This window comes from Bifidobacterium tissieri (genome assembly GCF_002259645.1).
In the GTDB taxonomy this organism is placed as follows: Bacteria; Actinomycetota; Actinomycetes; order Actinomycetales; family Bifidobacteriaceae; genus Galliscardovia; species Galliscardovia tissieri.
Window position 1 is genome coordinate 1 of sequence record NZ_MWWV01000012.1, and the last position, 115,343, is coordinate 115,343.

Genomic DNA, 115,343 nt, shown 5'->3' on the forward strand with positions numbered 1-115,343 from the left:
TTGTGATAGTCGGACGCGGAACGCGTCATGAAGGAGACCACGGTTACATGGCATTGACCAAGAAGCAGATCAAGCAGTTGCGCGCCCTGGGCCAGCAGCTCAATCCGGAACTCATCGTCGGCAAGAACGGCATCACCGACGCGTCCGTCGCCCAGGCTGACGAATGCCTCGAATCGCACGAACTGATCAAGTGCACGCTGCTGGAAGGCTGCGGATACACCGCCAAGGAGGCCGGCGAGCTGTTCGCCGAACGTCTGCACGCCGATCTGGTCCAGGTGATCGGCCACCGGTTCGTGCTGTACCGGCGCAGCCGCAAGGATGGCGTGAAGAACATCCGTCTCGTGCGGGAGTAATCAGGGGAGTGGCGCGCGAATGTGTCGTCGCGCCCGTATGAACGACCACGCGCATGAACAACCACATGGACATGAACGAGACCCCGGAGCTGTGTTTCAAACCCCGGGGTCTCATGGTTGATTATTGTTCATAATCACCTTTCCTTCAGTTATCGGACGACCGGTATCACGGTATCGTCCATCTGCAGTTATCCATATTCAGTTATTCGTCGGACGTCATTGCCCAACCGATGTTCCTGTCTGAGCCATTCGCGACCTCTATGTTCGTCATTGCCCATTCACCGATGTGGGTCTCTTCGTTGCGTGTTCCTCGTTCTCTGCATCCTGATGTTTTCTGCTCTGCGTCGTCCGTGTCGTTCGTCTGATATCCACCGGACGGATTCCCTGTTCTGTTATTCCTGTTGGTGTGGTGCCACTGCCTCTGTTTTGTTGTCCGCGTCGTCGCGGTTTTCTGAAGATCGGATGCGAACCATAAATCGAACACATCCTCATGTTTGATTTATGGGGTTCGATCATCTCCAACCTCCACTCATAGTATATCATGAATCGCCGGGAAAGCAATCACGGAGCGTTGTAATTTCAACGATGTTTGATTGAAGCACATGTGTTTGGAACTGTGTGCCGCCTGTTGGATGGTGTGGGAGTTGCGTGTGATATGAGGGGGTATTTCTCACATTTGCGAACATCGATCGAATGCGGTTGTGCCGTGGGAACGTGAAAGAACCGTGATGTTCGAAAGACCTCGGGGAAAGGTCCTCCTACACTTGTTCGAATGCACATCTCCAATAATGCCTATGTCATGATGAGGCGTATCGTCGCCTCCGTTCTGTCCGTCGTGTTCATGTTCGGACTCGCCGGGTGTTCCATATCCGAGGAGTCCGCGCAGCGGGGATTGGACGAGCTGACGCAGTCGCTCTCCTCCGGCAGTACGCCCACGCTGGCGGAGGGTGCGTCGGCTGATTCCCCGAACAGCATCGTCTGGTCGCAGCAGCAGTACCCTGATTATTATGTGGTCACTGGCAAGGCTGATTTCTCCAAGGCCGGCACCATGCCCGCAACCGGCGAGATCCGGTACACGGGTCTCGATTCATACGGTCGTGCCGGCATGGTCGTCGGCGTGATCGACAAGCAGCTTCGCGACAGCGGCTCGTCCCGTGACCGGAACATGCCTGATACGATCGCAGGCTACCCTCATCCGAATCCCAAGGTGTCGATCGATCTGGGTGGTGGCAAGGCGTACCGGGGTTATCTGTTCAACCGCAGCCACCTGCTGGCCAAGAGTCTCGGCGGTCAGGATTCCGTGGAGAACATGGTGACGGGAACCCGAACCCAGAACGTGGGCAAGAACCAGCCCGCCGGCGGCATGGCGTACACGGAGGATGAGGCACGCAACTGGCTGGACGACAATCCGAAGGGCACGGTGGAGTATATGGCCACGCCGAACTATGAGGGGTCGGAGCTGCTGCCGCGTACCGTGAGTGTGGATATTCGTACGTCCGACGGCTCGATCGATCAGCATGTGATCGTGTTCAACACAGCCAGCGGCTACGACATCGACTACCAGAACGGCGGCGTGAAGTAGCGGTTTTGCGGACCGTTCCATTCCCTCGAATGGCCAATGGCCGGCTCCCGGTAACGCGGGGAGCCGGCCATTGTCATATGTGTGGCCGTCCGGTGTGTGAGACGGAACGGATGATACCCCCGTATCGTCGTTGGGGGGGGGGGTAGTTTGAGGAGCATGCGTGCGATGTCGGACGTATGACCGGCTTGTGGTGCACGCTGATGAGTAGTGAAAGGAAGCGAACGCATGAACAAGGCGTTGAAGGTTTCAGTGGCGACGACCGTTGCCGTGGCATCGCTCGGTGCGCCGGCGATGGCGATGGCCGATGAAGTGCCGTCGGACGTGGCGGAGGAGCAGGCGGCTCGATCGACGACGAATGTCGCCGACGCCCAGGCCAAGGCTGATGCCGCACAAGCCACATTGGACAAGGCGCAGTCGAATCTTACCGATGCGCAGAATGCCAATAAGCAGGCGCAGGCCGACAAGAACAATGCCGATGAGAAGAACCAGCAGGCGCAGGCTGACAAGCAGCAGGCCGAACAAACCGCCGCCAACGCTCAGACTGCAGCCGATGCCGCGGCAAACGTCAAGCAGCAGGCCGTGGCGCAACAGCAGCAGGCCGAAGCGGACAAGACGACTGCCGAAGCGGACAAGAAGACCGCCCAGCAGGAACAGGAGGCCGCCCAGGCGAATAAGGAGCAGGCGCAGGCCGAGGCCGACAAGGCCGGACAGGCCGTGGACGCGGCTCAGGGCCGGGTGGACAAGGCCCAGTCCGCGGCTGATGCGGCCATTGCGGACAAGGAGAAGGCCGAAGCCGATCAGAAGCAGGCCGAGTCCGACAAGGCGACGGTCGACCAGACGGTGGCCGAGGCGGAACGGGATAAGGCACAGGCCGAAGCCGACAAGCAGCAGGCGCAGGCGGACGCCGATCAGGCCGCCAAGGACAAGCAGGACGCCGACCGGACCGCGGCCGACAAGCTCGCGGACCTGAAGGTCAAGCTCGACGCGGAGAACACCGCCAAGGCGGAGAAGGACGCCGCCGACAAAAAGGTTTCGGATCTGGAGAAGGAGGACGGCGGGCTCGCCGACCTCGCCGCCCAGCTGGATGCCGCCAGGCAGGCCGCCGACGAGGCTTCCAAGGCGCAGGCGGATGCGGACAAGGCGAAGGACGAGGCCGACAAGGCCAGGGACACGGCCTCGGCCGACGCGACGGCCAAGCGGCAGGCGGCCGACAAGGCGCAGCAGGCGGCGGACGCGAAGAAGGCGGTGGCCGACAGCGCCGACTACAAGCTGCAGCAGGGCGCGTCGCAGTACTATCTCGACCGTGGCGCGCAGCGCGCGTACCGTATCCTCACCGACGGGACCGAGACGATGTACCTCCAGTACATCCATAACGGCGACAAGGCGGATGCCACGTCGATCGACAACATGCTGCGCGCATTGCAGTACATCAAGGAGTGCAACGAGATCCGCAAGGGCGAGGGGCTGCCCGAGCTTCAGGTGTCCGACGAGATGATGGCCATCGCTCAGGCGGACACCGACTTCGCCAACGAGAACACGTACCATCCCCGCCAGTTCTACGTCTACAGCGAGAACCTTGCGTGGGGCTTCACCGAGGACAACAGCCCGTTCCGGGGATGGTACGACAAGGAGAAGGCGATCTACGAGCAGGCGGTCAGGGAGAACCCCGAGATCAAGAAGCTCAGCCCCCTCGCCCTGCAGACCCAGTACCCGACCCTGTACCGGCAGGTCGGACACTACCTCAACATCGTCGGCGGAACCACCGTCACCGGGTTCGGCGTCTCCCAGAACGGCAAGTACTACCCCAACACCGCAGGCCAGACCTTCAACCCCGGCGACTCCACCACCAACGGCAATCGCATCATGACGGTCGATGACTACATCGCCGATCTGACCGCGTGGAAGACCTCGCTGGAGAACGCCAGCGGCGACTACCAGGCAGCACAGTCCACGGCCGACAAGGCCGCCCAGCTGGCCGCACAGGCCGAGCAGGATGCGGCTGAGAAGACCGATGCGGCCGAGCGTGCACAGGCCGAGCTCACGGCAAAGACCGATGAGGCCAAGACCGCCAAGGAGGCGCTGGCCGCCGCGCAGAAGGCATACGACGAGGCCGTCAAGGCCAATCAGGACAAGGCCCACGCCCTCGAACAGGCCAAGAAGGAGCAGACGGCGAAGACCGAAGCCTACGAGCAGGCCAAGAAGAACACAGCGGATGCGAAGAACGCGGCTGACACCGCACAGCAGAAGGCCGCGGAAGCGCAAACCCGTCTTGACAAGGCGAACTCGGCCGTAGCGGACGCGCAGACACGCATCGACGCGGCACAGCAGAAGGCCGATGCGGCCAAGGAGGCAGCCGCCACCGCCGACCAGCGCATCAGCCAGGCCAAACAGGACCGCCAGAACGCGCAAGCTCGTCTCGACCAGGCCGAACAGGACAAGCAGACGGCACAGCAGGCCTTGGACCAGGCGAAGGCGGACAAGACCGGAGCCGACCAGAGGCTGGCTGAAGCGCAGGCCCGTCTTGACAAGGCGAACTCAGCCGTAGCCGCCGCACAGGCGCGCATCGACACCGCCGACCGGCAGATCGCGGACGCACAGTCCACGATCGACCAGGCCGACAAGACAATCGCTGCCGCAGCGGCCGCCCAGTCCGATTTGGAGAAGGCCACCGCCACAGCAGCGGCCACGCAGGCCGCAGCGGACAAGGCGAACGCCGAGGCCGAGCGTACCGCCGCGGCGCTTGAGCAGGCGCAGTCCGCGTATGATACGGCGAAGGCCGACAAGATCGTGGCGGACGGCGCGCTCGCTGATGCCAAGAAGGCTGCCGAGGAGGCGTCCAAGAACCAGGAATCAGCCCAGCAGCAGCTTCAGCAGCAGAACGGCTCCGCTGGCTCCTCGGTGGATGGTTCCGGTGTGACGAACACCGCCGCCGGACTGAGCGCGGGCACGGCGACGGTGGATGCTCCCACGGCTGTTGTCAACGAGTACGGTCCGCTGGCTGCAACGGGTGTCACCTCCGAGGTGATGCTTGGTCTTACCGCGATCATGACGCTCGTTGGTGCCGGTTGCGTGCTGACCCGCGTGCACCTTGACCGCGAGTGATGGATTCGAGAGGATAAGCATCGAATCGATGCTGGAGACGATGCACTCCAATTGGATGCATGACCTATTGGACGCATGATGATGGAGCCCGTACCTGCATGCAACGCGGGTACGGGCTCCATCATCATGCGATGAGCGACATATCGTGTCGGCTGTTGACCGTTCAGTCGATCAGCGTGTAGCCGTGGTTGGCGATCACGGACTTGAGCTTGTCGAGGTAGATCTCGGCGGCCTGGGAGAGTTTGGTGCGTTCGTTGGTGATCCAGCCGACCAGCATCTTCTCATCGGATTCAAGCGGCACGGTCACGATCTTCTCGGAGTTGAGATCCTCGTTGTCGATGCCGGAGCAGACCGTGTAGCCGTTGAGTCCCACGATGAAGTTGAGGATCGTGGCACGGTCGGTCACGTTGATCTGCTTGGGGGAGTATTCGGGCCAGACGGCCTCCTCGGCGAAGTAGAAGCTACCCTCCTCACCCTGCTCGTACTGGATCCACGGGTAGGGTTTGAGATCCTCCATGGTCAGGCTCTTGCGCGAGGCGAGTGGGTTGGAGCGGGAGAGGAACACGTGCAGACCGGCGCGGAAGATCGGATGGAATTCCAGATGCTTCTCGCGCAGCAGCTTGCCGATCACGTCCTTGTTGAAGTCGGACAGGTACAGGATGCCGACCTCGGACTGCATGTTGGCGACCTGATTGATGATGTCCTTGGTGCGGGTCTCGCGGATGGTGAACTCGTACTCGTCGGACTTGATGGAGTTGATGAGCTCCACGAACGCTTCGACGGCGAACATGTAATGCTGCGTGGAGACCTGGCACAGCTGCTTGCGTGGCTTGGCGTTCTTGTAGCGCTCCTCGAGCAGCGCGGTCTGGTCGAGGACCTGACGCGCGTAGGTGAGGAATTCGGCGCCGTCCACGGTCAGGGCGATGCCCTGCGACGAGCGGGTGAAGATCTCGATGCCCATCTCCTTCTCCAGTTCCTTGACGGCGGAGGAGAGTGCGGGCTGGGAGATGTAGAGTTCGTGGGACGCCTCGTTCATCGAACCGCATTCGACGATCTTGACGATGTACTTGAGCTGAAGCAGTGTCATAAGTTTTTATGATAGCCACTGGGGTTGTCATCAATTTAATTTATGCCGATTCGTGGGACGTGTCACTGGTTTTTCAAACCGTTGATCAGCGTCTGCATGGCGTCGTTCGGCGGCAGTTCGACGACCTGCTGGACCTGGTCGATCGTGCCGGGCACGTGGAATCGGCTGATGCCATCGGTGCCGGTATAGTTCGCGGACCGGAATCCGTGACGCTCCCATGCGAGCTTGCGCACATTGTCGGAGCGCATGAGATCGAGCAGTTTCCCGCCCTTGTCGTCGAGCGCGATGAACACGTGCGTGCTCCACACCGTGGGCGTGGGGTAGGCGATGACCAGATCGTTCTTCACCTGCGCGTACGTGTCCGGCTGGGTGGCGGCGAGATCCAGGATCTGGCTCTCATAGCCGACCATCATCGGTTTCGAACCGACACCGAGGGTGAGGAACTGGCTGAAACTGTCCTCGCTGCTGGTCTCCATCCACCCGGACTTGCGGAATATCGTCTGCAATGCGGGCAGATCGCGGTTGACGCTGTCGACCGTTGCCGGGGTCCCGCCGTTCATCACGGTCGCGAGCAGGGCCGCATACTCGTTGCCCGAATTGGACTTCACCGGGTCCGTGGATTCGATATGGAAGGCACCATAGCCGGTAGCCCATCCCACGTCGGCCCACGAACGATCCTGCTGCATGGCCTCCACCACTTTGGCCATGTCCAGCCGGTACACGCCCGAATCATCCTTCGACATGAGCCCGGTGGAGCACAGGCCGTCCGCCACCTGCCGGTACGTGTACACGACGATGGGACTGTTGAAGACGATGTCCTGCCGGCTCACATCCACGCCCTTGGCCTTGCCGTATTCGGCGGCAGCCCTGCTGGAGGGGAACAGGTAGTCCATGCCGGACCGGTCGGCGTCCATCATGTCCAGGCTGCCGGCCTTCCGGTAGGACACGTCCAAGCCAGCGTCCGTCGCCAACGTTCGAAACTGCGGATCGTCGAACAGGCCGGTCTTCTCACCACCCAGATATCCGGTCACGGTCACGGTCTGCACCGGCTTCGGCCGGGTGGCCTGCCATGCGATGCCGCCACACAGCACGATCACGGCGACGAGCAGTACACACAATCCCACGATTCGGGATTTCGACAGATGGGCCATCGGTCGTATCCTTTCCAGCCTGCACGGTCCCCGAAAGGAATGGATTCAGGGTACCGGCGTCCGATTCCACGATACCGTCAGGGGCATCCGACAACAGTCGACTACAACCCCTTGCGTTTGAGCTCGGCGACAAGCCCCACGTAGAACTCACGCACGTCGAAGCCGGGAATGTTCTCACGATTCAAGTCGATCATGTCGGCATGGGAGATGCCACGATCACCGGACGGCTCCAGCCACGTGAACCAGTCACCCCAAGGGAAGGGTGGGCGGGACACCAGACCATCATTCGGCCCGTCGAACCATTTGACCAGCGGATAGGTGAAATTCAGCGGGAACCGGCCCGTCGTGGCATGCAGCAGACGCGAGCCAACGCTCTGACAGACGATGCCGGGAAACTGGCCGAGACCGATGCTACGGTTGATGCGCTCGCATCCCGCTTGCGTCAGATCATGTACGGCAGCCATGAAGTCTGGATGCGTGTCGCCCAGCTTCGCTGCCGCGGCATTGTAGGATGCGGCCACCCGACGCTGCGCGGGCTCGGGAATGGACCCGAGCAGATAGTCGGCGAACCCGCAGCCGCGATGCGGCGTATTGATGGTGGTCAGCGAGGCGACATACCCGCCGATTCCCTCGCGGGCAATCGCCCAACGCATGTCGAGCCCGCCCTTGGAATGGGCGATCACGTTGACCTTGCCACATCCGGTCTCCTCGACGATCCGACGAATACGGTCGGCGAGCTCACGGGCACTGTCGGCGACCGACGCCGCCGACTGATGGTTGCCATAGTAGATGATCGCCCCATTGCGCTCCAGCTCCCCGGGGATACGCCCCCAATAATTGATCAGACGCGAGTCCCGGAAGAACACGCCATGCACCAGCAGGATCGGATACCGTGTGGCGCACACCCGCTGCGCTGCACGGGAACGGTCAAGTGCCTCCTTGGCGGTTTCAAACCGGACCTCATCACGTACCGTGCGAATGATCAGACGCAACGCGATGAGATTGGCGATCGGAATCCACCCGCAGACGATGCCAATGACCCGAATACGCATGCCAAGCTGCACGCTGGTCAGATACACGGTGATAATCCCAACCCAAAAGATCACCGATTCGACAAGCACGACGACGAGCGTGACAACGAGCCAGGGCAGCCAGTCACGCGGAATCATGACGAACGCGGCACCGGCGAGCGCCACCGTCGCGACCAACGTCGTCCACCAGAACACCTGCAGGGTCACCACACCGAAACCGCATGCGCGCAGTCGGCCGGACGGCATAGCCGTCGCACCATTCATCGCATCTCCTTCTGCACCCCAGTTATCCCCGAACACACGTTCCATCCTATCCGCCATCGCCTACGTTTGGCAGCACGATGAATGCGGCATTCGTCCTCGACCCCGACGGCAACAACATCGAAGCCGTCGTCGACTGGTCCGGCTGGTACACCCACACCACCAACTTAACCAACCATCACGCCAACACCACAGACACCACCAACCCCGCAGACTCCTCACCAGACCACACACCACCAGTACGATCCCAACCCATACCATTCGCACGCACCGCAACAACACCATACCCACGAGCCTGAGTCACCAGCCACACAGCACACTGCCATACCAATCGCCGAGCATCCCCATCAGACAACCCCGACGGCAACGACAACACCAACGACCCGGAACCGGACACCACTGATGAACCGGCCCCAGACGCGCTCGCCGAAGAAGACCCAGACACGGCCCCAGACGCGCTCGCCGACGCCGACGCGCCCGCAGCACCATCCGACACCGTGATCATCGGAAACCTAGTCCCAATCGCTGCAACCAACCCATCCCGATCAGAACCACCAGCCGGCTCCAACGCACACCCAGCCCCCGCAGCCACCTCACCAGTCAACGCCTGCGCCCAAGCCCGAGCCAAATCATCCCAATTCGCATACAAATCCGGATACCCCGACCGCTGCACCTCCTGCGCAGCATCCTCCGTCGGAATTGACTGCCAATCAGGCACCTTCACCAGCGCATCATAAAACGCGTTGATCGCATACGACTCATCCATCAACTGCTCAACCGAACCCCAACCCTGACTAGGACGCTGCTGAAAAAGCCCAACCGAATCCAGATCACCATAATCAATATTCGTCAACTTCGACTCCTGCATCGCCGTGGCAATCGCCACAGTAACCGCATGATCAGGCAAACCCCGCTCCATCGCAATACGAGCAATAAGCGCCGCATTCGACGCCTGCGTAGGACTCAACGGAATCGTGCCAGACCCAGCCGAACAATACGCGTCAGCCGCCGAACGCGGCGCAACAGTATCCGCACGACGCAGATTAATCAGCACAGCAACCATGGCAAGCGCCGTAACAGCAGCAACCACAGTGAACATCACCGCAACCACCGTACCAACACCACCACGTCGCCCCACACGCCCATATCGCAAATGCCGTCCCATCACACCTCCATCATCGTCGTGCCACACATCGTGGCATCCACAGATGACATTCCCCTAACGGGACAAGAACGGGAATGGAAAACGGAAGCGGTGGGGAACCCACAGCAGCAGATCACCCCACCGCATACGAAGACGCTACCTCAACCAACCAGGACGCCCATTACGCACCGCCCTGGTACCAGCAGTCGGACCGGTCGCCAACTCCAGACGCAGCGCCGACTCGGCAAGCCGATCCAGACCACGGCCCAACCACCAGGAGATGAGGATGATCACACCACCGAACATCGCCCGGCTCGTACCCGAAGCGGCCAGCGCACTGTCAGGCAGACGGTTGACGACACCGGTGAGCAGCGCTCGCATCATGGTGAGCCGGGTGATGTCGGGGCGGACCGTGGTGGTTTCGATGAGGTCGATGGCGTCACCAACCAGTTCGGACAGCTGCTCCTCCTGACCATCCTCAGAATACTCGACGTCCTCCACAGCGTGACGCAGGTCACGACCACGCCGGGAGCCGGCATCGGCGGGATGAATGCGTTCGACCTCATCGATGATGAGAGCGGCCACGAGACTGGGGCCGGCAGGGGAGGCCAGCGCATCAACGAGCAGCTGCATGGTACGGTCGATCGGGGCGGCGAGTACCGTATCGGTCCCACCGTCATCGACCGCGTTCTGCACGAGCCGCTGCCAGGCCCGCCACACGCCATAGCGCTCGTCAGCGGAGACGATGAGTTGCATCAGACGCAGGGAGGTGTGCACCTGATGCGGGGCGAGGCGCCTGGCCTGACGGTCAAGATGCAGACGCATCAGCAACGTCTGCCGGCTGGCGTCCCCGGTGAGAGGGAACGGAGTGAGAGGGATGATGGGGGAGTCAAGCAGTTTCACCGCTTCGACATCGTAGGGCTTGAGGCCGCGGATCCGCCCGCGACGGTCAGGAGCAGGGTACTCCCAGCGGGGACGGACGATACCATTGGGCTGAACGTAGGTCTTGAGATATGAGGTGCGCTCGTCGGTGACGATAAGCCCGTTGCCCATATCGGTCACATCAGCCGAACGCACCGATGCGCGCAACTGTTCAGAGAGGAGGGAGAGATTGATGCGATACCTGTTGTTGTCGTTGATCGACATGCTTTCCTTTCGTTCGTTATCAGACCACATCTCCATCGCCTAAGGCAACATGTATGCATGAAAATGCATACACGAATCCCTAGGTATCTGGTCAATGCGCTCAAAACGAGCGAAAGCATGAAAAATCACACCATGTCAAACAATACCACACTTTTCAAAAGAACAAAACGCTAAAAGTAAGCAAAAGAATCATCGACTTCAGCCGCGCTCGCCGTCGTCCGCCGATGACGCGGTGCGCTTGTCCGCCTGCTCGATGATCACACGCAGGTAGTCCTGTGCCGCCGTCTTGCGCCGGGGAACCAGACTATCTACGATCGCATCCTTCCTGCCACGATTTTTGACATACAGAAACCCGATGATGGAGAAGACCAGCGCGCCGATGAAGTTGACGATGAGATCCTCCATCGTGTCGATAAGACCAATGTCCAAGTAACCGCCAAGACCAAGATCATTGCCGTTGACGCTGACCTGCGTGATGTCGGGAATGGAGACGATCCGGTTGCCATGAGACGGATCCAGCATGACCGAACTGATGGAATGGACGACCGCGTCCTTCTGCATATCCAATCCGAACAGCATGTCCATGCTGAATTCGAAGAATTCCCAGACCACGCCGATCGTCATGGAGAAACAGAACGAGACGAGTGCCAGATAGGCGGGAGACAGTTTAAACTTCGTCGTATTGGAACGGTTGAGCAGGTCAACCAGTGAGAACCCGATCGCGGCGGCGAGGAACCCGTTCAGCGTATGCAGCACGGTATCCCAAAAGGGGAACAGCTCGTAGAAAGCGCTGATTTCGCCAAGGATCTCCGCAGAGAACACGAAGACCAGCATAATCACTTCAAGAACGGACGGAAGCTCAATGCGCAGCTGCAACTGAATGAATGCCGGAGCCAGAAGCAATAGCAACGTCAGTACGCATAGGAACACGTTCTCATAATCGCCGTTGAAAAACTGCAGAATCGCCATGGCGATGACGAGCGCACGAAGGGTCACATACACGGCGAACGACACCTTGTGCTCGCGAAGCTCCATGCGCATCGCCTGCCGTATGATCCTCCAACGGTGCCGTACCGAGGAGCTTGCGTTCCTGTTTTTACCCATCATCGAGCCCTTCCAATTCCTGCTTGTCGACACGTGTTAGTCTACCGAACACGCCTACAATCGGTAATCGGCAGACATGTGTGACAAAAAGGGGGATACGATGTCGCTGAGCATGGCGCAAAAGACCGCTACGATCAGGGAATTCAAGGAGAACATGCGTCGTCTGGGGTTGACGGTCGATCAGGTGGGGGATGCATTCGGTGTCAGCGGGCACACGATTCAGAAGATCATCGATCTTAAATCCGGACGTCTTGAGTATCCATGGATCATTCGCGGGTATCTGATCGAGCGTGCTCGTGAACAGGACGTGGAGCTTGTGCCGTTCACAGCGTTGCGTGGCGATCCGCACGATTACTGGTTCCTTGACGATGCGGTGCTCGATGCGAAAACGGTCCGATAAGGCTGGCTGATGATGGTCTCGTCCTCCGACGTTTGGAAATGTCTCGAAACGGCAGAGGATTTTGATATGACGAAACCGTCGCGGGGAAGAATGCCATAATCAAGGTATGACTCGTTTTCTTTCACGATGGATCGTGCTCACGATTGCGGCCGGTGTCATGGTCGCCGTCCTGCCCGGCATGGAGGCGGTGGGGGAGCCGCCGATTCTCGGAATAGCGGCATTCTCCCTGTTTCTCGCGCTGATCAATGCCTCGATCAAACCGGTGGTGCAGCTCATAGCGTTACCGCTGTCAATCATGAGTTTCGGACTATTCGCGTTGATTATCAACTGGCTGTTCATGGAGCTGGCGTCGTGGCTGGCGTTGTCATTGTTTGATGTGGGCGTGATCATCCATGGTTTCCTCTGGGCGGTGATCGGTTCGCTGATCATGGCGATTGTGTCAGGCATCGTCAATGCGGTGATTGGGGATTGATCCGGTAGTTTGCTGGGCTCGAGTACAGAGCAGGGGTCGCGCGTTTGGATGTAACGCGCGACCCCATATTTGTTTACGAGGAATGGAGAATAATCAGTATAATTATAGACAAGTTTGTATCACAGACTTCTTCTATAATAAAAACTACCGTATAAAACAACAACCAAACGACACCGCAACAAAACAAACCTGCACAGAAACAGGAGGGGCATGAACGAGATCATCCATTCCACGACCCGGCTGCGCATCATGGCCACCATGGTCGAGCTGGGGGTTGGGCGTCGTATTTCGTTCAAACGTCTAATCAGATTGCTGGACGTCACCAAAGGAAACCTGTCCGTGCAATTGAAGAAGCTGAACGAAGCAGGCTACATCACGATCATCAAGTCGTTTTCCCCAACGGGTGTTCCCTCGACGGAAGTCAAACTCACCAGGGAAGGCAAAGCCGCCTTCGATAGATATCTCACTGATCTGCGCAGAATTCTCAAACCGGATTTTGACTTGTCGGAAGAGATGACATCGGCACAGCAATAGTGACCAGAGAGCAGGGAGCACCTGTACAACGTTTGAGGTGATGTCCAGAGTACGGGGCTGTCATCGTCACAGTCATTGCGTAATGGACCGTATGCAACGACGTATGCTAGCTTGTAACGCAATCGGCGAATGGAAATGAAGAAAAGAGCGAGGAACGGTTTTGGGTGATGTGAGACAGGAGCTGGAGCGACTTCGGTCGGTGTACGAGACCGGCGTGCTACGCCTGCTCCTACGTCGCAATTCAATGCTGTATGTGGCGTTGCTGCGTTCCTCGTTTGATCCACTGACCGGGGAACTGCCTAGGGAGATCCTTGAAGACCGCATCGCTCAGGGATTGAGAGAACTGGTCGGTTCCGGTGAATATGCGCTTGGCGAAGACCAGACGTATGCATCTGCGGCACGTCAGGTCCTTGCCGAACTAACCCGTGAGGGCGATGACGATTACGCGTGGCTGGCCAACTCATTGGATACCGGTACGCATCGATTCCTCTATCGTCTCACGGCACGCGCGCATCGGGCGATCGACGCACTTTCCCGACTCGATGACGATACACGGACCCTGTCCGGAGCACAGGCGAACAGCATCATCATGGAGATCGAACACGCCCGTATGCAGTTGACCGAGGATCCGCGGGAACGCGTCACGTTGCTCAATCGAGAGATCAAGACTCGTAAACGTGAGATCAAACGAATCCTGCACGGTGATGATACCAGTCGTCTATCCGATCAGGCCGTTGAGGACATCATCGCCGTAATTCACAACACCCTGCGAGGAGTGCCTGTGGAATTGCACGAACTCGCATTATCCGAACGTGACAACGGCGATGCACTTCGTCGTCGTATGCAGTCTGGAGGCATGTCGGTGAATGCGATACTCACCGCATATCACAATGGGTATCGCAAATCGTTCCGCGAATCCGATAGTGGACGACGATTCGATGACGCGTTCCAGATCATCGTCACTGATGAAGGTCGTCAGCAGATCGACGATGCGATGCGTGCCATCGCCAAGAGCCCGTATCTGGAAGGGGAGACCAGTACGCTGCTCGGCCAGGTCAAGTCCGAACTTGCCCGCATCTATGACGGCATTGAGGATGTCCGTAGGCAAATGCGAGTTTCAGATGAAGCCGTCAGCCGTCTGGTGCGTCAGCAGACCGACACCCGCTATCGCACCATGCTCGACACGCTTAATCGGCTGTTCGTCAAACTCAACACCGAAGCACGCGAACACCCAGACGACGGTGCAACGCCATATGACACAAACACCGCGTCCGTACGTTTGGCAGGACTGCCCACACGTCCAGCCAAGCCAATGACCCGTTCCACAACGCCGGAATTGGCCACTCACACGCCCGTTGTCCCACTTGGCATCCCCGACATTCAGTCGATGATCGAAGTAGGCGGACCGAGGCTCAAACGCATGATCACAATGATCCTGGATCATCCGGTTATGCAGAATGATCTGGTGAATATGGCCGCCAGTTTCAACCAGCTGCCTGAAGCAGAGCGTCGAGAAAGCGAACTCATCGGCTTTCTCGGCAGTCTCCGTGCCTCGGGAGAAGGCTACGTGACCTGGCATTGCATGACATTGGGTGGCAAACCACGATCATGGCGAACCCGGCCCGTATTGGTAAGCGAAGCGACGTTGACAACCATCATGGAGGAAGAATGAGCGACATGACGAACGACACGCTCTTGGATGGCGATGGCACCGACATCAATCCAAACGCCCTGTTCGAAGGCGATCTGAGTACCATGCCGTCCGATGCACGCATGGCGGCGATCGCGCTCAAACGTGACCGGTATATCACCGGATCCCTGTACGACACGGTGATGGACAACCATGACGACGTCGTGCGTTCCCTCAACAATGACATGCTGGAACTGGTCGTCAACACCCATTACCGCATCATGTACGCCGCACCGGTCAGTGGTCCGGACATCGTCATCCGTTCGCTGAAAACCCGATCCAGTCTGACACGAGAAGAAGCGGCATTGCTGGCATTCCTGCGCATCCGAGTGCTGGAATACGAAAACGTGAACGCCGACGTCGATCAATGGATCGTCGGATATGAGGAAATCCGGGCAGCGCTGACCACAGGCGCGGGATACCTCGCCGCACGCAACGATGAGGAAGGCGTGCTCAGAAAACTCTCCGTGACCATATCCATGGCACTGACCCACGGATACCTATCCGAAGTGGAAGACGATGACGGCATGTACCGAATCACGCCGTTGGTTCCCGTCGTGCTGGACCGGCAGCTCGCCGAGGAATGGCTGAATGCCAATTCCGCGGAGGTTGACGATCCCACGACGGCAAACGGCAAGGATCTCACTGATGGGGTCGATACGACGATGTCTGGCGATCCTGACTATGCGTCAGATGACGGAACGAATGACCTGCCGGGCAGGGGGCGTGATGCCGGAACCAATGCGTCACGCGAGGGCATGACATTGTTCGAGGATGAGGAGGATGAGGGGAAGTGACCATGTCACACGATATGCAGATCATTGCCGACCGTTGGATGCTGAATAGCCGTTGCCTCATCAACTGGGGCTCGTATGACGGTTACCATGAATTCCGCCCCTCCACGGATGCCATGCTTCCGGTCACACTGCTCGCAGGGGCGAGCGAATCCGGAAAATCCACTCTGGTGGACGCGCAGATCTCCCTGCTGTATCCGACCGGCACACCCTTCAACAAGGCATCCAATACCGGTCGCTCCGAGCGTAGCGATTACACATATCTACGCGGCATGCTCGGCTACGACAACACCGGCAATGGTGATGTTCCGGCGTTCCTTCGAGGACGTCGTGACGACGGGACCCCGCAGCCGGTCTGGGGAGCAATCGTGGATACGTACGTCAATCACACCACCGGTCAGACGTTGTCGTGCGGCAAGTTCCTCTACCTGTCGGCGGGCGACGGGCAGGGAGATGTCCGTCGGCAATACGTCACCTGGGATCACACGATCGATCCACGACTCATGGACCGCTACCGCGACACCCCGTTTACCCCAACCCAGTTGAAGAACACGTATGTCGGATGCGACACATTTCCGAACGCCGACGCGTTCCACACATACATCTGGCGGGTCATGGGACTGAGCGCGGAAGCATGCCGGCTACTGCACAAATTGCAGTCGGCCGATGCGCCCTCGCGTCTCGACGATATTTTCAAGCAGGGTGTGCTTGGAGTGCCGGAGGCGATTGGACTCGCGCAGTCCGCCGTCTCCGATTATGAACGGTATGACACGAACTTCCGAAGCATGGCGGAGAAGACCCAGCGAATCGAACGACTCACTGCCATTCAGCATGCCTACGACGCCTATGCCACGGCATTGCAGAATGTGCACGACTTTGCTCCGGTGGACCCGGAATCCGAACAGGGCAATGGCCACGCCACGATCGTAAGCTGGGTGACAAACCGCATGACCGGCGAAGTACGCAAGCGGGTGCCAATCGATGTGCTTGCCCTGAAGCGCAAAGAGCAGGATCTCGAATCCCTGCAACGACAGGCGGACGCCATGCGGGATCGTGTTTCGCAAATCGAAACGCAACTGAACAATCACGATGAGGGAAGCCTCACACGCTTGGAAGCCCAGCTGAAGCAGGCGGAGATCACGCTGCAGGATGTCACCGAACAGCGTGATCGCTTGCAGACACGGTTTGCCACCGCTGGCATGACCATGCCCGATGACGCGCAATCGTGGGAATCATGCCGCGCCGATATCGCCACATTAAGTGTTGAGCTTAACCAGCGCAAGGATTCGCTGACGGAGCAGCGCAATACCGCGGTACGTATGATCGGTGAGGCAAAACGTACATTGGCTGCGTTGCGTCAGGACTACGACCGTCAACGCAGGCAGCGCACCCGTATCTCCCAACCGATGGATGAGGCACGGTCATTGCTCGCACAGGCGACCGGACTATCCACCGACGAGCTGCCGTATGTGGCCGAGCTCATGGATGTTCGGGAGGATGCCGAGGAATGGCGCAACGCCATGAACGTGGTCTACGGTCAGCTTGCCCAGACCATTCTCGTGGACAAGCGTCACGAGGCGGGCTTCGCCGCGAAGGTGAGCACAATCGATCCCAAGCGTATGATCCGTCGCACATGGACGTTTGTGGACACCACCAGGGATTACATCGCCGATGGCGAGAAGGCGTGGATGTCAGGCAAGCTCCGATATCGGGAGGATTCGCCGTTCGTCGATTGGCTCAAATCCCAGACGTCCTCCGAACGGCTGGATGCTCTATGCGTGGATGACATCGATGATGAGTCCGCCACACGGCAGGTGCAGCGGGATGGTCAGATCAAATCCGGAAGGCACGGCCACCACGGCAGCAAGGGATTGCACCCCGTCATTGGTTTCGTCACCGAGTCATATCTTGACGAACTGCGCAGCCAGTTCGTCAAAGCGGAAGCCCGTCTGTCCGATGCGGAGGACGACTATCGTGAGGCGGACGCCGGCATCGACCTGTTGCGAGCCAAAGAGGAGTTGGCGGATCAGCTGTCGTACACGACATGGGACAAAATCGATGTCGACGGAGCCGAACAACGGATCTCGGAACTGCGCACGACCATCGATTCGTTGCGCGACGATCCGGAGCTCGCCCATCTGCTTGATGCCCGACGAAACGTGCAACAGCAGCTTGACGCCATGCAGGAGCAGGCGATACGCGCAAAGATGGACCGAGATGAGATCCAGCAGGCCATTCAGACCGCTCGGCAATGGCTTGACGAACATCGAGGCGTCACGCTGACCTCCGACACGTCCGGGCATCTCGCCGACGCAGCGATCAAGGTTCTGACCGACGCATACGAGCACGTGTTCTCCAGCGTGCTCAACCCGGAGGATCGGGCCGGCCTGATCGTCACGGCAGCGAACAGGACCGCTGCGAACAAGGTCACGACCGATGAGGAATCGAAGCGGTCGAAACCGGGGGAGACGTTCGTGGAGCGGGCCGTGTCCAGCGTGGAGAAGGAGATTCGTCAGAAGATCGCAAGGTTGCGTGAGAACGTGGATGCCACGCGCAAAACCGTAGAGGATCGGATGACGACGTACCATTCCCTGTACGTGCCTGATGACAATACCATCACGACCACTGTGACCGACTACCGGTTCTATCAGGAGGAATTGAAGAGCCTGAATCTGCTGGCTGCGACGACCGCGACCAATGAGGAATACGTAAATTGCCTGGACAAGCTGCTGATGGACTTCACCCAGCTCAACCGGGCGATCGATGCGGATGCTCGAGACATCGATGACCAGCTGGACAAGATCAACGCCATGCTCAAAGGGCAGCAATTCGGTCCACGACACGGCAGTCTGTCCATCGGCGCGGATGTACGGCGTCCGGAAGCCACATTCACCGGACCGTTGAAGCGGACGATGACATTGCTCAGTGAATGGAAGGCCGGCAGCCGTGTGTCCCCGGAGGAGAATCGTCGGGTATTCGCCAAATGCGCCGGACTGGTGAATCGGCTCAGGACGGAGCTCGAACAGGTTCGTGACGCGAACGGCATCCGCAGCTATGGTGCCCGCAACCTTGACCCGCGATGCCGCTCCTCGTTCTACGCGATCGTGCATCATAAGGACGGGCCGGATGAGCGCATCACCTCCACCGGTGGCAAATCCGGTGGCGCATTGCAGGAGCTGACATCGTTCGTATATGGTGCGGCGCTGATCTATCTGCTGGGTGGCGACGTGACCGGACAGCCCACATACACCACGCTGTTCCTTGACGAGGCGCTGATCAAGGCCGATGGCCGCTATACCCAGCGTGCGCTGTCGGTGCTGCCCCGACTGGGATTCCAGGTGATCGTCTCGGCTCCGGAAAGCAAGACCGCCGAGATCCTGGAAGTCTCCTCGAAGGCGTACGTGGCGTACCGTGATCCCGACACCTCCCGCTCGTATTTGCAGGAGGTGCTTCCCGAGTAATCTGCGGGCCGGACTCTGCTTTGGCTACTCCTCCAGCGTGATGGGCTTGCTATGGTCCTGACGGTAGATGTCGGGCTCCACGTAGATCTCGAACGTATACCAGGGGAGCGCGTTGCGCACGGAGGTTTCAAGCTTGTCGACGGTCTGCACATCGAAATCGCGATCAAGTTTTGAAGTCTCGATCTTGACGCACAGCAGGATGTCGTTCTCCGACATGTGCACGGTCTGCATATTGAGCAGGCGTGTCACGCCCGGGGTTGCCTTGACCGCGGCGACGATCTTGGAGCGCGTATCCGGATCGACGGCTTCACCGATCAGCAGAGAACCGGATTTGAAGGCGAGCAATATCGATCCGCAGATCAATACCAGACCGACCATGAGACCACCGATGGCATCCCACAGCTCGTTGTCCAGAATGATCGCCAAGCCGATGCCGGTACCGGCGAAGGCGAGGCCGATCAGAGCAAGCGTATCCTCCATGATCACGGCTGCAAGCTCAGCGGACTTGGTGCGCCTCCAGAACCGGTAGAGGCCCATGTGCGGGGTATTGGTGTTGCGCATACGCTCGTTGGCTTCCTTGCTGCTCTGATGCAGACCGTAGCCTTCCAGGCATGCGCTGATGGCCACGACGGCAAGCGCCACAAGGAGCTCGCCCTGATTGGCATCGCGCAGAGCGGGGTTCTCAACGACGGCGATGATCTTTTTTACCGCCTCTGACGTGGAGAAGAATCCGCCGACGAAGAAGAGCAACGTGGCGACGACGAACGACGCGAGATACTTGGCCCGATAAAGCCCGAATGGATGATCGCCGTCGGTCTTGTGATGGGAGAATCGTCCTCCGATCATCAGGACGATTTCATTGGAGCAGTCGGCGATGGAGTGAACGGACTCGGAAAGCATGGCGGATGAACCGGTGAATGCGGCGGCGCACAGTTTGGCGATGGCGACGCCGATGTTGGCCGCAAGTGCGGCCTTGACCGCCGTTCCCGCATGTTTGCTGTTCTGAGCGACTGTTGGTTGTTTCGTAGTGCTGACGTTATTGGTTGCTACAGCCTGTTGAGCCGAATCCGCGGATTCGTCCATGGCGGTTCACCCCGTTCTTCCCTGATATGGATTGCGTAAAGACAGCATCAGTATAGGCCGTCTTGTGACGGGGGTGACACGGTGATCCATTCGAGTGTTATCAGCGCCTCACATAGGAAGCCCACCCGAATGGATCACCGAACTCTGTGAACGCTGTCGACGATTATTCCTCCGCGACCAGGTCGAGATAGTCGTCGTTCCACAGGTCCTCATCCCCATCGGGCATGAGCAGCACGCGTTCGGGATTCAGTGCCTTGACTGCACCCTCATCGTGGGTGACAAGGACGATGGCGCCCTCGTACTTGGCGATGGCCTTGAGGATCTCCTCTCGCGAGGCGGGGTCAAGGTTGTTGGTGGGCTCATCCAAAAGGAGCACATTGGCCCGTGACGTGACAAGAGTGGCGAGGGCAAGTCGGGTCTTCTCACCACCGGAAAGCACATGCGTGGGTTTGAGGGCGTCGTCTCCGGAGAAGAGGAAGGAACCGAGGATGCTACGTGCCTGAGTGTCGTTGAGCTCGGGGGCGACATGGGTGAGGTTTTCAAGTACGGTCACGTCGTTGTCAAGAGTGTCGTGCTCCTGAGCGAAGTAGCCGATCTTGGCGCCGTGTCCGAACACGACCTCTCCGGTGTCCGGCTGATCGATTCCGGCGAGAATGCGCAGGGTGGTGGTCTTGCCTGCACCGTTGTATCCGAGGATGACGACTCGGGATCCCTTGTCGATGGCGAGGTTGACACCGGCGAAGACGATGTTGGATCCGAACGCTTTGGAGATGTCCTTGGCCATGATCGGGGTGCGGCCGCAGGGGGCGGGTTCGGGGAACCGGATGTCGGCGACCTTCTCCTGCTTCTGCGCTTCGCTGGTTTCGGACAGCAGCCGTTCGGCGCGACGCATCATGTTCTGCGCGGCAGTGGCCTTGGTGGCCTTGGCATGCAGGCGAATGCCCTGCTTCATCAGGCGTTCGGCCTTCTTCTCGGCGACCTCGCGTTCACGGCGCCGACGTTCCTCATCGACGACACGCTGATGCAGGTAGGCCTTCCATCCGAGGGAGTACATGTCGATCTGGCCGAGTTGGGCATCGAGATGCCAGACCTTGTTGACAACCTCGTCAAGCAGCTCGGTGGAGTGGGAGATGACAAGGAATCCACCCTGGAACTTCTTGAGATAGTCGCGCAGCCATTCGATGGAGTCGGCGTCCAAATGGTTAGTGGGCTCGTCGAGGATCATGGTGTCGGCGTTGGAGAAGAGAATGCGGGCCAGTTCGATGCGGCGACGCTGGCCACCGGAAAGCGTGCCGAGTTCGCGCTTGAGAACCTCCTGATCAAGGCCAAGGCTTTCGGCCATGACGATGGCTTCGGACTGGACGGCGTATCCACCGGCGTTCTCAAAGTCCTGCTGGGCCTTGTCATAACGCCGCATGGCCTTTTCCATGATGTCCGGGTCGGGATTGGTCATTTCCTTTTCCGCTTTGCGAATGCGGGTAAGGATGGTGTTGATGTCTCGCGCGCTCATGATGCGGTCGAGCGCCGTCTGATCCTGATCGCCGGTGTGCGTGTCCTGCGGCAGGTAGCCAAGCTTGCCGCTGACACGCACCTTGCCGGCGGTGGGCAGCATGCTGCCGGTGATGACGCGGGTGAGCGTGGTCTTGCCGGCACCGTTACGGCCGACCAGACCGATGCGGTCGCCTTTCGCCACGTGGAAGTCCGTGGGATGGAGCAGTGTTCGCGCTCCGATGCGGATTTCCAGTCCCTGTGCGTCAATTGCCATGATTCACCTGCCGATTGTGTCAGTTCGTTGTGTTCTCGTAAAGTCCAACCGACCATGATACCGAACGGCATGCCGAAGCACATTCGAGCTGCTCCTACGCGGCTTCGCCTCCCTGACCGAGATCTGACCGACGATTACCGTTCCTCAGAGGACTGGTTGAGCCGAATCATATGTTCGATGAATTCACGAACCGCTCCTCGGCCTCCATCGCGCCGGCATACGTAGTCGACGACGTCGATGATGCCCTGTGCACTGTCGGCGGGGCATCCGGATAGCCCCACGAAACGGATAGCCTCAAGATCATTGAGATCATCACCGATGTAGGAGACTTCGGCTGAGGTCAGTCCTCGCTCGTCCATAAGGCGTCTCAACAGAGGCAGTTTGTCATGAATGCCCTGATGCAATTCGGTGACGCCCAGTTCGGCGGCTCGACGTTCAAGAATCCTCGATTCGCGCCCGGTGATGATCATCGGCGTGATTCCGGCCTCGGGCAGCAGATGCTTGATGCCATAGCCATCCTTGCAGTTGAACGTCTTCATCATTTCACCGTCCGGGCCGATGCAGATGCGTCCATCGGTGAGCGTGCCATCCACGTCCATCACCAGAAGTCGAATGGTCATGCCGTTTCCCTTTCCTTGCGAGCGTTGCCGGTGCCACCGCGCAATTCCGGCAGCATGATGATGAGCAGAATGATGGCAAGGATCGCGGTAAGCAGATCGGCGATGGCTTGGGCGGCGATAACTCCCTGGTATCCCGCCACTCGCGAGGCGACGGCCAGTACGATGACCAGGATCACACCCTGTCTGCTGATCGACAGGATGAATGCGCCCAATGCCTTGCCCGTCGATTGGAAGGTGCAGGTGGTGACCATGACGATGCCGACGCACAACAGACTGAGCAGCTGCACCCGCAGCATGCCGGCGCCAAGGTCGATGATATGGGGATCGTTGATGAAGAAGCCCATGAGCTGCCGGTCGAAGACGCTGAGCAGGATCGTCATGATGATGGCGAACGCGCTGAGGAAGAGGTATGAGAATCGCAGGATTCCCGACAGTCGTTTCATGTTGCGGGCACCGTAGTTGTAGCCGATGAGCGCCTGGGCGCCGAACGCGAATCCGACGAATACGGACACCGCGATCATGATCACCTTCAATGCGATGCCCATGGCGGCCACCGGATCGTTGCCGTATCGCAACAGGTACAGGTTCACCATGACGATGCCGAAGCTCTGCGTCAGATTGGTGATGGCGGCGGGGATGCCGATGACCAGAATGTCCTTGATTTCCAGGCTGGTGATGTCAAGCAGTCGACGGCGGACCGGAACCGGCCGTTCCACAAACGCCTTGCCGTAGTTCTTCGTCGACTGTTCGGCGTTTTTCGCATTCCTGCGGCGGATCATGAGTCGTGGATCGATGGACAGGTTGCCGCTTCGGAACAGTAGGAACCAGACGAAGTAGGCATCGGTGCACACGTTGGCCAGTACGGTGGCGAACGCCGAGCCGGCGGCACCCCATCCGAACACGTGGATGAACAGCGGGTTGAGGATGATGTTGACCACGGTGCCGGCGATCTGGCCGATCATGGAGGGTACGGCATGGCCTTCGGTTCGGAGTTGGTTGACCGGTGTCATGGAGACGATGATGAGCGGCGATCCGATGATGATCCACGTGTAGTATGCGGATGCGTGCTCCCAAGTGGCTTCGTTCGCGCCGAGCATGGAGAGGATCGGCGATCGGAACACGAGACCACAGATCAGGATGATAACGCCGATGAGAAGGGAGCCGTAGAAGCAGAACACACTGAGCCGCTTGCCGTCCGCGTACCGGTGCTGTCCGAACAGTCGGGAGATGACGGAGCTGCCGCCCAGTCCGAAGATGTCACCGATGGCGATCATGACCATGAATATGGGAGCGGACAGGGATACGCCTGCCACCATGTTCGCGTTGCCGGTATGGGCGATGAAGTACGTGTCGACCATGTTGTAGACAAGGGTGACGAGCATACTCATGACCACGGGCATGGCCAGGCTGAAATACGCTTTGGGGATAGGGGCCCTTTCAAATAGTTCGTTGTCCATGTTGGATTGTCTCCTGCGCTTCTTCTTCGACAGGGGGCCACACGTTCTGCCCACACATTCCGTCGCCTGCATCGCTGTGCTCTGTCGCTGCGCGGCTGCCTGTATCCTTCACTGGGTAGTTAAGCGCATATGGGTGGACAAGATCAGCCGACCGTGTTGTGGCGGACGAGGTAGGTCCTCCACTCATGGGTACAGTGGTGTTGTTCATTCATCGATGCGGACGGGGCCACCATATGAGAATCAGCGACGAGGATTTCGAAATCGCCATTGAAGAGGCGTTGCAGCTGATTCCGCAACGGTTTCATAGGGCGCTCACCAATATCGGCATCGCCATGGACGACGAGCCGAACGAACGTGAACTCGCCACCATGGATGGGGCTTGCGGGGAGCTGCTGGGCCTGTATGAGGGGATCCCGCTACCGGAGCGATCGAACGGCTACGGGGGAGTGATGCCGGATATCATCACGATCTTCAAGGGGCCTCACGAACGCATTTGCTCGACGCATGAGGAGCTGGTCATGCAGATTCGTAAGACCGTGATGCATGAGATCGGCCATTACTTCGGATTCGATGACGAATATCTGCATGCGCATGGATACTGATGGTTTCGGACGATATTGTCCGAAACCGGGGATAGACAGGCATACGTGACGGAAACACAGCAGATACGCGTGCATATCAGGATCTCCGGCATGGTGCAGGGAGTCGGGTTTCGCTATTTTACGGTCACCGAGGCCAATCGTCTTGGGTTGACGGGCTGGGTGCGCAACAGAATGGACGGATCAGTGGAAGCCGAAGCCCAGGGAGAGGACACCGATATCAGCCGACTCACCGCCCGTCTTCGTGTCGGTCCTCGATGGAGCACGGTCGAGCATGTCGTGATCGACCGGATTCCCCTTGTTCCCGGTGAACGGTCATTCACCGTCAGACGAGATCGGGAATAAGCGTTCGCCGGTCAGCAGCATCCGGTGGATTGATGGGTTTCATGGAAGTCATCACGCGCCCGCCAGAATTCACGTGCGCTCATCGGCTCATGATCGGGATGATTGCGACGGTGCCGCTCGACATACCGGTCATAGGCGTTCTCTCCGGTCAGATCGCGCCAGAATTCGTGGAACTCGTGCCACGCCGTTCGAATGCTTGCCATGGTCATCGACTGCCTTCTTCCGTATCCGTATCAGGGAGCACCCGGTCCATATCGGAGATATCGACGCGAGCGCATGACGTGGCCGCCGGCCGGAGGGGTCTCCGACTCGACGGCCACGATTGTGTTGTGTGTTGTGGATGGCGTCCGCAACTTGTCTGCCTGTTCAGCATGCGGATGCCATCATGCCGGTCATGCCGGCTGCTTGACCTTGCCTTCCAGCTCGTCGCGCTGTTCGCGGCTGAGGCCCGGGATGAGTTCGGGGTCGCCGACGATGGCGTATTCCTTGACGAGCTTGCGGTCCAGCTTGGACGGGATCATCGTCACCGGTGCGAAGAAGTTCGATTCGACGAACGGATCCTCGCTGGTGGTGGTGTCCTTGGTGCGGATGGTCTGGACGATGCGCACCACGCCACATACCATCACGAATGCCACGGTGATGAGGAACACCGCGGACAGCGTTCCCTGGATGAACGTGTTGCGGACGATGGCCTTTTCGATCTCGATCTGTGCCGGATCGGTGAGCGTGGCCAGCTTGGCGGTGGCGTCACGCCACTGCTGCCAGTAGCCGACGGCGGAATCCGTGGAGAAGATCTTCTGCCACGATGCCACGAAGGTCACAGCCGTGTCGAACACCAGCGGGATGACCGGGATCCACACGTACTTGACGTATCCCTTACGCACCACCATCACGGTCACCACCAGCAGGGCCACGGCGGCTATCAGCTGGTTGGCTATACCGAATAGCGGATAGAGCGTTTGTATGCCGCCTCGGGGGTCGGTTACGCCCATGAGGAGCAGCGAACCCCATGCCGCGACCACGACGGCCGTGCAGAACCATGCACCGACTCGCCATGACGGGTCCTTGAACTTGGGCCAGATGTTGCCCAGAGCGTCGGACAGCTGGAAGCGGGCGACTCGTGTCACCGCGTCGACGGCGGACAGGATGAACAGTGCTTCGAACATGATGGCGAAGTGGTACCAGAATCCCATCATTGTTCGTCCGCCGCCGATCTGGTGCAGGATGTGTGCCATACCCACGGCCAGTGTCGGTGCACCACCGGTACGGGAGACGACGGAGGGTTCGCCAACGTCCTTGGCGAGCTGACGGTAGGCTTCGGCGTCGGTGTAGACCTTGTCGTTGCCGTTTTCATCCCACGAATCCCATTCCGCGTGGATCTTGTTGCCGTGCACGTCGGTGACGCCGAGGTTCTGCACGGCCTGGGCCATGATGTCCTCCTTGTCCTGGGCGACCTGCACCACGGCGGGGCCGGCGAGCTTTTCGCTGGTGGCCTCGGAGGTGTTCATGCCGAAGTAGATGCCCTGGTTGAGGGAGATGGCGGCCACGATGGCCATGACGGCCACGAACGATTCCATGAGCATGCCGGCGTAGCCGATCATGCGCACCTGGCTTTCCTTCTGGATCATCTTCGGCGTGGTTCCCGAGGAGACCATGGCGTGCATGCCGGACAGGGCGCCGCAGGCGATGGTGATGAACAGGAACGGGAAGATGGCGCCAGCGAACACCGGGCCTTCGGTGTTGGTGGCGAACGCGGTGACGGCGGGCATCTCCACGATCGGGCGCACGATGACGATACCAAGCGCGAGGATGCAGATCGTACCGACCTTCATGAAGGTGGACAGGTAGTCACGAGGCGTGAGCAGCAGCCACACGGGCAGGATGGCGGCGAAGAAGCCGTAGATCACCATGCACCATACCAGTGCGGTGGGGGACAGGTGCAGGTACTGACCGAAGGAGGATTCGGACACCCAGCGGCCGGCGATGATCACGAAGATCAGGACGGCGAATCCGACGATGGACACCTCGGTGATCTTGCCGGGCTGCACGTAGCGCAGCCAGAGGCCCATGCAGATGGCGATCGGGATGGTGCAGCCGACGGAGAACACGCCCCACGGGGAAGCGGCCAGTGCGTTCACGCAGATCATGGCGAGCACGGCGAGCACGATCATCAGCATGACGAACACGATGATCGTGGCGACCGAACCGCCGATCCTGCCGATCTCATCCTTGGCCATCTGACCGAGGGAACGACCGCCTCGACGCATCGAGAAGAACAGCACGAGCATGTCCTGCACGGCACCGGCGAGACATACGCCGACGATGATCCAGATCGTGCCGGGCAGGTAGCCCATCTGCGCGGCCAGGATCGGGCCGACCAGAGGACCGGCGCCGGCGATGGCGGCGAAGTGGTGTCCGTAGAGCACCACGCGGTTGGTCGGATCGAAGTCCTTGCCGTTGTTGATGCGTTCGGACGGTGTGGCGTTACGGTCGTCCGGCCGCATGATCTTCTGCTGAATGTAGAGCGCGTAGAAGCGATAGGCGATTGCGTAGGTGCACACTGCCGCGATGACGAACCACAGCGTGTTCACCTCTTCGCCTCGGATCACGGCGATCATCAGCCACGCGAGTACGCCCAACGCGGTGATGGCCACCCAGATCGCGACCTTCTTAGGCGTCCACTTGTAATCCGGCTCAACCCCAACCGGAACGCCTTCTTTGTTTCTGATGATTCGGGACTCTTCCTCCTTGGTGTAGGAGGGGATCCCTTCCTTTGCAGCCACTTTGCTCATGGCCCCTTCTCCTTACAGAAACGCGACTTTGCGCTTCTGCTTCGAGAGACTACTTTGAAAGATAATCATTGTCAACATCGTTTCTCAAAAATTCATTCGGATGTTCCTTGGGGGTTCGAAGAACGAAATATGACCAGAATTCGATCACTTCGCCAATATCGAACAGTAGTTCGAAATATGAGGCGGATTGCGCTATTCTTGGGTCCGGAAAACATCCATGACACGGCGACATCCCATCGGGGGAAAAGGACGAGGCACAGGAATGGCGACACACGCGAACGGCGACACCAACGATTCCATCACATGGCTTCATGACAGCAAGACGTCCGGAACCCTCATCGCGGATCTGTCCTCCCTGCCCAACGACCGCAAGATCGTGGTGCAGGGCGCACGCGAGCACAATCTGAAGAACGTGGATCTGGTGTTTCCCCGCAACGAGATGGTGGTGTTCACCGGCCTGTCAGGATCCGGAAAATCCTCCATGGCATTCGACACGCTGTTCGCCGAAGGACAGCGCCGCTACGTCGAATCATTGTCCGCATACGCCCGACAGTTCCTCGGACAGATGGACAAGCCCGACGTGGATTTCATCGAAGGCCTGAGCCCCGCCGTGTCGATCGATCAGAAGACCACGAACCGCAATCCGCGCTCGACGGTCGGCACCATCACCGAGGTGTATGACTACCTGCGTCTGCTGTTCGCCCGCACCGGCATCCCACACTGTCCGGAATGCGGAGAACTGGTCACCGCGCAAACTCCCCAGCAGATCGTCGACACGCTGCTGTCCCGTCCCGAACGCACCCGCTTCCAGATTCTCGCCCCCGTCGTCAAGGGGCGCAAGGGCGAATTCGTGGAGATGATCGAACTGCTGCGCTCCGACGGTTATGCACGAGCCCTCATTGACGGCACGATGACGCAACTGTCCGACGACATCAAGCTCACCAAGCAGAAGAAGCACACCATCGAAGTGGTGGTCGACCGACTCGTGGTCAAAGACGGCATCCGCCAACGACTCACCGACTCCGTGGAGACCGCCCTGAAACTGGCGAACGGCGTCGTGATCGCCGATTTCGTGGACGTCGACGAAAACAGTCCGGAACGTCGACAGCCGTTCTCCGAAAAGCGCAGCTGTCCGAACGGACACCAGCTGGAACTCGACGAGATCGAACCCCGCACGTTCTCATTCAACGCCCCCTACGGAGCCTGCCCGGTATGCACCGGACTGGGATTCAAGCTCGAGATCGATCCGGAGCTGGTCATCTCCGACCCGGACAAGTCCCTGGCTGAAGGCGTGATCGAACCCTGGTCGAACAGCAAGACGACCTCGCAGTACTACGGACACGTGCTGGAAGGGCTCGCCGAGGACCTTGGATTCTCCATGGACACGCCATGGAAGGAACTACCGAAGGACATCCGCCATGCGATCATGTACGGGCATGACTTCAAGGTGAAGGTGTCGTATCGCAATCGATGGGGACGGCTGCGTGAATACTCCACCGGATTCGAAGGTGTGGTGCGCACGCTGATGCGCCGCCATGACGAGACCGACTCCGACGCGATGAAACAATACTACGAGTCGTACATGCGCGAAGTGCCCTGTCAGGAGTGCGGCGGCAAACGACTCAAACCCGAGGTGCTGGCCGTGACCGTGGCCGACAAGTCCATCTTCGACGTATGCGACATGCCCGTGCGCAAGGCCCTGTCCTGGGTGAACGGCCTGCATCTCACCGGATCGGCCGCCATGATCGCCGGCGAGGTGCTCAAGGAGATCCGTGCGCGGCTCGGATTCCTCAACGACGTCGGACTCGACTACCTGACCCTGTCCCGCGCGGCGGCGACCCTGTCCGGCGGCGAGGCGCAGCGCATCAGACTGGCCACGCAGATCGGGTCCGGACTGGTGGGCGTGATGTACGTGCTCGACGAACCGTCCATCGGACTGCACCAGCGTGACAACGAACGTCTGATCGAAACGCTGCACCATCTGCGGGACCTCGGCAACACGCTGATCGTGGTCGAACATGATCAGGAGACCATCGAAAAGGCCGACTGGCTCGTCGACATCGGCCCCGGCGCCGGCGAGCACGGCGGTGAAGTCGTCTACTCCGGGCCGGCCGATCATCTGGTCGACGCGCAACGATCCATCACCGGCGACTACATCGCCGGCCGACGTGCCATCGAAGTGCCGCAGCAGCGACGCAAGGTCCGCAAGACGCGCTGCCTCACCGTGGTGGGAGCCCGCGAGAACAATCTGAAGAACATCAGAGTCAACTTCCCGCTGGGTGTCTTCACCTGCGTGACAGGCGTGTCCGGATCCGGGAAATCCACGCTGGTCAATACGATCCTCTACCCGGTGCTCGCCGACCGTCTCAACAGTGCCCGCATCGTGCCGGGCAAGCATACGCGAGTGGAGGGCGTGGACCAGCTGCGCAAGGTCATCCACGTGGATCAGAACCCCATCGGACGCACGCCACGGTCCAATCCGGCCACCTACACCGGAGTATGGGACAAGATCCGTCAGCTGTTCGCCAAGACCCCCGAAGCCCAGGTGCGCGGATACGGCCCCGGGCGATTCTCCTTCAACGTGAAGGGCGGACGCTGTGAGGCTTGTCACGGCGACGGCACACTCAAGATCGAAATGAACTTCCTGCCCGACGTGTACGTGGACTGCGAGGTGTGTCACGGGCAGCGGTACAACCGCGAGACTCTGGAGGTGAAGTACAACGGCAAGAGCGTGGCGGACGTGCTGAACATGCCCATCGAGGAGGCTGCGGACTTCTTCAAGTCGTACCCATCCATCTCACGCTACCTCAACACGTTGGTGGACGTGGGACTCGGGTACATTCGTCTCGGTCAGCCGGCACCCACACTGTCCGGCGGCGAATCACAACGAGTCAAACTCGCCACCGAACTGCAGAAACGCTCCGACGGCAAGACCGTATACATCCTCGACGAGCCAACCACGGGACTGCACTTCGAGGATGTGCGCAAGCTGCTTGGCGTTCTGCAGAGCCTGGTGGATAAGGGCAACACGGTGATCGTCATCGAGCATAACCTTGACGTGGTCAAATCGGCCGACTGGATCATCGACCTCGGCCCGGAGGGTGGTGACGGCGGAGGCACCATCGTCGCTGAAGGCACACCCGAACAGGTGGCGCAATGCGCGCAGTCGTGGACAGGACGATTCCTCGGACCAATGCTGACGACGACCAGGTGACGTATGCCATCAGGAATGATCGAACGCCACGCACCCGGCGTGTGGCGCAGGACAGCCAAGCAACTGCAGCGGGAACATCGGGAACAGGAGGGCTCTCCCATGGCTTCGGTCAACGACCCCACCGGAGAATCGGTCAACGTGAACGGAGCTCCGCTGCTCGGGGACTCACGTGACCTGTTCCGGCCGAAAACCGGTGATATTCCCGCCCAGCCCGGCGTCTACAAATGGAGGGATGCCGAAGGGCGGGTGATCTACGTCGGCAAGGCGAAGAGCCTGCGCAACCGTCTGACGAACTACTTCCAGCCGCTGTACCAGCTGCATCCGAGAACCCAGACCATGGTGCTCACCGCCCGTAGTCTCGAATGGACGGTGGTGGCCACGGAACTCGAGGCGCTCACGCTCGAATACACATGGATCAAGGAGTTCGATCCGCGATTCAATGTGGTCTTCCGTGATGACAAGACCTACCCGTATCTGGCGTTGTCAGTCGGCGACGAATACCCCAGGGTATGGATCACCCGCAGCCGTAATCGCCGTGGCACACGCTATTTCGGCCCGTATGCGAAAGTGTGGGAGATCCGGCAATCACTCGACTTGCTGCTCAAGAGCTTTCCCGTACGCACCTGCACGGACAGCGCGTTCCGCAAGGCGCGGCTGACGAATCGCCCTTGCCTGCTCGCATCGATTGGCAAATGCTCGGCGCCCTGCGTATCACGCATCGACGCCGGTGAACATCGGCTTATGTGTGAGCGTCTTGTCGGCGTCATGACCGGACGACTTGGCCGATCGTACGTCGCCCAGCTTACCGAGGACATGAAAGCGGCAAGCGCCGAGCTCGAATTCGAACGGGCCGCCCGTCTTCGCGATCAGATCGCCGTACTCAACACCGTGCTGCAACGCAATGCGGTGGCGTTCGGCTCAGACGTGGACGCCGATGTGTTCGGTTATGACGCGGATGAGCTCGAGGCCAGCGTCCACGCGTTCTTCGTACGTTCCGGTGCCATTCGTGGCGAACGCAGCTGGAGCGTGGAACGGGTGGAGGATATCGGGGACGCCGATCTGATCGCCGATCTGATCACGCAGGTGTATTCGGAGATGGCCGGACAGTCCGCGGCTTCGCCGGAAATCACTTCGGCAGGCGCAGTCGCGGTGTCTCGCAGCCGTGATGCGATCGGCTCCACGCAAAGCGTGACCGCCGTGGATGCCTCGTCAAGAGCGCAGGCGACCCGTTCCCGTCATTCTCGTCAGGAGATGACGGGACGTGCCGATCTTCTGGCTCCCATTGCACCAGTGCCACGGGAGATCATCGTCCCGGTGGAGCCGTCACGACGTGACGAACTGGAACAGTGGCTCACCGGCATCCGCGGTTCGACGGTCACCATTCGCGTGGCGTCACGAGGCGAGAAGAAGGATCTGATGGATCGGGCCACGGCGAATGCGAAGCAGTCACTGCAACGCAGCAAGATGAGCCGGATCAAGGATGTGGGCACCCGCACGGAGGCCATGAACGACGTGGCCCGCGCCTTGGGGCTGAAGCAGGCGCCACTGCGTATCGAATGCTATGACATTTCGAACACGGTCGGAGGCATCTATCAGGTCGCCTCGATGGTGGTGTTCGAGGATGGCATGGCCAAGAAGTCCGAATACCGTCGATTCGCCATCCGAGGCAAGGACGGCAAGGGGGCGGTGGACGATACCACCGCATTGTACGAGACGCTGACACGCCGATTCCGGCACGGCAACATCGCCGGGGACTCCGGTGAAAGCATGGACAACGAACGCCGCGCCGCCAAGGCCATGGCGGATTCAGATTCCGCACCGGAATCCGTTGTTCAGCAGAACACCGACCATCGGCATTTCGCATACAAGCCGAACCTGATCGTCGTCGACGGCGGACAGCCACAGGTGGCGGCAGCGGCGCAGGCCATGGCCGACTGTGGAGTGGATGATGTGGCATTGTGCGGTCTGGCGAAGCGTCTGGAGGAGGTATGGGTTCCCGATGACGACTATCCGATCATCCTCAAGCGTCAGTCCGAGGGCATGTACCTGCTGCAGCGTGTACGCGACGAATCCCATAGGTTCGCCATCACCTACCATCGCGAGGCGCGAACCCGTGGCGGACTGCGTTCGGCTCTGGATTCCATTCCAGGCATCGGATTGACCCATCAGAAGAAGCTGCTGCAACGATTCGGTTCGGTCAAGATGATGCGCAGCGCAACCGTCGACGAGCTCATGCAGGTTCCCGGAATCGGGGAGAAAAAGGCCCGGGCCATTTATGACGCGTTGCATGACGACGGGGAAAAGAGCGATCCGCCGTCATCCTGAAGTCAGGATGTCATAGAGACGCTTTTAGAATCATCCATGAATAATCGGTTCCATGGGCTAGCATGAGACCAGAGAGCAAGGAGCATTCGATGACAGAAATCAGGCACCGCGCGGCCGTGTTGGGCAAGCCCATATCGCATTCCCTGTCACCGGTCATCCACAACACCGCCTACCGGGCGATGGGCCTGAACGACTGGTTCTACGACAGCCATGAGGTGGACGACCATACCTTGGGCGACTTCATCGGAGAGCTCGACCCTCGGTGGAGCGGACTGAGCCTGACCATGCCCCTAAAAAAGGCGATCATGCCGATGGGAGAACCAAGCAACCGCTGGGCCGAAAAGCTTGGCGTAGCGAATACCGCCGTCTTCCAGTGGCGGGGCAACTCGGGTACTCCCGATATCAAGCTGTACAACACCGACGTGGCCGGCATCAATCTAGCGATCACCAACGCCATGCGTCATGATGGCCGCCCGGTGCCTAATGACATCCGTGGCAATGGTCTGGTGATCGGCAGCGGCTCCACTGCGACATCGGCGATCGCCGCCTTCTCCACTTTGCAGATCCAGCACGTGACCATCGCCGCCCGGCATCCGGAAAAAGCACATGCCCTTGCGCCGTTGGCACAGACCTTCGGCATGAGCGTCGACGTGATCGCGCTCGGTCAGGTACCCGAGATCGTCAGTGGCGAACAGATCGTCGTCAGCACGTTGCCGTCGCATGCGGCTGACTCCACCGCCGCTGGCCTTTCCGCGCTACGCCCCGGCAGTGTGCAGGGCACGTTGCTCGATGTCGTCTATGACCCGCGTCCCACCGCGTTGATGACCATATGGAAGCGCCTCGGCGGCATCGCCGTTGGTGGCGAGGAAATGCTCCTGTATCAGGCCATCCCACAGATCTCCTACATGACGGGCACGGATTTCGATGCCCTGCCGCCCACCCTTGATTCGACCATCCGTCACGCTTTGGAGGAGGTGCTGTGATGACCGGTGCCGAAAAGACCGAGGAAGAACGTCCCCAGCCCGCCGACTCATTCGAGGTGCTGCTGATCACCGGCATGTCTGGTGCCGGTCGTTCCCGTGCCGCGGATAGCGTGGAAGACATGGGCTGGTATGTCGTTGACAACCTGCCTCCGAAACTGCTGGTCCCTCTGGTCGACATGATGACCTCGTCGGGATCGAAGGTGCACAAGCTTGCCGCAGTCATCGATGTGCGCTCCCGATCCTATTTCGATGATCTGGCACAGGTGCTCAGCCATCTGGATGACCTAGGCGTCAAATACCGCATCCTGTTCCTAGACGCGACCGATGACGTGCTCATCCAACGGTATGAGTCCGTTCGCCGTCCTCATCCTCTGCAGCATGGGCGTCGTCTGATCGACGGCATCGAGGAGGAACGCGTGCTGCTGGAGAATCTCAAGGAACGTGCCGACATCGTCATTGACACTTCGAAGCTGAGCATTCATCAGCTATCCACCAAGCTCTACGATGGCTTGCTAGGCAAAGGCCCCCAGACCGTCGCGGTCCATATCTTCAGTTTCGGATTCAAATACGGAATTCCACTGGATGCCGATTTCGTCGCCGACGTACGATTCCTGCCCAATCCGTTCTGGGTGCCTCAGCTCCGTGAGCTCACCGGAAACGACAAGGCCGTCAGCGACTATGTGCTGTCCAGCGATGGCGCCACGAAATTCCTCGACTCGTACACGGACGCCATCCTCACCGCCATAGCCGGATACTCTCGCGAGGACAAGCATTTCGTGACCATCGCCATCGGCTGCACCGGAGGACAGCATCGGTCCGTGGCCATGAGTCAGGCTCTGGCCAAGCGTCTGATCGCAAAGGGTCTCAATGTCACCGTGTCGGCACGTGAGCTGAAGCGTCATCACTGATCTCACTCCGATCCGGTTGTTCATGGTGGAGCAGGTTATCTCACATCCTGAAAACCTTTGGATAAGTATCGAAATGAATACGGTTTTTGTCCACCTGATTCTGTAACACAGAAGATCGGTGCGTACGACAGCCCGAACGGCGATACTCGATCGACACCACCATTGAAGCTGTACATTTTAAAGGAGGTTAGCTCTTGGCTCTGGTTGATGAAGTCAAAAGCGAACTGGCCGCAATCGATGACGAACTACCCGCTGCCAAGAAGGCTCAAGCGGCTGCGATGATCCGTTTCGGAGGCGGTTTGCACCTCATCCAACGTCATATTGTCGTTGAAAGTCAGTTCGATTCGCTGGATGCATCTCAGTGGCTTCAACGTACCATTCAAGAGGTCTACGGTCACGAAGCCGATCTGATCAAGGTTGCGCGCAAGACCCCTACAGGCACCGTTGAACGGTATTCGGTACGCGTGCTCAAGGCCGGTGGCGCTCTGGCGCTGCAATCCGGTCTGCTTGACCGTCGCAAGCGTCCCGTACGTGGACTGCCCGCCGAAATCGTCTCCGGCAACATCGCCCAGATCAAGGCCGCATGGCGCGGGGCATTCCTCGCCCATGGCGAACTGTCCGATCCGGGCAAGGCCAGTTATCTTGAGATCGTCTGCCCGGGTTCCGAGGCCGCCCTTGCTCTGGTAGGTGCGGCACGACGTCTTGGCATTACCGCCAAGGCCCGTCAGGTGCGGAGTTCCGAACGAGTCACACTGCGCGATCCCGATGTGATCGAACGCATGCTCACGCTTATGGGGGCCACCCGTACGGCACGCGAATGGAGCGGCAAGCGCAACGATGGCGAATATCGCGGCAAGGCGAACCGTCTGGCGAACTTCGACGACGCGAATATGCGCCGTAGTGCCAAAGCGGCCGTTGAAGCCAGCGAAAAGGTGCAGAAGGCATTCAAGATCCTGGGTGATGACGTGCCTGAGAACCTGCGAGCAGCAGGTCAGCTGCGGCTCGATCACCGCGACGCCAGTCTGGAAGAGCTCGGCCGTCTTGCGGATCCGCCCGTAACCAAGGACGCCATCGCAGGCCGCATCCGCCGTCTGCTGCAACTCGCCAACAAGGTGGAGAAGCAGCGTGCCGCCGCTGCCGCCGCCGAATAGGAGCAATGAGTCTTGCATAATCGCCAGCTGCGATTCCACATTGGGGGTACCCGTACTGTCGGGTACCCCCAATGTCGTTATGCGCAGTTGAGATCACAACTGCAACCGTAATTGTTCACTACACGCGACATCGCGGCCGTGGCTAATAGGTTTTTTCTCATTGGCACGGTAAGATTCCTAATGGCGCAGCACATGCGGATTCTGTTTTGTCCGCGCCGCAGCAGGAAAGGATATCAATGAAAACTCTCAAGGATCTAGGAAATCTTCAGGGCAAGCGTGTTCTGGTACGCGCTGATTTCAACGTTCCGCTTGACGGCACGACCATTACCGACGATGGTCGTATCAAGGCGGCCCTGCCGACCATCAAGAACCTGCGCGAGCAGGGTGCCAAGGTCATCCTGATGGCCCACCTTGGTCGTCCGAAGGGCAAGGTCGTTCCCGAGCTGAGCCTCGCCCCCGTCGCCGTGCGTCTCGGCGAGCTGCTGGGCATCACCGTGCCGCTGGCCAAGGACACCTACGGCGAGGACGCCCAGGCCAAGGTCGCCGCCATGAATGATGGCGACGTCGTGCTGCTGGAGAACGTCCGCTTCAACCCGGAGGAGACCAGCAAGGACCCGGCCGTGCGCGCCCCGTACGCCAAGAAGATCGCCGCTCTGGGCGATGTCTTCGTCTCCGACGGCTTCGGTGTGGTGCACCGCGCCCAAGGTTCCAACTACGATGTCGCCGCTGACCTGCCGGCCGCCGCTGGTCTGCTGGTCGAGAAGGAAGTCACCGCACTGTCCAAGGCCACCGAGAACCCGGAGCGTCCGCTGACCGCCGTCCTCGGTGGTGCCAAGGTCGCCGACAAGCTCGGCGTCATCTCCAACCTTCTGGGCAAGGTCGATCGCCTCATCATCGGCGGCGGCATGGCCTACACCTTCCTCAAGGCCCTCGGCTACGAGGTCGGTAACTCCCTGCTCGACGAGAGTAACATCGAGACCGTCAAGGGCTACATGGAGACCGCCAAGAAGAACGGCGTCGAGCTCCTGCTCCCCGTCGACGTGGTCGTCAACCCCGGCTTCCCGGCAGGCGATGACGCCGTCATCGACCCGAAGACCGTCGCCGCCGACGCCATTCCGTCCGATGAAGAAGCTCTGGACATCGGTCCGGAGACCCGCAAGCTGTTCCACGACAAGATCGTCGACTCCAAGACCGTCGTGTGGAACGGCCCGATGGGCGTGTTCGAAGTCCCGACCTTCGCTGAAGGCACCAAGGCTGTGGCCGAGGCTCTGGTCGACGCCACGCACGCCGGCGCATTCACCATCGTCGGCGGTGGCGATTCCGCAGCCGCCGTGCGCAACCTGGGCTTCCCGGAGGATGGCTTCTCGCACATCTCCACTGGTGGCGGCGCTTCCCTCGAGTTCCTTGAGGGCAAGGAGCTGCCGGGCCTGAGCGTCCTCGAGTAGTTCTCACCTTTCTTTGCAGACTCCCCGGAATCCACTTCGCATCATCAGATGCGCGTGGATTCCGGGGAGTCTGCATGTCAGTAGGACCATACGAACGATCCAAGTCGTACGATATAACCCGCGTCGATACACCCGTCGGCGCATGCAACGTAAAAAGGAGCATCCATGGAGCGCAAACCGGTGGTGGCCGGCAACTGGAAGATGAACTTCGACCATCTTGAAGCCACCTATTTCGTTCAGAAACTGGCATGGACGTTGCGTGATGCCAACTTCGACTTCAAACGTTGCGAAGTGACGCTCATGCCTCCGTTCACGTCGATCCGCAGCGTTCAGGTGCTCATTGACGCCGATCGTCTGAAACTCACCTATGGCGCTCAGGCCGTATCCGTGACCAATCAGGGCGCGTTCACCGGTGATGTCTCAGCCGATATGCTGGCTCGTCTCGGATGCAAATACGTACTGGTCGGGCATTCCGAACGTCGCAAGTATCATCCCGAGGATGATGCCAATATCGTCGATCAGGTCCGCGCCGTACTGACCGCGGGCATGCGACCCATATTGTGTGTGGGAGAGAGTTTCGAAGAACGCCGTCAGGGCATCGAACTGGAATTCGCTGTCGGACAGGTGCAGGATGTCATTCGGGATCTGTCCGATAAGGAAGCCGCTCATATGCTTATCGCTTACGAGCCGGTCTGGGCCATTGGTACGGGTATGGTGGCAACTCCCGAGTCTGCCCAGCAGGCCGCCTCGGCCATTCGTTCACACCTGAACGAGGTATATGGCGAGACAGTATCCGACAGGGTTCGCATCCTATACGGAGGGTCCGTAAACGCATCGAATGCGACCCAGCTCATGCAGGAGGGTCATGACATCGACGGATTCCTCGTGGGAGGCGCTTCACTCGACGCCGACGAATTCGCCACGATCGCGCGGCTGACGTCCAAGGCAGCGCAGAATCGTCGTTGACCCCTAGTTCCTTCATAGTTTTTTCCATTTCAACAACCGTTTATCCCGCATGTGGGGTATCCTTGCTTAGAGTCGTAATTCGGAGGTAACCGTGGCCATTGTCAAGATCGTTCTTGAAATCATCGTCGTGCTGGCCAGCATTCTGCTGACCCTGCTGATTCTTATGCACAAAGGCAAGGGTGGCGGCCTGTCCGACATGTTCGGCGGCGGCCTGACCGCCAATGCCGGCACTTCCGGTGTGGCGGAGAAGAACCTGAATCGCCTTACCGTCATCGTGGCACTTATTTGGGTGGCCATCATCATCGCCCTGGGACTCATGGCCAAGTACGGTCTCGCCTGATTCCCCTCATTTTCCTGCAAGGCCCGTGGCTCATGTTGCCACGGGCCTTATCATTTCATCATCGCTGAGATCCGCCATATAGGGCATTCCCCGTCCCGACCATTCACCGTGCATTGGCATGGAACGTCATTTGATTGTCCGCAAAGGAGAACCATCAACCATGACCGGTATCGAGCTTCCCCGTCTGATCGTCGCCGACCTTGATGGCACATTGCTTCATGACTCCGATACCTTCGAAGGACGGTTCATGACACAGCGAACCGTTGATACGATCAATCGCATGCACGATAGGGGAGTGCGGTTCGCGGTGGCAACAGCACGACCGGTCAGTACCGCACTTGCACTTGTCAATCGTCTTCCCGTCGACGCCTGCGCCTACCTCAACGGAGCACTTATCGACTTCAATCCAAGTCAATCCGATTACGATATGCTCACCGCAGGGAAAGTTCCTAGTGATGGACATGTGCTCAGACTCGGATTCTCTTCAACGCGCGCCTGCGAGGTGTGCCGTTTCCTGTTGGAGGAGTTTCCCGATATCCGGATCGGCATTGTGATGAACGATATCCGATACACCAACTTCGACGTACGAGAACTGTGGAAAACACAGACATTCCGGTACACGGACTTCACCGACGTCCCTGATGGAGTCGCCGACAAGATCATCATCTTGCCACAGCCTGAACAATGCGATCGCCTACGCACACTGATCCCACCGGATTTTGACGTAAGCATCAGTGAGGGCGTCATGTGGATGTTGATGAATCCGTTAGCCAACAAGAGTCACGCACTGGATCTGCTGTGTGCCAAATTGGAAATCCCCTTGAACGCTACAGCAACCTTCGGTGACGATCTTATCGACATCGCCATGCTGCAACGTGCAGGTAGGGGAGTGGCCGTAGCCAATGCTGTTCCTCGCGTATTGAACATCGCTGACGAGATCTGCCCATCAAACAACGAGGACGGTGTCGCGCAGTGGATCGAAGATAAATTGAACTAAACACCAGAGATTGCACATATACTGCATTGAACTTCTGAATCATTGGTGCAAGTCCCCTAGAGGAAATGCACCGTACAACTACCGATGCAAACGTTGAATACACGGCGTATACGGCATGTCGACATGTAGCAGACAGAAAGTTCAATTTACAAAGCTTTACATAGTCATTTTTCTATATCTTTAGAGCTAATTCTATCTAAACGAGCATAATGCAATCGTTTTCCTCTAGATTTACATCGTTTTCACACTATTTACAGATCATGTAAACAGTATATTGAACCTCTTCGTTTACCTACGAACGTTTGCATTTGTCCGTATATTGAACTACTGAATTTCTTCTTACCGCGGCGTGCTACTGTGTTGAACTATTAGATCACTGATACTTGAACCTTCAAGGAGCGGTATGAGTCGGGAAACGTTCGCCAAGCGGTTGAACTCCGCCATGTCACTACGACATATGAAACAGATCGACGTGGTCCGCGCCGCGCAGAGAAAAGGACTCAAGCTCGGCAAAAGCCATATCAGCCAGTACGTCAGCGGTAAGACGGTGCCGCGCATCGAGACCCTGAGATTTCTGGCCGCAACATTGAATGTCAGCGACCAATGGCTCCATGGTGACGATGTTCCCATGGAACGCGGATCAGACGCTGACTCCAAACACGATTCGTTCGCACCCACATCACCGGCGAATGAATTCGTCACCACGGAGCCATCCGCCGCAGAATCATTGTCATCTCCGGCTTTTGACGACCGACCGTGCACTGAAACTCATCCCACCACACCATCCATCACCATTTCGGAAGGACATCCCATGCGTCGTTTTACCAAATCCACCAAACTCGATAATGTGCTTTACGACGTGCGAGGTCCGGTGGTCGATGAGGCCGCTCGCATGGAGGCCACCGGCACGCATGTACTCAAGTTGAACATCGGCAATCCAGCCCCCTTCGGATTCCGAACCCCGGACGAAGTGATCTACGACATGGCCCATCAGCTGCCCGACTGCGAGGGATATTCCGCATCCAAAGGACTGTTCTCCGCGCGCAAGGCCATCATGCAATACTCGCAGCTGAAGAATCTGCCCAATGTCAGTATCGACGACATCTATACCGGCAATGGGGTCAGCGAGCTTATCAACCTCTCGATGTCCGCGTTGCTTGACAACGGCGACGAAGTGCTCATTCCTAGCCCTGACTATCCGCTGTGGACGGCCTGCGTCAACCTCGCCGGCGGTACCGCGGTCCACTACCTGTGTGATGAGCAATCTGAATGGTATCCGGACATCGACGACATGCGTGCCAAGATCACGGACAAGACCAAAGCCATTGTGGTCATTAATCCGAACAACCCCACAGGAGCCCTGTACCCCAAGGAGGTGCTTCAGCAGATCGTTGATCTGGCACGCGAACATCAGCTCATGATTTTCTCCGACGAGATCTATGACCGTCTGGTCATGGACGGCCTGCAGCATATCTCGATCGCTTCCATGGCACCTGATCTGTTCTGTGTGACATTCTCCGGACTGTCAAAGTCCCATATGATCGCCGGATACCGCGTGGGCTGGATGGTGCTCAGCGGCAACAAGAACATTGCGAAGGATTACATCGAGGGCATCAACATGCTCACGAATATGCGTATCTGCTCGAACGTGCCGGCACAGTCGATCGTACAGACCGCACTCGGTGGTCATCAGAGCGTCAACGACTACATCGTGCCCGGCGGCCGCATCTACGAACAGCGCGATTACATTTACAATGCGCTGAACGCGATTCCTGGCGTCACCGCGGTCAAGCCCAAGGCGGCGTTCTACATCTTCCCAAAGCTCGATGTGAAGAAATTCAATATCACGGACGATGAGCAGTTCGCGCTCGACCTGCTGCACGACGAGCGTATCCTCATTACCCGCGGCGGCGGTTTCAACTGGCACGAGCCCGATCACTTCCGTATCGTTTACCTGCCGCGTATCGAAGTCCTCAAGGATGCCACCACCAAGCTCACCGACTTCCTGAGCTACTATCGGCAGTGAGCGAACCGACCGAACTAAGACGGTTTTGGAGCGTTAATCGAATAGGAGAGGGAGTCGGAGGTGTTTCTTCGGCTCCCTCTGCTGTTGGTTGATCTCATACTGATTGCGGCTTGAGCCGAACGTGCAATGGCATGACTAATCGATGAGCATAATGACGCAACGCCACCACTGAAGGCACAAGAGCCGATGAGAATAAACAACGCTTATTCCATCCTTCAACGGCCCATCCGAAAACAGCACTAATGGATTTCAGGCATGCAAAAGGGCTCCGACCCATATGGATCGGAGCCCTTGGCCGTCCCCGCTATGCGATTCCTGTTATCCGGTTCGCGTAGCGTTTAGGATTTTCAGCCGTTGACGCGGTCGATACCGGCCTGCACGTCGGCGAGCACGGAATCCCAGGACTTGATGAAGGCGGCGACGCCATCGGCCTCGAGCTTGTCGGTGACAGCCTTGAAGTCGATGCCCAGATCGGCGAGCTTGGCCATGATGGCGTGGCTCTCCTCGTAGGTGCCCTTGATGGTCGGGGCGCCGTTACCGTGGTCGGCGAGGGCGTTCAGGGTCTTCTCCGGCATGGTGTTCACGATGTGCGGGGCGACGAGCTCGTCCACGTACACGCAGTCGGAGTAGGCCGGGTTCTTGGTGCCGGTGGAAGCGAACAGCGGACGCTGCTTCTTGGCACCCTTGGCTTCGAGAGCGGCCCAACGCGGATCCTCGGCGAACTTCTTCTCGAACAGCTCGTAGGCAAGACGAGCGTTGGCGATGGCGGCCTTGCCTTCGAGAGCCTTGGCCTCATCGGTGCCGATCTCCTCGAGCTTCTTGTCCACAGCGGTGTCCACACGGGAGACGAAGAAGGAGGCGACGGAGCCGATGTGCTCCAGCGGGTGGCCGTTGGCGTCAGCCTGGGCGATGCCCTCGATGAAGGCGTCGATGACCTGCTCGTAGCGCTCGAGCGAGAAGATCAGGGTGACGTTCACGGAGATGCCCTTGGCCAGGGTGGCGGTGATGGCCGGCAGGCCTTCCAGGGTGGCCGGGATCTTGATCATGGCGTTCGGACGGTTGACCTTCTCCCACAGCTCCACGGCCTGCTTCTCAGTAGCCTCGGTCTCGTGGGCAAGGCGGGGGTCCACCTCGATGGAGACGCGGCCGTCGACGAAGTCGGTCTTCTCGGCGATCTCGCGGAAGATGTCGGTGGCGTTGCGCACATCGGTGGTGGTGAGCTCGCGGATGGCGGTCTCGACATCAACCTTGCCGAGCTCCTTGAGCTGGGCGTCGTACGGGCCGACCTGGCTCAGGGCCTTCTGGAAGATGGAGGGGTTGGTGGTCACACCGACGACGTTCTTGTCGGCGATGAGCTCCTGCAGGTTGCCCGACTCGATGCGGGTGCGGGACAGGTCGTCCAGCCAGATGGAAACGCCGTTGTCGGACGTGCGCTGAGTTGCAGCAGTCATATGTTTTCTCCTTGTTTCTTTCATTCCGGCTCCCCGTGATCGGAAAAGAGGGGAGCCGAAAAAACTTGTACCGGGTTACCGGAGATCGATCAGGCGTTGGCCTCGGCGATGGAAGCCTTGGCGGCCTCGACCACGTGCTCGGCGGTGATGCCGAGGTCGATCATGTTCTGAGCGCCGTCACCCTGCAGGCCGAACTGCTCGATGGACACGGCCTTGCCGTAGGAACCGAGGTACTTGTACCACGGCATGGCAACGCCGGCCTCGACGGACACGCGGGCCTTCACGGCAGCCGGAAGCACGGCTTCCTTGTACTCGGCGTCCTGCTCCTCGAACCACTCGAGCGACGGAGCGGAGACCACGCGGGCCTTCACGCCTTCGCCGGCCAGGGTCTTGGCGGCTTCGACAGCCCACTGGACCTCGGAACCGGTGGCCATGAGGATGACGTCCGGAGTGCCCTCGGTATCGACGAGCACGTAGGCGCCCTTCTTCACGCCTTCCTTGGCCTTGGCAGCGGTCTCGGCGAGCACCGGGACACCCTGACGGGTCAGGACCATGGCTGTCGGCAGCGTGTTCTTCTTCTCGAAGAAGGCACGGTAGGCTTCGGCGGTCTCGTAGGCGTCGGCCGGACGAACGACCTCGAGCTGCGGGATAGCACGGAATGCGGCCAGATGCTCGATCGGCTGGTGGGTCGGGCCATCCTCGCCGACGGCGACGGAATCGTGGGTCCACACGTACAGGTTCGGGATCTCCATCAGAGCGGCAAGGCGCACGGCCGGACGCTCGTAATCGGAGAACATGAAGAACGTGCCGCCGAACGGACGGGTGTAGGAGCCCAGCAGGATGCCGTTGGTGATGGCACCCATGGAGAACTCGCGCACGCCGAAGTGCAGCTGACGGCCGTACGGGTTGCACACCGGCCACTGCTTGGTGGCGCACTCTTCAGGAGCGAAGGTGGCGGCACCCTTGAGGTCGGTCTTGTTGGAGCCACCGAGGTCGGCGGAGCCGCCCCAGAGTTCCGGCATGACGGCGGCCATGGCGTTCAGCACGGAGCCGGAGGCACCACGGGTGGCGACCTTCTTACCGACCTCGAAGGTGGCCTCGAGATCGTCGATGGCCTTGTCGAAGCCCTCGGGCAGCTCGCCGGCCTTGATGCGGTCGAACAGGGCGGCCTTGTCCGGGTTGGCCTTGCGCCACTCGTCGTACTTCTTGTCCCACTCGGCGTGGGCGGCCAGACCGCGCTCAGCAACCTTGCGGGCGTGAGCCAGGGCCTCTTCGTCCACCTGGAAGCTCTTCTCGGGATCGTAGCCGAGCAGTTCCTTGAGGCCGGCAACGGCCTCGGCACCCAGCTTGGAGCCGTGGGAGGACGGATCGTTGGTCTTGCCCGGGGTCGGCCATGCGATCAGGGTGTCGACCTTGATGATCTTCGGCTGGTTCGGAGCGGCGGCCTGAGCCTTGGCGATGACATCGGCAAGACCCTCGACGTCCTCCTTGTAGGAGCCATCGGGCTGAATGAAGCTGAACTCGTCGGTGTACCAGCCGTAGGCCTGGTAACGCTTGAGCACATCCTCGGCAAGCACTAGGTTGGTGTCGCCTTCGATCTGGATGCGGTTGGCATCGAAGATCACGGTGATGTCGCCGAGCTGCTGGTTGGCGGCCAGGGAGGCAGCCTCGCCGGAGATGCCCTCCTCGATGTCGCCTTCACCGCAGATGACCCAGATCTTGTGGTCGAACGGGGATTCGCCGGCGGGGGCTTCGGGGTCGAGCAGACCACGCTGGAAGCGCTGGCCGTAGGCGAAACCGATGGCGGAGGCCAGACCCTGACCCAGCGGGCCGGTGGTCATTTCGATGCCCGGAGTCAGGCCGTACTCGGGGTGGCCCGGGGTGCGGGTGTCGGCACCGCCACGGAAGTGCTTGAGATCATCCAGCGTCAGTCCGTAGCCGGAGAAGTAGAGCTGGACGTACTGGGTGAGCGAGGCGTGTCCACCGGAAAGGATGAAGCGATCGCGACCCTCCCACTTGGGATCGTTCGGATCATGCTTGATGAAGTGCTGGTAAAGGGTGTAGGCGATAGGTGCCAGCGAGACGGGGGAACCGGGGTGGCCGCTTCCGGCGTTCTCGACCGCATCAGCCGAAAGGACCTTGGCCATCTTGATGGCGCGCTCGTCCAGTTCGGTCTCCTTGAATTCGGTCATGGATCAACTTTCCTTCCAATCGGATGGAACCAGCGTGCCCGTTCTGGGCGCCGTGCATGCACGGACGAGTAGAACGTGCGCATTGGCTTCATTTGCCCTTTTATGCTAACCCAGTATGGAGACTTCCTCCAGCATTTCCCCACGTGAGTTGTGAACTAAATGTTCATGCATGTTCTTTTTTGTTTGATTAAGACCGTGCAAAAGTTCGCTTTTCGCCATCAGCTAGCAGTCGCCATCATCGAGTGCTAAAAAGGTACAGTACGGCGATTTTCAAAGGAGGTTCCATGGCCAACGAACGACGCATGTTGGTTCTCCGTGCCGTGATAGAGGACTATATTCGCACACAGGAACCGGTAGGTTCGGCGGCCTTGACACGCGGACACAAACTGGGTGTCAGCTCGGCCACCGTGCGCAATGATATGGCCGCGCTGGAGGACGAGGGATATCTGGTGCAGCCTCACACATCGGCAGGAAGGATCCCCACTGAAAAGGGATACCGGTACTTCGTCGACAAGCTCGCCACCGTCGTGCCGCTGTCCAAGGCACAGAAGCGCGGCATACGCACGTTCCTCTCCGGATCGGTGAATCTTGACGACACGCTCCGACGTTCGGCGCGCCTTCTCGCGCAGATCACCGGTCAGGTCGCCGTGGTCGCAAGCCCGTCACTGGCGCGATCGGCATTGCGCCACATCGAAATGGTTCCCGTATCCACGGTCACCGTGCTTGTCGTCGTCATCACCGATACCGGACGGGTAGAGCAGCGTACGATCGTCTCCGCCGGGCGGCCTTCGGACGACGTACTCAATCAGCTTGTCTCCCGTATCAACACCGTATGCCAGGGCGAATCCCTGCGACGCGCCGGTGACGACGTCCGGCTCTTCGCTCAGGACGATCCCGATCCATCCATACGCGCCTTTCTGGAAGCCACCGCACGAGTGCTCGATGAGCTTGCCACGCAGGAACAGGCCAGCAATCTGTATATGGCGGGTACCTCGCAACTTGCCCACCAATCAGCCTCCGACATGGCGTCATTGGCCTCCCTGTTCGACGCACTTGAGGAACAGGCCGTTCTGATGCGACTGATGACAGCACTGACCGAGGTCTCGCAACTCCACGGCGTAGGTATAGCCATCGGATCTGAGACCCACACGCCAGGACTTATGCACGCCTCGGTGATCACATCCGGATACGGGCAATCCACCGCCGGCACGACCGATGCCGAAGACGGTTCGACGAATGGCTCATCGGTCGAACCAGTGGCGTTCGTCGGTTCGATCGGCCCCACGCATATGGACTACGCGAGCACGATCCCCGCAGTCCGGGCTGTAGCAAAGTACCTGACCGAATTCATGAGGAACGAGGAGGGGAAGACCGACTCGGACGACGATACCGACTAATGCTCCGCCACACCTTGTGGCACAATATTCGACAGCGAAACCATAAACGACAATCACAACCGACGACAGGAAAGATCAGGAAGTGGCCGATTATTACGAAGTGCTGGGCGTGGATCGCAACGCCAGCGAGGATGAAATCAAGAAGGCCTATCGCAAGATGAGCCGCAAGTACCATCCCGACATCGCGGGCCCCGAATTCGAGGATAAGTTCAAAGAGGTCAACTCCGCATACGAGGTGCTCTCCGACCCGGACAAGCGCCGAATGTACGATCAGGGCGTCGATCCGAACAATCCGAACGCCGGCGGTTTCGGAGGAGCAGCCGGATTCGACATGGGCGACATCTTCGGTCAGTTCTTCGGGCAGAGCTTCGGTGGGGGTTCGCAGGGACCGGTTCCGCGAACGCAGCCCGGACGGGACTCCCTGGCCAACGTGACCATCGATCTGAAGACGGCCGTGTTCGGCGGCACTGCCCACGTGGATATCCGCACGATGTCGTTGTGCCCTGATTGTCAGGGAAGCGGCACTGTCAAGGGTGAGCAGCCGGTCACCTGTCCTGATTGCCAGGGTCGCGGTTTCGCGCAGAAGGTGGTGCGCACCATGCTGGGGCAGATGATGACATCGGCTCCTTGCGAGCGCTGTGAGGGCCATGGCACGATTATCCAGAATCCGTGTCCGTCGTGTATGGGACATGGTCGTATCCGTTCCAAGCGTAACGTTGGTGTGTCTGTTCCCGCCGGCATTTCCGATGACACTCGTCTCCGTCTGGCCTCGCAGGGCGAGGTGGGCGAGTGCGGAGGTGCTGCTGGCGATCTGTATATCGACGTGCGCATCGCCCCGGATAAGACGTTTGTGCGTGACGGCGATGATCTCCATTGCTGGATCGAAGTGCCGATGAGCTGGGCCGTGCTTGGCCACAGCCTTGAGATCGATACCTTCGACGGACCTCGGACCATTGAGATCCCGGCAGGCAGTCAGCAGGAGGATGTCGTCACGTTGGATGGACTGGGTGTGACTCGTCTGCGTTCCAAGGGCGAGCGCGGCGATATCATCGCTCACATCATGGTGCTGATTCCCACCAAGCTGAGCGATAAGGAGCGCAAGCTGATGGAGGAGTTCGCTGAGTCGCATGATGGTGACGCTCAGCATGTCACCCAGCAGTCGAAGCCTCGTCCGGCAGGTGGTTCTGGTAAGAAGGGCGGGTTCTTCTCCAAGCTCAGAGATGCGTTGAGCTGATATTGGTGTTTCTGTGACCGCGTGATTGGTTCCCATTGGATTGTGTGCCATTGGCGGGCTGATGTGCGCGGTAGTGAACGGGCCTCTTTCCGGGACATGTTCTGAGTCGCTGTCTGTGACTCATATGTCGTCATTGGATCGGGGCCCGTTGTTGTTTGTCGCTGTGTTTCCGTTCTGCTGCTCTGCGGATCGGTGGTTTAGCGAAGTAGTGAACGGCACATCGAACGGAATTCGCTGACGTATCCGCCGCCGAAGAACACGCAGTGGCCTGCAATGGGGTAGAGCTGCCAGAGTGTGGTGCGTTGTTCGTATCCGGCTTTGAGCGGGTGCACCGACTGGTAGCCGTCCATGATCTGGCCGAGGTATGACATGCCGAATAGGTGCAACATCGCCAGGTCTTCTTCGCGATGGCCTCCGTGTGCGGCCGGGTCGATCAGTACCGCTTCGGTATGGCCGTCGCTGTTTTTGGTCCACATGACGTTGCCGCTCCAGAGATCGCCGTGGATGCGTGCGGGTTTGTCCTTGGCTGCTCCGCCCAGCAGTTCTGGTAGTGCGTCCACCACTTCCTGGGCCATTTCATAGTCGTACTGGTCGAGTTCGCGGCGTTCAATGCCCATGCGAACCATCGGCAGCAGTCGTCCTTCGGCGAAGTAGGTGGCGGGGTCGTCCCATTCTCCGGTGTCCATGGGGACTGGGTCCTGTAGGGGGCCGAAGTAGCAGGTTCCCTTATATCCTTCGGGAGCTGAGCCGAAGTAGGGGGCGCCGGTATCGTGCATGCGGGCGAGCGCAGCACCGAATGCGTATGCCGCGTCGGCGGTGGGGGAGGCGGCGGCCACGCGTTCGATGTCGAGGTGGTCCTTGCCCCATTCGTATACGTCCACTACGCGGGGGCCGCCTTTGCTTTGCGCCTCTCCGAGCCATTGCAGGCCTCGTCCTTCGCATTCGAAGAATCCTTCCGGGGCCATGACGCGGCTCTTGCGGTACTTGGACATCACATTCCTCCTTGCTGAAAACACCGCCCATATTAGGGCCGCGATCGTGCGGCCGCCACCCCGGTCGCATACCCGTATAGGCACGCGACCGGCTCGTGTCCATTCCGTGAGCGGACACCCCTTTCTTCATCGTTTCTTAGAGGGGTGCGGCTATTGTGTTGCAACGTATCGTAGATAAACCAATCGAAAAGACGTAAGGGACAACGAGGGGTATATGAATTTCTTCCAAGCCATCGTCCTCGGTCTGGTGCAGGCGTTGACTGAGTATCTGCCTGTATCTTCCAGTGCACATATTCGTATCGTCGGTGATCTGATGATCGGTTCGGATCCGGGAGCCGCGTTCACTGCCATTATTCAGATCGGTACCGAGCTGGCCGTTCTGCTGTATTTCCGTCGTGACATCATTCGTATTCTTGGAGCCTGGTTCGGTTCTCTGTTCGGCAAGGAGGGCAAGGACTGGAAGAGTCGTCTTGGTGCCCATAACGAGGACACCAAGATGGGCTGGTACATCATCATCGGTACCATGCCGATTCTTATTGCCGGCTTGCTGCTCAAGGATGTGATCGAGACCACGTTCCGTAACCTGTGGATCACGGTGACGGTGCTTATTGTCTTCGGCGTGCTGTTGTGGGTGTTTGATGCGCGTTCCAAGCAGATCAAGACCATGGAGCGTATGACGGTCAAGGATGCCATCATCTTTGGTATCGGTCAGATGCTCGCCCTGATTCCTGGCGTCTCCCGTTCGGGTGGTACCATCACCTTCGGTCGCGCGTTGGGGTACACCCGTGAGGCTGCCGTACGCGTGGCGTTCCTGATGGCCATTCCCGCCGTGTTCGGTGCGGGTATTCTCGAGACTGTGTCCGCGGTGAAGGATGTAAGCGCCTGCTCCGCAGGCGGCCAGGCTGCCGCCAAAGCGTGTGCGGCCATCGGCGCGTTCCCGGGTTGGGGTCCGACCATTGCGGCCACGTTCGTGTCGTTCTTCGTCGGCTATATCGTGATCATCGGCTTCCTGAAGTTCGTGTCCACGTTCTCGTACAAGGCGTTCGCCATCTACCGTATCGGTCTTGCCGTCGTGGTGGCGATCCTGCTCATCACCGGCGTGCTGCCGGCGATTGATCCGTCCGTCGCCGCCGCGGCCTGACCGCGGTTCGTTACGGGTCAGCAGCGCCAGTAGCGATAACGCAAAGCAAATCGTATAAAGCAATATAGGGTGATCGGTTCGTCTGGAACCGATCACCCTATATTGCTTTTCGTTCTATTGCGCGGACAGACTTCGACTGTGCCACGTGTCGATCATTCCTCTGGTGCCGCAGGATGGTCAAACGAGCGAAGGAACTCCTCGGTCTCCTCAACGAGCTGCTTGGCGTGGGGAGTGGGAACATCCTGTTCGCCGCTCTCGTCCATCATGCGTTCGAGATGATGCACGTAGTCACTCAGGTCGTCGTTGCAGCGGATGAGCATATCGGCCTTTCGACGCCATTTTTCGGCACGGTCGGCAAGGTCGGTTTCGTCGAATCCCACGCCGATGATCGAGCCAAGTTCCTCCAGCAGACGCATGGTGCCTGCCGGGCAGTCGTCGCCGCCGAGATACTGGGGGATGGAAACCCATAGGGAACGGGCTTCGAAGCCGTCTTCGGCAGCCGCATAGTTCAGTACGGTGGGAATGCCCACGGGACCGCAGTAGGAGTCGTTCTCAGGGTCGTCATCGTCGCCGTCGGAATGGCTGACAGGCAGGGCTCGTGTATGCGCGCAGTCGGCGAACATGGCCCCGAGCGTGATGATGTCGGTCACTTCGCATTCATCGGCGAAGCGCAATGACCGCTGGCAGTAGTCTGACCAGTGGAAATTCGGTTCGGGACCCATCTCGACGTATACGGTGGTGTGTTCGTCGATGGTGACCTCATAGAACGTGGTTTCCGGCCAGACGATGCGTTTGCGTCCTTGCACATTGCACATCATCGGCCGGGAGGACTGGTAATCATAATAGGAATCGCAGCAGATGTGTCCGATCTCTCTGGATTCGTAGACGTCCAGCAAATGGCGCACCGTATCGGTGGCTGCCTGACAGGCATCGTTCCATCCTCCGAACGCGGCGATCATAAACCGTCGTTTGCTCATACTCTCACTCATATCTCCACCCTATCGCAGCCTTGTGTTTTCAACGGTTGAGTATGCCCAGCGAGAACGGGGGAGACACCCGAACTCACGACCTATACAGATTGGCGACACGCCGAGTTTGCATGATCTTCAGGTGATCGCTATATTAATTACTCGTGCTTACGGCACCGGCCAGTCAGGTCGGGGTTGAAAACACATGCGGACATAGCTTAGTTGGTAAAGCGCGACCTTGCCAAGGTCGAGACCGCGGGTTCGAGTCCCGTTGTCCGCTCGAGTCCCACAGTTGGACCGCATGTGGTGGGTTAGCCAAGCGGTTAGGCAGCGGCCTGCAAAGCCGTATAGACGAGTTCGACTCTCGTACCCACCTCTCATGAGGAAGATATACTCTTCCGAATGAACACAACCGGGCGGTTGGCGCAGAGGTAGCGCACTTCCCTGACACGGAAGGGGTCACAAGTTCGAATCTTGTATCGCCCACCAGATCGGCCTAGCCGATTTGACTAATTGAAGAGGTTCAGTTTGGGTGATTGGCGCAGCGGCTAGCGCACTTCCTTCACACGGAAGGGGTCGTAGGTTCGATTCCTACATCACCCACCGGTACTGGCAACAGTACTATGCGGACATAGCTTAGTTGGTAAAGCGCGACCTTGCCAAGGTCGAGACCGCGGGTTCGAGTCCCGTTGTCCGCTCTCGAATCGGTCGAGCGATCGGCTGGTTCTGACACAACCGGGCGGTTGGCGCAGAGGTAGCGCACTTCCCTGACACGGAAGGGGTCACAAGTTCGAATCTTGTATCGCCCACGAATGGCCATTCGGTCACTTTTGCGGACATAGCTTAGTTGGTAAAGCGCGACCTTGCCAAGGTCGAGACCGCGGGTTCGAGTCCCGTTGTCCGCTCCAGATCACCGCTCTCCGGAGCGGTTTTTTGTTATCTGATTGCTTCTGATCACATGCGTGTTGTATCTCCTGCATTCCATATGCGCCCTGTTTGCCAAGCAGTATGAAGACAGTATCGTCTGCGCCATTGAGGTGATGCCGTCCCTCAGGAATGAATTCGATGCGGCATACGATCCAGATACAAGCGAGGAAAAGATGCAGAATACCATTGACTCGCATATGAACGTGCTTCCAGCGGATAAGCAGGAAGCACTCGGCAATTGCATGATGTATCAGACCGCAACACTCAGATCATTCGGCAAGGAGGCCAAGCCGATGGATCAGCTTACGGAACAGGAGCGCAAGGGTCTGATCGCTCAGGGAAAACTGGTGGAGCAACGATGAGGCGGTGACCTTCGAATACGGGCAAACGACAATGAAAACAATAGGAAAGAGACAATCGTCCGTTGTTTTGGACGGCCGCACTGATCAACAGGTCAACACGTTGTCGGGTGGTCAGTAGCAACGTGTGCAAATCGCCCGCGCTCTCGCATGCCATCCACCCGTGGTGCTGGCTGACGAGTCGACGGGACAGTTGGATCATACGACCACCACGTTGGTGATGAACGCGATCGCCAAGACACGTGATTTCGGCACGACGATGGTGATCGTGACGCATGACGATTATGTCGCCTCATACTGCGAGCGCATCGTACGTCTGGAAGACGGTAGCGTGCATTCCGTCAAGGGCGATGACGGCACGTCGCATGGCTTCGGCGAGAGGATGCGCGATGCGTAGCGGGAGAGGCGGAGAGCGTCGGAGGCACGGTCGAAGTCAGGCGGGCAAAAGTATTACAGAACAACATGATGTTGAGTGGTCGTTCCGTGTAGTGTTGCGTCAGACGGGGCGTACGTTGGCATCGCAACGGCTGATGACTCTGCTGCTGGTGGTGACGATAGCCGTGGCCACGGGAGCGTGCACACTGCTGGACGCGACGTCCCGATCCGAGATCTTGTCCGAGTATGATGAGGCGGTGGTGGCCGGGCTGAATGTATATCATGCGCATGCTGCAGGGGACGATGGTACTGGCCGGATCAGCGCCGCGTTGTGCGCGTCGTTGAACACGAATCCATCGGTTCGCGCCTCAGCCGGGTTTTTCGGTTCCCATGCGGCGATGATCATCAAGGCTCCGGGACAGCGTTTCTCGTACGTTCCCGTGGTCGGCGACATCACCCGTATCCTGTCGGTGAACAATGCGTCCGATTACGATGATGGCTTCTTCATCGATCGACAAACCGCCACAGGGATCGGCATCACCGATGGGGACAACGTGCAGGTGAGGCTTGATGACGGTGCCGTGCAGACCGGCGTGGCTCACGTGGTGGATGCCGATCGCGGGTTCGCCGACACTCCACGATTGTGGGCGTATGCGGCACCGCAGGGCAATCTCACTGACTGCTATGTGGAGTTCGTTCCCGGGGCGATGTCCGATGACGAGCATGCGGTCGGCTGGCTGACATCGGCGTTGGATGGACAGGCTACGACCATATCGGTCACATCGATGGCGCAGGTCGATGGGGACCGGCTGCTGGATCGGTATATGGGACGTTCCACGCGGCTACTGTGGGTCGCGGGTGGCGTGGTGACGTTCCTGCTGCTGTTTCTGCCGATGGTGTTCCGCAGGCATGAGTTCGCGTTGTATCGCAGCGTGGGGGCCGGCAGGAATCCCACCGCACTGATTTTCGTGCTCTCGAGCATGGCGGTCGCGCTGCTGGGGTATGGCATCGGCCTGGCATGGGCGATATTGATGGTTCTCTGGACGCACCGCGGTTTGCCGTCACCGGGGGGAGACGATCATGTTCGCCGGCGCATCAACGATGACGTGTGTGACGTTGCTCACACTAGGGTGCGTGGTGTTGTCACGAGGCAATATGGCCGCATACATTCATAGGCAGCTTTGAATGGATTCCCAACGTCTGCGCGCGCTCACACGGCGCGTGGCGATTGTCGCCGACGACACATACAGTTGCATCGTCAAGTTCAGTCCAGGCCTGCACATTAGTAACGCGGACCCCCGATAGCAAAGGACATACCATGGCGCAAGCTACCATCTCCATCACGGTCGACGACGAGGCGAAGGAGGTGGAAGCAACCACCACCGGCGTCGAACTGTTCGCCGACGACAAGAACATCATCGCCGTGCGTCTGAACGGCGAACTGCGCGATCTGTACACGCCGCTGCATGACGGCGACAAGGTCGAACCCGTCGCTCTGGACAGCGAGGACGGTCTGGCGATCATGCGCCACTCCGCCACCCACGTGATGGCCCAGGCCGTGCAGCAGATCCGCCCAGAAGCCAAGCTCGGCATCGGCCCGGTGATCAAGAACGGCTTCTACTACGACTTCGATGTGGACGAACCGTTCACCCCGGCGGATCTCAAGGACATCGAAAAGCGCATGCAGCGCATCATCAAGTCCGGCCAGACCTTCCGCCGTCGCGCCGTCACCGAGGAGGAGGCCCTCGAAGAGGAGAAGGACCAGCCGTACAAGATCGAGCTGATCAAGGACAAGGAAGCGCATCTTGACCCGGAGGCCGCCACCGAGGTGAGCGAATCCGAGCTGAGCTTCTACGACAACGTGGATCATGACGGCAATGTGGTCTGGAAGGACCTGTGCCGTGGACCCCACCTGCCCAACACCCGTTTCATCAAGGCGTTCAAGCTGGAGCGTAGCGCGGCCGCCTACTGGCGTGGCAGCGAGAAGAACCCGATGCTGCAGCGCATCTACGGCGTGGCGTTCTTCACCAAGGAGGATCTGAAGGAATACCAGACCAAGCTGGAGGAGGCCGCCAAGCGCGATCACCGCAAGCTCGGTCAGGAAATGGATCTGTTCTCCTTCCCCGATGAGATCGGACCGGGTCTGGCCGTGTTCCATCCCAAGGGCGCCGCGATCATCAACGCCATGGAGGACTACTCGCGCGAGCAGCACCGTAAGCACCACTACAGCTTCGTGCAGACCCCGCACATCACCAAGGGCGGCCTGTACGAGACCTCCGGCCACCTGCAGTGGTACAAGGACGGCATGTACCCGCCGATGCGCCTCGACGAGGAGCGCGACGAGAACGGCAACATCACCAAGCAGGGCTTCGACTACTACCTCAAGCCGATGAACTGCCCGATGCACAACCTGATCTTCAAGTCCCGCCAGCGCAGCTACAAGGAGCTGCCGCTGCGCCTGTTCGAGTTCGGCACGGTCTACCGTTACGAGAAGTCCGGTGAGGTGCACGGCCTGACCCGAGTGCGCGGTCTGACGCAGGACGACTCCCACATCTACTGCACCCGCGAGCAGATGAAGGACGAGCTCAAGAGCCTGCTGAACTTCGTGCTCGGTCTGCTCAAGGACTTCGGTCTCAACGACTTCTATCTGGAGCTGTCCACCAAGGACGAGCACAAGTTCGTCGGCTCGGATGAGATCTGGGAGGAGGCCACCAGCACGCTGGCCGAGGTCGCCAAGGAGTCCGGTCTCGAACTCGTGGCCGATCCGGGCGGCGCCGCCTTCTACGGCCCGAAGATCTCCGTGCAGGCACGTGACGCCATCGGCCGCACCTGGCAGGTCTCCACGATCCAGCTGGACTTCAACCTGCCCGAGCGCTTCAAGCTCGAATACATCGCGAAGGACGGCACGCACCAGCGCCCGGTGATGATCCACCGCGCACTGTTCGGCTCCATCGAGCGCTTCTTCGCCATCCTGCTCGAGCACTATGCCGGCGCGTTCCCGGCATGGCTCGCCCCCGTGCAGGTGACCGGCATCCCGGTGGCCGACGAGTTCGCCCCGCATCTGGAGAAGTTCATCCACGAGCTGGAGGACAACATGGTGCGCTGCGAGATCGACTCCTCCGACGATCGTTTCGGCAAGAAGATCCGCAACGCGTCCAAGTCCAAGGTGCCGTTCACGCTCATCGTGGGCGAGGACGACATGAACAAGAACGCCGTGAGCTTCCGTTTCCGTGACGGCAGCCAGCTCAATGGCGTGCCGGTGGATCAGGCCAAGGAGTCGATCCTCAAGGTGATCGCCAAGCGCGTGCAGGTCAATTCCGCCGACGACTTCACCGCCGCTACTGAAGCCTGATTCCGTCAGGTTCCCGCCGGTCCGCTCCGGCGTCTGACAATACTGGTCCGCAGGATGGGTGCCCGTCCTGCGGACCGGTATTGTCGATATACCACCATAAAATCGCACTGTTTAACCATCCATAATCCTTAGGAGAGTCATGTCAGGACATTCCAAGTGGGCGACTACGAAGCACAAGAAGGCGGCAATCGACGCCAAGCGTGGCAAGCTCTTCGCCAAGCTCATCAAGAACATCGAGATCGCGGCCCGTCAGGGCGGCGGTGACCCGAACGGCAACCCGGCTCTGTACGATGCCATCGTCAAGGCCAAGAAGAACTCCATGCCTGCCGACAACATCAAGCGTGCCGTCAAGCGTGGCTCCGGTGAGGAAGCCGGCGGCGCCAACTACGAGGACATCGTCTACGAAGGCTACGCTCCCGGTGGCGTTGGCCTGATCATCGAATGCCTGACCGACAACCGCAACCGTGCGGCCGCCGACGTGCGTTCCACCCTGTCCAAGAACGGCGGCTCTCTGGCTGAGAATGGCTCCGTGAGCTTCAACTTCGAGCGCAAGGGCGTCATCGAGGTTCCCTCCGAGGGCGTGGACTTCGACAACCTGTTCGAGATCGCAGCCGAGGCCGGTGCCGAGGACGTGACCGATGATGGCGACGTATTCACCGTCACCACCGGCCCGAGCGATCTGATCACCGTCCGCAAGGCCCTGCAGGACGCCGGTATCGATTACGACTCCGCCGAACTCGCCATGGTCGCCCAGAACGAGATCGAACTCGATCTCGACGGTGCTCGCAAGGTCTCCAAGCTGATCGACGCTCTCGACGACCTCGACGACGTGCAGAACATCTACAGCACGTGGAAGGCCACCGACGAGATCATGGCCCAGCTGGACGAGGAGTAGTCCTCCGTTCCAGCGAACAGCCAAGGAGTTCATTGCATGATCATTCTTGGAGTCGACCCCGGACTCACCAGGTGCGGAGTCGGCGTTGTGGAAGCCGGCGCTTACCGCCGGCTTTCCTTTATTCACGTCGATGTCGTCCGCTCCGATCCGCACGAATCGCAGGACCTGCGCCTGCTCAAAATATACAAGGGTTTGTGCGCCAAGCTCGATGAGTTCATCCCCGATGCGGTGTCGATCGAGCGCGTGTTCGCCCAAGCCAATCGCAACACCGTGCTCGGCACCGCCCAGGCCGCCGGCGTGGCCATGCTCGCCGCAGCGCAACGCGGCATACCCGTGGCATTGCATACTCCGACCGAGGCGAAGCTGGCCATCACCGGAAACGGTCAGGCGCAGAAGATCCAAGTCGAGCGCATGGTCACGCGCATTCTCAATCTCAATACCATGCCAACTCCGGCCGATGCCGCAGATGCCCTCGCACTGGCCATATGCCACGCGTTGCGTCCATCGGGAGCCCTGCAGGGCGGCGAACGGGAACAGCATCTCACCCCGGCCCAACGGCAATGGGCCGAAGCGACACGCAAAGCGAATCGCGGCAAAATGCTGCATCGAGGCATGTAACTACCCGCACGCCGGTCACCCCGGCGTGCGGAAGTGGGCATATGACCGTCCGATCCGCTACAATACCGAACAGATGTTCGAAATAGTTCGTCGGGGAAATGAGGTAGTCGATGATCGCAAGCCTGAATGGCACGATTGCGGCGGTCACCAAAGACGCGGCAATCATCGAAGTGGGGGGAGTGGGCTATGAGGTCCGTATGCCGAGCAGTGATCTGGCCGCCATGCACATCGGGCAGAAGACGACTGTCTTCACCCGTCTTGCCGTCTCGCAGGACGCCATCGCACTATACGGCTTTCTGTCGAAAATGGCCAAGGATCTGTTCCTCAGTCTGCAGAAGGTCAGCGGCATAGGTCCTAAGGTCGCATTGTCCCTGGTATCCACGCTCGGGCCGACACAGCTGATGAGCGCCGTCGCCAACGGTGATGCCGCCGCCCTTTCCAAAGCCCCCGGCCTTGGAAAGAAGGGGGCGCAGAAGATCATTCTCGAGCTGAAAGGCTCGATCAATCTCAGTGAGCTCGAAGACGGGACTCAGGCTGTGGAGGAACCAAAGGATTCAGGTACCGAGCAGGTCGTGGAAGCCCTAGTCTCGCTGGGCTGGCAACAGCGCGACGCGGCGCAGGCCGTCCGTCAGGTGCTGCAAAGCGAGCATCACGAGGGGCCTGTCACGTCACAGGACGTACCGCAGCTGCTCAAGACCACATTGGCATCCATGGACAGGGGAAGGTGATCAAACGTCATGACGAACGACGACGATATGCAGGTCAACGCCGGCGCCCGGGAGGAATCCCTGCGCATGGTCTCGGCCACGCCGATGGGTGCCGATCAGGTCAGCGACGAGGAGCTTCGGCCTTCCGGACTCGACGAGTTCATCGGACAACCCCGACTCAAGGCGCAGATGAAACTGTTCCTCAACGCGGCCATGAAGCGAGGAGTGGCCCCGGACCATATTCTGCTTGCCGGCCCTCCCGGCCTAGGCAAGACCACGTTGGCCATGATCGTGGCCAACGAACTTGACTCGCCTATCCGCATCACCTCCGGACCGGCCATCCAGCACGCCGGCGATCTCGCATCCATCCTGTCCTCCCTGGAGGAGGGTGAAGTGTTGTTCATCGACGAGATCCATCGTCTGCCGCGGGCCGCCGAGGAGCTGCTGTACATCGCCATGGAGGATTTTCGCGTGGACGTCGTGGTGGGCAAGGGACCCGGCGCATCGTCCATTCCGCTGACCCTGCCGAGATTCACCGTGGTGGGAGCCACCACCCGCGAAGGCATGCTGCCGTCGCCATTGCGGGCCCGTTTCGGTTTCACCGCACATCTCGACTTCTATCCGCGTGATGAGATGCGTAAGCTGATCCTGCGCTCGGCGACCGTGCTGGGCGTCAGCATCGACGAGGACGCGGCCGAGCAGCTGGCCCGCCGATCCCGCGGAACGCCGCGAATCGCCAACCGTCTATTGCGACGCGTCAGGGACTGGGCCGTTGTCCACGATCTTGACCATGTGGATGCGTCAGCCGTTCGCGACGCCCTGGATCTGTATCAGATCGATGTGGAGGGCTTGGACCGTCTGGACATCGCCGTGCTCAAGGCCATCTGCGGCAGCTTCAACGGAGGACCCGTGGGACTGAACAATCTTGCGGCCATGGTGGGTGAGGAATCGGAAACCGTGGAAACCGTCTGCGAACCGTATCTCGTCCGAGAGGGCTTCCTGGTGCGTACCCCCAAGGGCCGCGTGGCCACTTCGCGGGCATGGGAGCATCTGGGAATCACCCCGCCGGATGATGTCAACGTGCTGTTTTAGCCTGAATGGGTTGGTTCCCGAGGGTTTTCAAGCGTTCGGGAGCATCACGACTAGCCTGCAAAGGAGATCAAAACATTATGGGTGGTAATTCAAACACCATGATGCTCATCGCCATCATCGTCGTCATCGCCGGCATGATGTGGTACCAGTCCCGCCAGTCCAAGAAGAAGCAGGGCGAAGTGCAGAACTTCCGCACGAACCTGAAGAAGGGCGATCCGGTTGCCACGTACTCCGGTCTGATCGGCGTTGTCGAGGAGGTCGATCTCGATGCCGACCAGATCGTCATCAACTCCGAGGGCACTCTGAGCCGCTGGCGTATTCAGGCGGTCACCGAGCCTCCGGTCGTGCCGAACTACGTATCCGACGAGGAGTACGAACGCGAGCAGAAGGAGAAGGCCGAAGAAGCCGATTCGGATGCCGCAAAGAACTCCGACGGGATCGCTGACGCCGACTATGTCAACCCCGCCGACGCTCAGGACAATGGCATTGAAACCGTGAAGTCCGAGGAATCCGACAAGGACGACACTGACAAGAAGGACGAGCCCGCCAAGTAAGACGGGTCCGCCAGCATAATGGCAAACCGTGGCCGGCTCCCTTTGGGGCCGGCCATATATTTCGTCAGAGGTGAAGACAATGACATCCGACATCACCGTCAACCAGCTGTCAGCCATGGGGGAGGAGAACGCGGAATATCTGCTCTCCCTTATCCGTACCATTCCCGGCTTCCCGAAGGAAGGTATCAACTTCAGGGATTTCATGCCTGTTCTTGCCGATGCCAAGGGACTGTCCATCCTCATCGACGCACTGGTCGAGTCGCTCCCGGTGGATCCCGATGAATTCGATGTCGTGGCCGGACTCGAATCCCGCGGCTTCCTGATCGGCGTTCCACTCGCTTTGCGTCTGGGCAAAGGATTCGTGGCTATCCGCAAAGCGGGCAAACTGCCGCCGCCCACCAAGCGCATGGAGTATTCTCTCGAATACGGTACGGCCGCGATCGAAATCGAGGACCAGGCCGTTCGCTCCGGTGAACGCGTACTGATCGTCGACGATCTCATCGCCACCGGCGGTACCGCGCAGGCGGCTGAGAAGCTGATTCAGGAGCATGGTGCCACCGTGGCCGGCTTCAGCTTCGTCATGGAGCTTACCGGCATTCCCACGCCCCCCTCCATCGGCCAGCACAAGAGATCATCGCTGCTGACCATGCCCGCCTGACAGGAACCGTTTTCCGGGAACACAGGGATTCCGGTTTCGGCAAGCCGGTTACTCTCATCAGAGACGAAAGGAAATACGAGGTCATCCCATGGACCTTTACGAATACCAAGCGCGAGAGCTGCTCGAAGAGGCTGACATTCCCACGCCCCGCGCGATCTTTGCGCAGAACTCCCACGACGTGGCCGAAGCGACGAAAACGATCGGCTTCCCCTGCGTGATCAAAGCCCAGGTGAAGATCGGCCATCGCGGTCAGGCCGGCGGAGTCAAGATCGCCCACAATCTCGAGGAAGCCATTCTGCTGTCGGAGCAGCTGTTCCCCATGACCATTCATGGGCATAAGGTCAACGGCGTTCTGGTCGCCGAAGCCAAGAACATCCTCCACGAATACTATGTCTCGATTTCCGTGGACCGCACCTCGCGCGACTACGATGTGCTCGCCACCGCGAACGGCGGCACTGAGGTCGAGGAGATCGCCAAGGCGCATCCCGAATCCGTCAAGCGCCTGCATATCGAGCCGCTGGAGGACTTCGATCTCGCTGCGGCAAAGCGCATGGCCGAACAGATCGGCTTCTACCATGCCGATGGAGATCAGGCCGCCGAGATCCTGCTGAACATGTGGAAGGCGTTCCGTGACACGGACGCCACGCTGGTGGAGATCAACCCGCTGGCGAAGATCGGCGATCCCGAAGACGAATCATCGAAGTCCCTGTGCGCTTTGGACGCCAAGATCTCCCTCGATGACAATGCGGCGTTCCGTCATGACGGATGGAAGCGCTTTGTGGATCCGAACGCCGGCGACCCTCTGGAGAATCAGGCGCGCGCGCTTGGACTGCACTACGTGCATCTCGACGGTCAGGTCGGCATCATTGGCAACGGTGCGGGACTTGTCATGAGCTCGCTCGACGCCGTGGCCGGAGCAGGCGAGAGCCAGGGCAGTGGGGTCAAGCCAGCCAACTTCCTCGACATCGGCGGCGGAGCCTCCGCGGCCGTCATGGCGGAAAGCCTTGAGATCGTTCTGGAGGATCCGAAGGTCCAATCCGTATTCATCAACGTGTACGGAGGCATCACCTCATGCGAGGAAGTGGCCAACGGCATTCTTGAAGCCATCTCCTCCCTCAACAGCATCCGACCGATCGTGGTGCGATTCGACGGCAACAAGGCCACGGAGGGCCTGCGGATCCTCGCCACGGCGAACAATCCGCATATTCTCGTGGCCAAGACCATGGAACAGGCCGCATCGAAGGCGGCCGAACTCGCAGCGAACAGCAAGGGAGATGCACGATGACACTGTTTATCGAAGATGGAGCCCCCGTCATCGTTCAGGGCATGACCGGACATCAGGGCATGACGCACACCGCCCGTATGCTGACCGCCGGAACCCGCATCGTCGGTGGTGTCAATCCGCGCAAGGCGGGAACCACGGTGCCGTTCACCGTGGACGGAGAACAGGTCGAGATCCCGGTGTTCGGCACATGCGCCGAAGCACGAGAGGCCACCGGTGCCAAGGCCAGTGTGGTGTTCGTTCCCCCGCGTTTCGCCAAGGGGGCGGTCGTCGAAGCCGTTGAGGCCGGCATCGAGCTGATCGTAGTCATCACCGAGGGCATTCCCGTCGCCGACACCGCTTATTTCGTGGCTCTTGCCCGAGAAAATGGCGTGCGCATCATCGGGCCCAACTGCCCTGGTCTGGCCACCTTCGGCACCGGCGATGATCCGCATGGCGTGAATCTCGGCATCATTCCGGATGGGATCGTGCCGCGCGGACCGCTCGGTCTGGTGTCCAAGTCAGGCACCCTGACCTATCAGCTCATGGGCGAACTCTCCGATGTCGGCTTCACCGCCGCTCTGGGAGCCGGTGGAGATCCGATCGTAGGCACCACCCTTCTGGAAGCCGTGCAGGAGTTCAATGCCGATCCCAACACCAAGGCCGTGGTGATGATCGGCGAGATCGGCGGCAGCGCCGAACAGGAAGTCGCCGAATGGGCCAAGGACCACATGACCAAACCGCTGGTGGCATACATCGCCGGTTTCACCGCACCGGAAGGCAAGCAGATGGGCCATGCCGGTGCCATCGTTTCCGGAGGCAAGGGCACTGCGAAGGAGAAGAAGGAAGCACTGGAAGCCGTAGGCATCCGCGTTGGCCGTACTCCTGGTCAGACCGCTGAAATCATGCACGAGATTCTGGCTGCCAACAATATCGCATGAGGCTGAATCCCAAGGATTTCGTCAGGGGACTGGGCGTATCCGCCCTCTCCCTTGCCCTATATGCCATAGCATTGGCCTGCTTCAACGCCCTGATGCTGCTGATCATCTCCATGGAGGAAGGCGGTCAGGGCGTTACCGACTACACCATGAATTTCACCGAATCGGTGATACTGCTGTCTCAGGGCGTCGGACTTGAATTCGAAACAATTCATCTCACGCTGATTCCATGGGGATTGACGATCCTGCTGATCGTCCTGATCCGTTCCGCGGCATCACGGCTGGGAAGCTCATGGCCGGGGCTGCTTACCGGTTTGGCGTTATGGGTGGCTATGCACGCATGGATGGCGGCGACCGTCCAGATGGTCCTCATCGATTCCATGCCCGTCATCCTGCTGAAGACCGGTGTCATATACGTCATCGGATATCTATGGGCGTTGATTCCCCGCACCAATCTGGTCAAGCGCATCAGGTTGGACAACATCTCGGTTCTCCCGTCTCCCGTACTCATGGCGCTACGTGAGGCGTTGCGTCTGACCGGCATTCTCCTCACCTGCTTCATACTGATGGCGGGCATTACCGTGATCACATGGGTCGTCCTCAACCATCAGGCCATGCACCGACTGTTCCATGACATGGGCATGGCGACGGGATCAGCGGTCATGACCACGATCGCAAGTCTGATCTGGTTGCCGACATTCATGGTCTGGGCACTGTCCTGGGTGTCCGGGGGAGGATTCTCCATCGGTTCCATCGCCACGTTCTCGTTATGGAACGGTCAGGCGCAGTCACTCCCGACGATACCGGTATTCGCACTGTTTCCGGAAGCGATCGCTCTTCCGTGGGCGAGAATCACACTCATGGCCATCCCGTTTGCATTGTCGTTGATTCTGGGCATCTGGCAGGTATTCTCCGTGAAACGATTCAACGTACTGGAACGAAATGGCGGTCAAGATCCCCGTGAGGCCAGTAACGGCGATTCCCGTAATGACGACTCGCACGGATTCGTTTCATGGCAGACTATGCGCCTGTTCGTTCCTCCGGCAATCGCGTTCTGTCTGGCATGCGTGCTGCTCAGTGTACTGCTTCCCGTTATCTTCACCATGGCAAACGGCTCTCTCGGATATGACCGTCTGGCCCATGTCGGTGTTGATATCGCCACATCAACGCAGGCGCTTGCCCGTCCAACCGCGTTGGGGTTCCTATCCGCGTGGGTGTTCGGTCTGATCATATCGGCGGCGCGATATGCCTTCACGAGACTGTCCACGACCGCTCGCAACCGACATGAGAACACCCCCGATGACAAGCGTTCTGCCAGAACCGTCAATTCCGGAGACTCCGAGTCCTTGTCAACGGCAATGGACCATGACAACGGCTCCGTACCGTCCGCTTCCACAGGCGATTATTCATCAGAACACATGAACAATCGCAACACGGCCAGCGGAAATCACGATGGCCGGACATCCCGCACCGTCTCCAGCGACGGCCATGCAACTGCTCAATCCTCCGCTACCTCTACAGTGGGGGTCAGGACTTTCCGCACCGTTTCCTCGGCGGAATCCGTCAATCCGACAATTAAGGAGGACAGGTAATGTCAAACAACGCGCGTCCCATCAAACGTGCATTGGTGTCCGTGTTCCATAAGGACGGCATCGAAGTGCTGGCCAAGGCCTTTGTGGCCGCCGGCACCGAGGTCGTATCCACGGGTTCCACCGCCAAGAAGCTTGCGGAGCTCGGAGTGAACGTCACGCCCGTCGAGAAGGTCACCGGATTCCCCGAAAGCCTCGATGGCCGTGTGAAGACGCTTGATCCTCACATTCATGCCGGCATTCTCGCCGACATGACCAACCCCGAGCATGTGAGCCAGCTCGCCGAGCTGGGCATCAAGCCGTTCGATCTTGTGGTCGTGAACCTGTATCCCTTCGCTGACACCGTTCGCTCGGGTGCCAATGAGGCGGACACCATCGAGAAGATCGATATCGGAGGCCCGTCGATGGTCCGTGGTGCGGCCAAGAACAGCACCACCGTGGCCATTGTCACGGATCCCAACGATTACGCACTCGTCGCGGAACGCGTGGAGAACGGAACCGGCTTCACTCTGGAGGAGCGTCGCTATCTGGCGGCCAAGGCCTTTGCTCATACTGCGGCCTATGACGCCACCATCATCGAATGGGCATCCAAGCAGTGGCCGAAGCCGGCTTCCTTCGTCAAGAGCGAGGATGACGTCGAACCGCAGATCGACGAGAAGCTGTTCCCCGCCACGTTCACCGAAACCTGGGATCGCACCCACGTGCTTCGTTACGGCGAGAACCCTCACCAGCAGGCCGCGCTGTACCTCGATCCGCTGAACCGCAACGGCTTTGCCCATGCCGAACAGCTGGGCGGCAAGCCGATGAGCTACAACAACTACGTGGATGCCGACGCCGCCTGGCGTGCCGTCTGGGATTTTGCCCCACAGATCGCCGTCGCCGTGGTGAAGCACAACAATCCCTGCGGTCTCGCTCTGGGCAAGACCGTGGCAGAGGCGCACAAGAAGGCCCATGCCTGCGATCCGATGAGCGCCTACGGTGGCGTGATCGCCGCCAATTCCACCGTGACCCTGGAGATGGCGGAAAGCGTCCGTCCGATCTTCACCGAGGTCATCGTCGCGCCCGATTACGAACCCGAAGCCCTCGAGCTGTTGCAGACCAAGAAGAAGAACCTGCGTATCCTCAAGGTTGCCGAGCCGCCGAAGGCCAAGCGTCAGATCCGTCAGATCGACGGCGGTCTGCTGGTGCAGTCCACGGATCTCATCAACGCCGTGGGCGACGATCCCGACGCCTGGAAGCTGGTTTCCGGCGAGCCTGCCGACGCTGAGACCCTCAAGGATCTGGTTTTCGCATGGCGTGCCATTCGTTGCGTCAAGTCCAATGCCATTCTGGTGGCTCACGATCAGGCCACCGTCGGTATCGGCATGGGCCAGGTCAACCGCGTCGATTCCTGCAATCTCGCCGTGGAACGCGCCAACACGCTGGCGGATGGCGCGAATCGTACCAACGGTTCGGTGGCGGCTTCCGATGCGTTCTTCCCGTTCGCAGACGGTGCCGAGATCCTCATCAAGGCCGGCGTCAAGGCAATCGTGCAGCCCGGTGGTTCCATCCGTGACGAAGAGGTGATCGAAGCCGCGAAGAAGGCTGGAGTCACCATGTATCTCACCGGTACCCGTCATTTCTTCCACTGATCGTGACGGACCATATCGGCGCATGACGACGACACCACGCAAAGATCCCGGACAGCGGTCCGAGTCACATCCGTATGTGTCTGAAGCCCATGAGGGAAAGCCACCCTTCGAATGGGGGGTGGCGGCCCTCGTCGTGGTCTCCGCAATACTGGCCGCTTTTGGCCATCTGTTGGGGGCCACACTGGTCATCTCCGTCACGTCAATCGTGTGTGCGGCCATACGGCTGACGCTACGGGAGCGAAGCCCCTGGAAGATTCGATCGGTCGGATTCGATGCTTTCTTCGGTTTTGCCCTGGGCATCGGATTGGTGATGGATTGGGCGGCCATCATGTTGTGGTGATGTCCAGCGACATCCATACGGGACGGACAACGGCTAAACAGGGAAGGCCCCTCTAATTACCGGCTCGCACCTCCGATTACTGCAATGATTCAGCTGCAATGATCGGAGGTGTGGGGGTAATTAGAGGGGCCTTTCTGCTGACTGACGGTTAGCAATCTAGGGACAAATCGCTAACTGGCGTGCTAACGGGGGTTCCGTTCGGTGCCGTCGGCACCGGAATCGCCTGCAACAGGTTCCGTCTCATGAGCGGCGGCATCCGTCACCGCTGGCACCGGCGCATTGCCACGGAGTTCATTCCCATCATTCTCGCCGTTCTCGGCAGGTTCTGCTTCGACGGTCTCGGTTTCGGCAGACTGGGACGCATCATCCAAGTCATCAGTCTCGGACTCTTCCGAAGCGCTTTCAGTGGTATCAGCGACGACTGCCGCCTTGGCCGCTGCATTCTTCGCAATCATATCGGTGAGCGTGGAGCTCAGCAGCATGACCAACGCGACAACGGCGCCAGCCAGCAGCGGGCAGATCCAGAACAGCCACAGCTGGCTCAGCGGCTCGACCGTCAGACCCTTGCCCTGCGCGAACAGTGCGATGCCGGTGGAACGAGCCGGATTGAGACCCGCCCCGGTGATGGGATAGGTGACGGCCGCAGCAACACCATAGGCAAGTCCCACGGCACGCGTGTGATTGGGAAGCGGCGAGCCATCCTGATTCAACGTCACGATGGCCGCGGCGACCACCAGCAGGCTCATGACCACTTCCACGGCAATGGCCATATTGGAATCGAAGCTCAGACCGGTCTGCTGCAACGTGCTGTTCGACAGATACGACAGGGATGTGGTGTCGAAGCCGTTGACCGCATAGGTGAGCCACGCCTTGGCGGCGACGCTCTCGCTGGTGGGCAGAATGGCGACGACGACGGCACCGGCTGCAATGCCGCCCAGGACCTGTGCCACGAGGTACAGCAGTGCGTCCAGCCAGGAGATTCGTGACGTCAGTGCTGCCGCCAACGTGATGGCAGGGTTGAAGTGCGCCCCGGAGAACCGTGAGAACACGGCCGTGGCCGCGGCATATGCCACGCCGACCACAGCTGCGATGAGAAGGATATTGATGCCATACAACACCGTGCCATATGTGCTTACGGCGTAAATGACAAAACAGATGAAGAAGCTGCCGGCGAATTCGGCGAGCGCTCGAATGATGAGGGATTCGGCCGGTGCAGAGGACTGGCCGTTATTGGGAATGGGCTGTTCGGTCGTTGCATCCTCGGCGTCCACCACCGCCGATTGTGTGTATGCCGACGTGGATGTCTGTGACATATGAATCCTTTGATAGTCTGACAAAACGTCTCATATGCTACCAGTGGTTCAGGCATACCGATAGAATGAGATCACTGTGATTTCCTGAGAATCATCTGTGAAAATAGCAGTGAGTAGAAGCAGATTTGCATATTATGAAAGGCCACGTTGGGAGAACGATGCCAGAACAGTATTCATCCTCCAAGAAATCATCCGAACGTTCCGATCGGGACGCTGAGAATATTCGCCTGCAGAAGGTCCTTGCCCAGGCGGGGTTTGGTTCTCGCCGCAAGTGCGAGGAGATCATTACCGAAGGCCGTGTGGAGGTCGACGGTGAGCTGGTGACCGAGTTGGGAACCCGTGTCAATCCGAAGCGCCAGAAGATCCTGGTTGACGGATCCCGTATTCACATTGATGATCATCATGTGACGCTTGCGCTGAACAAGCCCAAGCGTGTGCTGTCCACGATGAGCGATCCGAAGGGTCGTTGGACGCTGCGTGACATCATTGGGGACAAGTATGAGCGTGTGTTCCATATGGGCAGGCTCGATTACGATTCCGAAGGTCTGATCCTGATGACCAATGACGGCGAGCTGTCGCAGCACGTCATGCACCCCAAGTATGAGGTGGCGAAGACCTATATCGCCACCGTGGAGGGACGTCTTGGCGGTAACGTCTGCCGTCGTCTGGTCCGTACCGGCGTCAAGCTTGACGATGGTTGGGTCAAGCTTGACAAGTGCTCGATTCTGGATCAGAACCGTGAGTTCACTATGGTTCGTGTGGTGCTGCATTCGGGTCGCAACCGCATTGTCCGCCGTATTTTCGGCTCGATCGGATTCCCGGTCCGCCGGCTGATCCGCACGCAGATCGGTCCGATCAAGCTTGGCGAGCTCAAGCCCGGCTCGTATCGTGTGCTGTCACCCACCGAGGTGAAGTCTCTGGAGAAGGAGGTCGGCCTGTGATTCGCGTTGCGATCGACGGTCCCGCCGGTGTGGGCAAGTCATCCACGTCCAAGGCGCTGGCCAAGTATTTCGGGTTCGCGTATCTCGATACCGGAGCCATGTATCGTGCCGCGACATGGTGGTGTTTGCATCAGGGAGTGAATCTGGATGCCGAGCAGCCGGACGCGGATCTTATCACCGCTACGGTCGGTCGGTTCTTCACCGAAGACCATTTCGATATTTCCGTGGATCCCGACGATCCTGACGTACTGTCCGATGGGGAGAGCATCGCCGAGGAGATTCGTTCCACGGAAGTGTCCTCGCATGTTTCGGCGGTGTCTTCAATCCCCTCCGTCCGGCGTTTGCTGATCGCGGCCCAGCGCGCGTTCATCGCCGGTGAGGAGAATCCGGATTCGTTCTCGAATGGTGCTGGGATCGTGGCTGAGGGACGTGACATCACCACGGTGGTTGCTCCCGATGCTGAAGTTCGTGTGTTGCTGACGGCCCGCGAGGAGGTTCGTGCTCAGCGTCGTGCCGCACAGTCAGCCCAGTCGGAACGGTCCGAGAATGGTACCGTGGGTTCCGATGACGTGGCTGCCAGGGATCGCGCTGATTCCAAGGTCACCAACTTTCTGACCGCCGCCGATGGCGTGACTACAGTCGACAATTCCGATATGGATTTCGGCGAGACGCTGGACGTGCTCGTCAATCTGGTGGAAGAGGCCATGGAGGCACAGGCGTATGAGAGTTACGCCGCGAATCTTGCCGACTATGAGCTTGATGCCGAGGATGAGCGGCTGCTCAGCGGGGCCTTCCAGGAGGGGACCAGTGAACCCGGTCCCAAGGCCGTCGGCGTGCTCGCCGTGGTGGGACGTCCGAATGTGGGCAAGTCCACGCTGGTCAACCGTATTCTCGGTCGCCGTGCCGCCGTGGTGGAGGATACTCCGGGCGTGACGCGTGACCGTGTCAGCTATGACGCGGAATGGGCGGGCACGAATTTCAAACTGGTCGACACTGGTGGCTGGGAGGCAGACGTCGAGGGTATTGAATCCTCGATCGCTAATCAGGCGGAGATAGCCGTGCAAATGGCCGATGCCGTGGTGCTGGTGGTGGATGGTCTGGTCGGCATGACCGCCAGCGACGAGCGTATCGTACGGATGCTGCGCAAGTCCGGCAAGCCAGTGACGCTGGCCGTCAATAAGGTCGATACGCAGTCCGACGAATATCTCGCCGCTGATTTCTGGAAGCTGGGCATGGGGGAGCCGTATTCGGTTTCCGCCATGCACGGCAGGGGAGTTGGTGATCTGCTTGATGCCGCTTTGGACAAGCTGAAGAAGGCCGAGAAGACCTCCGGCATGCTTACTCCATCCCATCTGCGTCGCGTGGCGCTGGTGGGCCGACCGAACGTTGGCAAATCGTCGCTGCTGAACCGTCTGGCCGGTGAAGAACGCGCCGTGGTCAATGATCTTGCCGGCACCACCCGTGACCCGGTCGATGAGATCGTGTCCGTGGATGGCGAGGATTGGCTGTTCATCGATACGGCAGGCATCAAGCGTCGCCTGCACAAGCTGTCGGGTGCCGAATATTATTCGACGCTCCGCACGCAGGCTGCTTTGGAACGTTCCGAACTGGCTCTGGTGCTGTTCGATGTCTCTCAGCCAATCTCCGATCAGGATCTCAAGGTGATGAGTCAGGCCGTGGACGCCGGACGAGCCGTCGTGCTCGTGTTCAACAAGTGGGACGCACTCGATGATTTCGGACGCCAGCGCGTTGAACGTCTCTGGGCCACGGAATTTGATCGTGTCACCTGGGCACAGCGCGTCAACCTGTCCGCCAAGACCGGATGGCATACCAACCGTCTGGCCAGGGCGATGCGCACCGCTCTGGAATCCTGGGACAAGCGCATCCCCACCGGCAAGCTCAACTCGTTCCTCGGACAGCTGCAGGCCGCCCACCCGCACCCGTTGCGTGGTGGTAAGCAGCCTCGCATTCTCTTCGCCACCCAGGCGTCAAACCGTCCGCCTCGTTTCGTGATCTTCGCCACCGGGTTCCTAGAGCACGGCTACCGTCGTTACATCGAGCGTAGTCTGCGCGAGGAATTCGGATTCGAAGGATCGCCGATCCAGATCTCCGTAAAGATCAGGGAAAAGAAGCGCCGCAAGTAGTAACAGACAGCTAACGGACAGCAGCGGACGATCATCAGGCCGGACGCTGCACGCCATATGACATTACGGGGGGTATTTCATACGAGTACCCCCGTAATGTCATATGGGAGCATGCCTTGCGTGACGATGCGGTGATTATGCCCAGCGGCCATCGCTAACGATAGATACATGCATGGCAATTGACGTCCCCGAACCGCATTTCGATCTCGCATAAGAACCGCGACCACGAACGGAGGAATCGCAAAAACGTTGCGATTCCTTGCAACACTCCGAGAACACCACTCGATTTGGCACTATCGGAAATGCTGTGCTAGATTATCTACTCGTTGCCACGGCGACATCGGACCGTAGCGCAGTTTGGTAGCGCACTTGACTGGGGGTCAAGGGGTTACTCAGTCATACTGAGTGACACCTGACCGGATGTCAGCTGCCAGTAGGGCTAAGGGCCTACGCTGAAAAGCGGATAATTTAAGACAGACACGATTAGACACGATGACGGAATTACCTACGTTGTTTTTCCCGCTCAGACACGACGTGAATAATCAGTCAATCGGACCATAGCGCAGTTTGGTAGCGCACTTGACTGGGGGTCAAGGGGTCGCGGGTTCAAATCCCGCTGGTCCGACTAGAAAGCCCGGAATTTCAACGATTCCGGGCTTTTTCGTTATCGTCCGAACCCCCTCTTTTGGCCCTCCAGACACGATTCAGACACGATTTTCGGACACGACCAGACACGACGACCATGCGACACGCCTCAAATCAAGCCATTTTCAAGCGGTCGCCCGGCGACTTTCCCGGCTCTTCCAAGGCGACTTTTCACAACTTCTCCATACCGCGTCTGGCCTCTTCCCACTCGCGTCGCCGTACGGAGTAGATGTCCTGGTTGTAGTAGGCGGCCTTCTGCTCTACCCGTCTGCGGGCTTCCTCGTCCTTGCCCCACCATCGGACGAACTGACCCGGCCGCACACGGTTCTGCCCCTCGTCCTGCGCCATGCGACGCAGCGCCTTCGGGTCGAACACCTGCTTGGCGCGGAAGTTCGTCAGCCGGTCGCGAGCGATATACGCCGCGACGAGACGCCACTGCTTGCGGGCCTTGCCGATGACGTACAGCACGCCGCCGTCATCCTTCGTGCTGTTGTCCCACCACGACGACACGTACACCTTGGTGCCGGGGCTGAAGATCTTCGTGCCGTATTCGATGTGGTGGTCCTGCCCTACCTCGTGCTCGTCCACGACGTTGGCGATCAGGCACCATGTGAACAGCTTGCCACGCTGCCGCTGTTTCGCTTCCTCCATACCCAACATGGTACGGCCCCGCTCTCCCATCTTGGAGGGCGGGGCCGTCTTGCCGTTTTCAGTCGGCTCTTCGACGCAGCAATGGCGCGATGTCGCGCAGGGTAACATGGCCGTTCGTGTCGGGTGTGAGACGTTTCTGGTGAATCCATGTGCGGATGGTCGAGGCGGGCAGTCGTATGCCGGCCTTCGCGCATTGGTCGCTCATCTGTTTGGGCGTGCCCTTCCTGTCCGACTTGGCGAGACGGTCGAGCAGCCGGTCGGCAACGTAGGTGCGATTCACCTCGGCGCCGCAGGAGCGGCATGCGCCCATGTGGGCGCGTGGTTCGCCCCAGACGACGCCGTTCGTGCAGAACGGGCATGCACCGAACGCCACCCGTGTCTGTGGCGGATCCACGGCGCGGTTGACCTTGCCGGCCATGTCAACGACGTCACGCCACCATAAGCGGGCGTCCGGCGCGGCGAGCAGCGGCTTGTCGTCCTTGAGGATGCCGCGTGCGAGCTCCGGTATGCCGGCGGTGCGTCGGACGGCGGGCGGGCAGCCGCATTGCAGCGCCGCAAGCCGCACCAGCTGCTCCGCCCGGCAGTACAGTTCCCACGCCTGCTCGCGCAGCAGCAACGGCGCGTGCGCCGACCTGCCGCGTATGCCGGTGTGGTCGTTTTCGCCGGTGCCGGCCTGCCGGTTGGCGATCAGCAGCAGCGCGGGCGTGTCCACCATGATCGAGGCAAGCGCTTCACGGAACCGTCTGGCGCAGGGAGCGCACACGTTGAGCTCTCCCGCATGGTTGCCGTCCCTGTTCGCACAGTACCGGGTCATGGCCGTGCCGCCTTCACGCCGTGATGCTGGTGGAGCTGCTGCCGGTCGTCGGTGTTCCAGCCGCATGAGCACCACCAGCGGAATCCCATGCTGGAGTATTCGGTGATGATCTGGTGTTGTTCACGCATGGTCGGTCTCCGTCTTGTCGGCGTAGCGGACGTGTTCCTGCATGAGGCCCAGCGACGAGTAGTCGTGGCCGCATGAGCAGATGAACACTGTGCCCTGTTTGGCGGTGTCCACGAGGCGGTGTGCCGGAGACGGCCGTGCGGGCCGGGGCGACTGGTATACGGCTATGGGCATGGGCGTGGCTTTCTCTTCGAGATGGTGGATGAACTGTTGGGGGCTGCGGGTCTTGTATCCGCAGGTGCATTCGCGCGTGGTGCCGGCAGCGGTGCCGAACCCGCTGACGGCCGCCGGCTGGCGCAGGAACTGGATGGCGGCCGGGTACGCGCGGCGTAGCCGGTGGTGCGTGGTTTCGGGAATATGGACAGTACGAGGTCGGGGTCGGGTGTGGCGTTTGGGGTGGATGATGCTCATAGTGGTCGTCTCCAGAGTTCGGTGAACAGTCGGACGTCCTCGTCCGACAAATGGATGCCGGGATCCCAGCGCGGGACTGGTTTCCGTCTGACTGGTGTGAATGGTTTGAGGCTGATGGGCGTGCGGTGGCATTCGTGGACGGCGAGGTACTGGCCGTCCGGGCTGATGCCGCGCGCGCCGCACGGGTTCTGCAGGGTGAGCAGCCCGGCGGTGTATTGGTGGATGCGCGTGAACGGCCGTTCGAGGATGATCGCGGTCGTGAGGTCCTTCGCGTCGAGCACGCCGGGATCGTATGCTTCCCATACGGGCCCCTGCTCGTCCACGGCCACCCACTCCCGGCAGCCGGCGCATTTGCGAGCTTTCAGACGGCCGGTGCACAGGTGTTTGAGCCATGATGGCTTGCGTCTAGGCATGACGGCCTCCCAGTTGTCGGGTGACGCTGCGCCATATGGTCTCCAGCTCCGTGTCCTGCAATCCGCTGGCGTGGCCGCGCCGGTAGAGGTCGTCGCGGATCCGGGCGGCGTTGTCGGGATGGTTGGCGAGCCGACCGTACGCCCACCGGTGCAGCGTGTCGTTGCGGGATCCGGGCGCGACCGGGCTCATGTCGGGCTCGTTCCTGACGCTCTTGCCGGCCATGCGCGTGGACCGGTATCGGGTGCGCATCATCACCGGCCGCACCCCATCCGGCTTCATGGTGGTGGTTTCGCCTTCCACATAGCCGTGCGCCTTCAACCACGCGACCATCGTCGGCGGCATCACGGGCGGCTTCCCGTCAGGTAGGTCGAGCAGCCGGTACTTTCCGCCGTCGTCCAGCACCGAGCCGGCGCCGATGACGTACCCCTTGCTCTCGCAACGAATATCCACGGGAGCGCCGGTCAGATGTACGCCGTTCTTCAACCGGCCTTTGAGCTCGTCGGGTATCAGGTAGTAGGCGTGCACGCTGGTCAGGTTGTGGCGTTCGCCCGTGGGCGTGGACACCAAGTAGGTGCGCGGGAAGCCCTCGCTGCCGTATTCGCCGATCTCGCGGTTGAACACGTCCCATCCGGTCGGCGCATCCGCAAGCACATTGCCGGTCTTGTCCTTGGCCACGTCGAGGTCGATAATCGCCATACCTTGCGAGGGGATGACTGCATACGCATTGCCACCGCCGGGGACTTGCGTGGATCCGGCGGGCAGATCCTTCACCTTCTGCCAGTCGTAGGATTTCTTCCCCTCGGTGACTGCGGCGAAGTTGACGGGATAGCCGGCCTCGTCCGGCGTGACCGTGGCCGCGCCCTCGATTGGTTGCGGCGGTGCCGGCACTGAGTCTTCGATGGCTTGGTTGATGTCGTGTTCGCTCTTGGCCCGATAGACCGCGAACACCTTCTCGTCCGACACCACCAGCACTCGTGCTACCTTGCCGTCCACGCGCTTGCACGTGGATTCCAGGCCGAGCTTGGTCACGGAGTTGCGGTGCGTGGCCGACGACGCGTAATAGGGGTTGTCGCCGCTGACCGCGTACCCCTGCACGATGATCTGGTCCACAATCCACTGCTCGTGCTCGCTCAAATCGTCGCCGGAGCCGATCGCCACATCATCCCACGGCTTGTCTGACTGCTCCCACAACCTGCATGAAGCCATGAGGAACGGCACCGCCCCGTGCTCGGCGCGGAACGCCAGCAGGTCCTTGAACTCGTGTTCGGCTCGGTTGTCGCGCATGCGGACGAACACGCGGCGGCGTTTCAACGCCTCGGTGTTCGCCATGATCACGGGATTGTTCGACGCGATGATGAACGTGGCCTTGTTGCGGAAGCTGACCGTGTTCTCTTGGATACGACGGGCGGCCATCATGTCGCCGGTGCCGATCTTCTTCAAGAGCGTGGCCTGCTCCAAGGTGATGATGTCGGCGTCCTCGTCATACGCCCACAGGGCCCCGATGAGTTTGAGCATCTCCTGATCGGTCGCGAACCCGCCCGCGCCCTTCGCGCCGCCCAACAAGGTCTTCGCGTTCACCGCCGTGCTCAGTCCGGGGAACGACCGGTTCAACGCACCCAAGAGAATGCCCTTGCCGTTGCCGCCGCCACCATAGAGCACGTAGAACAAATGCTTGTACGCCTCCAGCAAGGGCGTGGCGAACATGCGGCCCAGATTCTGGGCGCTGTGCTCGTCGGCGGTCACGAACCTGAGGAACCGGCCCGCCTCGGCCACGAGGTCGTCGTCGTACTCCTCGGTCAGGCTGATCTCGAACGGATCCGCGAACACCGGGTCTCCGGGCGTCAGACGGCGCACGCGCCCGTCGAGACGGTAGAACGCCATGTTCGAGAACTTCACGCCGTGCCTGACGCGCCCCTTGAGTTTGGAGCATTCGACGCGCATCTGGGTGTTCCATGGCAGGTACACCTTGTTCGAGCCTTTGACGTGGTATTCGTCCTCGATCGAGCCGATCGCGTGCCACGAGTCCAGCAGGCGGTTGCGGCCGGTGTCGTCCACGTCGCGCACGTAGATGGTGCGCCCGTCCTCGCCGAGCAGCATGCTGCCGTTGCGGAAGTCCCACAGCGCCTTCGCGTACCCGTCGTCGAAGTATTCGCGGTTGTTGTTCATCTCGTTGCGCGGCACCGTGACGCTTCGGCCGAGACGGTCGAAGAACGTGTGCTTCCAGTCGTCCTCGGTCACGCGCATGCCCATGAGCACGCGTGCCACGTGGCTGGGCCCGTTCGGGATGACCGAACACTGGTGCCTGTAGGGAACGTTCACTGATCTGCCTCCCTTCGTTGGGCGGTAGTGGATTGTGTCTGCGAGTGCCCGCCGCGTCTGTCGCATGCGCGGTGGCCGCTTGGCTACGGCTCGGGCCGAGGGGGTTAGAACTCGGGTTCGAGGGCGGATTCGACCTGCGCGGGCGTCAGGCCGAGGAATCCGGCGATCTCCGAGGCGCTGCGTCCGGTGGCGGCGAGCTGGCGGATCTGCCGTTCGTCCACCTGCGGCGCGGCCGGCGGGAACGCTGGCTGCGCCGCCGTCTGCTGCGGGAACGGTGACTGCTGCTGCGGCGTGGCGGGTGCGGGCTCCTGCATGGCCTGGTCGAGCTGGGCGGCGTTGGGCTGGAGCTCGTAGCTGTAGAGCTTGGGCGGGTTCCAGCCGCGTTTCTTGGCTTCGCCGTTGCCGCTATAGGTGACGGTGAACCGGTCGCCGATGTGGGGCATGTCGCGTGCGACCCTGCGGCTGGCGTTGCGCAGGGCCCCGATGTTCTTGCCCTTGACGTACACGGCGCGCATGCCGTCGTCGCCGGGGATCATGGGGTCGCGCTGGTCGGTGGCGATGTGCACGACGATCTGCATCATGGGCTGCCCGTTGTCGAAGAACTTCGGGGCGCCGGTGTCGATGTCGTGCTGCTGCTGCGCCTCGATGTTCCTGACAATGCCCGAGGCCGTGGTGCCGATGGGATCGTCCTTGCCGATCGCGGAAGGCGTGCCGCCGGACATGACCTGCGCGAGCGACGGCAGCGGCTCCGCGGAGTTGGCGTAGCCGGGGGCGGCGGTGGGTTGTTGTGCTGCGAACATGGGGTTCTCCTAACTGTTGTGTTGTTCGGTGTTCTCTGACTGCGGGTATCGGGATTCAAGCAGCGGAGTGAGGCGCGTCCACCGTTCCGGCACCTCGGTCCGCGGCTTGGCGGTCTCCGGGATGACGGGATCGCGGTCGTTGGCCCATGTGCCGCAGTCGAAGCAGTGGCCGGTGGACTTGGGCAGCGTGCGGATCCACGCGTCGCGTACGTCCGCGCCGTCGGATTGCTCGATGAGGTCCATGAACGTGACCAGCAATTGCGCGCGGGTGAGCGCCCACATGCCGGGCTTGGGGTCGAAGCGCATCTGTACGGGCAGCGCGTCCTTGAGGGTCAGGCCGTTGCGGGGCAGGAAATAGATGCACATGTGCTCCACGCGTTCCTCCTCGCGTGTCAGGCCGATGCCGTAGAGGCTGGCCTGGCACAGGTAGGTCTGGGAGGGGCCGTGCGCCTTGACGGTCTTCATGGTGGTGGCGCCGACGATCTTCCAGTCCGCGGTGGCGGCGTTGTGCCGGTCGTACAGGTCGATGGATCCCTGCACGTCGTAGCCGCCCGCGAGTCCGTGGATGGATCCGACGGTGACGCGTTTCTCGATCTCGAAGCGGCGGTTCCTCATGTCGGGGTCGAAGCCCTGCTTGTTCAGGCCGGTGAACGTGCGCTCGAACCGCTCGTGCACACAGGTGCCGATGAACGGCAGCCATGCGGCGCCCTTGTCCTGTTTCCAGCCGGCGAGCTTCGCCGCGAGGCAGCGCAGGCAGTCGGTGCCGAGTTCGCTGGGGCCGATCTCGCGCTGGCGGGAGCGGGGCGCGCTGACGATGCTGGTCTCGATGATGCCGCGGATTTCCGGCCATAGCGTCGCGTCCTCGCGAAGCCCGTGGCATGTGCCGTCGTCGGTGGGCGTGGGCGGCTGGCCGTTGAGGACGGCGAGCACGTCGGCGGCGCTCATTTGACCACCACGCCGGGCTTGTCGCGCTTGAGCAGCGGGGCGACGGCGAGTTCGCCGAGCTCCTTGCGTGCCTTGGCGAGGTTGGGCCTGACGTCGTAGAACGAGGGGTGCTTGCTGGCCGGGTATTTGGCCTCGAACGCCTTCGCGTCGATGCGTTGGCTGCCTTCCCTGACCTGTACCTTGAGGTCGTCGGCCTCGTACGTGCCGGCGGGCCATGCGTCGATGATGCTGGTCTTGATGCGGTCGATTTCGGTCTTGCGCTGGTCGATTTCGTTCTGGAGGTCGATGATGCGGCGGGCCTGTTCGGCGAGGATCGCGTGCTTGTCGGTCATGGTCGTCTCCTTTGCTCGGTGATGATGGGGACCACTCCGGTGGAGTGGCTGCGGTGCCGGGTTCGGTGTTCGCGGCAGTCGTGGTAGGCGGTGTCCACGTCAGTGGGCTTGTTGAGCGGTCCGCAGGTGCGGCAGCGTGGCAGGTAGCGTTTCACTGGTTCTCCTCCGCTTGGTCGGGGCCAAGCGGGAGCCCGTCGTTGAGGATGAGGGCGAGGGTGCCGAGCGTCATCATCACGAGCTGGCGGCCTTGGCCTTCGCGGGTGGCGATGCCGATGCCGGGGCGTTTCTGGACGACCACGCCGATGAGGGCGTCGTCGTTGCCGCGTTCGGTCTCGGCCTCGGCAAGATGCTTGGACACGTTCATCCTCGTCGTGTTCTTGCATTCGACGACGACCCTGTGGCCTCGGTAGCGCACGCCGGACAGGTCGCCGCGATCCTTGACGCCGTTGGGGCGTCGTCGTTCGATGATGTCGGTGTCGAGCGCCCAGTTGAGGTATTCGGCGGTCTTGGTCTCCATGAGGGCGCCGGCCTGGCGGGCCGTCCGTCGGGTTCTCGTCGGCATCGGGTTCCTTTCCCTTGGGCTGCGGTCGGTTCTTGGGCTGGCGTTCCTGATACGCCTTCATCTGGGCGAGGCGTCTGGCGCGGTTGCGTTCGTAATGGTCGCGGGCGTACGAGCGTTCGCGTTCCCTTACCTCGGGGTCGAGCCGTCGGATGCGCTGCCGTTCACGGGCGCGCGTCCTGCGGTCCTCCGGGGTCGTGCCGGCCCGAGGGGTTGACGGTCGGCGTGCCTGCACCGGGGCCAGTCCGGCGCGGCATGCGGCGATGAACTCGTCGTCGCTGGTCTCGTCGTCGTAGACGAAGGTCTTCCGGGTCGTCATGGCTTGTTCCTTCGCGGGCCTCGCCGGCTGACTGGTAGATGTTCTCGCTGAGGCATCTGATGATCTCCTCCTTCGGGTAGTGGACGGTGCGGCCGATCTTGATGAACCTCGGGCCGACGCCCATCGACCGCCATCGGGCGAGGGTGCCGATCTTGATGCCGCTCAGCTCGGCGACTTCGCCGGGCGTGTTCATCGGCTTGAGGTTCGCGGCGAACTCCGCGAATGGTGGGCTGCCGGCCTCGGTGCCGGCGTCGGTGCTGTTGTCGCTCATGTGGGCTTCCTTGCCTCTCTCGTCGCTTTCCGGTCAGACGTCCGTCTCGGATTGCGGACACGACGCGCCGTTGCGTTTGCAATCCGCTCGTGTGGCGAGCGCGGTGGCGGCGGTGAGCACGAATAGGTTGCCGTACATGCCTAGGATCATGCCTGTGAGTCCGGTCTCGGATTCGCTGCTGTCGAGGTCGGCGGAGATCTGGACCTCTCGTTCGGTCACGGATACGGTGCCGAAGTCGCGCGGATCGTCGCCTTCCCGGTGTGCGGTGACATGCACGATGAAGGGGCGTTCGTCGTGCTCGATCTCGTTGTGGAGCTTGAGCATGCGCTGTATGAACTCGGTCTTCGACAGGATGTCGGGGTTAGCGAGCGTCGCGGGATTCATGGCGGGTTCCTTTCCTTGAGGGGTGTGGCGCGGCTGTACGGTTGGTTCCGGGACGGCCGTCGGCGGGCTGGTGGCCCGCACAGGATCGTCGGTTCACGGCGTCCATGGCGTCGGCGATGACGTCGAGTGGATCGCAGTCGATCTCGGAGGTGATCATAAAGAAGGTCGTGAGGCTGAGGTTGCCGGACTTGAGGCGGTTCTTCACGGTGTTGCGGTCCACGTTCATGGCGCGGCCCAGCGAGGACATCGTTGCGCCGTCACGCATCGCGACCCTGATATGGATGGACTTGGTGACTTCTGCTGCGAGCTCCGTTGCTTCTACGTTGTTCATGTGCTATGTATACCAACTTCCTAATAGCGAACGCAACAGGATTGTAGTCTTTCTGTGGCGGATGCTAAAAATATTTAGCATTTGCGGCGTTTCTTTGATACTTTGGTTGCATGGGAAATTCAAACTATGTAGAACAGTTCATCAAGGGGCTTCTCGGCCCCGACCACTTCGGCCCGGTGGACTCCACGCCGGCCGGCTTCGCATCCCACGCCGTCCTGCATTTCATGGTCAAGCATTCCCATCTCGGGTACACGGCCATCGAACGCTCCACCGGCGGCGAGGTCAAGTACAACCGCGTGCGTGACATCTGTATCGGTCAGAAGGCCCCGGCCAAGGTGTCCGAGGTCATCGCCATCGCACGGGCCTGCGCGCAGGAGCCGCTGGAGGTCTTCTACCGGATAACCGGACTGGAGAGCCATTCGACCGGACTGTGGGGGGCCGAGGAGCCAGGAGACGACGTGCTGGGCGAATGGGAGAACCACTTCGACCGGTACACCCTCTTCGACGAGGAGGAACGCCGCGCCTGCGGCTTCAGCCCCGTCCGCGACGACATCATCAGAGAGCTCTCGGGAGACGACGTGGTGGTCGGCTCGTTCGGCAAGGACGGCAAGACCTACGCGTTCACCGCGAGGATACGCATGGAAGGATAGAACAACATGGCAAGGGTATTCATCGACGACCGGTGGCTCAAGGCCGACGCCGACGGCACCCCTCCCAGCGCCAGCGCCACCAAGGCGCTCGCCAACGCCAAGGATCCCATGAAGGCGAAGGTGCCGCAGAAGTGGCGCACCAGCCTGTACGGGACAGGCAAGCGGTGGCGTTGCCGCTGGTACGTCATCGACGACGATGGCGTCAAACAGCAGAAGAGCAAGTCGTTCGACCTGCTCGGCGATGCCGAGGAGTTCAGCGCCGCCCTTGAGGACGACGTGAGGCGCGGCCGCTACATCGACCCGGACGGCGGCGACAAGCTGTTCGCCAAGGTCGCGGACTCATGGCTGGAGACCAAGATCGACGTCAAGGACAGCACGCTGCTGCGCTACAAGCGCGAGCTGCGCTGTTATATCCTCCCCAAGTGGGGCAGGAAGATGCTGCGCGAAATCACCCGCGGCGACCTGCAGCGATGGGTCAACTCGCTCACCGTCGGCAACTATCCCGCCCAGCTGCCCGGCAAGCGCCAGCCCCGTCCCTTGTCCCCGCGCTCCATCCGCAACATCGTCAAGGTCGTCACGGCCGGGATCCTTGACCACGCCGTAGAGAACAAATGGATCCTCGACAACCCGGCCCGCACGGTCAAACTCCCCAAGACCGTGGTCAAGGACGACGACATGGTGTTCCTCACCATCGACGAGGTGGAAGCGCTCGCCAAGGCCGCCGAGAACGCCGGCCGTGACGTAGACGGACTGCTCGTGCGCTTCCAAGCGTCCGTGGGTACGCGCATCAACGAGGCGCTGGCTTTGCAGGTGCAGGATCTCAACCTCAGGAAGGGCACCGCAAGGATCCGGCGCACATGGACGCGCAACCTCGAAGGCAAGCTGGAGCTCGGCACGCCCAAGAACGGCGAGGCCCGCACCGTCGCCATCCCGGACTTCCTCATCGAACCACTCGAACGGCAGATCCGAGGCTGCGCGAAGGACGACTTCGTGTTCCGCGCCCCACGCGGCGGGGCCATCGACGACGGCAACTGGCGGACGCGCGTATGGCGCAAGGCGCTCGAACACGTCGGCATGGACGACGAGGGCGTGACCATCCACTCGCTGCGCCACACGTACGCGAGCATCGCCATCGCCAACGGCGCCGACGTCAAGACCCTGCAGAAACAGCTCGGCCACGCCACCGCCACCATGACCCTCGACACGTACGCCGCCCTGTGGCCCGACCGGCTCGACAACGTGGCACACGCCGTCAGCCAAGCATGGCAACCACACATCAAAAACGACAAGAGCGACAAGCCGGAGAAGGAATCGCCGGTCAACCTCGAACAGGCCGCATAGCGCGACAACACCACCCGCCACCTACGCCGTTACACCCAAAACATTGGAACAACAACGTTTCCAAGACAGGTGTAACGGCGTAACGCGTATAACGTACACATCCCACCCCACTCCGCACCATCACCCATAGAAACACCCGTTACACCCGCTACGGAGTTACAGAGACGAAGAAAACCAAGACAAATCAAGGAACCGACGACGAAACGGATACCTCACGCTGACCGTTACAACCCGATACGACAAGAGTCGGAAATATCTAGTTCCACGTTAAGCCGGTTGTGAAAAACGCTAAACGCGGCAAAAATGATAGTGTTGCCAAATTCTCGAAGCACGAGAGGCAACCCCAGACTTACGGCCCCACAAAGGCCAACCACCCCCACGGCTTTCCTCCTTTCTCCGTGGGGGTTCATCTTGTACACCACCTCTATCGGGAGACCCCATGGCCAAGCCGAGCGGCAACCCACGGTACGCCAACGGCGCTCGCAGACGGGCCGTGCGCAGGCGAGTATTGGCCGCCTACGACACGTGCCATATCTGCGGCAAGCCCGTTGACAAGAGACTGCCCGCACGCGATCCGTGGAGTGCCGAAGTGGACGAGCTACTGCCGGTGTCGAAGGGCGGAAGTCCGTACGAGTTCACCAACTGCAAGCTGTCGCATCGCGCGTGCAACGAGCTGAGAAGCAACAAGAGCATCGAATGGGCACGACAAGCTGTCCGAGGAGAAGCCGACGTCAAAGCGACTTCGGTGCCGTTCCGCACCTCGACTTGGTGAGACACTGCTCGGCACCGTGGGGAGGGTATCCTACCGGCCGGCTCCGGGCGCACCCCTGTGTCATAGCGCCGCTCTCTCCCCGATATTTTTCCAAAACGGATTATGAGGTCAGTCGGCAGATTCCTCGCTGTCGGTGCCTTCGAGTGACGCAGCATCTTTCTGCTTCGGCAAAGACTGGTCGACGATTTCCTCGCTTGTCATGGAAACGGTTTCGCCATTCTCATCCTTGACGAAGACACGTTGATTGCGAAGTTGCCCGAGAGCACCGTCCAGCGCGGGTTTCCAGTGAGGGCGAGTAGCTTCGGCGACAACCGCACCTAGACCGAAAATGCCGATTACGAGTGGTATCGGCCCGCCGACTTTGCTGGCGATTGTTGTCATCCATTGATAATGGCTAAAGGGTGCCGCCATTTCATCTCCTTTTGTGGGCGATTTCTATGCCTCCTAGTCTGGAAGGGAAAGAGGACATTTGCCAGTAACGGGGAAAGAAGACAACGAGTACCTGACCTTGTTGCGTCGTACGTTGAAGCGGCTTGAGCAGGCGGTGTTTGATTTGGATACGCCGCCGCGTGACTTGGCGGCGCTTTCCAGGCGTTTGCTTGAGGTGAGTCGGGAGATCGAGCGGCTGGAGGGCAAGGACGGGGTTTCTGGTCCGTCGGTGGCGGTGGAGGTTGAGGATGACGGGTTCGACGAGGAGGCTGTCTGACGTAGCCCGGCACGTGGTGCTGCCGCGTGGCATCGTTTCGACGGGCTGGCCGCGGGTGAAGGCGCAGGCCCGGTTGTGCGGCATCGAGTATGACGACTGGCAGGACGGTCTTGGCCGGTGCATGCTGGGCAAGAAGGCGGATGGCCTGTATGCGGCGGGCATCGGCGGCGTGGTCATCAGCATTTGCCGTCAGGTGGGTAAGACGTTCACGATCGGCACGATGATCGTGATGCTGTGCATCCTCAGCGAGTATCCGCTCAAGGTCCTGTGGACGTCGCATCGCAGCCGTACGTCGGATGAGACGTTCAAGTTCATGTGCTCGCTGGTGAGGAAGCCGGAGATAGCCCGGTATGTGGATGGCGAGCCGAGGCGGGCGAACGGGCAGCAGGAGATCGCGTTCATGAATGGCAGTCGTATCCTGTTCGGTGCGCGTGAGAACGGGTTCGGGCGTGGTTTCGACAACGTGGACGTCGAGGTGTTCGACGAGGCGCAGATCTTGGGCGAGCGGGCGTTGGACGACATGATCCCCGCCACGAACGCGGCCCGGAACCCCTTGATCATCTACATGGGTACGCCGCCCAAACCAAGCGACCCGAGCGAGGTGTTCTCGGGGCGTCGGCGCGACGCGTTGCATGGCGACAGTGACGACACGTTGTATGTGGAGTTCAGCGCCGACCGTGACGCGGATCCCGAAGACCGCGGCCAATGGAGGAAGGCCAACCCCTCCTACCCGGCGCGCACGTCGGAGTCGGCGATCCTGCGCATGAGGAAGAACCTCGGCGAGGACAGTTTCCGACGCGAGGGCTTGGGCGTGTGGGACGAGACCACCACGGTGAGCGTCATCGACCCCGGACTGTGGAAGAACGGCGAAGTGAGCGAGCGAATGGATGGCGGTGTGGTGTCGTTCGGTTTGGACATGCCGCCCGACCGCAGCGCATTGGCCGTCGGCGCGTGCATGAAGTATGCGGACGGTTCGGCCCATGTGGAGCTGGCGGAGTATCGGGACACGCATCGCGATGGCGTGGCGTGGGCGGCGGACTGGATCAAGGCCCGGTGGGCGCGTACGGCGTGTGTGGCGATCGACGCGCAGTCGCCGGCCATGGTGCTGCTGCCCGAGTTGAAGACGCGGCGTGTGCCGGTGAAGGTCGTGACCGCCAACGAGATGGGACAGGCATGCGGACGCATGCTCGACCTGATCCAGGCCGGTATGCTGCGTCATCTGCCCGACGCGGACCAGCCCCAGCTGGCGAAGGCGGTGGCGAACGTGACCACGCGGCCGATCGGCAGGAGCGGCGCGTTCGGGTGGAACAAGACGGGCAATGACATCGACATCAGTCCCTTGGTGGCCGTGACCGTCGCCGCGCAGGGCGCGTGGACGACACGACGCCGGCCGGGACGCAGACAGAAGGTAATGAGATAGCGAGGTGGCTTATGGCGGATGAGGGTATCTTCTCCAGTGCGTTGAAGCGCCCGCTCGACATCACCTCGTTCGGCGCCACCCGCATCGCCGGCGTCGCCGACGACGACATGCCTCTTATCAGGACGTTGATGAAGGTGTGGCGGCAGCGGTATCCGAGGAACCTGATCCGTACCGGCTATTACGGGGCGAAGGAGGGGTTCAAGGACTTCGGCATCAGTATTCCGGATCGCATCAAGGCGAACGTGAGCGCGTGCATCGGCTGGCCCGCCAAGGCGGTCCGCTCGTTGGCCGACCTGACCGTGTTCGACGGATGGACGTATCCGAACGGCGAGGACGCGTATGGGCTTGACGAGCTGACCGACATGAACGCCCTCCAGCTGGCGATACCGCAGACCGTGGTGTCCGCGTACACGCATGGGTGCGCGTTCCTCACCCTCACCGGCGACCCCGACACGGGCGACCTGCTGGTGACGCCGCGTTCGGCGGAATGGTCCGCCGCCCTTTGGGACGGCCGTCGCAACCGACTGGCGGCCGCGTTGACGATCAACGACGCGACCTCGAAGGGTCGTGTCACCGCGTTCAACGTGTTCCTTCCCGGCGTGGTCTATCAGGTCAGCAGAGACGGTTGTGGCGGTTGGACGGCGGAACGGTATGAGACCTTCTGGCCGGAGCCGACGGTGGTGCCGCTGGTCAGCGACCCGCAGTTGTCGAAGCCGCTGGGGGCTTCGCGGATCACGCGGCCGGTGATGGCGTTGACCGATATGGGCTTTAGGACGCTGGTGCGTATGGAGGCCAGCGCGGAGTTCTACGCGGTGCCGAAGCTGTGGTTTCTGGGCATGGACGAGGACGCGTTTAGCGCCGACACGTGGAGCAGCCTTGTGAGCTCGATCAATGCGATCAGCAAGGACGAGGACGGCGACAGCCCTTCGTTGCAGCAGATCAGTCAGGCGTCGATGCAGCCCCACTCGGACATGTTGAAGACGATCGCGTTGGTGGTCGCGTCGGACACGGATCTTCCCGTGGATTCGCTCGGCATTACCTTGGATAATCCCAGTTCGGCGGAGGCGATGGCCGCGGCCGAACGCAAGCTCACCCGCCGCGCCGACCGGCAGAACCGCCTCTTCGGCATGCAGTTGACCAGGCTGGCCCGCATGGCCGTATGCCTGCGCGACGGGCTGACGGAGCCGCCGGACGAGTTGAAGCGGGTGCGGCCGGTGTGGGCGCCGACGCGGGAGATCAGCGACGGGGCGCGGGCGGACGCGTACGTGAAGATCAGCCAGGTCAACCAATCCTATGCGACCAGCGAGGTCGGGCTGCGCCGTCTCGGCTTGGACGGCGACGAGATCCGCTCATTGCGTTCGCAGCAGTCGCGCGACCGTGGACGGGACGCGCTGGACATGATCCTAAGGAGCGCCAATGCCGGTGACGACCAAGGATCTCAACCAATTGAGGACGAGCCAGCAGGAGGCGGTCAGGCTCGCGAGGCTTGATCTCGGCGAACTGTGGTGGGAGATCGCGGGGCTGCCGGCGGCGAAGCAGCGTGACGTACTGCTTGACTTGGTGCCGGCGATCATCGGCAAGTATTCGGACATGTCCAGCACCGCCGCGGCCGACTGGTACGAGCACGTGTACGCGAAGCATTTCGATGACGCGTTCACCGCCGAGGTCGAGAACCCGAACAGGGACGAGGCCGTAAGGAAGCTCATCCGCTGGAAGGCCGGCGTCCTATGGGACGGTCCGGACAAGAAGGCGAATCCGGACGAGCTGCTGCGCTACCTGAACAACCTCATGGACCGGGAGATACGCAACCCCGGACGCCAGACCATCAGAAGCAACGCGCGCCGCGACCCACACAGGCCCCGATATGCGCGCGTGCCGAACGGCCGGCAGCCGTGCGCGTTCTGCATCATGCTCGCGTCGCGCGGCTACATCTACGCCAGCGAGGACACGGCCGACTTCGGCACGAGCTTCCACGGCGGCAACTGCCGGTGCGAGATCGTCCCCGAATGGGGCAAGGGATCGAACCGCATCGAAGGCTACGATCCGGACGAATACCTCAGGATCTACGAGACCGCGCGGCGCGCATTGGAGACGGGCGTCATGCCCGCCGACCTGAAGGCCGGGCTCGCGAACATCGCACCCTACCGGGAGCCGAAACGCGGGCAAAGCGTGTACGGGCCGTACGACCCGAACAACGTGAACTCGCTCGCATACCTCATGCGCCACATGAACCCCGACAAAGTGGGCCAAGGCCACAAACTCCACGATCCCGGCAGACACAAGGGCGGGCCGGGCGAGAAGATCAGAGCGTTCAAGACCATGAAGCCACGCACGTCCCTCAAGGAGATCACGCACGACGAGGTGAACCCCCTATGGGACATGTGGATCCGGCAGAGGGTGGACAACGGGTTCATGCCGGACTTCTCGAAGAACCCATGGGGCATCAACTGCCAGCGCGTCGTCCAAGCGGCGGAACTACGCTTCAGGGGCTACGACGTGCAGGCCGTCGGCAACCACAAGAAATCCTCGGACGGCCACTACTGGAACATCGCCGACATGTGGGTGGACGAGAACGGCAACCACCGCAAATTCACCCAGAAGGAAACGAACAACGCGACGATCCGGGCCATGCGCGAATACCCGTCAGGTAGCCGCTTCTTCGTCGCCGGCCCATGGAAGAACGGCAACGCCCACATCTGGAACGCCGAAGTCATCCAGATGCCCAGCGGCTGGAAATCCGTGCGCATGTACGACTATCAGCCCGGCGACTACACGAAATACGGATACGAGAACGGACGGAGCCCGGACTACTATCCCGACAACATCAAGGAAGGCCAGCTCAGGTTCCTGCGCGTGGACGACATGGAACCCACCGACAGCCTTCTCGAAGGCGGCCGGCCGAGCTTCACCGACGCGCCCGCCTACGCCAAACCATGGGTCGGCGATCACGACACCGTGCGAAGCTGGAGCGAGTGGAAACTCCAACGAGCCCACCGCGACGAATCCTCGTGGCGGCGCCATCAGGACGAGTACGACAAATGGGCCGAATCCACGCCACCAAGTCAGGGAGGACAAACATGAGCGATAAGGTCATCAGTTACCATCAGGCGCGAATGATCTTCAAGGAGACGACGGGCATCGAAGCCGCCATGGAAGGCGGAGAGGACGACGAATACTTCTTCGTGCCGCCCATCGACCGCATGCTCCAGCCCATCGACGACTGCGCGTGGTACGTGAACAAGAAGACCGGCAAGCTCGAACGTCTCTACGCCTCGCCGCTCATGCCTGAAGGCTTCGGCAAGAACATGTACTACCGCGACTTCAAAGACGTACGAGACACGGAAGAATAACCGGCTCATCCGATTTATCCCAGCCATCACGGATCCGTCCGTGGTGGCTTTTCTTATGCCCGGATTCGGGCGGAAGGAGGCCGTATGGCCGAAGAAGACAACGCCCCGAACACCGGAGAACAGAATGGTTCGCCGCCGGATGACATCGACTGGAAGGCGCGCTACGAGGCCGAAGTCGAGCGGGCGAAGAGCTGGCGTGGCAAGGCCGAGGCGAACAAGAGCGCCGCCGACGAGCTGGCCGCGTTGAAGGAATCCCAGTTATCGGAGACGCAGAAACTGGAGGCCCGCGCCGAACGGGCCGAGAGGGAACTCAACGAGCTGAAGACCGCACAGCAGCGTCTCGCATGGCGCGACGAGGCCGCCAGGAAGACCGGCGTGCCGGTGGATCTGCTGCGCGGGAACACGGCCGAGGAGATCAACGCGCACGCGCAGGCCATCAAGTCGTATCTGGCCGCGCAGGCGAAGCCGTCGGCGGCGAGGGTCGCGGATCCGGCCGGCACGCCGCAGGCCCAGCCGAATCCGAACGCGGGACTGCTCAGACAGCTGTTCGGCACCAAGTAAACGTTCAACCCTTTTAGAGGAAGGTTTTTATGGTTTTGCAGACCAATCAGGTGACGCTGCCCACGTCCGTGAGCCTCGCGGTGGTGGGCAAGGCGCACGACACCAGCACGATCGCCACCCTGAGCCCGGCGGACAGGCTCGGGTTCATGGACGACAAGTACAACGTGTTCACCGGCAAGGCGCGCGCCGAGGTCGTGGCCGAGGGCGCGAAGAAAAGCGGCTACGAGCAGCCGATCACCCCGAAGGAAGGCAAGCGGTTCACGGTGCAGTGCACCACGCGCGTCTCCAAGCAATTGCAGTGGGCGGACGAGGACAACCAGCTGCAGATCCTCGACGCGATCCAAGCCGATCAGGCCGCGGCGCTGGGCGAGGCGCTGGACTACGTGATCTACCACGCGGTCAACCCCGCGTCCGGCGACAAGCTCACGGGCTACGAGGCGTTGTCCACTCTGGGCGTGCAGGTGACCGCCACCGACGACCAGCTCGCCAACCTCGATGCCCTGACTGACAGGCTGCTGCGCGCGAACATCACCGGCGTCGCACTATCCCGCACGCTGGCGAACGAGCTTCGCAAGTTGCGCGTGTCCAACACGGGCGGACGACTGTTCCCGGAGATCCCATTGAGCCTGAACACGGGCACCTTGGACGGGATCAAGGCCAGCACGAGCGTGACCGTCGAGGGCGAGTACGCCACGGACGCGACGAACGTGCTCGCGTTCATGGGTGACTTCAGCACGATCAAATGGCGTCTGGTGCGTCCGATCACGGCCGAGGTCATCCCGTACGGCGACCCGGACAACACCGGCGTGGACTTGGCCGGCAGCAACCAGATCGCCTACAGAAGCGAGGCCGTGTTCTCCTACGCGATCATCGACCCGACCTCCATCGCCGTGCTCAAGACCGCCGGCGCCAAGACCACGCGGGCGGTGAAGCGATGAGCGTCACCCCGGTCAAGACCCTCGTAGTCCACACCGGCGAGGGCGTCGTGCCCGTGCTGGCCGAGCCCGTGCGCTTGGTGAACCCGGACGGCACGCCCTTCACCGGAGCGGGCGCTGCGGTGACCGTGGAGACGCTGGGCGGGGCATCCGTTATCGGCAAGGCGGTGATGAAGGCATCGACCGGCGCCGCGGCGCGTACCGCGATCGGGGCGGGCACGTCCAGCTTCAGCGGGGCGTACGGCGACCTGACCGGCAAGCCGTCCATCCCCACGATGCCGACGGCTTCCACGTTGTCCGGGGCGACCACGGTCGGCAAGGCAGTGATGGGCGCGGCGGACACTGCTGCGGCGCGCAAGGCCATCGGCGCGGGCACGTCCAGCTTCTCCGGCAGCTACACGGACCTGACGAACAAGCCGACCATCCCGGCAGCCGCCACGTGGGCGAACATCTCCGGCAAGCCCGCGCCGGCCGCCGCCATCACGGACCTCGCGGCCGGTGCCGACGCGGCGGCGATCACGGCGGCGGTGAACAAGGCGTTCGCCGCATTGCGCGCGTTCGGCGTCATCGCCAAGTAGGGCGGCGCATGGCCGACGAGTTCACACCGTTCGCCACCTACAGGGACGTGGAGCGACGCTGGCACGCATTGACCGAGGCGGAGCGCGAGACCGCGACCGCGCTGCTGGAGGACGCCACGCAGATCATCATGGACACATGCCCCAAGTGGTCGCAGGCGCCCGAACGCACGCTCGCGTCGATCACGTGCGCGATGGTCATCCGCAAAATGACTGTCAGCGAGGAACGGCTGGGCGTGACGAACGCGCAGCAGACCGCCGGCAGCTTCAGCGAATCCTTCACCTACTCGAATCCCATGGGCGACCTCTACCTGACAAGAGCGGAGAAGGCCCGATTGGGCCGTGGCAGGGCGCGCGCGTTCCACCTCGACATGAGCGGAGGCGGCCCGTGAGAGGCGAGACCATCACCGTCATCCGCCGCGTCCAGTCCGGCGTGGACGAGGGCAACAACCCCGTCTATGAGGAACAGCGCGAAACGGTGCCCAATGTGCTCGTGGACTCGCCCGACAGTGCGGACGCCAACGACTCGAACCGTCCGGACGGGATGCGCGTGGATGCAGTGTTCCGTTTCCCGCGCGACTACACGGGCGGTCCGCTCGACGGCTGCAAGCTCATCCTGCGCGGCGACGAGGCGCACCCGTACCACGTGGTCGGCCATCCGCTGCCGCTCGACGGCGGCATGCGGCCGACCAAGTGGAACATGAGCGTCGAAGCCACCTACACGGAAGGCTGAACCATGGCCAAGGTCAAGGTCCGGCTGCATAGCGGCGGCGTATTGGACGTGCTCAACAGCGACGGCGTGCGGGGCGACATCGAGCGTCGCACCGAGGCCATAGCTGCCGCGGCGAACCGTATGCACAACGCGAAGGGGTATGTGGGCGACGTCATCAGGACGGATAGGCCCCACGGGGCGGTGAGAGCGACGACACGGCATGCGAGACGGTCGAACGCGAAGCACAACACCCTGCTGAAATCGTTGGACGCCGGAAGGGACTAGCCACCATGAGCATCGAAACCACGCTCGTCCAGTTCCTCAACCGGCAGCCCGAGCTTGCGGGCATCCCGGTCTCGACGGACGTGCCGGCGCATCGTCCTTCCCGGTTCGTGACGGTGGAGCGGACGGGCGGCGCGGAGACCCCGTTCACCGACCGTCCCATGCTCGCCGTCCAATGCTGGGACACCAGCCGCGTCCAAGCGGCGTTCCTCGCCCAACGGGTGAAACCCGTGCTGGAGCGCGCCGTGCGGATTCCGGCGGTGGCGAAAGTCGCCATCGAGTCCACGGCCAACTTCCCGCTGGACGGGGATACGCCCCGCTATCAGATCACCGCCGAACTGACGGTGCACAAACACATGTAAGGAGATTCCACTTATGGGCAAGCCCAATGCTCAGATGGTGTCGGTCGGCAAGCCCCACGGCGACGGCGGACGCTACGCGGGCGGCGCATGGTACGGCAAGGTAGGCGAGGCCACCCCGCCCACCGACGCCACCACCACGCTGTCCGACAAGTTCCACGACCTCGGCTACCTGAGCGAGGACGGCGTGACGAACACCATCGACCGCGACAGCGAGGACATCAACGCGTTCGGCGGCGACCGCGTACTGAGCGTGACGACGAGCCGGGCGGAGAGCTTCCAGTTCGGCATGCTGGAGACCACCCCCGAGACCTTGGCCGTCACCTACGGGCCCGGCAACGTCGAAGTCAATACCGTGGACGGCAAGGACCAGATCACGGTCAAACACAACAGCGCGGAGCCGCCCGAGCTGGTGTACGTGTTCGAGTTCGCGATGACCGGCAACAGGGTCAAGCGCATCGTCGTGCCGGTCGGCAAGACGGGCGACGTGGACGACGTGACCTACGCGGACGGCGAGGCCATCACCTACACGCCCACCATCAACGCGTTCCCCGACGCCAACGGCAACACCGCCTACGAGTACATCGCCTACGTCACCGGCACCGATACGCCGGAGACCACCGGCGACGAACCGACCGCGCTGACCGACGAGGAGACGCCCACCTTGGCGAAGGCCGCCGTCAAGGCCGCCACACGCCGCAAGACCACCACGGCGAAGGCGACGACGGCGAAGACCGCCTGACCCGTCCGCTCATTCAGTTCCCAGTCCGGTGGCGGTGCCGATGCCGTGTCCGCCGCCACCGGATCCACTCCACTCCAAGCAGTGACACGGCATGACCAGGAAGGACACGGCAACCATGGCGATCATCATCAACGACTACCAGCCTCAGGGCGACGAGACGGTGGAGGTGCAGTTCCCCGGCTCGAAGACCCGCTACAAGGTCAAGAGCCCCGACGCGCTGACCATCGGCGACCTCAGGGCGATCACGAGCGGCGACATCGACTGCTTCTACACGCTCTTCCCCGAGGAGGCGCACCCGCTGCTCGACCAGCTGCATCCCGAGCAGCTCAACGGGTTCATCACCGCGTGGACGGGCAGCCCAAAAGACTAGCCGCCGTCCAATGGCTCATCGACCATCATCGGGACGCGCTCGAATACGAGCTCATCCGATTGGGCCTGCGCCTCAGATGGCTCGGAGGCCCGCTGCTGTCATGGCGTGACGTGTGGCTCATCGCCGCCAACGCCCCGGCCGGCAGCCGGCTCGCCAGCCTGCTGGACCAGCGCAACGCGTGGACGCCCGCCGACTGGTGGCTACGCAGCATCGAATACTCACTGCGCTGGCTCGTGTGGGCCAAGACCAAGGACGGGCAACGCAACCGCGGCAAGCCGAAACCCACGCCCGCACCCGGCGACACCACGCCGAAACGACGCGACCCGGAACTGACCGGCATGGGCAAACAGGAGCTGCGCGCCTACCTGAGGCGGCCGCGCGTGGCCTTCACATAACCGAACAGAGCACGCCTTTCAACGAAGAGAGGGGACGATCGTATGGCCACGTTGGCGACCGCATGGGTGAACATCGTCCCCACGTTGAAGGGCGCGCAGAACAGGATCGCCGCCGAACTCGGCGGCATCGACCTCAAGCCCGCCGGGCAGAAGCTCGGCGGCAACCTCTCGACCAGCCTCGTCAAGGCATCCGGCAAGGGCTTCGCCACCATCGGCAAACTCGGCCTCGGCACCCTATCCACGATCGGCGGCGGCATCACCGCCCTCGCCGCCAAGGGCGGGTTCGCCCGCGCCCTGAACATCGAGAACGCCCAAGCCAAATTGAAGGGCCTCGGCCACAGCGCCGAAACCATCACCGAGATCATGGCCAACGCCAACGCGGCCGTCAAGGGCACCGCGTACGGGCTCGACGAGGCCGCCACCGTCGCCGCCAGCGCCGTCGCCAGCGGCATCAAACCGGGCGAACAGCTCACCAAGGTGCTGAAGACCGTGGGCGACACCGCGCAGATCGCCGGCATGGGCTTCAGCGACGCGGGCGCGATCTTCACAAGCGTGATGGCGCGCGGCAAGCTCCAGGGCGACGACATGCTCCAGCTCACCTCGCGTGGCGTGCCCGTCCTACAGGCATTGAGCGACCAGTTGGGCGTCTCCACGCAGGACGTGTCCGACATGGTATCGGAAGGCAAGATCGACTTCCAGACGTTCGCCACCGCCATGGACACCTACTTGGGCGGAGCCGCCTTGGCCGCCGGCGAGACCTTCAGCGGCGCATTGGCCAACGTCAAGGCCGCATTGAGCCGCTTGGCCAGAAGGCCGCGACCCCCGCGCTGAACGCCCTGCGGGACGTGTTCAACGTGCTCACACCGGCCATCGACAAGGTGAACACCGCCATCCAGCCGCTCGCCGACCAGTTGGGCTCCAAGCTCGCCGGCGCGGTGCAGCGCATCACCCCATGGATCCAGAAACTCGCCGACGGGTTGGCGGACGGCAGCATCACCGTCAAGGACCTCGCCGAACAGGCCGGGCTCTTGGTGGGCGCGTTCGCCGGGTTCACCGTGATCGGCCAGTACACGCCGCAGATCCTCGACGCGTTCACCCTCGCCGGCGACGGCGCGGGCATGCTCGTCTCCACCGTCAAGGGCGACTTCGGCAAGCTCAAGGGCATCGCCGCCGGCGCGGGCGAGATCTTCACCGACCTCGGCACCCGGTGGGGCAACGCCTTGGGGCTCGTGGACGCGAACTTCGGCGGCATCTTCGGCCTCATGTCCAACCGCGTCAGAAGCGGACTGGGCGACGTGGGCTCGACCCTCGCCGGCATGTTCGACAGCAAGGTCTACGTGCCCCTGCAACAGGGCGTCACCGGCATCGGCTCGAAACTCGCCGCACCGTTCCAGACGCTGGCGGGACGCGTGGGAGGGTTCCTCTCACCGGTCACCAGCGCCTTCGGCACCGCGTTCCAAGGGTTCGGCTCGACGCTGGCCGGGCCGATACAGGCGGGGCTGCACGGGATCGGGAGCATGTTCCTGAACTTCTTCAACCCGGCCAACTTCCTCAAGTACTTCGGCATCGCGGCCATCATCGGCGCGCTGGTCGTCGCACTGGGCGCGTTGAACACCAGTCTCGGCGGACAGTTGCAGACCCACGTCACCGAGTTCCTGACCGTCACGCTGCCCGGATACATCACCGAGTTCCAGAACTGGGTGGCCACCCAGCTGCCCGTGCTCATGCAATCCGGGCTCACACTGCTGACCTCGGTGTTGCAGGGCATCACACAGAACCTGCCGCAGGTCCTCACCGCCGCCGTGGACATCCTCACGTCGCTGGTGGATGGCATCGCCAACGCGCTGCCGACCCTGCTGCCGGTCGCGATGCAGATGATCGTCACCTTGGTGCAGGGCATCATCGACAACCTGCCCAGGATCATCGAGTCCGGGTTGAACCTGCTGGCGAAGTTCGTCGAAGGCATCCTCAACGCCCTGCCCCAACTCATCGCCGCACTGCCCAAGATCATCACCAGCTTCGTGGACGGGATCCTCGGCATGCTGCCACGGATCCTGACCACGGGCGTGGACCTGCTGCTGAAGTTCATCACCGGCATCATCGACGCGATACCCCAACTCGTGGCCGCGCTGCCGCAGATCATCAGCGGGTTCATCAACGGCATCGGCCGGCACCTGCCGCAGATCATCGAGACCGGCCTCGTCCTGCTCGGCAAGCTCGTCGTCGGCATCATCCAGGCCATACCACAACTCATCGGCGCGATCCCGCAGATCATCAGGGCGATCTGGGACGGGCTGACCAACGTGGACTGGGGCGGGCTCGGCCGCAACGTCATCGAAGGCATCAAGAACGGCCTGATGAACGCGGGCGGCGCGATCAAGGACGCCATCGTCGGCCTCGCCAAATCGGCATGGAACGCGGTCAAGAGCTTCTTCGGCATCGCATCCCCGTCCAAGCTCATGCGCGACACCGTGGGCGTCATGGTCGGCCGGGGACTGGCCAACGGCATCATCGACACCACCAAGACCGTCAGCAAGGCCGCCACCAACCTCGCCGGACAAGCCTACAGTGCGTTCGACCATGCGGCCGGGGACAACCCGTTCCGGCTGGAGGCGGACGCGGACGTGACCCGCACCACCCGCATCCACACCATCACCGACGACACCAGCCGCCACGACACCAACACGAACGCCGGCAACGCGCGCCCGTTGACGCGGGACGACATCATCACCGCCGTCACGGAGGCATTGCAGGCCATGCCGGCCATGCGCTTGCTGCTTGACAGCGGGGTGATGGCCGGCGAGCTCGCGCCCGCCATCGACAAGGCGCTCGGCAACCGAAGGGCAAGGGGCTACTAGTGAACACCAACCGGATCCGCGGCCTCACCCTCGACAAGAGCCGGCTGACCATCGACGGCAAACACCTCAGCGATCATGCCGTGTTCGCCATCGCAGACGGCATCAGCATCGGGGAATCCTCGCCTGTGACGGCCTTCCAATCGGCGCCCGGCCGTTCCGGCGGCTGGGACGCGACCCTGACCGACCCGCACGGGTACCCGGCCATGGAACGCCGCGAGATCACCATCCAGATCGCCGCGGCCGGCGACTCCTTGGAGATCGAGGAGGCCAAGACCCTGATCGGCGGGCGCAACGGCCGGCACGTTCGCATCGGCGGGCTGACCGGCCTCGGCGAATACCGGGGACGCCTCGCGGTCGGCGCATGGACCGACCGGCACGACGCGAGCGGCATCCTGAAGTGGAGCGTGTGCACGCTGACCTTGGACGCGGAACCCTACGCGTACGGGCCCGAACAGCGCATCGACATGCAACTGGACGGCAAACCGACGCATGCGCGGATCCTCGGCAACCGGCCCACGCCACCCGTGTTCCACCAGCTGATCGACGAAAAGGTGGACGACGTGACACCCGTCGCCACCACCCACACCTTCACCGCCAACAGTCAGACGGTGCACGTGGCGAACACGCTCACCGGCGCGGGACTCTGGGACGAGGCGCACCCGCTCGTCATCGACTGCGAGCAACGCCACGTCACATGGCGGGGCGAGGCGCGGGCCATCGCGATCGACGACGACTATCCCACCGTCCCGCCCGGCCACGCCACGTTCACCGGCACCGTAGGCCCGAAAACGAACGTGAAAAAGTACACGCAGTACGTCACCTACACGCCGCGATGGCTCATCTAACGAACGGAGACAATCCATGCGCTTCGCATGCTTCGACCGGTGGGACCAGCCGAAACCCGACCTGACCGGCATCACGTCCGCCACATGGACCAGCGGCGTGGACGGCACCCGCACCTTGGAGGTCACCGCCACCGGCGAAAGCGACATCGGCAAGGGCGACCGGCTCGTGTTCACCGACCCACGCGGCCGACTCCAGGAAGCCATCGTCGTCTCGCCCGAGCACCGGCGCGAGGAGACGCGGATCATCACCAGCCTCGTATGCAAGGGCAGCGTCCAGGAACTCGACGACACGTTCATCGAAGACAAACGCAACCGTGGAGCCACGGCCGCGCAATGCCTCGCCAAGGCATTGGAAGGCACACGGTGGACGGTCGGCACCGTGGAAGGAACCACCACCGCCGACCTGAGCTTCTACCACGTGAGCGTGCTCGAAGCCGTGGAATCCATCGCGGAAGCCTTCGGCTTGGAGATCACCGCCAGCTACCTCATGGACGCCGCCCACACCCGCGTCACCGACCGGGCATTGAGCCTCGTCAAAACCCAAGGCGACCAGACCAGCACGACACCACGCCGGTTCGAGTACGGACACGACCTCAAGGGCATCACGCGAACCGTGGACGCCACCGGGGTCAAGACCCGCCTCTACGGGTACGGCAAGGGACTGCCCACCACCGACGAGGACGGCAACCAGACCGGCGGCTACGGGCGACGCATCGACTTCTCCGACATCAACAACGGCAAGCCCTACGTCGAGGATCCGGCCGCCACCGCATTGTGGGGACTGCCCGGCCCAAGCGTGAGCACCATGGGCAAGAACCTCGTCACGGGCGGCGGATTCGAGAGGAAATACGGCGACGGATGGCTGTTCAATCCGACCAGCGCGTTCCTCGACGCGCTCGTCAAACAGGACGGCGACGTGACCCCATACGAGGGCAAGGTCATGCTCAGAATGGGCACCGACACCGACACGTGCGCCACGGCCGCGATCTGCGACCACACCGACGTCAAAGGCGACCAGGAATACCAGCTCACCCTCTGGACGCACGGGCCCGCCGGATCCACGCTCACGCTCAAGGTGTCGCAGAACGTGAACATATATCCGACCTCCACCATCACCCTCGCCCCGCTGACCAACACCGGCCAATGGACGAAGACCACGCGCCGGTTCACCACACACCGCATATGCAGCGCCATCCGCGTCTGGATCGAGAACCCCACCGCCATTATCTACGTGGACGACGTGGCCATCAGCGAGATCACCACCACGGGCATCCACCCGGCCGAAGGCATCTACGAGAACGGCGACTGCGAGGACAAGCAGCAGCTCCTCGACGAAACCCGCGCGGAACTGAAACGGCGCAGCACGCCCACGGTCAGCTACGAGGCCGACGTGCTCACCTTCACCCACGCCGGCATGAACACCACCGGCGTCGCCCTCGGCGACCGCGTGCTGCTCGTGGACACCACCTTCACCCCGGACCTACGCCTGTCCGGCCGCGTGCTCCAACTGGAGGAGGACCTGCTCGACCCCGCGCTCACGGTCATCACAATCGGCAACATCATCGAACGGTTCACCGCATCCAACCGCAACGCCGAACAACGTCTCGACCGGGTGGTGGCGAACGCGGGCGCATGGAACACCAGCAGCCAGCAGATCACCCAGAACGCCTCCAAATGGGATCAGGTCGCCCAGACCGTCGTAGACAACGGCAACCGCTGGAACACCACGGCAGACACGCTCGACGCGAAGGCCGCCACGTGGGATGGCACCGGTGCGACACTCACCGCCAAGCAATCCTCGTGGGACGCGGCCGCGGCGATACTGACCACCCGGCAACCCCAATGGGATGCGACCACGGAAACCGTCACCGCTGGCCAAGCCGACTGGGACAAGGCCGCGACCATCGCGGACGCGCACGCGCAGGCCATACGCCAATCCACGTCCGGCGTCACGTTCCACCACGGGGACACCGCCATCACCCTCGGCGACGCCATCATCCTCACGGACGCGTCGGGCACGTGGACGTTCACCGAAGGCACGTTCGTCAAACAGGAACCCAGCGAGTAAGGAACCATGCATGGCCTACGAGATAGAGCAGTACCGGACGATCGAGACGACCCTCGACCTCGCCAACGACTACACGCCACCCATCCGCCTCAACGCCGGCGACCGGGACGGGCGGATCCTCAAATTCAACATCACCAACGGCGGCGACGACGTGGACGACCTCAACGGCCTGTCAGCAAGACTCACATGGAACCGAGACCCCACGGATCCATCCAGCGGCGGCGGATACGCGGACATGAGCAAGAAGAACAACACCGACAACGCCACCGGCGTCCATCAGGTCAGCTTCACCACACCCGTGCCCACGGCGCTGCTGCAGCAGGCGTCCGACCGCATGGTCGTGGGCATCGAGATCGAGGACGCCGACTGGCACGTGATCGCCAGCCGCAACATCCCCGTCATCATCGAACCCTCCCGCATCAACCCCAAAGCCCCCGAGATCGCCGACCCGCTCAAGGATCTCCACGAGACGATCGGCAAGGCGCAGGAACTGATCGACACCGCCAGCATCGACATCGGCACCGTCACCACGCTCACCCCAACAAAAAAGGCCACCGGCGCGTTGACCGGCACCGGACTGAAACGCAAACTCAACCTCGGCATCCCACGCGGCAGCAAGATCAGCAGCGTCACCGCCACCGCCTTGGACACCGCCACACCCACCGTCACGACCGGCACGGACACGAACGGCGACATCACCATCGTCCTCGGACTGCCACGCGGCAAACAAGGCGAGAAAGGCGACAAAGGCGACCCCGGAGAGCCGGGCGGAGCGGGCAACGTGCCGATCGCCACCAGCACCACCGCCGGCATCGTCAAAATCCCCACGAGCACGACCACACAGCCGCTATCCGTGGCATCGGACGGCACGGTGACGGTCAGAACCGCAAGTAGCACCCAAGCCGGCATCATTACCGCCGCCCAGGTCACGCGCCTCACCGCTCTGGACAAAGAACAGAGCATCGAGCGGACCAATGGCAAAACCGTACAATTCGCGATAATGTCTGCTCACCTGTATGCGGACGAGGAAACGTTCTTCGGCGTACGGGACAATCTCTTGCAATACCCCTTCAACTGCGTGCTCTATCACAAGGGATTGGGCGGCAACTTCACCGAGTTCTCGTTCTATCTGCGGCGTGCGGCCAGCACGACCGGCATCCTGCCGTACAAGCACCTGTACGTGGTGGACATCACCGACAAGACGCTCCATAACCTAGCCTGCACTATGGAAATCAGCACCGTGAATCCCAAAGCCTTGTTCATCACCCTTGACACGGGCATCGCCGTCAAGGACGGCAACCTTTATGGACTCCGCTTTATGAAGTAGGCCGACATGACTCCCTCCACTACGCAACCGCTGATACTCGTCGCCTGCGCCGTCATCGGCAGCGGTGCCGTCACCTCGTTGGTCTCGTGGCTGCTGCGGCGCATCGACCAGCGCAGGAACCTCGAACAGGCCATCGCCGAATCCGCGACCATCCGCCGCCTCGAACTGGAGATCTACAGGCAGAGCCTGTTCCTTCCCACCACGAGCCGCATGCAGCACGAGCACCAATTGGACGCCGGCAAGGCGTACACGGAGCGCGGCGGCAACGGGCCCGGCCACGTGCGCGTCCAGCAGCTGGAGGACGACTACCGGCACCGGCTCGACACCGACGACTGGAACTACCCGTCGCATCGTCGCCCTCATAACTGAAGAACAACAGAACAGACCGAACAGTCACAACCGGAAAGCCCCATGCGACGCCAGATCGCAGTGGGGCTTTCCTCGTAAGAGAGGGACAAAGGCATGTCCAGGATCACACACCGACTATTCGCCATCACGGCGCTATTGCTCGCCATGCTCACGGTCACGCCCAGCGCGATGGCCGACATGCGTGGCATCGACGTGTCCGGCTGGCAGTCTCCGACCGTCACGTGCACCGCCGACTATGATTTCGCCGTCGTCAAGGCCACTCAGGGCACCGGCTTCACCAACGGCTACATGACATCTCAGGCGCAGTGCGTGAGGCAGCGGGGCAAGAGTCTCGGCTTCTACCACTACGCCGGAGGCGGCAACGCCACGGCAGAAGCCGACCATTTCGTGAACACCATCCGCCCGTACTTGGGATCCGCGGTGCTTGTGCTCGACTGGGAAAGCTACCAGAACAGCGCATGGGGCGACTCCAACTGGATCCGCGTGTTCGTCAACAGGGTGCACGCGCGCACCGGGGTATGGCCGCTCGTCTACACGAGCGCCGCCTACCTGTGGCAGATTCCCAGCGATGTGCGCGCCCATTGCGGTCTGTGGGTCGCCCAGTACGCCAACAACAACGCCACCGGCTACCAGACGCGTCCATGGAACTACGGGCGCTATGGCGAGGCTATGCGACAGTACACGTCCAACGGGCGCATCAACGGATACGCCGGGCCATTGGACCTGAACTACTTCCGCGGTGACGCCGCGCAGTGGAACAAGTACGCCAACCCCAGCGGCCACACGGTCGCGCCCGCACCGACACCTACGCCGAAGCCGAATCCCGCGCCGCAGCCGTCCCGGCCGAACGCCGGCAACGGGGTCAGCGTGGTCGTGCGTCCCGGCGATACGATCAGCGGCATCGCCGCACGCACCGGACTCTGGCCCGTGACCGCATGGCGAGTACCCAGCGGGAACATCAACCGCATATGGCCCGGCCAGACCGTCACCTACCAGGGCAAAGGCACACCGTCCGCGAACACCGGCACCGGCGCGCGGATCCATGTCGTCAAGCGAGGCGAGACGCTGAGCGGCATCTTCGGCGCATCCGGCTGGCAGCGCGTCGCCCAACTCAACAACCTGAAGAATCCGAACCTCATCCATCCCGGACAACAGCTGCGCTACTGAAGCCGCCGTCCAATTTGCGGCCTTCGGCACCACGCCGGAGGCCGCCGCTTCCATATCCGAACAACCCAAGGAGAACACGCATGGATATTTCCGCAGCGACCACCCTCGCGGCCGGCATCGTCGCCCTCGTTGCACCCGCACTCGTGCAGGCGTTCAAGAAGTACATCCCCGCCGACTACGTGGGCCTGACCAGTCTCGGCGTCAGCGTCCTGCTCGGCGTCATCGCCATCGCCGCCACCAACGGCTTCCACGGCTACGGCTGGGGCATCGTCCTCACTGGCGTCATCGGCGTCGCCCAAGCCGTCTACACGCTCGTGAATCAGGCGTTCAGCGGCAAGCTGAGCAAAGACGCCATACCGATTAGGTGAGCGAATTAGGTGGATTGCTGGTTTGTCCCCAGCAATCCACCTAATCACCAAGCCCGAGATCTGCCAGCGTTGGTATCTCGCTTACTCTCTTGATGAAATCAGAGAACAGAATGGTATTGCCTTGCACCTCTGCGGGGTGAGTGTCGCGGATCTTCTTGGGCATGACAAGCCGTAGCTTCTTGTCCACCATCTGCCTGTTTTGCTCGACGGATATGCCAGACGGCGTAATGGTCAGGAGATGCTTCTCATTGATTCTGTCGGCCTCGTCTAATACCTGCCGCCACCTGTCCTTGGTGCTTGTCTTGGCGGCAAGCATCCTGAGAAACCGTGCCGGGTAATGTTTGCTCGCATACTCCTCTACGCCGGGGAACAGGAAATCTGGCTTCTTTTTCTTCTCGGTCACCGCCTGCGGCGCGTACCGAATCCCGCGGGCCTCCAGAATCCGCTGAACATGCTGCTCAAGACTCGTACCGGCGCGGCTCATGCGTCGGTTACGAACGTGCTTGTAGAACGTCGTGAATTGGGGAACGTTGATCTTTCCATCAACGGAAACGAACGGAGTTTCTTCATATTCATGCTGGACGACGGCTTCCTCTAGCACTCGGAACAGATGGTACTCACGTTCGTAATACGCCAGTACCACGTCGTCCGGGTCATCCACCTCAGGATCGATGTCGGTCAGGGAGTCTTCCGCGTATTGGGCGAACTCACGTCCCGTCGGGAAACTGTAGTTCCATCGGTTAAGCATATCTTCAAGAAGGAGCTCGTCCTTCTGCTGTGGCTCGAATCCGAGCAGCGACAATAGTTGCACTGCGAATACATCCACAGATGCCTGCGTCCGGTCATATACGTTGAATCTGCCGTCAAGGTCTTTGATGCCGAAAAGCCAGCGCATCTGTGCGTCCACGCTGCTCGAAGCAGCCGTGATTGCAAGTAGCAGACGTCCATCTTTCATGTATCCGCAATACAAGGTGTCGCCGGCTGATGCCAGTTTCATCGGCGTGCATGCCTGATAGTACAGGCGCCATTCCGCGCTTCGTGTCGGGTTGCTGCGTCTGGTGTCGTACCAACTTGTAACGATGTCCTCGGCAACGGGGTCATCGTCATCAGATAGATATATGGCGACGGTGGGGATTCCGCTGCCTTCCGTTGCCTTCCGATCGATGTCTCCCAGAACTGGCAGCATGGCCTTGGTGACGCCACCTATCTCGTGCTGGTTGCTTCGTTTCGGATCAACGTCGACGGGTTGGAGTTCCTTGGAGGCGATCTTCTCGATGTAGTCTCCGAGCATTCCGTAGCTTGACATATGGTTCATTGTATTCGACAGGCCGTCTTCATGTCCCATATTGGTAGTAAAGTAGTATAGTATTACTATTTGAAGGAGTTTGGCATGGAAGCACATCAGGGCACACGCGAAGACGGCAAAGACGACCCGTGGGAGACCACTTCGCTGAAGATGCGTCGCAGCACCCGCAAAGCCGTGAAAATCTACGCCGCCGAGCATGACATGACGATGCAGAGCGTTCTCGAAGAGGCGCTTCTTCGTCTCCTTGCCGAGAAATAGGGGATGGGGGCGGTAAGATGACCCATCGTGCAAATCCAAGCAAAGGAGACATCAAGGTGACACAAGGCAGCGGCCCTACCTTCATCGAGCTGTTCGCCGGTTGTGGCGGGCTCAGTCTGGGCCTTCGTGCGGCCGGTTTCCGTGAGGTCATGGCGAATGAGCTTTCCTCCATGCCCGCCGAGACCTTTGCCTTGAATCTGATGAACGTCGATATGCGTTCCCCTGAGTTCCAGCAGACCGATCCCAAGGATCGCAAGGTGCTGTGGATTGACTCGGCATCCGATGTCGTGTCCGAACGCTTGGTGGACAACCCGTTCGAGCGCCCCGAGACGGACATGCCCGAGCTGGCGGGCATCGACGATTTCGAGGGGCGCCTGATTGTCGGCGACATCCGTCGTCTCAACGCGTTCATCGAGCATCGCGGAAGCGCGCTGGTGCACGGAGAAGTGGATCTGGTCTCGGGCGGTCCGCCGTGCCAGAGCTTCTCCCTTGCCGGTCGTCGCGAGTTCGGCAACCAGCGCAACCAGCTGCCGTGGGAGTTCGCGAAGTTCGTGGACTCGCAGCGTCCCCGCATGGTGCTGCTGGAGAACGTCGAGGGCATCCTGCGGCCGTTCAAGCTGGATGATTCCACGTATTACGCGTGGTTCGAGGTGTGCAAGGCGTTCGCCAACATCGGGTATGCGACATGTCCGGTGCTGCTGAACGCGCGACTGGCCGGAGTGGCCCAGAATCGTCCCCGATTCATCATGCTGGCAATCCGGGAGGATCTGACCGGCGACCTTGATGACGGCCTTGCGCCGTGGTTCGAGCAGGGCGTTCGACTTATCGAGGCGGTCAAGTCCGAGGATCCCGCATACGACAAGGCCAAGTGGCATTACTGGGATCTCACTGATGAATCCACCGCCGAGAGGGCGGCCGATTCCGTGTTCGCCCCGCTGGTTGCGTTCCGTGACGCCACCAAGCAGCATACGGTGTACGACGCCATCCGTGACCTTCAGGACGAGGATGCCCCCTCGCGAAGCGAGTACGTCAAGGAGATCAACTCCGTGCTGGGCGTTCATCTGGAAGGCGGCAGCAAGGAGATGCAGAATCTCCGCCATCCCAATAGCACGCCCAAGGTGAAGGCCCGTTTCCGCGTCTATCAGGTTATCGCCAACTCGCCCAAGCAGGTGGGCGACGAAATCAAGAAGATCATGCGCGGTCAGAAGACCGACATCTCTGACGAGACGTACAGAACGTTGGCTGGTTGGGATCTGCTGGAATACGGGAACGGGCTGCCGGCCGATGCCGGACAGATGGTCGCCTATCTGGCCGGCATGGCGACACGGAAGTTCTCCCAACGGGCACTGGTCAGTACGCTGCCGGCACCAGCCGCTCTGTCGATTCCCGACGACGTGGCCCACTATTGCGAGCCTCGAACGCTGTCGGTGAGGGAGATGGCGCGCATCCAGTCGTTCCCGGACTCGTTCGAGTTCCGCGGCATCGCCACGACCGGCGGCGAACGCAGACGGTATCAGGTTCCCCAATACACGCAGATCGGCAACGCCGTGCCGCCGCTGCTCGGACGCGCATTGGGGAAGGTGGTGTCCTCGATACTGTCCTTGCTCTAGAACACGAACTCCTCAGGATCCGAGAAGAGCAACGGGAAGTCCTTCTTATCCATCTTGAACAGGACGCCGTGATCTCGCCACTTGCCGTCAGCGTCGAAGTGAGCGGCGAGATCCAGCGTCACCTTGTCGGTCTCGATCAGAGGGCCCAGCAGGGACGCGTTGGGATTCTTGGTGTGCATCACACGCACGTATCGGAAGTACTCAACGCCGTCAACCATCTCCGAGGTCGCCCCCACCCAGAAGGTTTCGGGGTGCTTGGTGCGCAGTCGCTCCTTCAACAGTTTCATCGTCCACGAGGCGACGTAACTGCGCTTGTCGCCATCCTGATACTCCATATCAAGACGGTCGGCGTTCTCGTTGACGTCCAGCACCAGCCCGTACGCGTTGGGGCGGGAGACCCTGAAGGTCTCGTAAAGCTGGAGACGCGCCTCGGAAGATCCGCGCGGCACCTGCATCTTGCCGTACTTCTCGACGATCTCCCTGTAGGACAGTCCCGCATCCGGCACCTGCGAGAACAAGGTGGAACGGGTCGGGGTGCGTATCTTGCCGTTACGGCTCAGGCGCGTGGCCTTTAGCTCGATGCCCATGTAATCCGGGTTCTTGGAGTTGTTGCGCTGGATACCGAGCGCGTGTTCCAGCGTGTCGCCCACGCCGGGGTCTCCGGGGGTGATGGAGCGTTGCGGGCCTGCCTCGTTGATCTTGCGGATAAGGGAGAGGAGCTGCTGTTCGATGACGCTGCTCTTATCGCCGGTCTGCAGGATGCTGTACGCGTAGTCCCGCTTCAGCAGGGATTCGGCGACGTCAAGATCGGAGAGGTTGAAGACGTAGATCGCCTCGTCGATGACGGTCAGGGCGAGGAGGTTGCAGGGGCGGCAGTGCTTCTTTAGATCGTAGAACCAGATTCGCGGATCCCCGTGTTTCGTGGTGGGGCGGTACAGGGAAGCCTGCGTTTCAACGAGTCCGTCGGCTTTAACCAGAAACGCGGGGACGACGTGCTTGTTCTCGGTGCCCTGCGGCTGAAGCTGGTAATCGTGTACGTGGGCGTCGTACAGGAGTTCTCTCACCGGCGCGATGGCGTCCATGATCGACTTCTTGTAACCGGTCGGGGTCGGCACCAGAAACGCCACGGGGGTGTTGAGTCTGGCGAACACCGGCGCAAACCGCTCGATGGGTGTGTCTGACATACTGAGCATACGGAACCTCGCTTGCCTCGTTGACGCGCTATGGCTCAATCATACGAGCTTCAATCGGTGAGCGCCCGGAATGACGCAGCCTTGACATTGGTCCCAGAGGAGCAACTTGTCAGTATTCGCTTGACATCCACAACCGTCGAACGCATGTTCTAAAAACGCCCCTCCTGTCCGAGGAGTGGAAAAAAGGAGACAGGATGCCGTCAGACTTTTAAAATACGCAATCATGACTGACCTGACTGCTGCGCAAGAATCTTATGTAGATCTTGACATACATCGCGGCATGCCGTCCAGGGAGTCGGATTTGAAAGAACAGTTACAAATCGGGCTGGTCAAAACGATAGTGGCGGCGGCCGGTTGTAATATGTCAAAACCCGAAGTTGACAACGGCGTAGACCTGCTGTTAACGCATGAATGTCCTGAAAAGCAAGAAATATGCGGTCCTTTGCGTATACAGCTAAAAGCTACTTCAAGGAAAAATCGATGGAACTCTGATAGGACAAGAATCTCTGCCAAACTTAGCCACGACAGATATGATCAATTCAGAATAGATAATCCGGCTTACCCTATGATTATCGTGATCATGGACGTTGACCCTGATATGCAAAATTGGTATCAAGCAGATGATGAATATTCAAAGATACGATATAGATGTTATTGGGTCTCGATTCAGGGACGTGCTCCAGTTGCCGGTAAGAATGACGTTATAGTTTCTGCGCCAAGATCGCAAGTATTCGACGACGTCGCGTTATGTACTATTTTTGGAAAGATAAGGGCGGGTGAAAAGCTATGACGATCTCACACGCTGATCTCCTATATGCACTGTTCGACGAGCTGCATTGGGTAAAAGGGATACTCGAATCTAATCAAGCTGAATTTTGGTTTCCATCTAGAGATAAAGAAGCTGAAGGTATTTCTTCTGCCCTTGTTGTGCCCAAAAACAGGAACGCTACCGATTACGATGCCGAGATAGACGGCGTGCTTAATCGTCTCTCAAATATGTACGGCGCGAAGTACGATCAAGCAAGCGCGTTTGTAAAGGAAGTAATTTTCAAGGCGTATGATCCGATTGTTCTACGTGAAGACACTGGCGCAAAAAGCGGCTTGATTAGCTGGTCCGCTGGCAGTCATTTGATCACCAGCGCCGAGGGACTCCTTGGCTCCGCGGCTAAAGCGGCTGTATCTACTCAAAAGAGATTTGGGTCAGCGAATCACAAAATTAAGGACTCCGTTCTTCGGGATTCATTTATGGGACAGACTCAGATTGGCAGTTATATAGTTACAGCTTATGTGCCCTCAAATCATGCTTTTGAAGTGTCTGATTCACAAAAAACGGCAGACAAGCAAAAAGTTATTATTGGTCGCGCTGTTACCGATACTCTCACGCGAGCATTAAAAGCGGTTGATGGCAGTGTTTCCGAAGTTATTAAGAATAATGATGCCGATAGCTCTTATAATGTTTTTGATGAGGCGGTTCAAGAGGGAGTATCCTATGAACTTCTTGATGCAATATCCCAGATGTCTGATACCAATGAATCTTCTGTGACTGTATCTTTTGCTTCCTCTGACAATTCGGTACCACATAAAGTTTATGAATTTGTCGTATCTCCCCAAATGCAGCCAATTGTCACTAAAGCCAAAGAGTTCTTTGAAAGGACAGAATCGCCTGTTTCAATGCGAGTCGTGGGTGAAATCGTTCGCTTGGACAATTCTTTAGATAAAGGACAACATGAAATTCGTCTTAGGACATTCGGTAAAGATGTTCCTAACACGGTTACTGTTTTCCTGAGTGCTGAACAATATGAAAAAGCTATTGAAGCTCATAAGACGCAACATGTATTTTCTGTCACTGGCGCGTTGCAAAGAATGCAACGAGGTGCCGAGATCGTTGATCCCCAAGAGGTCAATATTGAGCCCACCGCGCTCTCTCAGCCCGATGGGAATGACATTAAACTAAGCAGTAAGGATAGACGGAAAATTGCAGATGGACAAGGCTCTATTTTCTAAACTATAGGTTTGTTGAGGTATTACCTGTAGCGAAGTTTGTCTCTCACGAGGAGAACAAGCCTTAGCAAATCATCAGATAGTAAACGGAAGTGAAGAGAGCAGATTGAGATACTTGCGGGTTGGTGACGTGGAGCCGTTCCGTGATGAGCTACTGCATCAGGATAAGCCGCAATCCTTGAAGGTGCTTGAAGAGTCATCGAAGTGGTAGAGGCATTCAAGGACTGGGACAGCATGGGCAGACCACCGAGCAGCGCCATGACCTGATTGACGAGTGTGCCGACGTGATTCAGGCAACGGTCAATCTCATGGCAGCTATGGAATTTACCGATGATGAGATTCGGCAAGCCATCGAAGACTGCCGTGCTCGAAACGATGCTCGCGGCCGTATGACACCACACTCTGACGTCTGAAGCATCTGGCCCGCTGTTCCTCAGTCATCTTGTCGCTTCAGCCGCGGAATGATGCTCGTCATCGTGTCTGTGACTCAGACACGATTCAGACACGATGACCCCCGAAAGTGGCGAAATCAGCGGCAATCAACGAATCTTGCCAAGAGCCCGGAAACCGCGTCACATCAACGAAAACGAGACTAACGAAGCTCACAATAATTAACGAAACAACCCCAAAACCGAACAAGGGGTCGCGGGTTCAAATCCCGCCGGTCCGACCAGAAAGCCCGGAATCTCAATGATTCCGGGCTTTTTTGTTATCGCATGAGCCCCTCTTGCCCTCCAGACACGTCTTTCGGACACGACCAGACACGACAACTACGTGACACACCTCAAATCAAGCCATTTTCAGGCAGTCGTCCGTGACTTATCACAACTTTCCCATACTGCAGCTCCGCTCTCTCATGGTGGAGAGCGAGGCCGTCTTGCCGTTTTTAACCGGTTCTTCGGCACATCAATGGCACGATGTCGCACAGGGTGACGTGACCATTCACATCGGGTCGAGGCGTTTCTGGTGGATCCACGTACGGATGGTCGCAGCGAGCAGTCATATGCCGACCTTCGCGCACTGGTCGCTCAGCTGCTTGGGAGTGCCCTTCTTCTCCGACTTGGCAAGACGATCGAGCAGCCGGTCGGCAACGTAGGTGCGGTTCACCTCGGCACTGCAGGAACGGAGGATGAGACAGTCAAGCCGGACGATCAGCCAAAGAAGACAGAGGATGAGGCCAAAAAGACCGGCAGGAAGAAGACTGGTAAGCCGTCCGTGTAATTGGAACAAGTCTCATAGGACGAAAGCCAGCAGCCGAATTCGTCGTTACGCCCAAACTGTTGGAACATCGACGTTCCGAATTATCATGTATTCATACAACTACTATGGCAGTAGGGGGGCGGATATGGATACGCAGACAGTTCCGATTGGCGGCTTTAATGTCGCTATCCCGCAAGGGTTCAGCAGATTGAATCGCATGCCGGACGATCCGCCAGAGATGACGGCGTACGCCACCCAAATGGAGCAATCGGCATATGTGTTGTTCCTGCAGCCGATACCAGCCGATCACGCTATGCCGTTCGGCGATGTACAGGCTGTGGAAGATGGGATCCACCAAGCGCTGGGTGACGATCAAGGGCTGATCGAGGTCGTCAGTGGTACCACCGACGCCAAGCGGAACGTCATTTGGAGCATCGTCAAGACAGTCTCACAATCCGAGGGAGTGCAATACGGCCTAACCCTGCACCCTGACTGTCCTGGTTTCGTATTGCACGTTCAGGGGTTCGCGAATGAAGCGGGCACGACCGGGATTCGTGAAGCGCAGGTCTACGAATTCGCACGACGGCATGGATGGATTGATAACCAAGGGCAAGGATGGTCTTGCGACCCCTACGACGCCAATTACCGGCACGGCATCCTTATGAATCTTTCCGAAGACAGCCGATTCGACGATTTCTTCCCGAATCATCCACTGTCAGTCGTCAGGAAATTCATATTGATGCTCATCAGATATAACTGATGCTACGAGTCACCACCATGGCAGAGAGTTCCACAAAACTGCTGGGCTCTCTCACTTCCCCAATAAGAAGAGACCGAAGCCAAACGTCCAAGGCGGAGTCAACCCGCGGATACCAACGACGCTCGTAGACGGGTATTGGTTGCCTACGACACGTGCCATATCTGCGGTAAGCCCGTTGACAAGACACGGCCCGGCACCGTGGGGAGATGTCCCACCGGCCGACGCCGGTTGCACCCCTGTGTCATAGCGCCGCGCTCTCCCCGTTGTTCAAATGGAGCCTAACGATCGCGTATCCCTGCAATGGTTTTTCACAGCCCATCTCTTAGGTGGTCGAGTAGGAAGGCTTTTTGCACAGGATCATCAGCATTGGCATCCGCCTTGATTCGAGGGAGCTGGATGTCCAGTTTCTGACACTCTTCTCTTAGCGCACTCACGACGCATGTCTCTAGCTCGCCTTCTTTGCTGGAAAGCAACTCTGGATAGTATTTCAGTAGAAGACGCACCATCAACTCACACTGGGATCTCCAGTCATCGCCGCTTATCTTTTTCAGACGCTTCAGGCAACGGTATGATTCGCTTGTTTCGACTTGGCTTTCCACGACGAGATAGTAGACGACGTCCTGATCGTCAAACTGCTCATAGCAGGCTTCCAGCAAAGTGAGCCATCCATGCGGAAGGTAGGGGTCGCCGTTTCTCGTTCATGTTTTCGATGGGAAGCATGAGCCCAATTCAACCCTCACGAACTTGCCGTTTTCGTCGTATATTGTTTTGTTGCCACGATGGTCCATCTCGTCTTCGCGCTTGAGTTGTTCCTCCAGAGCGTGCTTGTGCAGGAAGATAAGCTTTTCTAGATCCGGCATGCCGGTCAGCCGTTCCAGCAGCGCACGAACCATTTGCCACTCATCTATGGAAAGCTCAGCCTTCGCCGCATACGGCGAATCCAGACCAAATCGTTCAATAGGTACATTCGAACGCATTCCGGAGCATCGCCATTCATCAGAGAACCTACCTTCCATTTTCCAGAAGGCAGTTATGGACAACGATACCGCAACGACCTGTAACGAATACCTGATATTGTCCCTGATCTGAAACGAAATCGCGAGGAGAAGATGGACATGGCCTTGACGTGGTTGATGCTGTTCAGAGCTATTTTCAGTGAGGTGGTGGCCACGTTGTCGTTGCGCGCATCGGAGGGGTTCAGCAAACTTGCCTGGGTGGTTCCAGTGGTGCTTGGGTACGGCTTCTGCTTCTTCCTGCTCGCGAAGGTACTGGACCGTGGCATGCCGACCGCATTGGCGTATGGCGTATGGTCGTGCGTCGGCATCATCTCCACCGCGATCATCGCGCATTTCGCCTTCCGCGACCCGTTGAACTGGCGCATGTGGCTGGGCATGGCGATCATGATCGTCGGCATCATCGTGCTGCAGTGGGGCAGTCACACGGCCGTTGAATAGACCGCGAATGACCTTTCAATGTTCGATGTCACGATGATTGCAAGAGGCCCGGATTCCTGAGACGGCCAGGCGAGTAGCCTGTAGGGGGTGAAGGATTGAATCCGGGGTTGATCAGAAAGAGTGATTCGCGATGATCGTTGACCAGCGTATAGATGACGGCACGCCGTTCGACTGGGGGAGGACGTCGGCCGATTACGCGAAATACCGTGATATCTACCCGCCGGAGTTCTATCAGATGATCCTCCATCGTGGCCTGTGCCGGGACGGTCAGCATGTGCTCGATCTGGGCACCGGCACCGGCGTGCTGCCGCGCAATATGATTCGGTACGGCGCCACATGGGTCGGCACCGACATCTCCGTCGAACAGATCGGGCAGGCCCGACGCCTGTCAGCCGGCATGAGCGGCATCGAATACCGGGTATCGTCTGCGGAAGACGTCAATTTCCCGGATGCCTCGTTCGATGTGGTCACCGCATGCCAGTGCTTCTGGTATTTCAACCATGAAATCGTGTGCCACAAACTGCATCGCCTGCTCAAGCCGGGCGGTCGGTTCCTTGTTATGGTCATGGAGTGGTTACCGTTCGAGGACATGATCGCGGGAGAGAGCGAACGGCTCGCGCTCAAGTACAGTCCGCATTGGAGTGGAGCGGGAGAGCAGATGCACCCGATCGCGATTCCAGACTGCTATCGTTCCGGTTTCGAACTCGTCCATCACGAGGAGCGTAAGCTGAAAGTGCCATTCACCCGGGAAAGCTGGAACGGGCGGATGAAAGCCTGCCGCGGCATCGGGGCATCGCTTGCCCCGGAACGGATCATCGTATGGGAGCGCGAGCACATGGCCATGCTTGAACGCATCGCCCCGGAACGGTTCGACGTGCTGCACTACGTAGCCATGGCCGAACTGAAGCGAATCTGAGACACTCTAGCCGCTATCTCGTCCGTTGTACATGAATGTGTACAACGAACCCCCCATTATTGGATACGCCGAGCCGGATACGGTTTCATGATGGTACGGAGGAAATCCCTCCGCATGCGATGAAGAAGCCGACCAACAGGTCGTGCCAGTAAGGAGCGACAATGAATGTGAACATACAGACGCCAACGAACAAGACGAACACGAGCGGAACTGGCACCATCGCCTATGCGAGCGCTGGCGGCCGCACGGCGCCACCGCTGAGAAAACCCTGATATGGTATCGGGGTCAAGGACGCTTCCCGTCGTTTCTGGAACAAGGCTCTCGTGATGCGGGGACGGGCATCGCGCGGCGAATACTGGTGGGCGATGCTGCTGTGTCTTCTCATTGAAGCCGTCGTCATGCTGGTGACGCAAGCCGGGGATGCGATCATCTGGCATGATGCCAGCGGAGATGGCCCTCTATCCACATGGGTGGTTTTCATCGTGGAATTGGTGCTTCTGGTACCGACTGTGACGATCGGCGTACGCCGCCTGCACGATGAGAACCTCAACGGATGGTGGATATTGCTGCCGTTGGCATTCCTTCTGGCGTTCATGGTGATCGGCGCCGTCTCGATCTCTGATCCCAACCGGATCATGGTGGCCGGGCTGCTCGTCTCGCTCCTGATGGGAGCAGCGTACCTGACCAGCCAGATCGTACTGTTCGTACTGCCTGCCAATCCCAGGGGATCCCGGTTCGACGACTCTCGAAACAGGCAGTGAAATGACCCGGATGACTGACCCTCAGCCACCCCGTACTATGGGTTCTGCATCTTTGAGCGACCACCCGGCCACATGGTGGCATGAACTGACTTTTCTCGTCAAAGTACGGCTATTCGCCGCGGTGATATGGCTGGCCTCACTACTGGCATTCTACCCCGAATCAGTCCTCGATGCCATCACTGCACTGATACTGCTAGCTGTCATTACACTCCTGCCACGGTACCCACACATCACCATCGCGGGAATCCTGTGCGCAACCCCAACGGCAGTTGAACGGCAAGCGTCTTTTTTGACAACCGATGCCCCCGTATTTGCTTTTGTCCTATAAAATGGAATTCCGTGTCCAAACGAAAGGGGAACCGTGTCCAACGATTCATTTAGCCTGTCCGCCGCCAAGATGCGCGAACATGGCATGAGCGAAATCGCCATTTCGCAATTCGAGCGACTCTACCGCACATGGCAGGCCGATCAGTCCGAGTGGATCCGCGAAGAGGATGTTGAGCCTCTGACCGATATTCCGGCCGTACGCGACATTCACGACACCATCGACCATGACAAGGCGCTTGAAGCATTCCGCAAGACCGCATTCCTCAAGCTCAATGGCGGCTTAGGAACCTCAATGGGGCTCGCCGGTCCGAAGTCCCTGCTGCCGGTGCGCCGTCACAAGGCCAAGCGCATGCGCTTCCTCGACATCATTCTGGGGCAGGTCATCACAGCCCGCACCCGAGAGAATGTGCAGTTGCCGCTGACGCTGATGAACTCGTTCCGTACTTCCAAGGAATCCATGGCCGTACTGCACCACAACCGCCGCTTCCACCAGGATGACATCCCCATGGAGATCATCCAGCACGTTGAGCCGAAGCTCGATGCGGCCACCGGCGCCCCCGTTGAGCATCCGGAGAATCCGGAACTCGAATGGTGCCCGCCGGGACATGGTGACGTCTTTGCCACGCTGTGGGAGTCCGGTCTGCTTGACTCACTGCTGGAGCACGGC

General features: G+C 60.3%; 112 protein-coding genes and 8 tRNA genes (1 of these 120 running past the window's edge). 85 read left to right on the forward strand and 35 right to left on the reverse strand.

Features of this window, described 5'->3' with window-relative positions; all coding sequences use genetic code 11:
• Positions 1–47 precede the first annotated feature (47 nt).
• The 3 genes from BTIS_RS08045 (at position 48) to BTIS_RS08055 (ending at position 5,037) form a co-directional block, all read left to right on the forward strand.
• A complete protein-coding gene (locus BTIS_RS08045; protein ID WP_094664373.1) occupies positions 48–353 on the forward strand; it encodes a YhbY family RNA-binding protein in 306 nt (101 codons plus the stop codon).
• A gap of 799 nt (positions 354–1,152) precedes the next feature.
• On the forward strand, positions 1,153–1,935 hold the full coding sequence (locus BTIS_RS08050; protein WP_158216876.1) for a DNA/RNA non-specific endonuclease: 783 nt from the start codon (positions 1,153–1,155) through the stop codon (positions 1,933–1,935).
• 225 nt (positions 1,936–2,160) lie between these two features.
• On the forward strand, positions 2,161–5,037 hold the full coding sequence (locus tag BTIS_RS08055; protein WP_094664376.1) for a CAP domain-containing protein: 2,877 nt from the start codon (positions 2,161–2,163) through the stop codon (positions 5,035–5,037).
• Positions 5,038–5,200: 163 nt separating this feature from the next.
• Here the strand turns inward: BTIS_RS08055 and BTIS_RS08060 are convergent, their stop codons facing one another.
• From BTIS_RS08060 to BTIS_RS08085, 6 genes are all read right to left on the reverse strand, one after another.
• Complete coding sequence (locus tag BTIS_RS08060; RefSeq protein ID WP_094664378.1) at positions 5,201–6,124, reverse strand: LysR family transcriptional regulator; 924 nt, start codon at positions 6,122–6,124, stop codon at positions 5,201–5,203.
• Between the two features lie 62 nt (positions 6,125–6,186).
• On the reverse strand, positions 6,187–7,275 hold the full coding sequence (locus BTIS_RS12115) for a hypothetical protein (RefSeq protein WP_245819383.1): 1,089 nt from the start codon (positions 7,273–7,275) through the stop codon (positions 6,187–6,189).
• A 101-nt stretch (positions 7,276–7,376) separates the two neighbouring features.
• The gene (locus tag BTIS_RS08070; RefSeq protein WP_245819384.1) at positions 7,377–8,570 is read right to left on the reverse strand and encodes an esterase/lipase family protein; all 1,194 of its coding nucleotides are present in this window, start codon (positions 8,568–8,570) and stop codon (positions 7,377–7,379) included.
• A 175-nt stretch (positions 8,571–8,745) separates the two neighbouring features.
• Positions 8,746–9,732: a cobalt transporter gene (locus tag BTIS_RS08075; RefSeq protein ID WP_094664380.1), complete on the reverse strand. Its 987-nt coding sequence runs from the start codon at positions 9,730–9,732 to the stop codon at positions 8,746–8,748.
• A gap of 135 nt (positions 9,733–9,867) precedes the next feature.
• The gene (locus BTIS_RS08080; protein WP_094664382.1) at positions 9,868–10,857 is read right to left on the reverse strand and encodes a hypothetical protein; all 990 of its coding nucleotides are present in this window, start codon (positions 10,855–10,857) and stop codon (positions 9,868–9,870) included.
• Between the two features lie 198 nt (positions 10,858–11,055).
• Positions 11,056–11,961: a DUF2238 domain-containing protein gene (locus tag BTIS_RS08085; protein ID WP_169713082.1), complete on the reverse strand. Its 906-nt coding sequence runs from the start codon at positions 11,959–11,961 to the stop codon at positions 11,056–11,058.
• Between the two features lie 100 nt (positions 11,962–12,061).
• Here BTIS_RS08085 and BTIS_RS08090 point away from each other — a divergent pair, with 100 nt between their 5' ends.
• The 6 genes from BTIS_RS08090 (at position 12,062) to BTIS_RS08115 (ending at position 19,312) form a co-directional block, all read left to right on the forward strand.
• Positions 12,062–12,361, forward strand: a complete 300-nt coding sequence (locus BTIS_RS08090; protein ID WP_094664386.1) for a DUF2316 family protein — start codon at positions 12,062–12,064, stop codon at positions 12,359–12,361.
• A 106-nt stretch (positions 12,362–12,467) separates the two neighbouring features.
• On the forward strand, positions 12,468–12,833 hold the full coding sequence (locus BTIS_RS08095) for a phage holin family protein (protein ID WP_094664388.1): 366 nt from the start codon (positions 12,468–12,470) through the stop codon (positions 12,831–12,833).
• Between the two features lie 210 nt (positions 12,834–13,043).
• Entirely contained in the window at positions 13,044–13,367 is a 324-nt protein-coding gene (locus BTIS_RS08100) for a transcriptional regulator (protein WP_094664390.1), read from the forward strand.
• Positions 13,368–13,527: 160 nt separating this feature from the next.
• Positions 13,528–15,039: a DUF3375 family protein gene (locus BTIS_RS08105; RefSeq protein WP_094664392.1), complete on the forward strand. Its 1,512-nt coding sequence runs from the start codon at positions 13,528–13,530 to the stop codon at positions 15,037–15,039.
• Complete coding sequence (locus BTIS_RS08110; RefSeq protein ID WP_169713080.1) at positions 15,036–15,854, forward strand: DUF4194 domain-containing protein; 819 nt, start codon at positions 15,036–15,038, stop codon at positions 15,852–15,854. The genes BTIS_RS08105 and BTIS_RS08110 overlap by 4 nt, the downstream gene beginning before the upstream one ends.
• Positions 15,855–15,856: 2 nt before the next feature.
• Positions 15,857–19,312: an ATP-binding protein gene (locus BTIS_RS08115; RefSeq protein ID WP_094664394.1), complete on the forward strand. Its 3,456-nt coding sequence runs from the start codon at positions 15,857–15,859 to the stop codon at positions 19,310–19,312.
• A 24-nt stretch (positions 19,313–19,336) separates the two neighbouring features.
• On the opposite strand, the gene BTIS_RS08120 is transcribed toward BTIS_RS08115, so the two are convergent.
• The 4 genes from BTIS_RS08120 to BTIS_RS08135 all read right to left on the reverse strand — a co-directional run bounded on the left by BTIS_RS08120 (position 19,337) and on the right by BTIS_RS08135 (position 24,237).
• Complete coding sequence (locus BTIS_RS08120) at positions 19,337–20,395, reverse strand: cation diffusion facilitator family transporter (RefSeq protein ID WP_094664396.1); 1,059 nt, start codon at positions 20,393–20,395, stop codon at positions 19,337–19,339.
• 163 nt (positions 20,396–20,558) lie between these two features.
• Positions 20,559–22,160: an ABC-F family ATP-binding cassette domain-containing protein gene (locus BTIS_RS08125; protein WP_094664398.1), complete on the reverse strand. Its 1,602-nt coding sequence runs from the start codon at positions 22,158–22,160 to the stop codon at positions 20,559–20,561.
• Between the two features lie 134 nt (positions 22,161–22,294).
• Entirely contained in the window at positions 22,295–22,780 is a 486-nt protein-coding gene (locus BTIS_RS08130; RefSeq protein ID WP_094664400.1) for a KdsC family phosphatase, read from the reverse strand.
• A complete protein-coding gene (locus BTIS_RS08135; protein WP_094664402.1) occupies positions 22,777–24,237 on the reverse strand; it encodes an MATE family efflux transporter in 1,461 nt (486 codons plus the stop codon). Before BTIS_RS08135 ends, BTIS_RS08130 begins: the two co-directional genes overlap by 4 nt.
• Before the next feature lie 233 nt (positions 24,238–24,470).
• On the opposite strand from BTIS_RS08135, the gene BTIS_RS08140 reads away from it, so the two are divergent.
• Both BTIS_RS08140 and BTIS_RS08145 read left to right on the forward strand, forming a co-directional pair.
• Positions 24,471–24,839 carry a metallopeptidase family protein gene (locus tag BTIS_RS08140; RefSeq protein ID WP_094664404.1) on the forward strand — a complete coding sequence of 123 codons (369 nt, stop codon included), beginning with the start codon at positions 24,471–24,473 and terminating at the stop codon, positions 24,837–24,839.
• Between the two features lie 45 nt (positions 24,840–24,884).
• Entirely contained in the window at positions 24,885–25,181 is a 297-nt protein-coding gene (locus tag BTIS_RS08145; RefSeq protein WP_094664634.1) for an acylphosphatase, read from the forward strand.
• Positions 25,182–25,192: 11 nt separating this feature from the next.
• Here BTIS_RS08145 and BTIS_RS08150 read toward each other — a convergent pair whose 3' ends face one another.
• Entirely contained in the window at positions 25,193–25,384 is a 192-nt protein-coding gene (locus tag BTIS_RS08150) for a YbdD/YjiX family protein (RefSeq protein ID WP_211279447.1), read from the reverse strand.
• A gap of 189 nt (positions 25,385–25,573) precedes the next feature.
• Positions 25,574–27,973, reverse strand: coding sequence for a carbon starvation CstA family protein (locus BTIS_RS08155; RefSeq protein WP_181160808.1), 2,400 nt, complete (start codon positions 27,971–27,973; stop codon positions 25,574–25,576).
• 262 nt (positions 27,974–28,235) lie between these two features.
• On the opposite strand from BTIS_RS08155, the gene uvrA reads away from it, so the two are divergent.
• From uvrA to BTIS_RS08205, 10 genes are all read left to right on the forward strand, one after another.
• Positions 28,236–31,187, forward strand: a complete 2,952-nt coding sequence (gene uvrA, locus BTIS_RS08160; protein ID WP_094664408.1) for an excinuclease ABC subunit UvrA — start codon at positions 28,236–28,238, stop codon at positions 31,185–31,187.
• A gap of 15 nt (positions 31,188–31,202) precedes the next feature.
• The gene (gene uvrC / locus BTIS_RS08165; RefSeq protein ID WP_094664410.1) at positions 31,203–33,512 is read left to right on the forward strand and encodes an excinuclease ABC subunit UvrC; all 2,310 of its coding nucleotides are present in this window, start codon (positions 31,203–31,205) and stop codon (positions 33,510–33,512) included.
• A gap of 89 nt (positions 33,513–33,601) precedes the next feature.
• Positions 33,602–34,495, forward strand: coding sequence for a shikimate dehydrogenase (locus BTIS_RS08170; protein WP_094664412.1), 894 nt, complete (start codon positions 33,602–33,604; stop codon positions 34,493–34,495).
• Positions 34,495–35,403, forward strand: a complete 909-nt coding sequence (gene rapZ / locus BTIS_RS08175; protein ID WP_094664414.1) for an RNase adapter RapZ — start codon at positions 34,495–34,497, stop codon at positions 35,401–35,403. Before BTIS_RS08170 ends, rapZ begins: the two co-directional genes overlap by 1 nt.
• A 194-nt stretch (positions 35,404–35,597) precedes the next feature.
• On the forward strand, positions 35,598–36,554 hold the full coding sequence (gene whiA, locus BTIS_RS08180; protein WP_094664416.1) for a DNA-binding protein WhiA: 957 nt from the start codon (positions 35,598–35,600) through the stop codon (positions 36,552–36,554).
• A 236-nt stretch (positions 36,555–36,790) separates the two neighbouring features.
• Positions 36,791–37,999, forward strand: coding sequence for a phosphoglycerate kinase (locus tag BTIS_RS08185; protein WP_094664418.1), 1,209 nt, complete (start codon positions 36,791–36,793; stop codon positions 37,997–37,999).
• A gap of 165 nt (positions 38,000–38,164) precedes the next feature.
• Positions 38,165–38,965, forward strand: a complete 801-nt coding sequence (tpiA, locus tag BTIS_RS08190; RefSeq protein WP_094664420.1) for a triose-phosphate isomerase — start codon at positions 38,165–38,167, stop codon at positions 38,963–38,965.
• 91 nt (positions 38,966–39,056) lie between these two features.
• Positions 39,057–39,305, forward strand: a complete 249-nt coding sequence (gene secG, locus BTIS_RS08195; RefSeq protein WP_093959502.1) for a preprotein translocase subunit SecG — start codon at positions 39,057–39,059, stop codon at positions 39,303–39,305.
• A gap of 160 nt (positions 39,306–39,465) precedes the next feature.
• Positions 39,466–40,302: an HAD family hydrolase gene (locus tag BTIS_RS08200; protein WP_094664422.1), complete on the forward strand. Its 837-nt coding sequence runs from the start codon at positions 39,466–39,468 to the stop codon at positions 40,300–40,302.
• Between the two features lie 403 nt (positions 40,303–40,705).
• Complete coding sequence (locus BTIS_RS08205) at positions 40,706–42,328, forward strand: aminotransferase class I/II-fold pyridoxal phosphate-dependent enzyme (RefSeq protein WP_094664424.1); 1,623 nt, start codon at positions 40,706–40,708, stop codon at positions 42,326–42,328.
• Positions 42,329–42,675: 347 nt separating this feature from the next.
• On the opposite strand, the gene tal is transcribed toward BTIS_RS08205, so the two are convergent.
• Together tal and tkt are read right to left on the reverse strand one after the other, a co-directional pair.
• Positions 42,676–43,779, reverse strand: a complete 1,104-nt coding sequence (gene tal / locus BTIS_RS08210) for a transaldolase (RefSeq protein ID WP_094664426.1) — start codon at positions 43,777–43,779, stop codon at positions 42,676–42,678.
• A gap of 89 nt (positions 43,780–43,868) precedes the next feature.
• Positions 43,869–45,971 (reverse strand): transketolase, encoded by a 2,103-nt coding sequence (tkt, locus tag BTIS_RS08215; RefSeq protein ID WP_094664428.1) that lies wholly within the window; start codon positions 45,969–45,971, stop codon positions 43,869–43,871.
• A gap of 284 nt (positions 45,972–46,255) precedes the next feature.
• Between tkt and hrcA the strand changes: the two genes are divergently transcribed.
• A complete protein-coding gene (gene hrcA, locus BTIS_RS08220; RefSeq protein WP_094664430.1) occupies positions 46,256–47,368 on the forward strand; it encodes a heat-inducible transcriptional repressor HrcA in 1,113 nt (370 codons plus the stop codon).
• 82 nt (positions 47,369–47,450) lie between these two features.
• A complete protein-coding gene (dnaJ, locus tag BTIS_RS08225; protein WP_094664432.1) occupies positions 47,451–48,602 on the forward strand; it encodes a molecular chaperone DnaJ in 1,152 nt (383 codons plus the stop codon).
• 197 nt (positions 48,603–48,799) lie between these two features.
• On the opposite strand, the gene BTIS_RS08230 is transcribed toward dnaJ, so the two are convergent.
• The gene (locus BTIS_RS08230) at positions 48,800–49,594 is read right to left on the reverse strand and encodes a fructosamine kinase family protein (protein ID WP_094664434.1); all 795 of its coding nucleotides are present in this window, start codon (positions 49,592–49,594) and stop codon (positions 48,800–48,802) included.
• A gap of 214 nt (positions 49,595–49,808) precedes the next feature.
• Between BTIS_RS08230 and BTIS_RS08235 the strand changes: the two genes are divergently transcribed.
• Complete coding sequence (locus BTIS_RS08235) at positions 49,809–50,735, forward strand: undecaprenyl-diphosphate phosphatase (RefSeq protein ID WP_094664436.1); 927 nt, start codon at positions 49,809–49,811, stop codon at positions 50,733–50,735.
• A gap of 152 nt (positions 50,736–50,887) precedes the next feature.
• On the opposite strand, the gene BTIS_RS08240 is transcribed toward BTIS_RS08235, so the two are convergent.
• On the reverse strand, positions 50,888–51,724 hold the full coding sequence (locus tag BTIS_RS08240) for a PAC2 family protein (protein WP_169713081.1): 837 nt from the start codon (positions 51,722–51,724) through the stop codon (positions 50,888–50,890).
• A 186-nt stretch (positions 51,725–51,910) separates the two neighbouring features.
• Here BTIS_RS08240 and BTIS_RS08245 point away from each other — a divergent pair.
• The 22 genes from BTIS_RS08245 to BTIS_RS08350 all read left to right on the forward strand — a co-directional run bounded on the left by BTIS_RS08245 (position 51,911) and on the right by BTIS_RS08350 (position 66,999).
• Positions 51,911–51,983 (forward strand) — tRNA-Gly (locus tag BTIS_RS08245).
• Positions 51,984–52,008: 25 nt separating this feature from the next.
• A tRNA-Cys gene (locus BTIS_RS08250) sits at positions 52,009–52,079 on the forward strand.
• A 38-nt stretch (positions 52,080–52,117) separates the two neighbouring features.
• A tRNA-Val gene (locus BTIS_RS08255) sits at positions 52,118–52,192 on the forward strand.
• Between the two features lie 41 nt (positions 52,193–52,233).
• Positions 52,234–52,306, forward strand: a tRNA-Val gene (locus BTIS_RS08260).
• Between the two features lie 22 nt (positions 52,307–52,328).
• Positions 52,329–52,401, forward strand: a tRNA-Gly gene (locus BTIS_RS08265).
• Between the two features lie 39 nt (positions 52,402–52,440).
• A tRNA-Val gene (locus BTIS_RS08270) sits at positions 52,441–52,512 on the forward strand.
• 23 nt (positions 52,513–52,535) lie between these two features.
• Positions 52,536–52,611 (forward strand) — tRNA-Gly (locus BTIS_RS08275).
• Positions 52,612–52,803: 192 nt separating this feature from the next.
• On the forward strand, positions 52,804–52,992 hold the full coding sequence (locus tag BTIS_RS11725; protein WP_143248917.1) for a hypothetical protein: 189 nt from the start codon (positions 52,804–52,806) through the stop codon (positions 52,990–52,992).
• 124 nt (positions 52,993–53,116) lie between these two features.
• The gene (locus BTIS_RS08285; RefSeq protein WP_140556828.1) at positions 53,117–53,386 is read left to right on the forward strand and encodes a P-loop NTPase family protein; all 270 of its coding nucleotides are present in this window, start codon (positions 53,117–53,119) and stop codon (positions 53,384–53,386) included.
• Positions 53,387–53,501: 115 nt separating this feature from the next.
• Positions 53,502–54,539, forward strand: a complete 1,038-nt coding sequence (locus BTIS_RS08290) for an ABC transporter permease family protein (RefSeq protein ID WP_143248918.1) — start codon at positions 53,502–53,504, stop codon at positions 54,537–54,539.
• A gap of 143 nt (positions 54,540–54,682) precedes the next feature.
• Entirely contained in the window at positions 54,683–56,716 is a 2,034-nt protein-coding gene (gene thrS, locus BTIS_RS08295) for a threonine--tRNA ligase (protein WP_094664446.1), read from the forward strand.
• Between the two features lie 139 nt (positions 56,717–56,855).
• The gene (locus BTIS_RS08300; RefSeq protein ID WP_094664448.1) at positions 56,856–57,611 is read left to right on the forward strand and encodes a YebC/PmpR family DNA-binding transcriptional regulator; all 756 of its coding nucleotides are present in this window, start codon (positions 56,856–56,858) and stop codon (positions 57,609–57,611) included.
• 36 nt (positions 57,612–57,647) lie between these two features.
• Entirely contained in the window at positions 57,648–58,229 is a 582-nt protein-coding gene (gene ruvC, locus BTIS_RS08305; RefSeq protein ID WP_094664450.1) for a crossover junction endodeoxyribonuclease RuvC, read from the forward strand.
• A 110-nt stretch (positions 58,230–58,339) separates the two neighbouring features.
• Entirely contained in the window at positions 58,340–58,957 is a 618-nt protein-coding gene (gene ruvA / locus BTIS_RS08310) for a Holliday junction branch migration protein RuvA (protein ID WP_094664452.1), read from the forward strand.
• 9 nt (positions 58,958–58,966) lie between these two features.
• Complete coding sequence (gene ruvB / locus BTIS_RS08315) at positions 58,967–60,028, forward strand: Holliday junction branch migration DNA helicase RuvB (protein WP_094664454.1); 1,062 nt, start codon at positions 58,967–58,969, stop codon at positions 60,026–60,028.
• A 77-nt stretch (positions 60,029–60,105) separates the two neighbouring features.
• Entirely contained in the window at positions 60,106–60,582 is a 477-nt protein-coding gene (locus tag BTIS_RS08320) for a preprotein translocase subunit YajC (RefSeq protein ID WP_158216877.1), read from the forward strand.
• Between the two features lie 79 nt (positions 60,583–60,661).
• Positions 60,662–61,240 carry an adenine phosphoribosyltransferase gene (locus BTIS_RS08325; protein ID WP_094664458.1) on the forward strand — a complete coding sequence of 193 codons (579 nt, stop codon included), beginning with the start codon at positions 60,662–60,664 and terminating at the stop codon, positions 61,238–61,240.
• A gap of 88 nt (positions 61,241–61,328) precedes the next feature.
• Entirely contained in the window at positions 61,329–62,525 is a 1,197-nt protein-coding gene (gene sucC, locus BTIS_RS08330) for an ADP-forming succinate--CoA ligase subunit beta (RefSeq protein WP_094664460.1), read from the forward strand.
• Complete coding sequence (sucD, locus tag BTIS_RS08335) at positions 62,522–63,442, forward strand: succinate--CoA ligase subunit alpha (protein ID WP_094664462.1); 921 nt, start codon at positions 62,522–62,524, stop codon at positions 63,440–63,442. The genes sucC and sucD overlap by 4 nt, the downstream gene beginning before the upstream one ends.
• Positions 63,439–65,031, forward strand: a complete 1,593-nt coding sequence (locus BTIS_RS08340) for a cell division protein PerM (protein ID WP_094664464.1) — start codon at positions 63,439–63,441, stop codon at positions 65,029–65,031. Before sucD ends, BTIS_RS08340 begins: the two co-directional genes overlap by 4 nt.
• Positions 65,031–66,659, forward strand: coding sequence for a bifunctional phosphoribosylaminoimidazolecarboxamide formyltransferase/IMP cyclohydrolase (gene purH, locus BTIS_RS08345; protein WP_094664466.1), 1,629 nt, complete (start codon positions 65,031–65,033; stop codon positions 66,657–66,659). Before BTIS_RS08340 ends, purH begins: the two co-directional genes overlap by 1 nt.
• Before the next feature lie 22 nt (positions 66,660–66,681).
• Positions 66,682–66,999 (forward strand): DUF3017 domain-containing protein, encoded by a 318-nt coding sequence (locus tag BTIS_RS08350; RefSeq protein ID WP_094664468.1) that lies wholly within the window; start codon positions 66,682–66,684, stop codon positions 66,997–66,999.
• A 182-nt stretch (positions 67,000–67,181) separates the two neighbouring features.
• Here BTIS_RS08350 and BTIS_RS08355 read toward each other — a convergent pair whose 3' ends face one another.
• A complete protein-coding gene (locus BTIS_RS08355; RefSeq protein ID WP_094664470.1) occupies positions 67,182–68,312 on the reverse strand; it encodes an MIP/aquaporin family protein in 1,131 nt (376 codons plus the stop codon).
• Positions 68,313–68,470: 158 nt separating this feature from the next.
• Between BTIS_RS08355 and BTIS_RS08360 the strand changes: the two genes are divergently transcribed.
• From BTIS_RS08360 to BTIS_RS08370, 3 genes are all read left to right on the forward strand, one after another.
• Complete coding sequence (locus BTIS_RS08360) at positions 68,471–69,253, forward strand: pseudouridine synthase (RefSeq protein ID WP_094664472.1); 783 nt, start codon at positions 68,471–68,473, stop codon at positions 69,251–69,253.
• Positions 69,250–71,397 carry a bifunctional cytidylate kinase/GTPase Der gene (gene der / locus BTIS_RS08365; RefSeq protein ID WP_094664474.1) on the forward strand — a complete coding sequence of 716 codons (2,148 nt, stop codon included), beginning with the start codon at positions 69,250–69,252 and terminating at the stop codon, positions 71,395–71,397. Before BTIS_RS08360 ends, der begins: the two co-directional genes overlap by 4 nt.
• 551 nt (positions 71,398–71,948) lie before the next feature.
• Positions 71,949–72,022: transfer RNA gene (locus tag BTIS_RS08370), tRNA-Pro, on the forward strand.
• Positions 72,023–72,213: 191 nt separating this feature from the next.
• Here the strand turns inward: BTIS_RS08370 and BTIS_RS08375 are convergent.
• From BTIS_RS08375 to BTIS_RS08430, 13 genes are all read right to left on the reverse strand, one after another.
• Positions 72,214–72,693: a hypothetical protein gene (locus tag BTIS_RS08375; protein WP_094664476.1), complete on the reverse strand. Its 480-nt coding sequence runs from the start codon at positions 72,691–72,693 to the stop codon at positions 72,214–72,216.
• 58 nt (positions 72,694–72,751) lie between these two features.
• Entirely contained in the window at positions 72,752–73,507 is a 756-nt protein-coding gene (locus BTIS_RS12120; RefSeq protein ID WP_245819386.1) for a hypothetical protein, read from the reverse strand.
• Positions 73,504–73,635 carry a hypothetical protein gene (locus tag BTIS_RS12235; RefSeq protein ID WP_275542047.1) on the reverse strand — a complete coding sequence of 44 codons (132 nt, stop codon included), beginning with the start codon at positions 73,633–73,635 and terminating at the stop codon, positions 73,504–73,506. Before BTIS_RS12235 ends, BTIS_RS12120 begins: the two co-directional genes overlap by 4 nt.
• Positions 73,628–74,044, reverse strand: coding sequence for a hypothetical protein (locus tag BTIS_RS08385; protein ID WP_094664478.1), 417 nt, complete (start codon positions 74,042–74,044; stop codon positions 73,628–73,630). The genes BTIS_RS12235 and BTIS_RS08385 overlap by 8 nt, the downstream gene beginning before the upstream one ends.
• The gene (locus tag BTIS_RS08390) at positions 74,041–74,457 is read right to left on the reverse strand and encodes a hypothetical protein (protein ID WP_143248919.1); all 417 of its coding nucleotides are present in this window, start codon (positions 74,455–74,457) and stop codon (positions 74,041–74,043) included. The genes BTIS_RS08385 and BTIS_RS08390 overlap by 4 nt, the downstream gene beginning before the upstream one ends.
• Positions 74,450–76,777, reverse strand: a complete 2,328-nt coding sequence (locus BTIS_RS08395) for a bifunctional DNA primase/polymerase (protein WP_158216878.1) — start codon at positions 76,775–76,777, stop codon at positions 74,450–74,452. Before BTIS_RS08395 ends, BTIS_RS08390 begins: the two co-directional genes overlap by 8 nt.
• A 104-nt stretch (positions 76,778–76,881) precedes the next feature.
• Entirely contained in the window at positions 76,882–77,577 is a 696-nt protein-coding gene (locus BTIS_RS08400; RefSeq protein WP_094664484.1) for a hypothetical protein, read from the reverse strand.
• Between the two features lie 9 nt (positions 77,578–77,586).
• The gene (locus tag BTIS_RS08405; protein WP_094664486.1) at positions 77,587–78,522 is read right to left on the reverse strand and encodes a hypothetical protein; all 936 of its coding nucleotides are present in this window, start codon (positions 78,520–78,522) and stop codon (positions 77,587–77,589) included.
• Positions 78,519–78,854, reverse strand: coding sequence for a hypothetical protein (locus tag BTIS_RS08410; RefSeq protein ID WP_094664488.1), 336 nt, complete (start codon positions 78,852–78,854; stop codon positions 78,519–78,521). The genes BTIS_RS08405 and BTIS_RS08410 overlap by 4 nt, the downstream gene beginning before the upstream one ends.
• 151 nt (positions 78,855–79,005) lie before the next feature.
• Positions 79,006–79,416: a hypothetical protein gene (locus tag BTIS_RS12125; RefSeq protein ID WP_094664490.1), complete on the reverse strand. Its 411-nt coding sequence runs from the start codon at positions 79,414–79,416 to the stop codon at positions 79,006–79,008.
• 161 nt (positions 79,417–79,577) lie between these two features.
• Complete coding sequence (locus BTIS_RS11990; RefSeq protein WP_094664492.1) at positions 79,578–80,003, reverse strand: helix-turn-helix transcriptional regulator; 426 nt, start codon at positions 80,001–80,003, stop codon at positions 79,578–79,580.
• 33 nt (positions 80,004–80,036) lie between these two features.
• Complete coding sequence (locus BTIS_RS08425) at positions 80,037–80,387, reverse strand: hypothetical protein (protein ID WP_094664494.1); 351 nt, start codon at positions 80,385–80,387, stop codon at positions 80,037–80,039.
• Positions 80,365–80,718 (reverse strand): hypothetical protein, encoded by a 354-nt coding sequence (locus tag BTIS_RS08430; RefSeq protein ID WP_094664496.1) that lies wholly within the window; start codon positions 80,716–80,718, stop codon positions 80,365–80,367. The genes BTIS_RS08425 and BTIS_RS08430 overlap by 23 nt, the downstream gene beginning before the upstream one ends.
• A gap of 110 nt (positions 80,719–80,828) precedes the next feature.
• On the opposite strand from BTIS_RS08430, the gene BTIS_RS08435 reads away from it, so the two are divergent.
• From BTIS_RS08435 to BTIS_RS08445, 3 genes are all read left to right on the forward strand, one after another.
• A complete protein-coding gene (locus BTIS_RS08435; RefSeq protein ID WP_143248920.1) occupies positions 80,829–81,368 on the forward strand; it encodes a hypothetical protein in 540 nt (179 codons plus the stop codon).
• Between the two features lie 6 nt (positions 81,369–81,374).
• On the forward strand, positions 81,375–82,709 hold the full coding sequence (locus BTIS_RS08440; RefSeq protein WP_094664500.1) for a tyrosine-type recombinase/integrase: 1,335 nt from the start codon (positions 81,375–81,377) through the stop codon (positions 82,707–82,709).
• Between the two features lie 439 nt (positions 82,710–83,148).
• Positions 83,149–83,481 carry an HNH endonuclease gene (locus tag BTIS_RS08445; RefSeq protein ID WP_094664502.1) on the forward strand — a complete coding sequence of 111 codons (333 nt, stop codon included), beginning with the start codon at positions 83,149–83,151 and terminating at the stop codon, positions 83,479–83,481.
• Between the two features lie 108 nt (positions 83,482–83,589).
• Here the strand turns inward: BTIS_RS08445 and BTIS_RS08450 are convergent, their stop codons facing one another.
• Positions 83,590–83,892: a hypothetical protein gene (locus tag BTIS_RS08450; RefSeq protein WP_094664504.1), complete on the reverse strand. Its 303-nt coding sequence runs from the start codon at positions 83,890–83,892 to the stop codon at positions 83,590–83,592.
• A gap of 58 nt (positions 83,893–83,950) precedes the next feature.
• Here BTIS_RS08450 and BTIS_RS08455 point away from each other — a divergent pair, with 58 nt between their 5' ends.
• From BTIS_RS08455 to BTIS_RS08565, 23 genes are all read left to right on the forward strand, one after another.
• Entirely contained in the window at positions 83,951–84,187 is a 237-nt protein-coding gene (locus BTIS_RS08455) for a hypothetical protein (RefSeq protein ID WP_094664506.1), read from the forward strand.
• Positions 84,159–85,607 carry a terminase gene (locus tag BTIS_RS08460; RefSeq protein ID WP_094664508.1) on the forward strand — a complete coding sequence of 483 codons (1,449 nt, stop codon included), beginning with the start codon at positions 84,159–84,161 and terminating at the stop codon, positions 85,605–85,607. The genes BTIS_RS08455 and BTIS_RS08460 overlap by 29 nt, the downstream gene beginning before the upstream one ends.
• 11 nt (positions 85,608–85,618) lie before the next feature.
• Positions 85,619–87,097 carry a phage portal protein gene (locus tag BTIS_RS08465; RefSeq protein WP_094664640.1) on the forward strand — a complete coding sequence of 493 codons (1,479 nt, stop codon included), beginning with the start codon at positions 85,619–85,621 and terminating at the stop codon, positions 87,095–87,097.
• Positions 87,024–88,688, forward strand: a complete 1,665-nt coding sequence (locus BTIS_RS08470; protein ID WP_094664510.1) for a VG15 protein — start codon at positions 87,024–87,026, stop codon at positions 88,686–88,688. The genes BTIS_RS08465 and BTIS_RS08470 overlap by 74 nt, the downstream gene beginning before the upstream one ends.
• Positions 88,685–88,957 carry a hypothetical protein gene (locus BTIS_RS08475; protein ID WP_094664512.1) on the forward strand — a complete coding sequence of 91 codons (273 nt, stop codon included), beginning with the start codon at positions 88,685–88,687 and terminating at the stop codon, positions 88,955–88,957. The genes BTIS_RS08470 and BTIS_RS08475 overlap by 4 nt, the downstream gene beginning before the upstream one ends.
• A gap of 84 nt (positions 88,958–89,041) precedes the next feature.
• Entirely contained in the window at positions 89,042–89,518 is a 477-nt protein-coding gene (locus BTIS_RS08480; protein ID WP_094664514.1) for a hypothetical protein, read from the forward strand.
• A 29-nt stretch (positions 89,519–89,547) separates the two neighbouring features.
• Complete coding sequence (locus tag BTIS_RS08485) at positions 89,548–90,456, forward strand: phage major capsid protein (RefSeq protein WP_094664516.1); 909 nt, start codon at positions 89,548–89,550, stop codon at positions 90,454–90,456.
• Positions 90,453–91,031, forward strand: coding sequence for a hypothetical protein (locus BTIS_RS08490; RefSeq protein ID WP_094664518.1), 579 nt, complete (start codon positions 90,453–90,455; stop codon positions 91,029–91,031). The genes BTIS_RS08485 and BTIS_RS08490 overlap by 4 nt, the downstream gene beginning before the upstream one ends.
• An 8-nt stretch (positions 91,032–91,039) precedes the next feature.
• Positions 91,040–91,420 (forward strand): Gp19/Gp15/Gp42 family protein, encoded by a 381-nt coding sequence (locus BTIS_RS08495; protein ID WP_094664520.1) that lies wholly within the window; start codon positions 91,040–91,042, stop codon positions 91,418–91,420.
• Positions 91,417–91,761, forward strand: a complete 345-nt coding sequence (locus tag BTIS_RS08500) for a hypothetical protein (RefSeq protein WP_094664522.1) — start codon at positions 91,417–91,419, stop codon at positions 91,759–91,761. The genes BTIS_RS08495 and BTIS_RS08500 overlap by 4 nt, the downstream gene beginning before the upstream one ends.
• Before the next feature lie 3 nt (positions 91,762–91,764).
• On the forward strand, positions 91,765–92,025 hold the full coding sequence (locus BTIS_RS08505; RefSeq protein WP_094664524.1) for a hypothetical protein: 261 nt from the start codon (positions 91,765–91,767) through the stop codon (positions 92,023–92,025).
• Between the two features lie 5 nt (positions 92,026–92,030).
• Positions 92,031–92,384 carry a hypothetical protein gene (locus tag BTIS_RS08510; protein WP_094664526.1) on the forward strand — a complete coding sequence of 118 codons (354 nt, stop codon included), beginning with the start codon at positions 92,031–92,033 and terminating at the stop codon, positions 92,382–92,384.
• A gap of 13 nt (positions 92,385–92,397) precedes the next feature.
• Complete coding sequence (locus BTIS_RS08515; protein ID WP_094664528.1) at positions 92,398–93,123, forward strand: phage tail tube protein; 726 nt, start codon at positions 92,398–92,400, stop codon at positions 93,121–93,123.
• Between the two features lie 91 nt (positions 93,124–93,214).
• Positions 93,215–93,493 carry a hypothetical protein gene (locus tag BTIS_RS08520; RefSeq protein ID WP_143248921.1) on the forward strand — a complete coding sequence of 93 codons (279 nt, stop codon included), beginning with the start codon at positions 93,215–93,217 and terminating at the stop codon, positions 93,491–93,493.
• Positions 93,469–93,888, forward strand: coding sequence for a DUF5361 domain-containing protein (locus tag BTIS_RS08525; RefSeq protein ID WP_094664531.1), 420 nt, complete (start codon positions 93,469–93,471; stop codon positions 93,886–93,888). Before BTIS_RS08520 ends, BTIS_RS08525 begins: the two co-directional genes overlap by 25 nt.
• A gap of 42 nt (positions 93,889–93,930) precedes the next feature.
• Complete coding sequence (locus BTIS_RS08530) at positions 93,931–94,719, forward strand: tape measure protein (RefSeq protein ID WP_094664533.1); 789 nt, start codon at positions 93,931–93,933, stop codon at positions 94,717–94,719.
• A gap of 23 nt (positions 94,720–94,742) precedes the next feature.
• Entirely contained in the window at positions 94,743–96,746 is a 2,004-nt protein-coding gene (locus BTIS_RS08535) for a phage tail protein (RefSeq protein ID WP_143248922.1), read from the forward strand.
• Positions 96,746–97,591, forward strand: a complete 846-nt coding sequence (locus BTIS_RS08540) for a hypothetical protein (protein ID WP_094664537.1) — start codon at positions 96,746–96,748, stop codon at positions 97,589–97,591. Before BTIS_RS08535 ends, BTIS_RS08540 begins: the two co-directional genes overlap by 1 nt.
• Before the next feature lie 16 nt (positions 97,592–97,607).
• The gene (locus BTIS_RS08545; protein WP_094664539.1) at positions 97,608–99,659 is read left to right on the forward strand and encodes a phage tail spike protein; all 2,052 of its coding nucleotides are present in this window, start codon (positions 97,608–97,610) and stop codon (positions 99,657–99,659) included.
• Between the two features lie 10 nt (positions 99,660–99,669).
• Positions 99,670–100,986, forward strand: coding sequence for a collagen-like triple helix repeat-containing protein (locus tag BTIS_RS08550; RefSeq protein WP_094664541.1), 1,317 nt, complete (start codon positions 99,670–99,672; stop codon positions 100,984–100,986).
• A 6-nt stretch (positions 100,987–100,992) separates the two neighbouring features.
• The gene (locus BTIS_RS08555; protein ID WP_094664543.1) at positions 100,993–101,355 is read left to right on the forward strand and encodes a hypothetical protein; all 363 of its coding nucleotides are present in this window, start codon (positions 100,993–100,995) and stop codon (positions 101,353–101,355) included.
• Positions 101,356–101,448: 93 nt separating this feature from the next.
• Positions 101,449–102,522: a GH25 family lysozyme gene (locus BTIS_RS08560; protein ID WP_094664545.1), complete on the forward strand. Its 1,074-nt coding sequence runs from the start codon at positions 101,449–101,451 to the stop codon at positions 102,520–102,522.
• Positions 102,523–102,602: 80 nt separating this feature from the next.
• Positions 102,603–102,890: a hypothetical protein gene (locus BTIS_RS08565; protein WP_094664547.1), complete on the forward strand. Its 288-nt coding sequence runs from the start codon at positions 102,603–102,605 to the stop codon at positions 102,888–102,890.
• Between the two features lie 40 nt (positions 102,891–102,930).
• Here the strand turns inward: BTIS_RS08565 and BTIS_RS08570 are convergent, their stop codons facing one another.
• Positions 102,931–104,196 carry a type II restriction endonuclease gene (locus BTIS_RS08570; protein WP_094664549.1) on the reverse strand — a complete coding sequence of 422 codons (1,266 nt, stop codon included), beginning with the start codon at positions 104,194–104,196 and terminating at the stop codon, positions 102,931–102,933.
• Positions 104,197–104,280: 84 nt separating this feature from the next.
• Here BTIS_RS08570 and BTIS_RS11875 point away from each other — a divergent pair, with 84 nt between their 5' ends.
• The gene (locus BTIS_RS11875) at positions 104,281–104,454 is read left to right on the forward strand and encodes a hypothetical protein (RefSeq protein ID WP_158216879.1); all 174 of its coding nucleotides are present in this window, start codon (positions 104,281–104,283) and stop codon (positions 104,452–104,454) included.
• Positions 104,455–104,510: 56 nt separating this feature from the next.
• Positions 104,511–106,064: a DNA cytosine methyltransferase gene (locus tag BTIS_RS08575; protein ID WP_158216880.1), complete on the forward strand. Its 1,554-nt coding sequence runs from the start codon at positions 104,511–104,513 to the stop codon at positions 106,062–106,064.
• Here BTIS_RS08575 and BTIS_RS08580 read toward each other — a convergent pair.
• The gene (locus BTIS_RS08580; protein ID WP_158216881.1) at positions 106,061–107,248 is read right to left on the reverse strand and encodes an MvaI/BcnI family restriction endonuclease; all 1,188 of its coding nucleotides are present in this window, start codon (positions 107,246–107,248) and stop codon (positions 106,061–106,063) included. The genes BTIS_RS08575 and BTIS_RS08580 overlap by 4 nt on opposite strands.
• A gap of 232 nt (positions 107,249–107,480) precedes the next feature.
• On the opposite strand from BTIS_RS08580, the gene BTIS_RS08585 reads away from it, so the two are divergent.
• The 4 genes from BTIS_RS08585 to BTIS_RS08600 all read left to right on the forward strand — a co-directional run bounded on the left by BTIS_RS08585 (position 107,481) and on the right by BTIS_RS08600 (position 111,218).
• Complete coding sequence (locus BTIS_RS08585) at positions 107,481–108,047, forward strand: DUF4365 domain-containing protein (protein ID WP_094664555.1); 567 nt, start codon at positions 107,481–107,483, stop codon at positions 108,045–108,047.
• A complete protein-coding gene (locus tag BTIS_RS08590) occupies positions 108,044–109,261 on the forward strand; it encodes a hypothetical protein (RefSeq protein WP_094664557.1) in 1,218 nt (405 codons plus the stop codon). The genes BTIS_RS08585 and BTIS_RS08590 overlap by 4 nt, the downstream gene beginning before the upstream one ends.
• Positions 109,262–110,224: 963 nt before the next feature.
• Positions 110,225–110,479: a hypothetical protein gene (locus tag BTIS_RS11880; RefSeq protein WP_094664559.1), complete on the forward strand. Its 255-nt coding sequence runs from the start codon at positions 110,225–110,227 to the stop codon at positions 110,477–110,479.
• Between the two features lie 124 nt (positions 110,480–110,603).
• Positions 110,604–111,218 carry a hypothetical protein gene (locus tag BTIS_RS08600; RefSeq protein WP_094664561.1) on the forward strand — a complete coding sequence of 205 codons (615 nt, stop codon included), beginning with the start codon at positions 110,604–110,606 and terminating at the stop codon, positions 111,216–111,218.
• A gap of 308 nt (positions 111,219–111,526) precedes the next feature.
• Here the strand turns inward: BTIS_RS08600 and BTIS_RS08605 are convergent, their stop codons facing one another.
• A complete protein-coding gene (locus BTIS_RS08605; protein WP_094664563.1) occupies positions 111,527–111,874 on the reverse strand; it encodes a hypothetical protein in 348 nt (115 codons plus the stop codon).
• A 42-nt stretch (positions 111,875–111,916) separates the two neighbouring features.
• The gene (locus BTIS_RS08610) at positions 111,917–112,195 is read right to left on the reverse strand and encodes a hypothetical protein (RefSeq protein ID WP_094664564.1); all 279 of its coding nucleotides are present in this window, start codon (positions 112,193–112,195) and stop codon (positions 111,917–111,919) included.
• 138 nt (positions 112,196–112,333) lie between these two features.
• On the opposite strand from BTIS_RS08610, the gene BTIS_RS08615 reads away from it, so the two are divergent.
• The 4 genes from BTIS_RS08615 to BTIS_RS08630 form a co-directional block, all read left to right on the forward strand.
• Positions 112,334–112,672 carry a DMT family transporter gene (locus BTIS_RS08615; protein ID WP_094664642.1) on the forward strand — a complete coding sequence of 113 codons (339 nt, stop codon included), beginning with the start codon at positions 112,334–112,336 and terminating at the stop codon, positions 112,670–112,672.
• 130 nt (positions 112,673–112,802) lie between these two features.
• Positions 112,803–113,588, forward strand: a complete 786-nt coding sequence (locus tag BTIS_RS08620; protein WP_094664566.1) for a class I SAM-dependent methyltransferase — start codon at positions 112,803–112,805, stop codon at positions 113,586–113,588.
• Positions 113,589–113,914: 326 nt separating this feature from the next.
• A complete protein-coding gene (locus tag BTIS_RS08625; protein WP_094664568.1) occupies positions 113,915–114,349 on the forward strand; it encodes a DUF805 domain-containing protein in 435 nt (144 codons plus the stop codon).
• A gap of 397 nt (positions 114,350–114,746) precedes the next feature.
• Positions 114,747–115,343 carry the beginning of a UTP--glucose-1-phosphate uridylyltransferase gene (locus BTIS_RS08630; RefSeq protein ID WP_094664644.1) on the forward strand. The gene runs 795 nt beyond the window's last position, so 597 of the gene's 1,392 nt are visible here — the first part of the coding sequence; the start codon lies at positions 114,747–114,749; the stop codon falls past the right edge of the window.

Excerpts from the sequence above, each read along its gene's own strand:
- BTIS_RS08045 (WP_094664373.1), top strand. The coding sequence starts at position 48 with ATGGCATTGACCAAGAAGCAGATCAAGCAGTTGCGCGCCCTGGGCCAG.
- BTIS_RS08050 (WP_158216876.1), top strand. The coding sequence starts at position 1,153 with ATGATGAGGCGTATCGTCGCCTCCGTTCTGTCCGTCGTGTTCATGTTC.
- BTIS_RS08055 (WP_094664376.1), top strand. The coding sequence starts at position 2,161 with ATGAACAAGGCGTTGAAGGTTTCAGTGGCGACGACCGTTGCCGTGGCA.
- BTIS_RS08060 (WP_094664378.1), bottom strand. The coding sequence starts at position 6,124 with ATGACACTGCTTCAGCTCAAGTACATCGTCAAGATCGTCGAATGCGGT.
- BTIS_RS12115 (WP_245819383.1), bottom strand. The coding sequence starts at position 7,275 with ATGGCCCATCTGTCGAAATCCCGAATCGTGGGATTGTGTGTACTGCTC.
- BTIS_RS08070 (WP_245819384.1), bottom strand. The coding sequence starts at position 8,570 with ATGAATGGTGCGACGGCTATGCCGTCCGGCCGACTGCGCGCATGCGGT.
- BTIS_RS08075 (WP_094664380.1), bottom strand. The coding sequence starts at position 9,732 with ATGGGACGGCATTTGCGATATGGGCGTGTGGGGCGACGTGGTGGTGTT.
- BTIS_RS08080 (WP_094664382.1), bottom strand. The coding sequence starts at position 10,857 with ATGTCGATCAACGACAACAACAGGTATCGCATCAATCTCTCCCTCCTC.
- BTIS_RS08085 (WP_169713082.1), bottom strand. The coding sequence starts at position 11,961 with ATGGGTAAAAACAGGAACGCAAGCTCCTCGGTACGGCACCGTTGGAGG.
- BTIS_RS08090 (WP_094664386.1), top strand. The coding sequence starts at position 12,062 with ATGTCGCTGAGCATGGCGCAAAAGACCGCTACGATCAGGGAATTCAAG.
- BTIS_RS08095 (WP_094664388.1), top strand. The coding sequence starts at position 12,468 with ATGACTCGTTTTCTTTCACGATGGATCGTGCTCACGATTGCGGCCGGT.
- BTIS_RS08100 (WP_094664390.1), top strand. The coding sequence starts at position 13,044 with ATGAACGAGATCATCCATTCCACGACCCGGCTGCGCATCATGGCCACC.
- BTIS_RS08110 (WP_169713080.1), top strand. The coding sequence starts at position 15,036 with ATGAGCGACATGACGAACGACACGCTCTTGGATGGCGATGGCACCGAC.
- BTIS_RS08115 (WP_094664394.1), top strand. The coding sequence starts at position 15,857 with ATGTCACACGATATGCAGATCATTGCCGACCGTTGGATGCTGAATAGC.
- BTIS_RS08120 (WP_094664396.1), bottom strand. The coding sequence starts at position 20,395 with ATGGACGAATCCGCGGATTCGGCTCAACAGGCTGTAGCAACCAATAAC.
- BTIS_RS08125 (WP_094664398.1), bottom strand. The coding sequence starts at position 22,160 with ATGGCAATTGACGCACAGGGACTGGAAATCCGCATCGGAGCGCGAACA.
- BTIS_RS08130 (WP_094664400.1), bottom strand. The coding sequence starts at position 22,780 with ATGACCATTCGACTTCTGGTGATGGACGTGGATGGCACGCTCACCGAT.
- BTIS_RS08135 (WP_094664402.1), bottom strand. The coding sequence starts at position 24,237 with ATGGACAACGAACTATTTGAAAGGGCCCCTATCCCCAAAGCGTATTTC.
- BTIS_RS08140 (WP_094664404.1), top strand. The coding sequence starts at position 24,471 with ATGAGAATCAGCGACGAGGATTTCGAAATCGCCATTGAAGAGGCGTTG.
- BTIS_RS08150 (WP_211279447.1), bottom strand. The coding sequence starts at position 25,384 with ATGGCAAGCATTCGAACGGCGTGGCACGAGTTCCACGAATTCTGGCGC.
- BTIS_RS08155 (WP_181160808.1), bottom strand. The coding sequence starts at position 27,973 with ATGAGCAAAGTGGCTGCAAAGGAAGGGATCCCCTCCTACACCAAGGAG.
- uvrA (WP_094664408.1), top strand. The coding sequence starts at position 28,236 with ATGGCGACACACGCGAACGGCGACACCAACGATTCCATCACATGGCTT.
- uvrC (WP_094664410.1), top strand. The coding sequence starts at position 31,203 with ATGATCGAACGCCACGCACCCGGCGTGTGGCGCAGGACAGCCAAGCAA.
- BTIS_RS08170 (WP_094664412.1), top strand. The coding sequence starts at position 33,602 with ATGACAGAAATCAGGCACCGCGCGGCCGTGTTGGGCAAGCCCATATCG.
- rapZ (WP_094664414.1), top strand. The coding sequence starts at position 34,495 with ATGACCGGTGCCGAAAAGACCGAGGAAGAACGTCCCCAGCCCGCCGAC.
- BTIS_RS08185 (WP_094664418.1), top strand. The coding sequence starts at position 36,791 with ATGAAAACTCTCAAGGATCTAGGAAATCTTCAGGGCAAGCGTGTTCTG.
- tpiA (WP_094664420.1), top strand. The coding sequence starts at position 38,165 with ATGGAGCGCAAACCGGTGGTGGCCGGCAACTGGAAGATGAACTTCGAC.
- BTIS_RS08200 (WP_094664422.1), top strand. The coding sequence starts at position 39,466 with ATGACCGGTATCGAGCTTCCCCGTCTGATCGTCGCCGACCTTGATGGC.
- BTIS_RS08205 (WP_094664424.1), top strand. The coding sequence starts at position 40,706 with ATGAGTCGGGAAACGTTCGCCAAGCGGTTGAACTCCGCCATGTCACTA.
- tal (WP_094664426.1), bottom strand. The coding sequence starts at position 43,779 with ATGACTGCTGCAACTCAGCGCACGTCCGACAACGGCGTTTCCATCTGG.
- tkt (WP_094664428.1), bottom strand. The coding sequence starts at position 45,971 with ATGACCGAATTCAAGGAGACCGAACTGGACGAGCGCGCCATCAAGATG.
- hrcA (WP_094664430.1), top strand. The coding sequence starts at position 46,256 with ATGGCCAACGAACGACGCATGTTGGTTCTCCGTGCCGTGATAGAGGAC.
- BTIS_RS08230 (WP_094664434.1), bottom strand. The coding sequence starts at position 49,594 with ATGTCCAAGTACCGCAAGAGCCGCGTCATGGCCCCGGAAGGATTCTTC.
- BTIS_RS08235 (WP_094664436.1), top strand. The coding sequence starts at position 49,809 with ATGAATTTCTTCCAAGCCATCGTCCTCGGTCTGGTGCAGGCGTTGACT.
- BTIS_RS08240 (WP_169713081.1), bottom strand. The coding sequence starts at position 51,724 with ATGAGTGAGAGTATGAGCAAACGACGGTTTATGATCGCCGCGTTCGGA.
- BTIS_RS11725 (WP_143248917.1), top strand. The coding sequence starts at position 52,804 with ATGCAGAATACCATTGACTCGCATATGAACGTGCTTCCAGCGGATAAG.
- thrS (WP_094664446.1), top strand. The coding sequence starts at position 54,683 with ATGGCGCAAGCTACCATCTCCATCACGGTCGACGACGAGGCGAAGGAG.
- BTIS_RS08300 (WP_094664448.1), top strand. The coding sequence starts at position 56,856 with ATGTCAGGACATTCCAAGTGGGCGACTACGAAGCACAAGAAGGCGGCA.
- ruvC (WP_094664450.1), top strand. The coding sequence starts at position 57,648 with ATGATCATTCTTGGAGTCGACCCCGGACTCACCAGGTGCGGAGTCGGC.
- ruvA (WP_094664452.1), top strand. The coding sequence starts at position 58,340 with ATGATCGCAAGCCTGAATGGCACGATTGCGGCGGTCACCAAAGACGCG.
- ruvB (WP_094664454.1), top strand. The coding sequence starts at position 58,967 with ATGACGAACGACGACGATATGCAGGTCAACGCCGGCGCCCGGGAGGAA.
- BTIS_RS08320 (WP_158216877.1), top strand. The coding sequence starts at position 60,106 with ATGGGTGGTAATTCAAACACCATGATGCTCATCGCCATCATCGTCGTC.
- BTIS_RS08325 (WP_094664458.1), top strand. The coding sequence starts at position 60,662 with ATGACATCCGACATCACCGTCAACCAGCTGTCAGCCATGGGGGAGGAG.
- sucC (WP_094664460.1), top strand. The coding sequence starts at position 61,329 with ATGGACCTTTACGAATACCAAGCGCGAGAGCTGCTCGAAGAGGCTGAC.
- sucD (WP_094664462.1), top strand. The coding sequence starts at position 62,522 with ATGACACTGTTTATCGAAGATGGAGCCCCCGTCATCGTTCAGGGCATG.
- BTIS_RS08340 (WP_094664464.1), top strand. The coding sequence starts at position 63,439 with ATGAGGCTGAATCCCAAGGATTTCGTCAGGGGACTGGGCGTATCCGCC.
- purH (WP_094664466.1), top strand. The coding sequence starts at position 65,031 with ATGTCAAACAACGCGCGTCCCATCAAACGTGCATTGGTGTCCGTGTTC.
- BTIS_RS08350 (WP_094664468.1), top strand. The coding sequence starts at position 66,682 with ATGACGACGACACCACGCAAAGATCCCGGACAGCGGTCCGAGTCACAT.
- BTIS_RS08355 (WP_094664470.1), bottom strand. The coding sequence starts at position 68,312 with ATGTCACAGACATCCACGTCGGCATACACACAATCGGCGGTGGTGGAC.
- BTIS_RS08360 (WP_094664472.1), top strand. The coding sequence starts at position 68,471 with ATGCCAGAACAGTATTCATCCTCCAAGAAATCATCCGAACGTTCCGAT.
- BTIS_RS08375 (WP_094664476.1), bottom strand. The coding sequence starts at position 72,693 with ATGGAGGAAGCGAAACAGCGGCAGCGTGGCAAGCTGTTCACATGGTGC.
- BTIS_RS12120 (WP_245819386.1), bottom strand. The coding sequence starts at position 73,507 with ATGACCCGGTACTGTGCGAACAGGGACGGCAACCATGCGGGAGAGCTC.
- BTIS_RS12235 (WP_275542047.1), bottom strand. The coding sequence starts at position 73,635 with ATGCGTGAACAACACCAGATCATCACCGAATACTCCAGCATGGGATTC.
- BTIS_RS08385 (WP_094664478.1), bottom strand. The coding sequence starts at position 74,044 with ATGAGCATCATCCACCCCAAACGCCACACCCGACCCCGACCTCGTACT.
- BTIS_RS08390 (WP_143248919.1), bottom strand. The coding sequence starts at position 74,457 with ATGCCTAGACGCAAGCCATCATGGCTCAAACACCTGTGCACCGGCCGT.
- BTIS_RS08400 (WP_094664484.1), bottom strand. The coding sequence starts at position 77,577 with ATGTTCGCAGCACAACAACCCACCGCCGCCCCCGGCTACGCCAACTCC.
- BTIS_RS08405 (WP_094664486.1), bottom strand. The coding sequence starts at position 78,522 with ATGAGCGCCGCCGACGTGCTCGCCGTCCTCAACGGCCAGCCGCCCACG.
- BTIS_RS08410 (WP_094664488.1), bottom strand. The coding sequence starts at position 78,854 with ATGACCGACAAGCACGCGATCCTCGCCGAACAGGCCCGCCGCATCATC.
- BTIS_RS12125 (WP_094664490.1), bottom strand. The coding sequence starts at position 79,416 with ATGCCGACGAGAACCCGACGGACGGCCCGCCAGGCCGGCGCCCTCATG.
- BTIS_RS11990 (WP_094664492.1), bottom strand. The coding sequence starts at position 80,003 with ATGAGCGACAACAGCACCGACGCCGGCACCGAGGCCGGCAGCCCACCA.
- BTIS_RS08425 (WP_094664494.1), bottom strand. The coding sequence starts at position 80,387 with ATGAATCCCGCGACGCTCGCTAACCCCGACATCCTGTCGAAGACCGAG.
- BTIS_RS08430 (WP_094664496.1), bottom strand. The coding sequence starts at position 80,718 with ATGAACAACGTAGAAGCAACGGAGCTCGCAGCAGAAGTCACCAAGTCC.
- BTIS_RS08435 (WP_143248920.1), top strand. The coding sequence starts at position 80,829 with ATGGGAAATTCAAACTATGTAGAACAGTTCATCAAGGGGCTTCTCGGC.
- BTIS_RS08440 (WP_094664500.1), top strand. The coding sequence starts at position 81,375 with ATGGCAAGGGTATTCATCGACGACCGGTGGCTCAAGGCCGACGCCGAC.
- BTIS_RS08445 (WP_094664502.1), top strand. The coding sequence starts at position 83,149 with ATGGCCAAGCCGAGCGGCAACCCACGGTACGCCAACGGCGCTCGCAGA.
- BTIS_RS08450 (WP_094664504.1), bottom strand. The coding sequence starts at position 83,892 with ATGGCGGCACCCTTTAGCCATTATCAATGGATGACAACAATCGCCAGC.
- BTIS_RS08460 (WP_094664508.1), top strand. The coding sequence starts at position 84,159 with ATGACGGGTTCGACGAGGAGGCTGTCTGACGTAGCCCGGCACGTGGTG.
- BTIS_RS08465 (WP_094664640.1), top strand. The coding sequence starts at position 85,619 with ATGGCGGATGAGGGTATCTTCTCCAGTGCGTTGAAGCGCCCGCTCGAC.
- BTIS_RS08470 (WP_094664510.1), top strand. The coding sequence starts at position 87,024 with ATGCCGGTGACGACCAAGGATCTCAACCAATTGAGGACGAGCCAGCAG.
- BTIS_RS08475 (WP_094664512.1), top strand. The coding sequence starts at position 88,685 with ATGAGCGATAAGGTCATCAGTTACCATCAGGCGCGAATGATCTTCAAG.
- BTIS_RS08480 (WP_094664514.1), top strand. The coding sequence starts at position 89,042 with ATGGCCGAAGAAGACAACGCCCCGAACACCGGAGAACAGAATGGTTCG.
- BTIS_RS08485 (WP_094664516.1), top strand. The coding sequence starts at position 89,548 with ATGGTTTTGCAGACCAATCAGGTGACGCTGCCCACGTCCGTGAGCCTC.
- BTIS_RS08490 (WP_094664518.1), top strand. The coding sequence starts at position 90,453 with ATGAGCGTCACCCCGGTCAAGACCCTCGTAGTCCACACCGGCGAGGGC.
- BTIS_RS08495 (WP_094664520.1), top strand. The coding sequence starts at position 91,040 with ATGGCCGACGAGTTCACACCGTTCGCCACCTACAGGGACGTGGAGCGA.
- BTIS_RS08505 (WP_094664524.1), top strand. The coding sequence starts at position 91,765 with ATGGCCAAGGTCAAGGTCCGGCTGCATAGCGGCGGCGTATTGGACGTG.
- BTIS_RS08510 (WP_094664526.1), top strand. The coding sequence starts at position 92,031 with ATGAGCATCGAAACCACGCTCGTCCAGTTCCTCAACCGGCAGCCCGAG.
- BTIS_RS08515 (WP_094664528.1), top strand. The coding sequence starts at position 92,398 with ATGGGCAAGCCCAATGCTCAGATGGTGTCGGTCGGCAAGCCCCACGGC.
- BTIS_RS08520 (WP_143248921.1), top strand. The coding sequence starts at position 93,215 with ATGACCAGGAAGGACACGGCAACCATGGCGATCATCATCAACGACTAC.
- BTIS_RS08530 (WP_094664533.1), top strand. The coding sequence starts at position 93,931 with ATGGCCACGTTGGCGACCGCATGGGTGAACATCGTCCCCACGTTGAAG.
- BTIS_RS08545 (WP_094664539.1), top strand. The coding sequence starts at position 97,608 with ATGCGCTTCGCATGCTTCGACCGGTGGGACCAGCCGAAACCCGACCTG.
- BTIS_RS08550 (WP_094664541.1), top strand. The coding sequence starts at position 99,670 with ATGGCCTACGAGATAGAGCAGTACCGGACGATCGAGACGACCCTCGAC.
- BTIS_RS08555 (WP_094664543.1), top strand. The coding sequence starts at position 100,993 with ATGACTCCCTCCACTACGCAACCGCTGATACTCGTCGCCTGCGCCGTC.
- BTIS_RS08560 (WP_094664545.1), top strand. The coding sequence starts at position 101,449 with ATGTCCAGGATCACACACCGACTATTCGCCATCACGGCGCTATTGCTC.
- BTIS_RS08565 (WP_094664547.1), top strand. The coding sequence starts at position 102,603 with ATGGATATTTCCGCAGCGACCACCCTCGCGGCCGGCATCGTCGCCCTC.
- BTIS_RS08570 (WP_094664549.1), bottom strand. The coding sequence starts at position 104,196 with ATGTCAAGCTACGGAATGCTCGGAGACTACATCGAGAAGATCGCCTCC.
- BTIS_RS11875 (WP_158216879.1), top strand. The coding sequence starts at position 104,281 with ATGGAAGCACATCAGGGCACACGCGAAGACGGCAAAGACGACCCGTGG.
- BTIS_RS08580 (WP_158216881.1), bottom strand. The coding sequence starts at position 107,248 with ATGTCAGACACACCCATCGAGCGGTTTGCGCCGGTGTTCGCCAGACTC.
- BTIS_RS08585 (WP_094664555.1), top strand. The coding sequence starts at position 107,481 with ATGACTGACCTGACTGCTGCGCAAGAATCTTATGTAGATCTTGACATA.
- BTIS_RS08590 (WP_094664557.1), top strand. The coding sequence starts at position 108,044 with ATGACGATCTCACACGCTGATCTCCTATATGCACTGTTCGACGAGCTG.
- BTIS_RS08600 (WP_094664561.1), top strand. The coding sequence starts at position 110,604 with ATGGATACGCAGACAGTTCCGATTGGCGGCTTTAATGTCGCTATCCCG.
- BTIS_RS08610 (WP_094664564.1), bottom strand. The coding sequence starts at position 112,195 with ATGCGTTCGAATGTACCTATTGAACGATTTGGTCTGGATTCGCCGTAT.
- BTIS_RS08615 (WP_094664642.1), top strand. The coding sequence starts at position 112,334 with ATGGCCTTGACGTGGTTGATGCTGTTCAGAGCTATTTTCAGTGAGGTG.
- BTIS_RS08620 (WP_094664566.1), top strand. The coding sequence starts at position 112,803 with ATGATCGTTGACCAGCGTATAGATGACGGCACGCCGTTCGACTGGGGG.
- BTIS_RS08625 (WP_094664568.1), top strand. The coding sequence starts at position 113,915 with ATGCGGGGACGGGCATCGCGCGGCGAATACTGGTGGGCGATGCTGCTG.